This is a genomic window from Gryllotalpicola daejeonensis (assembly GCF_039538145.1).
GTDB classification, from domain to species: domain Bacteria; phylum Actinomycetota; class Actinomycetes; order Actinomycetales; family Microbacteriaceae; genus Gryllotalpicola; species Gryllotalpicola daejeonensis.
Window position 1 is genome coordinate 334,705 of the sequence record NZ_BAABBV010000002.1, and the last position, 114,923, is coordinate 449,627.

The 114,923-nt window shown below is 69.6% G+C and carries 102 protein-coding genes and 1 riboswitch (2 of these 103 only partly in view); of the genes, 51 read left to right on the forward strand and 51 right to left on the reverse strand.

The window, feature by feature from the left end; translation table 11 throughout:
- Positions 1-713, forward strand: partial view of an O-antigen ligase family protein gene (locus ABD736_RS14525; RefSeq protein ID WP_344792582.1) — the 3' portion only. The gene continues 613 nt to the left of window position 1, outside the view; 713 of the gene's 1,326 nt are visible here — the last part of the coding sequence; its start codon lies off the left edge, out of view; its stop codon occupies positions 711-713.
- A complete protein-coding gene (locus ABD736_RS14530; protein WP_344792583.1) occupies positions 710-2,032 on the forward strand; it encodes an O-antigen ligase family protein in 1,323 nt (440 codons plus the stop codon). The genes ABD736_RS14525 and ABD736_RS14530 overlap by 4 nt, the downstream gene beginning before the upstream one ends.
- On the opposite strand, the gene ABD736_RS14535 is transcribed toward ABD736_RS14530, so the two are convergent.
- From ABD736_RS14535 to ABD736_RS14550, 4 genes are read right to left on the reverse strand one after another with little or no spacing between them, the layout of a single operon-like run.
- Positions 2,020-3,012 carry a glycosyltransferase gene (locus ABD736_RS14535; protein WP_344792584.1) on the reverse strand — a complete coding sequence of 331 codons (993 nt, stop codon included), beginning with the start codon at positions 3,010-3,012 and terminating at the stop codon, positions 2,020-2,022. The genes ABD736_RS14530 and ABD736_RS14535 overlap by 13 nt on opposite strands.
- Entirely contained in the window at positions 3,009-3,995 is a 987-nt protein-coding gene (gene galE, locus ABD736_RS14540) for a UDP-glucose 4-epimerase GalE (RefSeq protein WP_344792585.1), read from the reverse strand. The genes ABD736_RS14535 and galE overlap by 4 nt, the downstream gene beginning before the upstream one ends.
- 4 nt (positions 3,996-3,999) lie before the next feature.
- Complete coding sequence (locus ABD736_RS14545) at positions 4,000-4,431, reverse strand: DUF2304 domain-containing protein (RefSeq protein ID WP_344792586.1); 432 nt, start codon at positions 4,429-4,431, stop codon at positions 4,000-4,002.
- A 7-nt stretch (positions 4,432-4,438) separates the two neighbouring features.
- The gene (locus ABD736_RS14550) at positions 4,439-5,083 is read right to left on the reverse strand and encodes a glycosyltransferase family 2 protein (protein ID WP_344792587.1); all 645 of its coding nucleotides are present in this window, start codon (positions 5,081-5,083) and stop codon (positions 4,439-4,441) included.
- A gap of 142 nt (positions 5,084-5,225) precedes the next feature.
- On the opposite strand from ABD736_RS14550, the gene ABD736_RS14555 reads away from it, so the two are divergent.
- Entirely contained in the window at positions 5,226-6,527 is a 1,302-nt protein-coding gene (locus ABD736_RS14555; protein WP_344792588.1) for a nucleotide sugar dehydrogenase, read from the forward strand.
- A gap of 6 nt (positions 6,528-6,533) precedes the next feature.
- Complete coding sequence (locus tag ABD736_RS14560; protein WP_344792589.1) at positions 6,534-8,159, forward strand: DUF2142 domain-containing protein; 1,626 nt, start codon at positions 6,534-6,536, stop codon at positions 8,157-8,159.
- A gap of 7 nt (positions 8,160-8,166) precedes the next feature.
- Here ABD736_RS14560 and ABD736_RS14565 read toward each other — a convergent pair whose 3' ends face one another.
- Positions 8,167-10,476 (reverse strand): hypothetical protein, encoded by a 2,310-nt coding sequence (locus tag ABD736_RS14565; RefSeq protein ID WP_344792590.1) that lies wholly within the window; start codon positions 10,474-10,476, stop codon positions 8,167-8,169.
- A 206-nt stretch (positions 10,477-10,682) separates the two neighbouring features.
- On the opposite strand from ABD736_RS14565, the gene ABD736_RS14570 reads away from it, so the two are divergent.
- Together ABD736_RS14570 and ABD736_RS14575 are read left to right on the forward strand one after the other, a co-directional pair.
- On the forward strand, positions 10,683-11,624 hold the full coding sequence (locus ABD736_RS14570; protein WP_344792591.1) for an ABC transporter permease: 942 nt from the start codon (positions 10,683-10,685) through the stop codon (positions 11,622-11,624).
- Between the two features lie 11 nt (positions 11,625-11,635).
- Positions 11,636-12,799, forward strand: coding sequence for an ABC transporter ATP-binding protein (locus ABD736_RS14575; RefSeq protein WP_344792592.1), 1,164 nt, complete (start codon positions 11,636-11,638; stop codon positions 12,797-12,799).
- A 16-nt stretch (positions 12,800-12,815) separates the two neighbouring features.
- Here ABD736_RS14575 and ABD736_RS14580 read toward each other — a convergent pair whose 3' ends face one another.
- From ABD736_RS14580 to ABD736_RS14590, 3 genes are read right to left on the reverse strand one after another with little or no spacing between them, the layout of a single operon-like run.
- Positions 12,816-13,817 (reverse strand): glycosyltransferase family A protein, encoded by a 1,002-nt coding sequence (locus tag ABD736_RS14580; RefSeq protein WP_344792593.1) that lies wholly within the window; start codon positions 13,815-13,817, stop codon positions 12,816-12,818.
- Entirely contained in the window at positions 13,807-14,736 is a 930-nt protein-coding gene (locus tag ABD736_RS14585; protein WP_344792594.1) for an NAD-dependent epimerase/dehydratase family protein, read from the reverse strand. The genes ABD736_RS14580 and ABD736_RS14585 overlap by 11 nt, the downstream gene beginning before the upstream one ends.
- Positions 14,729-16,003: a rhamnosyltransferase WsaF family glycosyltransferase gene (locus tag ABD736_RS14590; RefSeq protein ID WP_344792595.1), complete on the reverse strand. Its 1,275-nt coding sequence runs from the start codon at positions 16,001-16,003 to the stop codon at positions 14,729-14,731. Before ABD736_RS14590 ends, ABD736_RS14585 begins: the two co-directional genes overlap by 8 nt.
- Before the next feature lie 178 nt (positions 16,004-16,181).
- Here ABD736_RS14590 and ABD736_RS14595 point away from each other — a divergent pair, with 178 nt between their 5' ends.
- The 8 genes from ABD736_RS14595 to ABD736_RS14630 are packed head-to-tail and all read left to right on the forward strand — an operon-like array spanning position 16,182 to position 25,130.
- Complete coding sequence (locus ABD736_RS14595; protein WP_344792596.1) at positions 16,182-17,048, forward strand: glycosyltransferase family 2 protein; 867 nt, start codon at positions 16,182-16,184, stop codon at positions 17,046-17,048.
- Positions 17,049-17,084: 36 nt separating this feature from the next.
- Positions 17,085-17,678, forward strand: coding sequence for an acyltransferase (locus ABD736_RS14600; protein ID WP_425555033.1), 594 nt, complete (start codon positions 17,085-17,087; stop codon positions 17,676-17,678).
- The gene (locus ABD736_RS14605; protein ID WP_344792598.1) at positions 17,678-18,775 is read left to right on the forward strand and encodes a DegT/DnrJ/EryC1/StrS family aminotransferase; all 1,098 of its coding nucleotides are present in this window, start codon (positions 17,678-17,680) and stop codon (positions 18,773-18,775) included. The genes ABD736_RS14600 and ABD736_RS14605 overlap by 1 nt, the downstream gene beginning before the upstream one ends.
- The gene (locus ABD736_RS14610; protein ID WP_344792599.1) at positions 18,775-19,761 is read left to right on the forward strand and encodes a Gfo/Idh/MocA family oxidoreductase; all 987 of its coding nucleotides are present in this window, start codon (positions 18,775-18,777) and stop codon (positions 19,759-19,761) included. The genes ABD736_RS14605 and ABD736_RS14610 overlap by 1 nt, the downstream gene beginning before the upstream one ends.
- An 8-nt stretch (positions 19,762-19,769) precedes the next feature.
- A complete protein-coding gene (locus ABD736_RS14615; RefSeq protein WP_344792600.1) occupies positions 19,770-20,942 on the forward strand; it encodes a glycosyltransferase family 4 protein in 1,173 nt (390 codons plus the stop codon).
- On the forward strand, positions 20,939-22,150 hold the full coding sequence (locus ABD736_RS14620; protein ID WP_344792601.1) for a glycosyltransferase family protein: 1,212 nt from the start codon (positions 20,939-20,941) through the stop codon (positions 22,148-22,150). Before ABD736_RS14615 ends, ABD736_RS14620 begins: the two co-directional genes overlap by 4 nt.
- Before the next feature lie 8 nt (positions 22,151-22,158).
- Complete coding sequence (locus ABD736_RS14625; protein WP_344792603.1) at positions 22,159-23,355, forward strand: glycosyltransferase family protein; 1,197 nt, start codon at positions 22,159-22,161, stop codon at positions 23,353-23,355.
- Complete coding sequence (locus ABD736_RS14630) at positions 23,352-25,130, forward strand: ABC transporter ATP-binding protein (RefSeq protein WP_344792604.1); 1,779 nt, start codon at positions 23,352-23,354, stop codon at positions 25,128-25,130. Before ABD736_RS14625 ends, ABD736_RS14630 begins: the two co-directional genes overlap by 4 nt.
- 20 nt (positions 25,131-25,150) lie before the next feature.
- Here ABD736_RS14630 and ABD736_RS14635 read toward each other — a convergent pair whose 3' ends face one another.
- Genes ABD736_RS14635 through ABD736_RS14690 form a run of 12 tightly spaced genes read right to left on the reverse strand, consistent with a single transcriptional unit; the run spans position 25,151 to position 38,307 of the window.
- Positions 25,151-25,597, reverse strand: coding sequence for a hypothetical protein (locus ABD736_RS14635; RefSeq protein WP_344792605.1), 447 nt, complete (start codon positions 25,595-25,597; stop codon positions 25,151-25,153).
- Positions 25,594-26,949 (reverse strand): glycosyltransferase, encoded by a 1,356-nt coding sequence (locus ABD736_RS14640; RefSeq protein WP_344792606.1) that lies wholly within the window; start codon positions 26,947-26,949, stop codon positions 25,594-25,596. Before ABD736_RS14640 ends, ABD736_RS14635 begins: the two co-directional genes overlap by 4 nt.
- Positions 26,946-28,253, reverse strand: coding sequence for a glycosyltransferase family protein (locus ABD736_RS14645; protein ID WP_344792607.1), 1,308 nt, complete (start codon positions 28,251-28,253; stop codon positions 26,946-26,948). The genes ABD736_RS14640 and ABD736_RS14645 overlap by 4 nt, the downstream gene beginning before the upstream one ends.
- 44 nt (positions 28,254-28,297) lie before the next feature.
- Positions 28,298-29,509, reverse strand: coding sequence for an acyltransferase family protein (locus ABD736_RS14650; protein WP_344792608.1), 1,212 nt, complete (start codon positions 29,507-29,509; stop codon positions 28,298-28,300).
- A gap of 55 nt (positions 29,510-29,564) precedes the next feature.
- A complete protein-coding gene (gene wecB, locus ABD736_RS14655; RefSeq protein ID WP_344792609.1) occupies positions 29,565-30,632 on the reverse strand; it encodes a non-hydrolyzing UDP-N-acetylglucosamine 2-epimerase in 1,068 nt (355 codons plus the stop codon).
- Between the two features lie 11 nt (positions 30,633-30,643).
- Positions 30,644-32,149, reverse strand: coding sequence for a polysialyltransferase family glycosyltransferase (locus ABD736_RS14660; protein ID WP_344792610.1), 1,506 nt, complete (start codon positions 32,147-32,149; stop codon positions 30,644-30,646).
- 43 nt (positions 32,150-32,192) lie between these two features.
- The gene (locus ABD736_RS14665; RefSeq protein WP_344792611.1) at positions 32,193-33,407 is read right to left on the reverse strand and encodes an aminotransferase class I/II-fold pyridoxal phosphate-dependent enzyme; all 1,215 of its coding nucleotides are present in this window, start codon (positions 33,405-33,407) and stop codon (positions 32,193-32,195) included.
- On the reverse strand, positions 33,404-34,393 hold the full coding sequence (locus ABD736_RS14670) for an SDR family NAD(P)-dependent oxidoreductase (protein ID WP_344792612.1): 990 nt from the start codon (positions 34,391-34,393) through the stop codon (positions 33,404-33,406). Before ABD736_RS14670 ends, ABD736_RS14665 begins: the two co-directional genes overlap by 4 nt.
- Positions 34,390-35,448 (reverse strand): sugar phosphate nucleotidyltransferase, encoded by a 1,059-nt coding sequence (locus ABD736_RS14675; protein ID WP_344792613.1) that lies wholly within the window; start codon positions 35,446-35,448, stop codon positions 34,390-34,392. The genes ABD736_RS14670 and ABD736_RS14675 overlap by 4 nt, the downstream gene beginning before the upstream one ends.
- Positions 35,445-36,611, reverse strand: a complete 1,167-nt coding sequence (gene neuC, locus ABD736_RS14680; RefSeq protein WP_344792615.1) for a UDP-N-acetylglucosamine 2-epimerase — start codon at positions 36,609-36,611, stop codon at positions 35,445-35,447. The genes ABD736_RS14675 and neuC overlap by 4 nt, the downstream gene beginning before the upstream one ends.
- Positions 36,608-37,645 (reverse strand): N-acetylneuraminate synthase family protein, encoded by a 1,038-nt coding sequence (locus ABD736_RS14685; protein WP_344792617.1) that lies wholly within the window; start codon positions 37,643-37,645, stop codon positions 36,608-36,610. The genes neuC and ABD736_RS14685 overlap by 4 nt, the downstream gene beginning before the upstream one ends.
- A gap of 47 nt (positions 37,646-37,692) precedes the next feature.
- Positions 37,693-38,307, reverse strand: a complete 615-nt coding sequence (locus tag ABD736_RS14690) for a NeuD/PglB/VioB family sugar acetyltransferase (RefSeq protein ID WP_344792618.1) — start codon at positions 38,305-38,307, stop codon at positions 37,693-37,695.
- 97 nt (positions 38,308-38,404) lie between these two features.
- Here ABD736_RS14690 and ABD736_RS14695 point away from each other — a divergent pair, with 97 nt between their 5' ends.
- A complete protein-coding gene (locus ABD736_RS14695) occupies positions 38,405-39,163 on the forward strand; it encodes an acylneuraminate cytidylyltransferase family protein (protein ID WP_344792619.1) in 759 nt (252 codons plus the stop codon).
- A gap of 51 nt (positions 39,164-39,214) precedes the next feature.
- Positions 39,215-40,378: a glycosyltransferase family 4 protein gene (locus ABD736_RS14700; RefSeq protein ID WP_344792620.1), complete on the forward strand. Its 1,164-nt coding sequence runs from the start codon at positions 39,215-39,217 to the stop codon at positions 40,376-40,378.
- 21 nt (positions 40,379-40,399) lie between these two features.
- Here the strand turns inward: ABD736_RS14700 and purE are convergent, their stop codons facing one another.
- From purE to ABD736_RS14730, 6 genes are all read right to left on the reverse strand, one after another.
- Complete coding sequence (gene purE, locus ABD736_RS14705; protein ID WP_344792621.1) at positions 40,400-40,906, reverse strand: 5-(carboxyamino)imidazole ribonucleotide mutase; 507 nt, start codon at positions 40,904-40,906, stop codon at positions 40,400-40,402.
- A 51-nt stretch (positions 40,907-40,957) separates the two neighbouring features.
- Positions 40,958-43,327 carry a GH25 family lysozyme gene (locus ABD736_RS14710; protein ID WP_344792622.1) on the reverse strand — a complete coding sequence of 790 codons (2,370 nt, stop codon included), beginning with the start codon at positions 43,325-43,327 and terminating at the stop codon, positions 40,958-40,960.
- A gap of 185 nt (positions 43,328-43,512) precedes the next feature.
- Positions 43,513-44,679, reverse strand: coding sequence for a 5-(carboxyamino)imidazole ribonucleotide synthase (locus tag ABD736_RS14715; protein WP_344792623.1), 1,167 nt, complete (start codon positions 44,677-44,679; stop codon positions 43,513-43,515).
- Positions 44,680-44,722: 43 nt separating this feature from the next.
- Positions 44,723-45,298 carry a PH domain-containing protein gene (locus tag ABD736_RS14720; RefSeq protein WP_344792624.1) on the reverse strand — a complete coding sequence of 192 codons (576 nt, stop codon included), beginning with the start codon at positions 45,296-45,298 and terminating at the stop codon, positions 44,723-44,725.
- 7 nt (positions 45,299-45,305) lie between these two features.
- Positions 45,306-46,100 (reverse strand): biotin--[acetyl-CoA-carboxylase] ligase, encoded by a 795-nt coding sequence (locus ABD736_RS14725; protein ID WP_344792625.1) that lies wholly within the window; start codon positions 46,098-46,100, stop codon positions 45,306-45,308.
- Positions 46,101-46,341: 241 nt separating this feature from the next.
- Positions 46,342-47,253: a hypothetical protein gene (locus ABD736_RS14730; protein ID WP_344792626.1), complete on the reverse strand. Its 912-nt coding sequence runs from the start codon at positions 47,251-47,253 to the stop codon at positions 46,342-46,344.
- Positions 47,254-47,636: 383 nt separating this feature from the next.
- Between ABD736_RS14730 and ABD736_RS14735 the strand changes: the two genes are divergently transcribed.
- From ABD736_RS14735 to ABD736_RS14770, 8 genes are all read left to right on the forward strand, one after another.
- A complete protein-coding gene (locus ABD736_RS14735) occupies positions 47,637-49,274 on the forward strand; it encodes an acyl-CoA carboxylase subunit beta (RefSeq protein ID WP_344792627.1) in 1,638 nt (545 codons plus the stop codon).
- A gap of 43 nt (positions 49,275-49,317) precedes the next feature.
- Positions 49,318-49,584 (forward strand): acyl-CoA carboxylase epsilon subunit, encoded by a 267-nt coding sequence (locus ABD736_RS14740; protein ID WP_344792628.1) that lies wholly within the window; start codon positions 49,318-49,320, stop codon positions 49,582-49,584.
- A 39-nt stretch (positions 49,585-49,623) separates the two neighbouring features.
- Positions 49,624-50,922, forward strand: a complete 1,299-nt coding sequence (locus ABD736_RS14745; RefSeq protein ID WP_344792629.1) for a class I SAM-dependent RNA methyltransferase — start codon at positions 49,624-49,626, stop codon at positions 50,920-50,922.
- A 120-nt stretch (positions 50,923-51,042) separates the two neighbouring features.
- Positions 51,043-51,702, forward strand: a complete 660-nt coding sequence (locus tag ABD736_RS14750; RefSeq protein WP_344792630.1) for a response regulator transcription factor — start codon at positions 51,043-51,045, stop codon at positions 51,700-51,702.
- Positions 51,689-52,984: a sensor histidine kinase gene (locus ABD736_RS14755; RefSeq protein ID WP_344792631.1), complete on the forward strand. Its 1,296-nt coding sequence runs from the start codon at positions 51,689-51,691 to the stop codon at positions 52,982-52,984. The genes ABD736_RS14750 and ABD736_RS14755 overlap by 14 nt, the downstream gene beginning before the upstream one ends.
- Positions 52,981-53,970: a hypothetical protein gene (locus ABD736_RS14760; RefSeq protein WP_344792632.1), complete on the forward strand. Its 990-nt coding sequence runs from the start codon at positions 52,981-52,983 to the stop codon at positions 53,968-53,970. The genes ABD736_RS14755 and ABD736_RS14760 overlap by 4 nt, the downstream gene beginning before the upstream one ends.
- 255 nt (positions 53,971-54,225) lie before the next feature.
- Positions 54,226-54,870 (forward strand): Maf family protein, encoded by a 645-nt coding sequence (locus tag ABD736_RS14765; protein WP_344792633.1) that lies wholly within the window; start codon positions 54,226-54,228, stop codon positions 54,868-54,870.
- 70 nt (positions 54,871-54,940) lie between these two features.
- The gene (locus ABD736_RS14770) at positions 54,941-56,719 is read left to right on the forward strand and encodes an acetyl/propionyl/methylcrotonyl-CoA carboxylase subunit alpha (protein ID WP_344792634.1); all 1,779 of its coding nucleotides are present in this window, start codon (positions 54,941-54,943) and stop codon (positions 56,717-56,719) included.
- 38 nt (positions 56,720-56,757) lie between these two features.
- On the opposite strand, the gene ABD736_RS14775 is transcribed toward ABD736_RS14770, so the two are convergent.
- Entirely contained in the window at positions 56,758-57,384 is a 627-nt protein-coding gene (locus tag ABD736_RS14775) for a TetR/AcrR family transcriptional regulator (protein WP_344792635.1), read from the reverse strand.
- Positions 57,385-57,488: 104 nt separating this feature from the next.
- Here ABD736_RS14775 and ABD736_RS14780 point away from each other — a divergent pair, with 104 nt between their 5' ends.
- On the forward strand, positions 57,489-59,618 hold the full coding sequence (locus ABD736_RS14780) for a YhgE/Pip family protein (RefSeq protein ID WP_344792636.1): 2,130 nt from the start codon (positions 57,489-57,491) through the stop codon (positions 59,616-59,618).
- Positions 59,619-59,754: 136 nt separating this feature from the next.
- Here the strand turns inward: ABD736_RS14780 and ABD736_RS14785 are convergent, their stop codons facing one another.
- Together ABD736_RS14785 and ABD736_RS14790 are read right to left on the reverse strand one after the other, a co-directional pair.
- Entirely contained in the window at positions 59,755-61,194 is a 1,440-nt protein-coding gene (locus ABD736_RS14785) for an NAD(P)H-quinone dehydrogenase (RefSeq protein ID WP_344792637.1), read from the reverse strand.
- A 5-nt stretch (positions 61,195-61,199) separates the two neighbouring features.
- A complete protein-coding gene (locus tag ABD736_RS14790; RefSeq protein ID WP_344792638.1) occupies positions 61,200-62,045 on the reverse strand; it encodes a DNA-methyltransferase in 846 nt (281 codons plus the stop codon).
- A 65-nt stretch (positions 62,046-62,110) separates the two neighbouring features.
- On the opposite strand from ABD736_RS14790, the gene ABD736_RS14795 reads away from it, so the two are divergent.
- The gene (locus tag ABD736_RS14795) at positions 62,111-62,938 is read left to right on the forward strand and encodes a purine-nucleoside phosphorylase (protein WP_344792639.1); all 828 of its coding nucleotides are present in this window, start codon (positions 62,111-62,113) and stop codon (positions 62,936-62,938) included.
- The gene (locus ABD736_RS14800) at positions 62,935-64,638 is read left to right on the forward strand and encodes a phospho-sugar mutase (protein WP_344792640.1); all 1,704 of its coding nucleotides are present in this window, start codon (positions 62,935-62,937) and stop codon (positions 64,636-64,638) included. Before ABD736_RS14795 ends, ABD736_RS14800 begins: the two co-directional genes overlap by 4 nt.
- 10 nt (positions 64,639-64,648) lie before the next feature.
- Here the strand turns inward: ABD736_RS14800 and ABD736_RS14805 are convergent, their stop codons facing one another.
- The 9 genes from ABD736_RS14805 to ABD736_RS14845 form a co-directional block, all read right to left on the reverse strand.
- Positions 64,649-65,089, reverse strand: a complete 441-nt coding sequence (locus ABD736_RS14805) for a PTS sugar transporter subunit IIA (protein ID WP_344792641.1) — start codon at positions 65,087-65,089, stop codon at positions 64,649-64,651.
- A gap of 32 nt (positions 65,090-65,121) precedes the next feature.
- Entirely contained in the window at positions 65,122-66,240 is a 1,119-nt protein-coding gene (locus ABD736_RS14810; RefSeq protein ID WP_344792642.1) for an adenosine deaminase, read from the reverse strand.
- Positions 66,237-67,538: a thymidine phosphorylase gene (locus tag ABD736_RS14815; protein ID WP_344792644.1), complete on the reverse strand. Its 1,302-nt coding sequence runs from the start codon at positions 67,536-67,538 to the stop codon at positions 66,237-66,239. The genes ABD736_RS14810 and ABD736_RS14815 overlap by 4 nt, the downstream gene beginning before the upstream one ends.
- Entirely contained in the window at positions 67,538-67,963 is a 426-nt protein-coding gene (locus ABD736_RS14820; RefSeq protein ID WP_344792645.1) for a cytidine deaminase, read from the reverse strand. Before ABD736_RS14820 ends, ABD736_RS14815 begins: the two co-directional genes overlap by 1 nt.
- Before the next feature lie 16 nt (positions 67,964-67,979).
- Positions 67,980-69,269, reverse strand: coding sequence for an ABC transporter permease (locus ABD736_RS14825; protein WP_344792646.1), 1,290 nt, complete (start codon positions 69,267-69,269; stop codon positions 67,980-67,982).
- 3 nt (positions 69,270-69,272) lie between these two features.
- Positions 69,273-70,577 (reverse strand): ABC transporter permease, encoded by a 1,305-nt coding sequence (locus ABD736_RS14830; RefSeq protein WP_344792647.1) that lies wholly within the window; start codon positions 70,575-70,577, stop codon positions 69,273-69,275.
- A complete protein-coding gene (locus ABD736_RS14835) occupies positions 70,577-72,097 on the reverse strand; it encodes an ABC transporter ATP-binding protein (protein WP_344792648.1) in 1,521 nt (506 codons plus the stop codon). Before ABD736_RS14835 ends, ABD736_RS14830 begins: the two co-directional genes overlap by 1 nt.
- 96 nt (positions 72,098-72,193) lie before the next feature.
- Entirely contained in the window at positions 72,194-73,279 is a 1,086-nt protein-coding gene (locus ABD736_RS14840) for a BMP family lipoprotein (protein WP_344792649.1), read from the reverse strand.
- A gap of 132 nt (positions 73,280-73,411) precedes the next feature.
- On the reverse strand, positions 73,412-74,533 hold the full coding sequence (locus ABD736_RS14845; RefSeq protein ID WP_344792650.1) for a mannose-1-phosphate guanylyltransferase: 1,122 nt from the start codon (positions 74,531-74,533) through the stop codon (positions 73,412-73,414).
- A 109-nt stretch (positions 74,534-74,642) separates the two neighbouring features.
- On the opposite strand from ABD736_RS14845, the gene ABD736_RS14850 reads away from it, so the two are divergent.
- From ABD736_RS14850 to ABD736_RS14885, 8 genes are all read left to right on the forward strand, one after another.
- Entirely contained in the window at positions 74,643-75,776 is a 1,134-nt protein-coding gene (locus ABD736_RS14850) for a glycosyltransferase family 4 protein (protein WP_344792651.1), read from the forward strand.
- Positions 75,777-75,887: 111 nt separating this feature from the next.
- Positions 75,888-77,024, forward strand: a complete 1,137-nt coding sequence (locus tag ABD736_RS14855; protein ID WP_344792652.1) for a magnesium and cobalt transport protein CorA — start codon at positions 75,888-75,890, stop codon at positions 77,022-77,024.
- Between the two features lie 135 nt (positions 77,025-77,159).
- Positions 77,160-77,582 (forward strand): succinate dehydrogenase, cytochrome b556 subunit, encoded by a 423-nt coding sequence (gene sdhC, locus ABD736_RS14860; protein ID WP_344792653.1) that lies wholly within the window; start codon positions 77,160-77,162, stop codon positions 77,580-77,582.
- Entirely contained in the window at positions 77,579-78,010 is a 432-nt protein-coding gene (locus tag ABD736_RS14865) for a succinate dehydrogenase hydrophobic membrane anchor subunit (protein WP_344792654.1), read from the forward strand. The genes sdhC and ABD736_RS14865 overlap by 4 nt, the downstream gene beginning before the upstream one ends.
- 23 nt (positions 78,011-78,033) lie before the next feature.
- Positions 78,034-79,866, forward strand: a complete 1,833-nt coding sequence (sdhA, locus tag ABD736_RS14870; protein WP_344792655.1) for a succinate dehydrogenase flavoprotein subunit — start codon at positions 78,034-78,036, stop codon at positions 79,864-79,866.
- The gene (locus tag ABD736_RS14875; protein ID WP_344792656.1) at positions 79,866-80,621 is read left to right on the forward strand and encodes a succinate dehydrogenase iron-sulfur subunit; all 756 of its coding nucleotides are present in this window, start codon (positions 79,866-79,868) and stop codon (positions 80,619-80,621) included. Before sdhA ends, ABD736_RS14875 begins: the two co-directional genes overlap by 1 nt.
- A gap of 106 nt (positions 80,622-80,727) precedes the next feature.
- The gene (locus ABD736_RS14880) at positions 80,728-81,318 is read left to right on the forward strand and encodes a sulfite oxidase-like oxidoreductase (RefSeq protein WP_344792657.1); all 591 of its coding nucleotides are present in this window, start codon (positions 80,728-80,730) and stop codon (positions 81,316-81,318) included.
- Positions 81,315-82,073: a ferredoxin reductase gene (locus ABD736_RS14885; protein WP_344792658.1), complete on the forward strand. Its 759-nt coding sequence runs from the start codon at positions 81,315-81,317 to the stop codon at positions 82,071-82,073. The genes ABD736_RS14880 and ABD736_RS14885 overlap by 4 nt, the downstream gene beginning before the upstream one ends.
- On the opposite strand, the gene ptsP is transcribed toward ABD736_RS14885, so the two are convergent.
- The gene (gene ptsP / locus ABD736_RS14890) at positions 82,048-83,709 is read right to left on the reverse strand and encodes a phosphoenolpyruvate--protein phosphotransferase (RefSeq protein ID WP_344792659.1); all 1,662 of its coding nucleotides are present in this window, start codon (positions 83,707-83,709) and stop codon (positions 82,048-82,050) included. The two genes, ABD736_RS14885 and ptsP, sit on opposite strands and share 26 nt — an antisense overlap.
- A gap of 89 nt (positions 83,710-83,798) precedes the next feature.
- Here ptsP and ABD736_RS14895 point away from each other — a divergent pair, with 89 nt between their 5' ends.
- The 5 genes from ABD736_RS14895 (at position 83,799) to ABD736_RS14915 (ending at position 88,360) form a co-directional block, all read left to right on the forward strand.
- Positions 83,799-84,932, forward strand: coding sequence for a YihY/virulence factor BrkB family protein (locus ABD736_RS14895; protein ID WP_344792660.1), 1,134 nt, complete (start codon positions 83,799-83,801; stop codon positions 84,930-84,932).
- Between the two features lie 47 nt (positions 84,933-84,979).
- Positions 84,980-85,822: an exodeoxyribonuclease III gene (locus ABD736_RS14900; RefSeq protein ID WP_344792661.1), complete on the forward strand. Its 843-nt coding sequence runs from the start codon at positions 84,980-84,982 to the stop codon at positions 85,820-85,822.
- A 75-nt stretch (positions 85,823-85,897) separates the two neighbouring features.
- Positions 85,898-86,905 carry a tryptophan--tRNA ligase gene (gene trpS, locus ABD736_RS14905; RefSeq protein ID WP_344792662.1) on the forward strand — a complete coding sequence of 336 codons (1,008 nt, stop codon included), beginning with the start codon at positions 85,898-85,900 and terminating at the stop codon, positions 86,903-86,905.
- Between the two features lie 13 nt (positions 86,906-86,918).
- Positions 86,919-87,584, forward strand: a complete 666-nt coding sequence (locus tag ABD736_RS14910) for a GNAT family N-acetyltransferase (RefSeq protein ID WP_344792663.1) — start codon at positions 86,919-86,921, stop codon at positions 87,582-87,584.
- Positions 87,581-88,360 carry an HAD family hydrolase gene (locus ABD736_RS14915; RefSeq protein WP_344792664.1) on the forward strand — a complete coding sequence of 260 codons (780 nt, stop codon included), beginning with the start codon at positions 87,581-87,583 and terminating at the stop codon, positions 88,358-88,360. The genes ABD736_RS14910 and ABD736_RS14915 overlap by 4 nt, the downstream gene beginning before the upstream one ends.
- Here ABD736_RS14915 and pnuC read toward each other — a convergent pair.
- Entirely contained in the window at positions 88,357-89,037 is a 681-nt protein-coding gene (gene pnuC, locus ABD736_RS14920) for a nicotinamide riboside transporter PnuC (protein ID WP_344792665.1), read from the reverse strand. The two genes, ABD736_RS14915 and pnuC, sit on opposite strands and share 4 nt — an antisense overlap.
- Positions 89,038-89,148: 111 nt before the next feature.
- Positions 89,149-89,274, forward strand: a riboswitch (FMN riboswitch).
- 83 nt (positions 89,275-89,357) lie between these two features.
- Here pnuC and ribD point away from each other — a divergent pair.
- The 4 genes from ribD (at position 89,358) to ribH (ending at position 92,945) form a co-directional block, all read left to right on the forward strand.
- The gene (ribD, locus tag ABD736_RS14925; protein WP_344792666.1) at positions 89,358-90,416 is read left to right on the forward strand and encodes a bifunctional diaminohydroxyphosphoribosylaminopyrimidine deaminase/5-amino-6-(5-phosphoribosylamino)uracil reductase RibD; all 1,059 of its coding nucleotides are present in this window, start codon (positions 89,358-89,360) and stop codon (positions 90,414-90,416) included.
- A gap of 11 nt (positions 90,417-90,427) precedes the next feature.
- Positions 90,428-91,138 carry a riboflavin synthase gene (locus ABD736_RS14930; RefSeq protein ID WP_344792667.1) on the forward strand — a complete coding sequence of 237 codons (711 nt, stop codon included), beginning with the start codon at positions 90,428-90,430 and terminating at the stop codon, positions 91,136-91,138.
- A complete protein-coding gene (gene ribA, locus ABD736_RS14935) occupies positions 91,135-92,394 on the forward strand; it encodes a GTP cyclohydrolase II (protein WP_344792668.1) in 1,260 nt (419 codons plus the stop codon). The genes ABD736_RS14930 and ribA overlap by 4 nt, the downstream gene beginning before the upstream one ends.
- A gap of 71 nt (positions 92,395-92,465) precedes the next feature.
- Positions 92,466-92,945, forward strand: a complete 480-nt coding sequence (ribH, locus tag ABD736_RS14940) for a 6,7-dimethyl-8-ribityllumazine synthase (protein WP_344792669.1) — start codon at positions 92,466-92,468, stop codon at positions 92,943-92,945.
- Between the two features lie 169 nt (positions 92,946-93,114).
- Here the strand turns inward: ribH and ABD736_RS14945 are convergent, their stop codons facing one another.
- On the reverse strand, positions 93,115-93,570 hold the full coding sequence (locus ABD736_RS14945; RefSeq protein WP_344792670.1) for a DUF2269 family protein: 456 nt from the start codon (positions 93,568-93,570) through the stop codon (positions 93,115-93,117).
- A 173-nt stretch (positions 93,571-93,743) separates the two neighbouring features.
- On the opposite strand from ABD736_RS14945, the gene ABD736_RS14950 reads away from it, so the two are divergent.
- Positions 93,744-95,150: an MFS transporter gene (locus ABD736_RS14950; protein WP_344792671.1), complete on the forward strand. Its 1,407-nt coding sequence runs from the start codon at positions 93,744-93,746 to the stop codon at positions 95,148-95,150.
- Positions 95,151-95,274: 124 nt separating this feature from the next.
- A complete protein-coding gene (locus tag ABD736_RS14955; protein ID WP_344792672.1) occupies positions 95,275-97,167 on the forward strand; it encodes an ABC transporter ATP-binding protein in 1,893 nt (630 codons plus the stop codon).
- Positions 97,168-97,219: 52 nt separating this feature from the next.
- Here the strand turns inward: ABD736_RS14955 and ABD736_RS14960 are convergent, their stop codons facing one another.
- From ABD736_RS14960 to ABD736_RS14975, 4 genes are all read right to left on the reverse strand, one after another.
- Positions 97,220-97,960, reverse strand: a complete 741-nt coding sequence (locus ABD736_RS14960; RefSeq protein WP_344792956.1) for an ABC transporter permease — start codon at positions 97,958-97,960, stop codon at positions 97,220-97,222.
- A 44-nt stretch (positions 97,961-98,004) separates the two neighbouring features.
- Positions 98,005-98,853 (reverse strand): ABC transporter permease, encoded by an 849-nt coding sequence (locus tag ABD736_RS14965; RefSeq protein ID WP_344792673.1) that lies wholly within the window; start codon positions 98,851-98,853, stop codon positions 98,005-98,007.
- Positions 98,850-99,776, reverse strand: coding sequence for an ABC transporter ATP-binding protein (locus tag ABD736_RS14970; RefSeq protein ID WP_344792674.1), 927 nt, complete (start codon positions 99,774-99,776; stop codon positions 98,850-98,852). The genes ABD736_RS14965 and ABD736_RS14970 overlap by 4 nt, the downstream gene beginning before the upstream one ends.
- Positions 99,777-99,865: 89 nt before the next feature.
- A complete protein-coding gene (locus ABD736_RS14975; protein ID WP_344792675.1) occupies positions 99,866-100,348 on the reverse strand; it encodes an NUDIX hydrolase in 483 nt (160 codons plus the stop codon).
- A gap of 51 nt (positions 100,349-100,399) precedes the next feature.
- On the opposite strand from ABD736_RS14975, the gene ABD736_RS14980 reads away from it, so the two are divergent.
- Positions 100,400-101,842, forward strand: coding sequence for an aldehyde dehydrogenase (NADP(+)) (locus tag ABD736_RS14980; RefSeq protein ID WP_344792676.1), 1,443 nt, complete (start codon positions 100,400-100,402; stop codon positions 101,840-101,842).
- A 90-nt stretch (positions 101,843-101,932) separates the two neighbouring features.
- Here the strand turns inward: ABD736_RS14980 and ABD736_RS14985 are convergent, their stop codons facing one another.
- Complete coding sequence (locus ABD736_RS14985; RefSeq protein ID WP_344792677.1) at positions 101,933-102,517, reverse strand: isochorismatase family protein; 585 nt, start codon at positions 102,515-102,517, stop codon at positions 101,933-101,935.
- 115 nt (positions 102,518-102,632) lie between these two features.
- Positions 102,633-104,348, reverse strand: a complete 1,716-nt coding sequence (locus tag ABD736_RS14990; protein WP_344792678.1) for a D-alanyl-D-alanine carboxypeptidase/D-alanyl-D-alanine-endopeptidase — start codon at positions 104,346-104,348, stop codon at positions 102,633-102,635.
- 105 nt (positions 104,349-104,453) lie between these two features.
- On the opposite strand from ABD736_RS14990, the gene ABD736_RS14995 reads away from it, so the two are divergent.
- Entirely contained in the window at positions 104,454-106,169 is a 1,716-nt protein-coding gene (locus ABD736_RS14995) for a cation:proton antiporter (RefSeq protein ID WP_344792679.1), read from the forward strand.
- 57 nt (positions 106,170-106,226) lie between these two features.
- Here the strand turns inward: ABD736_RS14995 and pdxA are convergent, their stop codons facing one another.
- Both pdxA and ABD736_RS15005 read right to left on the reverse strand, forming a co-directional pair.
- Positions 106,227-107,258 (reverse strand): 4-hydroxythreonine-4-phosphate dehydrogenase PdxA, encoded by a 1,032-nt coding sequence (gene pdxA, locus ABD736_RS15000; RefSeq protein ID WP_344792680.1) that lies wholly within the window; start codon positions 107,256-107,258, stop codon positions 106,227-106,229.
- Positions 107,259-108,419: a four-carbon acid sugar kinase family protein gene (locus ABD736_RS15005; RefSeq protein WP_344792681.1), complete on the reverse strand. Its 1,161-nt coding sequence runs from the start codon at positions 108,417-108,419 to the stop codon at positions 107,259-107,261. It lies immediately after the preceding gene.
- An 88-nt stretch (positions 108,420-108,507) separates the two neighbouring features.
- Between ABD736_RS15005 and ABD736_RS15010 the strand changes: the two genes are divergently transcribed.
- Positions 108,508-109,218, forward strand: coding sequence for an IclR family transcriptional regulator (locus tag ABD736_RS15010; protein WP_344792682.1), 711 nt, complete (start codon positions 108,508-108,510; stop codon positions 109,216-109,218).
- 94 nt (positions 109,219-109,312) lie between these two features.
- Here ABD736_RS15010 and ABD736_RS15015 read toward each other — a convergent pair whose 3' ends face one another.
- Positions 109,313-111,253: an FAD-binding monooxygenase gene (locus ABD736_RS15015; protein WP_344792957.1), complete on the reverse strand. Its 1,941-nt coding sequence runs from the start codon at positions 111,251-111,253 to the stop codon at positions 109,313-109,315.
- 226 nt (positions 111,254-111,479) lie between these two features.
- Between ABD736_RS15015 and ABD736_RS15020 the strand changes: the two genes are divergently transcribed.
- Entirely contained in the window at positions 111,480-113,228 is a 1,749-nt protein-coding gene (locus ABD736_RS15020; RefSeq protein ID WP_344792958.1) for a thiamine pyrophosphate-binding protein, read from the forward strand.
- A 77-nt stretch (positions 113,229-113,305) separates the two neighbouring features.
- On the opposite strand, the gene ABD736_RS15025 is transcribed toward ABD736_RS15020, so the two are convergent.
- Entirely contained in the window at positions 113,306-114,697 is a 1,392-nt protein-coding gene (locus ABD736_RS15025) for an MFS transporter (RefSeq protein ID WP_344792683.1), read from the reverse strand.
- Positions 114,698-114,790: 93 nt separating this feature from the next.
- On the opposite strand from ABD736_RS15025, the gene ABD736_RS15030 reads away from it, so the two are divergent.
- Positions 114,791-114,923, forward strand: the 5' end (the start) of a protein-coding gene (locus ABD736_RS15030) for a fumarylacetoacetate hydrolase family protein (protein ID WP_344792684.1). It continues 1,478 nt past the right edge of the window; only the first 133 of its 1,611 coding nucleotides appear in the window; the start codon lies at positions 114,791-114,793; the stop codon falls past the right edge of the window.

Consider the following 114,923-nt stretch of genomic DNA (forward strand, 5'->3'; position numbering starts at 1 on the left):
TCTTCGTGCTGCAGCGCGTCGACCGCGTCTCGCGGCCGTTCTGGGGCTGGTTCTGGATCGTCGTCGCCGCGCTCGTGCTCGCCCTCACCCGCTCGGCGACGGTGACCGTCGCGCTCGTCGCCACGGCGGTCGTGCTCGGCTTCGCGCTGTGGGCGCGGGCGCGCGGGCAGCGCGGTCGCGGCCCGATCTATCTGAGCGCCATCGCGCTCGTCGTCGTGGTGGTCGGCGGCGTGCTCGCCGCGTGGACCGAGTTCACAGCCCTGTTCGGCAAGGAGCCGAGCCTGACCGGTCGCACCGACATCTGGAATGCGGTGATCCCGCTCGCGCAGCAGCACTCGGCGTTCGGCTGGGGCTGGCTCGGCTACTGGGTGCCATGGGCGAAGCCGTTCGACGGGCTGGCCGTGCGGCACGGCGTGCAGTACCTGCAAGCGCACAATGCCTGGCTGGATGTCTGGCTGCAGCTGGGCATCGTCGGAGTGGTGGTCTTCGCCTGCCTCGCGATCACGACGCTGGGCCGCGCCTGGTTCATGGCGGTGGACCGCCCCGTCACGGACGCCTCGACCAGGCATCCGTTCAACGCCCTCGCTCTGCTGCCCCTGCTGGTCTTCACCGCCCAGCTCGTGCAGTCGATCGCCGAGAGCCGCATGCTGATCGAGAGCGGGTGGGCGCTGCTCGTCGTGTGGTCCGTGACGACAAAGGCGAGCAGGCCGTGAGCCGCGGGGGCGGCTGGCGCGCGTTCGAGGAGCCTCTGCGGAACTTCTTCGGCTCCGGCCGGTTCGTGAACGCGCTGTCGCTCGTGATCGTCGGCTCGGCGTTCTCGACCTTCGCGATCGTGCGGGTCGTCGCCTGGCCGGGGCTCGTCGGGGCGTTGTGCGTCATGGTCGTGCTCGCGACGCTGTCGTTCATCGCGCGCCGCGGGAGGCACGACTCGCACGGGCTGATTCCGGTGTCACTGCTGGTGTTCGTGGCCTGGTGCACGGCCAGCGTGATCTGGAGCGAGAACCCCGGAACCACCGTCGCCTCATCGCTCTATCAGCTCGCGTGGGCCTACCTCGCGATCTATCTCGCCATGGTGCGCGACACGATCCAGGTCGTGCGCGTGGTCGGCGACGCGCTGCGGTTCCTGCTCGCCGGGTCGCTGGCGCTCGAGGTGTTCAGCGGACTCGTCGCCTCTGAGCCGGTGCACTATCTCGGGGTGAGCGGCACGATCGCGCACCTCGGGCCGATCCAGGGCATCTTCGGCAGCCGCAACGCGCTCGCGCTGATCTCGGTGATCGCGTTGGTGACGTTCTTCGTCGAGTGGCGCACGCGCTCGGTGACGCGCGGGCGCGCGGCGCTCTCGATCCCGCTCGGGGCGATCAGCCTGCTGCTGTCCCGCTCCCCCGTCGCCGTCGTCGTGATCGCGCTCGTGACTGTCGCGACCCTGGTGCTGATGGCGTTGCGTGCGGTCAAGGACGAGCGCCGCAGGTTCACCGGGCAGGTCACGATCGCGATTGCGACGGCCGTTGCCGCACTCGTCGCGTGGATTCTGCGCGACCCGATCATCGGCCTGCTGGACGCGCGGTCGATGCTCAACGTGCGGCACGCCCTCTGGATCCAGATGTGGGACTTCACCAAGGCGAACCCGCTGGTCGGCTGGGGGTGGACGGGCATCTGGCGCGGCAACCTGTTCCCGTTCAGCCTGATCAACCAGCTGAGCGGCACGCCGGAGGCGAACGGTCTCAATGCCTACCTCGACGTGCTGCTGCAGCTCGGCTGGGTCGGCGTGCTGATCTTCGGCGTGATGGTGGTGCTCGCGACGGGGCGGTCATGGCTCGTGGCATCCAACAAGCGCAGCGTCATCCACATGTGGACCCCACTCGTGCTGATCGCCCTGCTCGCCACCTCGGCGACGGAATCGGTGACCCTCGTCGACTACGGCTGGCTGCTGCTCGTGATCTGCACCGTCAACGCCTCGCAGAACATGAGCTGGCGCAGCGCGCTGCCGCAGGCGCCCGTGCCGCCCGCACGCTATGGGCACTACGGGCGCTGAAGCAGATCACGGGCGATGTCGAGCGTTCCCTGGCTTGCGTAGCGCGGGTACAGTCCACGGGCGGCCAGACGCAGGATCGAGGGGATGCGGGCGAGCCGCGCCTCGGGCATGCGTGAGCGCGTCAGCTCGAAGGCCGCCTTCGCCTCGATCTGACTGAGCTGGTCGGCAGGCAGGCCAGTGGCACGCGCCCAGGCCGCGAGGTCGGCGAACTTGGCGGCGAGCAGCTCGTTACGGGTGCCGCGCGGCTCAAGCATCCGCCTGATCTTGTAGCCGAGCGTCGGCTCGTTGACACCGATCTCGTTGCCGCCGTGTTGGCGGTAATCGATGGTCTGCTCGCGCAGCACGCGCACGCCGCCGTGTACCGCGGCGACGATCGCCAGCCATTCGTCGTGCACCCAGCTGGCCGGGAACGGCAGAGCGAGCTCAAGCAGCTCGCGGCGCAGGACGACGGTGGCACCCGTGGCGAGGTTGCGGCGCAGGAACGCGGGAAGCGCATCGCCGGACTCGATGAGGCCGAGCTCGGCCTCGGTGACACCGAGGCTCTCGAAGAGGCCGAGCTCGAGGGGCGCCCCCCGGCCGTCGACCAGGCGGGCGTCCGTGAACAGCAGCAGAGCGGCCGGGTCGGCGGCGAAGACGCGCGCCGCCCGCTCGAGCTTGTCGGCGTGCCAGACGTCGTCCTGGTCGCTGAGCGCGATGAGGTCTGCGCCGGTGCCTGCGGCGGCGCGCACCGCACCCTCGAAGTTCTTGGTCACGCCGAGCGCGGGGCGGTTCTCGATGATGCGCAGCTGCGGGGCATCCGCTCTTACGACGGAATCGGCGCCCGCAAACGCGCGCCGCGCGAGCGCCACCGTGTCGTCGGTCGACGCGTCGTCTGACAGTACGACGACGGCGGGCTGATACGACTGCGTGCGCATGCTGGCGAGCTGCGGCTCGAGGAATCGGGCGCCGTTGTGCGTGCAGAGTGCGACGGCCGCCGTCACGCCGGGCGCCCCGCCGCGCGGGCGGCCTGGTGCGCGGCCCAGTCCGACTGCACGATCTCGTCGATGCCGCGCTTGGCCGTCCAGCCAAGCAGGCTGTGGATGCGCGCAGCCGAGGCGACCGACGAGGCCGGATCGCCATCGCGCCGCGGGCCCACCTCGGCTGCGAGCGGCGAACCCGACGCCCGCAGGATCGCGTCGACCATTTCATGCACCGTCGTGCCTCTGCCGGTGCCGACGTTGAGGGGTGTGTTGCCCGCGGGTGCCTCGGCCAGGTAGTCGAGTGCCGCGACGTGCGCCTCGGCGAGGTCGACGACATGGATGTAGTCGCGCACGCAAGTGCCGTCGCGGGTCGGGTAGTCGTCGCCGTGGATCAGCGGCGGCAGCCCGCGATCAAGGCGCTCGAACACCAGAGGGATCAGGTTGCCGCCACCGTGGTTTGCCAGCGTCACGGAGCCCGCGCCCCCGACGTTGAAGTAGCGCAGGCTAGTCGCGCGCAGTCCGAAGGCGATGGATGCCGCGGAGATCAGTTGCTCGCCGGCGCGTTTCGTCTCGCCATAGGGGCTGATCGGGGCGAGCGGTGTGTCCTCGCCGATCGCCTCGCCCGTCGCCGAGCCGTAGACCGCGGCGGACGACGAGAACACGAGGCGGTCTACCCCCGACTCTTCCATCGCCATGAGCAGGTGTGCGAGGGATGTGAGGTTCTGCTCGTAATACCAGGCGGGTCGGCGCACCGACTCGTCGACGGATTTGCGGGCAGCGAAGTGCATGACGGCGTCGATGCGCTCCTTGCGCAGCAGTGCGGCGACGGTGGCCGAAGCCGCGTCGGAGACCAGGTCGATCTCGACGAGCGGGAGGCCGGGGATGCGCTCGGTGCCGCTCGCGGAGAGGTCGTCGAGCACGACGACGTCGTCGCCGCGCGCAGCGAGCGCGGCGACGACGTGCGAGCCGATGTAGCCGGCTCCGCCGGTGACGAGGACCCGCATGCGGCTACTCGGCCCCGCCTGGCCGGTCGTCCGCGTCCGGTGCGGTCTCGCTCGGCGCGATATCGGCCGACGCGATGCCATCGGCAACGTCGCCGGCCGCCTGTGGCGCCTCAAGCAGGGCGATGCGCCGGGCGAGCACGGTGACCTGCTTCTCGATGTAAGTGCTACGGCGCTGCATGACGAGCGCGTTGCCGAGGAAGACGACGATGAGCCCGTAGAGCAGCAGGTCCGTTCCTCGGCCGATTCCGACGAGGTGCGCGACGGTCGTGAGCACGTTCGGGAAGACGACGGCCAGCACGGCGAGGGCGAGGACGATAACGAGCACGATGCGCCGCAGGGCGACGTGCCGCACACTGCGTGTCGGCAGCATCAGGAAGACGGCGAACGCCACGAACGCGACGATCAGGACGATCTTGATCAGCAGCTGCGCTTCCACGTCGTCCCTACTTCAGAAAGAGTTCGCTGAGGATGTTGATCGAGTTCCACAGCGACTGGCCCTTCGACTTCGAGTAGTCAGTGTAGAGAACCTGCACTGGCTGCTCGGTGTATCGCAGGCCCTTCTTGCCGATCTCGCCCACGATCTCCGAAGCATGCGCCATGCGGTTCTGGGTGATCCGGATGCGCTCCGCAGCTGAGCGCGTGAAGGCGCGCAGGCCGTTGTGAGCGTCGGTGAGCGCAACGCCCGTCGAGTAGCGCTCGAAGCGCACCGCGGCGCGCAGCACGATGCGGCGGAGTGCCGACATCTCGGTGCGGCCGTCGAGGAACCGAGAGCCGAGCACCACGTCGTACGACTCGGTGTCGAGGCGCTTCACCATGGCGAGCGCGTCTTCGACGCGGTGCTGCCCGTCTGCGTCGAACGTCACGAGGTAGTGGCAGTTCGGGTCGCCCAGTGCGTAGTCGATGCCGGTCTGCAGGGCCGCGCCCTGGCCGAGATTGATGGGATGCCTCACCACGCGTGCCCCCGCGCGCCTCGCAGCCTCGGCCGAGCCGTCGCTGCTGCCGTCGTCGACGCACACGACGTTGGGGAAGGTCTCGCGGGCAGCGGCGACCACAGAGCCGATGACCGACGCCTCGTTGTACAGCGGCACGACGAGCCACGTGCGCTGTTCGACTGGATTACTGATGGGGAGGCCTCCTCAGGTGGCGAGTTTAGTCGACAGCCACCCGGGAAAGCGGGCGGCGCGACGTTCATCGGGACCCGCGCAGAAACGTCCACCTAGGATGATTTCCGTGAAGATCGCAGTCGTCGCCCTCGGCAAAATCGGCCTCCCGCTCGCAGTTCAATTCGCCTCGAAGGGACACGACGTCGTCGGCGTCGACGTCAACCAGGCGACCGTCGACCTTGTCAACCGCGGCATCGAGCCCTTCCCCGGCGAGGCCGAGCTGCAGGAGCGCCTGAGCGAGCTGGTTCCAGCCGGCCGCCTGCGCGCCACCACCGACTACGCCGACGCCATCCCCGGCGCTGACGCCGTGGTGCTCGTCGTTCCGCTCTTCGTCGACAGCGAGGCGCGCCCCGACTTCGGCTGGATGGACGGTGCGACCCGCTCACTCGGTGAGCACCTGACCCCCGGCACCCTGGTCTCGTACGAGACGACACTGCCGGTCGGAACCACCCGCACGCGCTGGAAGCCGCTGCTCGAGGAGGTCTCCGGCCTCACCGAGGGCGTCGACTTCCACCTCGTGTTCTCGCCGGAGCGCGTGCTCACCGGCCGCGTCTTCGCCGACCTGCGGAAGTACCCCAAGCTCATCGGCGGTCTGAGCCCCGAGGGTGCCGCGCGTGCGCGGGAGTTCTACGAGGCGGTGCTCGACTTCGATGAGCGCGACGACCTCGCCCGCCCGAACGGCGTATGGGATCTCGGCTCAGCTGAGGCCTCAGAATTCGCGAAGCTCGCCGAGACCACCTACCGCGACGTCAACATCGGCCTCGCCAACGAGTTCGGCCGCTTCGCTGAGCGCACCGGCATCGACGTCTACCAGGTGATTGAGGCGTCGAATTCGCAGCCCTACTCGCACATTCACCGCCCCGGCATCGCGGTCGGCGGGCACTGCATTCCCGTTTATCCGCGCCTGTACCTGTGGAACGACCCCGAGGCGACGGTCGTCGCCGCGGCACGCGCCGCGAACGCCTCGATGCCCGCGCACGCAGTGAGCATGTTGCAGGGCGCCTACGGCGATCTCGCCGACGCGAAGGTCGTCGTGCTCGGGGCCGCCTACCGGGGCGGCGTCAAAGAGACAGCGTTCTCCGGCGTGTTCCCGACTGTCGATGCGCTGCGAGCCGCGGGCGCCGAGGTCTACGTCCACGACCCGCTCTACACCGAGGACGAGCTCGAGAAGCTCGGCTTCACCCCGTACTCCTACGGGACCGAGGTTGACGCAGCGATCATCCAGACCGACCACGCCGAGTACCGCGAGCTCGGGCACGAGAAGGTTCCGGGCGTGAAGGCCATTGTCGATGGCCGGCGCATCAGCTCTGCGCAGAACTGGCCGAGGGCCACCTACCGCGTTATCGGTGCGGCGCCCGCGACCGCATAGTCCGTGATGTCTCGCTTCTGGAACATCATACGGATCCTGCTCGTCCCGATCCTGCTGTTCGGCGCCCTGGCGACCTGGGCGGTCGCGTCGCCGGTGGGCTCCGCCCCAGACGACGACTTCCACCTTGCGAGCATCTGGTGCGCACAGGGCGATCAGCCGGGCCGCTGCGAGGCGACCTCGTCGGAGACCCACAGGATGGTGCCCGCCGCGATCGCGGTACCGCCGTGCTACCGCGATCACCCTGACATCACATCGATCTGCGCAGGCGACCTCGACGCGGCGTCCGCTCTTCAGCTCCAGGCGACGCGCCGGGGCAATTTCACCGGGGCGTACCCGCCGGTCTTCTATGCCGCGATGAGCATCTTCATCCAACCGAAGAGCATTCCGGCGTCGGTCGTGGTCATGCGCCTGGTCAACGCCGCGCTCTTCGTCGCACTGGCAACGGCGCTGTACTGGCTGCTGCCGCTCAGACGCCGCTCGACCCTCGTGCTCTCGATGACTGCGACGTTCATCCCCCTCGGCATCTTCCTGATTCCGAGCGTCAATCCGAGCGGGTGGGCTATCGCATCGGCCGGCACTCTCTGGCTCGCGCTCGTCGGCTGCTTCGAGACGACCGGCGCCCGGCGCTGGGGTCTCGCTGCCCTCTCGGCTGTTTCAGCGGTGATGGGCGCCGGGTCGCGCGGTGACGCCGGGCTATTCGTCGCGGTCGGCGCTGTTCTCGCGATCTTCCTCGCCTGGCGCAGATCGCGCAGCTTCTGGAACTGGCCCGTCATCATCCTGTGCGCCGCCATCATCGCCGCCGGGCTGTGGAGCGCCTTCGGCACCGGCATGGGCACGGGAGCCGCAACCGGTGGCTTCGGCACCAGTTCGGTGAGCGCGGGCGCCGCAGGGAGCACGACGAGCACGACAACCGCGGCGACACCGGGGCAGGAACATGCCGGGATCGGCCTGCTGTTCTGGAACCTGATCAACGTGCCGTCCCTCTGGCTCGGGTCCCTTGGCACCTGGGGACTCGGGTGGTTCGATGTCACACTTCCCTGGATCGTTCCGGCGTGCACGATCGTCGTGTTCGGGTTCGTGCTGCTGTGGGGCATGCGCGACTCGACACCGCGCAAGATCATCGCCATGACGGGCGGTGTCGTCCTACTGACGGCCCTGCCCCTGGTCATCCTGCAGAAGTCGCACGTACAGGTCGGCACCGAGGTGCAGCCGCGCTACCTGCTGCCGCTGCTCACGATGCTCGTGGCCGTCGCCCTGTTCCGCTTCGGCCGAAGAATCCGTTCTCTCACGCTCACTCAGCGCATCCTGATCGCCGCTCTCGCGGCGGTCGCCAATGGCGCGTCACTGGGCATCACCGTGCTGCGTTACACGCTCGGCCTCGGCACGCGCAATTCCGGCTTCAACCCGAGCCGCGGCACGGTGTGGTGGTGGTCGCACCTCGTGCCGACACCCGACATCGTCATCGCGCTCGGCGTCGTGCTGTTCGCCTGCGCGATCTTCGCACTCATGCTCTGGGGCATCCACGACGCCACGGAGCTCGGCGCAGCCGAAGTCGCAGCCGCGGATGCCGCGAGCGACGAGACGGGCACGCGCCCGGGCATCGCGACGAACCAGTCCACGCTCGCGGGCTGATTCCGGGTCAGGCCGCTGGCCCTGAGGGAATCGCCGTGGCGAAGTCTGCGTTGACGGGAAGCCAGTTCGCGGTCGAACTGCCGTTCAGCTGCGTGTAGCGGGACATTGATGAGATCGGCAGCTTCTTCCCGCCCTTGAGCTGGTAGATGGAGCCGTTCGGCGTCTTGATGAACTGCGTCGCCGCGGGTCCCAACTTGAGGATGGCGCACGCGAACGAGTCGAGTGGGACGTAGGTGAACGGGTAGTCCCCCGCGAGGGTGGTCGGCACCAGGTGCTCCTCGCCGCCTGCGGCGACGTACTTCGCCGTGCCGCAGCTCACGCCCCACGTCAGCAGTTGCGCAGCCCTCGGGTACGCGTTGAGACGGGCCTGTGTCGTATAGGCAAGCTCGGTGAAGCCCGCTTCGGTCGCGTACTCGAGCCTGCTCATCGCGATCTTCGACGTCACGCCGTTGATGACGTACACGGTTGCATCGCTGGTCGAGCGGGTCAGCGTGTTGGAGGTCAAAGCGACCGGCCCCTTCGCCGGCGCCGCCACGACATAAGGCAGGACGGTGTAGATTCTCGGGTTCGGCTTGCCACCGGCGAGGGCGACCAGCGATTCCCACGCGCCGACGGGCAGGATCTCGTTGCTCATCACGATGTAGACGGTGCTGGAGCCCGCCGTCTTGATCGTCGACCCCGGCGCGATCGTTCCCTTGCTCGGGTATGCCGTGAGGAAGCTCGCGGTCACCGGAGTGGCCGCCACCGTCGAGGCTGCGCCCGACCAGAGCACGCTCTGAGCCGGGCCGAGCAACCTGACCGCGCCGTCCGGTCCCTTGACGAGTCCCGCGAATACACTTCCGGTCGGAATCAGAGCGAGGCTCGCTGCGTCAAGCGAGCCGGCGATCACGCTCGAGCCGAGCGCACTCGCCTCCGCTGCCGTCACGGGCAACTTCTTGCCCCCTGTCAACAGATAGGCCTGACTGCTCCCCCGCTGCAGCGCGAAGGCGCCGTCGCGCACGATGGGCGCAGTCAGCGGAAGCGCGGAGAGCGCCCCGGGGCTCAGCACATTGAGCGAACCTGTGACGCCGGCACCCGTCTGTGAGAGCGCGTCGAGAATCTCAGACTTCTTTCCGTCCCGCACGGCATAGCGCTGCCCCGTGGTCAAGCCCATCACGTTGCTGAGCGCAGGCCCCGTCGAGAAGGTGTTCACCTGGTCCTGGGTCAGCTGCATGTAGCCGCCCGTCGAGCAGGCGCCACCGTAGTCGACGACGAGATCGCAGCTGCCGATCGGCAACTTGATGCCCGAGTCATAGAAGTACATCGATCCGGCGGGGTCCCGAATGATTCGAACCGCCCCGGCGATGAGCGACTGCGTCGTGAAGCTCGCGAGGTAGCTCGCGGTGTTGTAGCTGACCGGGCCGAGCGGAGCGAGCGAATCGAGGGTCTGCTGGTTGGGCACGACGTACTTCACCGTGCCCGAGACGAGGTAGACCGTCGCGTCGGTCGTCGTACGGACCAGAGAGCCCGCGGTCGTCGAGCCGAACCAGTCGGTGTAGAACCGCCAGAAGTTGCGGTTGCCGTAGCTCGAGCAGGAGTCGCCCGTGCCGTAGAGATTCGCCAGCGCCGCCGCATTCGGCTGGTACGGGGTGTAGTCGTAGAGGCCGGCGGTCGCCGCGTTCTGGATGTACACCGTGCCAGAGCCGCACGAGGTGGTCGGGCTGTAGAGGATGCTGTTGTTCCGGCCGGCCTGGAAGTTGAACGAGGTCGGGTACAGCTGATACGTGCGGAACTGGAGCGCCGCGTTGTAGACCTGGTTGAAGAATCCGTAATAGGTCGAGCTGCACGCCGCGGTATCCGGGCACGCGTAGCCCGTAGCCGAGCGGTACATGGTCGAGGTGGGCGACGTCGAGGTGACGAGCCCCTGCTCCTTCTGCAGCAGCACGAGCAGCGCTTTCTGGCTGATGCCGCAGACCGAGCCCACCTTGGTGATGATGCTCGCGGCGCTCTCGCTCGACGAACCGGCGTACGCGGCGCAGCGCCCCGAGACCGCCGCCTTCGACGGGGTCGCCTGGCTGTAGTTGCGCAGACACGGTTGGCCGTTCGCGGCCGCACACGAGGTCACCTGGCTGTTGAGGAAGGACTGGACGTCCGTGGTCGTCATCGCCGACCCGTTGTAGAACAGCGCGTCACTGATGATGTTCCCGGCCTGGAACTGCGATCCGACGGCGGCAGCAGTCGCGGGCTGAGCAGGTGAGACAGGCGCGGCCATGGCGACAATGGATGCCGCGACGGCCGTCACGAGCACAGCGAATGCGCCGGCGAGGCGGCGGGTCATGAGATCTCCCGGGGGTCGGCAGGGCGGACGCGCGCCAAGGATCGACACGACAGCCCCTTGCAACTTAACCGCGACGTCCGGCCGGATGGGCGGGAACACGCGGAATCAGACGCGATTTGGGGGCGCGGCGCGAGGGATCACCCAGCCGCGGCCAGTAGCATTCCGTGTCAGTGCGCTCGCGCACCCCCCACACCCGAGGAACGTGAATGACCCAACTAGACCTGCGCGCCGAGCGGATCGCGAATGAGCCGATGTCCGTCGTCGGCGCGCGATTCCGTTTCTTCGGCGGGGTCGATTCGATCGTCGACATCTGGCGTCATCGAGAGTTGCTCTTCCTGCTCATCCGCCGCGAGATCAAGTCGCGCTACAAGGGCAGCACGCTCGGCGTGGTGTGGAGTCTGTTCCGGCCGATCGCCCAGCTGCTCATCTACTATCTGGTCATCGGCAAGGTGCTCGGAGTGAGCCGCGGCACCCCCGACTTCGCGATCTTCGTTTTCATCGGCCTCACCACCTGGGGCCTCTACTCCGAGATCGTCGGCAGCTCGACGACCTCGATTCTCAGCAATTCCGGCCTCGTGAAGAAGGTCTACCTCCCCCGCGAGATCTTCCCGCTCAGCGTCATCGGCAGTGCACTTTTCAATGCGGCGATCCAGTACATCGTGCTGATCATCGCCATCGCCACCCTGTCGAGTGTTCCCTTCAATTGGGGCCCCAACATCCTGCTGGCGATCGGCGGCCTGCTGCTCGCCATCGTCTTCGCGACGGTCGTCGGTCTGGTGCTCGCGGCCGTCAACGTGTACCTGCGCGACGTGCAGCACATCGTCGAAATCGCGCTGGGCATCCTCTACTGGGCGTCCCCGATCGTGTACTCGTTCACGTACGTGAACAACATGCTCCACGGCGGCTGGCTGGAGCACGTCTATCTCTACAACCCCGCAACGCTCGCGGTGCTCGCGATGCAGAAGGGGCTGTGGGCCGCGGGCTCCGTGCCCTTCTGCCCACCGGGGGGCGCCGCGTGCATCACTCAGTACTGGCCGCCGCACCTCGGTCTCTCCGTCGCGGTCGTCCTTCTGATCAGCCTCGCCCTGCTCTGGCCGGCGCAGCGCGTTTTCGCGCGCCTGCAGGGCAACTTCGCTCAGGAGCTGTGATGTCGTCGACCATGCCTTCCATCGTTCGCGTCCATGGCGTCTCCAAGCGCTTCGTGATGCACAAGGACAAGTCCCTCAAAGAGCGCTTCCTCAACTTCCGCCAGGCACGCCGTCACACCAGTGACTTCTACGCGTTGCGTGACATCGATCTCGACATCGCCCTCGGAAGCACGGTGGGGCTCGTCGGTCACAACGGCTCGGGCAAGAGCACTCTGCTCAAGGTCATCGGCGGCATCATCGAACCGACCGTCGGCACCGTCGAGCGCCGCGGGCGTCTCGCCGCGCTGCTCGAGCTCGGCGCGGGGTTCCACCCCGACCTGACCGGGCGTGAGAACGTCTACCTCAACGCCGCGATCCTGGGGCTGACGCGCCGCGAGACCGACCGCTACTTCGATGACATCGTCGAGTTCTCGGGCATCGAGCCGTTCATCGACACGCAGGTGAAGTTCTACAGCTCGGGCATGTACGTGCGTCTGGCCTTCGCAGTGGCCGTGCACGTGGACCCCGACCTTCTGCTCGTCGACGAGGTCCTCGCGGTCGGGGACGAGCCCTTCCAGCGCAAGTGCATGGAAAAGATCGCGCAGTTCCAGGCAGAGGGTCGCACCATCGTGCTCGTGAGCCACTCAGCCGAGCAGGTCGGCAGCCTCTGCGACCGCGTCGTCGTGCTCGACGGCGGGGTCGTGCAGCACGACGGCGACCCAGGGGACGGCATCCGCATCCTTCGCGCCGGCTACGAAGCCGAACGCGAGCGGGCGGCGCACCTCGCGGAGCAGCGCGGGCTCAGTCGGGCCTACGACATCGAGTCGTTCGACACCGAGGCCGAGGTCGGCGCCGACGGCACAGCCCTGGTACGGGCTCGGATCGGCGTGACGATTCACGAGCCGAGCCACGACTGGGGCATCGGGATGGAGATCGAGAACACGCTCGGCCTTCAGCTCTATGCGATGACGACCTTCGATGCGCCTGCGCTGCCGAACACGCCGGGCTACCACGAGGTCACGGTGGAGTTCCCCGACGTGCGGCTCGGCCCGGGCACCTACCTGATCAACGTCGGAGTCGGGAACTCGTCAGGCGTCAACTTCGATCGCCGGGCCCCAGGGGGAAGCTTCGTGATCCCCGGCAAGGACTACGGCAACGGCATCCTTCGGCTCACGCCTCAGATCAGCGCCAAGTGAGCGCGAGCCGTCCGCGCTACCGGGCGGGCAGGTCGCCGCACTTGCGCTTGTGCTCGAGCGACCCAGCACGCACCGCGTCGGGGTCCGTGACGTCGATCAGCGTCGAGCGGCGATAGCTGCGCCACTTGCGCGCCTGGTAGAACGGGTTCACGGCGAGCCAGTACAGGCGCCGCTTGACGCTATACGAGCCGTCGCGCACGATGCGCGCGGAGTCGCCCAGCGTTCCCCTCACCGTCAGCTTGAACGCCTGCGTCGCCGACAGAGGCGGCAGCTCGGCGCCGATCTGCCGTAGGCCGACCGTCTCGTCGAAGATGCGATGGCCGTATTCCGCGTAGCTCAGGTCATTCGAGTGCTCGACCGCAGCTTGCGGCGCGTATGCCTTCACGAGACCTGCGTCGATGATGTCGCGCCCGAACATCTGGTCTTCCGCGTAGCGCACGTCGCGGTACGGGATCTCGTTGAGCAGGAAGGATCGCCGCGTCGCCGAGTTGACGTCGGAGTAGTACGACATGGCGTCGAGCACCGCCTGCGGAAGGGGCGCATCGCCGTCTCGGTAGAACAGCGTGACACCGTGGTCGGGGCCGAGGTTCTGGAACATCCCATTGACTTCGTAGCGCTGCAGCGGGAACGCGCGCGGACGCGCGACCTGCTTGCCGAGCACGGCCACCACCTGCGGAAAGCGCCGCATCGGCTCGATGATCGCGTGCAGCCAGCGAGAATGCGCCGGCACCGCGTCGTGCGTCAGATACGCGATGAACTCGCCCCGAGCCTCGCGCGCGGCGAGGTTGCGGGTGCGGCCGTGGCCGAACTCCTCGTTGGGGATCTGCAGCAGCCGCACCTCGGGGAACTCGGCGATGATGTCGAGCGTCGCATCGGTGGAGCCCGAATCGATCACGAGCACCTCGAAGCTGCCGTCGAACTCCTGAGCGCGAAGCATCTCCAGGATGCGGCGGAGATACGTCTCGCCGTTGTAGGTCAGGATCGCGACGGTGGCGTCGAGGGAGCCCTCAGTTGACATTCTCTGATTCGATCTCTCGGTAGGTGCGGGTGACGCCGTCGGCCAAGCTGGTGAAGTCAACGTCGCCGAACGTGCTGGTGTAGCGGTTGATGTCGAGGACGACTCGATCGACGAAGGTCGGCGGCGACGGGCGACGATCGATCTCGAAGTCGCGACCGACGACCTCGCGGATGACGGCCAGGATCTCGGCCACGGAGTGCCCGATGCCTCGGCCGAGGTTGTAGACCAGATGCTCTTCGCCCTTGCCGATCATGCGGACGATCATCTGCACGAGGTCCTCGACGTAGATATAGTCGCGCACCATCGACCCGTCTCCGAACTGCACGACCGGCTGGCCGAGCGCGATCTGCCGCAGCGCGATCGGGATGAGGCCCTGCTTCTTGTTGGGATGCTGGCGCGTGCCGTACGGGTTGGAGATGCGCAGCGCCGTCGACTTGAGACCATGCTTGGCGTCGTAATACCGCAGGTAGTTCTCAATCGCCAACTTCCCGATCGCGTACGGCGAGACGGGTTCAGTGACATCGTCCTCCGCGAAGGCGTCCTTGGATTGCTGGCCGTAGATCGCGCCGCCAGTCGAGGCGAGATAGAGATGCCGGATGCCTGCGTGAGCGGCGGCATCGAGCAATTCGACCGATTGAATGAGGTTCGTGCGCAGATCGAGGGTCGGGTCGGCTTCGGCCGTGGCCGGCGTCGTCGTCGACAGAAAGTGGAAGACGTAGTCGCAGCCGGCGACGGCGGCTTCGAGGTCAGCGCGGCTCAGGAAGTCTCCCACGAGCTGTTCGACCCCGCCGGCCTGGTAGTTCACGGTGCCGTTGCTGAAGCGATCGAATGCGCGCACCTGGTGCCCCGCGCCGACGAGCGCATCGACGAGGTGCGAGCCGATGAAGCCATTGGCGCCGATGACGACCGACTTAGCCACGCATCGCCCTCTCGAGCGCCTCGACGAACTGCTTCCCCGACTCTCGCCAGTCCGTGTTCGACACCGACTGAGACATGGCGACCGCCCGCTCTGGCTGATCCGGGCGCTCGAGAACCTCAACCAGGCGATCGGCCACTGCACGGGGCGAGGCGGGGACGTACTCGATGAACGGATTGTCCGAGACCAGGCGGTTGTTGGGCCCGTCGTTCACGACGGGTGCCACGCCGGCCGAGATCAACTCGAGCGGAAGCAGCGACATGTTCGACAGCGACATGACGAGGCCGGCAGCGCAACGGTTGTAGAGCTTGTTGAGCTGCGATAGTTCGAGGCTCGAATGATTGACGTATTCGAACGGAAGCGGCCAGTTGGAGACATCCCAGCCGGCGAGGTTGATCGTCACATCCGGGCGCAGTCGTGCGAAGTCGCCCAGTGCCAGGGCGCCGAATTCGAATGCCCGCCGCGCCGTGACCGGGCGCGCATAGAAGAAGATCTCGTTGCGGCGTCCCGTGTTCGTGAGGTGGTAGCGCTCGGCGTCCACCGCGAAATCGAAGTGCGCGGTCTTCATGCCGTACTCACGCGCCAGCTTGTCGGACAGCCACCCGCCCGCCGTGATGCCGTAGAACCCGAAGCGATAAGTATTCTCCGCCAGAAGCGATTCAGAGCCGAGCGGATAGAAGCTCGCCTCGAAGTCCTGCACGAAATAGAGTCTGCGCGCGGTGCTCTTGTCGAGGAAGGCCGGGTACGCGGTCTCCCAACCCGTCGCGAAGATGGCCTGCGCACTCGAGTGCACGCCCTCAGCGCTGTAGTTCCGGATCTCTGCCTTCAGGTCGGGAAAGGCCTCAGAAGCGGCGAGCATCGCGCGAACGTCGGGGATGCTGATGCTGTTCTCGGTGCGCGCGTCATAGAGGTAGATCGTGCAGCGGTGGCCGGCGTCCTCTGCGTAGCGGATGAACCGGAAGAGGTTCTGGTGGCCGCCGCTCTCCTTTCCCGGAGGCGACATGATCCAGGCGATGTCAATCGGTCCGGACTTCACCGTGATCGGCGACGCGAGCTGCGGGCCGGGCCTGGTCCAGTCAGCCGCGAGCGCATCCTCTTCGCGCACCAGCATCGACGGCCTGTGGACGGCAGCCAGTTGCGAAAGCTTGGCGAACCCGCGCGACGCGTACGAGCGCCAGCCTTCTGAGCGAATGACGCGCCCGTAGCGAACGAACGCACGACCGGTGCGAACCCCAAGCTCCTGAGGGCCTTCCTCGCGCAGCACCTTCATGGCACGACCGAACGGATTCAAGCGGACTCCCTCACATCTGTCGGCCGGTCGCTAACAGAGACGGCCAGCCCCCGGCGACTGCCATCGGAGCACTGACACTGTAGCAACGGCCCTTTTGAACTCCCCCCGGAGCGGGGCCCGTCCGATCCCCATAGGACGCGCCGATACAATTGGCCAAATGCGCGACCCAGGTGCCCTCCCCGCGGACCCCGGCGTCGCGGTCGTCACGGTCAGCTACTTCTCGACGGACGCCCTCGAGGGGCTGATCGAGTCGTTGCATGCATCCACCGTCGCCCCCGCCGCGACCATCGTCGTGAACAATGCGCCTGACGATGTGCTCGAGTTGCCGGAGCTACCCGGCCTCGAAGTCGTCGAAGCCAAGGGCAACCTCGGCTACGGTGCCGGCATCAATCTCGGTGCGCGCAGGCTCGGCCCGGACATCCACTGGATCCTCGTCACGAACCCCGACGTGCGCCTCAGCCGGCATGCGCTCGAGTCGCTCCTCGAGGTGGCGCAGGCCGAACCGGATGCAGGCGCGATCGGCCCCCGGATCATCGAGCCGGGCGGCGAGGTCTACCCCTCCGCACGGGAGCTGCCCAGCCTGCGCACCGGCGTGGGACACGCCCTGTTCGCCAATGTCTGGCTGAGCAACCCGTGGTCGCGCCGCTATCACGGCGAGTACCGCGCGTCATCAGCTCAGTGGCGCGAGACGGGGTGGCTCAGCGGTTCGTGCCAGCTGGTGCGCCGCGAGGCCTTCGACGCGATCGGCGGCTTCGACGACTCGTACTTCATGTACTTCGAGGATGTCGACCTGGGCGACCGGCTGACGAAGGCCGGCTGGCGGAATCTCTACGTTCCTGCCGCGAGCGTCATGCACACCGGCGCGCACTCGACCAAGACGCGGGCCGCGGCGATGCGCGCCGAGCACCACCGCAGCGCCTACCTCTACCTCTCACGCAAGTACTCAGGCTGGTACCTCGCTCCACTGCGCCTCTGCCTGCGCATCGCACTCGGAGCGCGGGCGCACATCACCAGCCGAGGCTGAGCCGTCGGTCAGAAGCCGCGGGATAGGATGTCTGCCGTGTTCGTAGCCCCCGGTGCCGATGTGTCCGCTGACGCCGCAATCGGGGAGGGGACCAAGATCTGGCACCTCGCCCAGGTGCGCGAAGGCGCGGTGCTCGGCGAGAACTGCATCGTGGGCCGCGGCGCGTACATCGGCTCTGGCGTGCGCCTCGGCGACAACTGCAAGGTGCAGAACTACGCGCTGGTGTACGAGCCGGCGGTGCTCGAGGCCGGCGTGTTCATCGGCCCCGCCGTCGTGCTGACCAACGACCACTACCCGCGCGCCGTCGCCCCCGACGGCTCGCTCAAGAGCGCGCACGACTGGACCCCGGTCGGCGTCACCATCAAAGAAGGCGCCTCGATCGGCGCCCGCGCCGTGTGCGTCGCGCCGGTGACCATCGGCCGCTGGGCCACGGTCGCGGCCGGCGCCGTCGTCGTCAAGGACGTGCCCGACTTCGCGCTCGTCGCGGGCGTTCCCGCCCGCCGACTGCGCTGGGTCGGCAAGGCAGGCGTTCCGCTCGAGCAGGACGAGGCCGGTGTATGGGTGTGCCCAGAGACCGGCCAGCGCTACATCGAAGACGGCGAGACCCTGAAAGAGGAATCCGAAGACTAATGAGCGACAGCAACGCATTCATTCCCGCTGCCAAGCCGATCATCGGCGACGAAGAGCGCGCAGCCGTCGACGCGGTGCTCGCAACGGGCATGCTGGCCCAGGGCGCCGAGGTAGCCTCGTTCGAGAGCGAGTTCGGCGAGGTGCTCACCGATGGCGGCCACGTCATTGCCGTGAACTCGGGCACCTCTGCGCTGCACCTCGGTCTGCTGGCCGCCGGTGTCGGCCCGGGCGACGAGGTCATCGTGCCATCGTTCACCTTCGCCGCGACCGCCAACTCGGTGGCGCTCACCGGCGCGACGCCGGTCTTCGCCGACATCGAGCCCGACTTCTTCTGCCTCGACCCCGAGGCCGTGGCATCCGTCATCACGGACAAGACCAAGGGCATCATGCCCGTGCACCTCTATGGACACCCCGCGAACATGACGGCCCTCACGAAGCTGGCCGACGAGCGCGGCCTGCTGCTCTTCGAGGACGCCGCGCAGGCGCACGGCGCCGCGCTCGGCGGCCAGAAGGTCGGCACCTTCGGCGCGTTCGGCGCGTTCAGCCTCTACCCCACCAAGAACATGACCTCAGGCGAGGGCGGCATGATCACGACGCGCGACGACGAGATCGCCCGCGTCGCGCGGCTGCTGCGCAACCAGGGCATGGAGAAGCAGTACGCGAACGAGCTGGTCGGCTTCAACAACCGCATGACCAACATCCACGCCGCCATCGGTCGCGTTCAGCTCACGCGCGTGCTCGGCTGGACCGCCCAGCGCCAGGCGAACGCCGCGTTCCTCGACGCCAACCTCGAGGGAGTCGTGACGCCGCCCGTCGCCGAGGGCGCTGAGCACGTCTACCACCAGTACACGATCCGCGTGCCTGAGGGCCGCGACGCTTTCCAGGCGGCGCTGAAGGACGAGCACAACATCGGCTCGGGTGTGTACTACCCGATCCCGAACCACCGCCTCGCGCCGTTCGCGCGCCCCGAGCACCTCGAGCAGACCGAGATCGCGGCGCAGCAGGTGCTGTCGCTGCCGGTGCATCCGTCGCTCACCCAGAACGATCTCGAGCGCATCGTGACCGCGGTCAACACCCTCGCGAAGGCGGGTGCCTGATGGCCGCGCTGCGCGCCGGACTCATCGGCATCGGGGCGATGGGCCGTCACCACGCCCGCGTTCTGCGCGAGGTCGACGGCGTCGACCTCGTCGCGATCGCCGACCCCGGCGGTGACCCGTTCAAAGTCGCCGGCGATCTCGAGGTGCTGCCCGACGTCGAGTCGCTCATCGCGGCAGGTATCGACATCGCCGTCGTTGCGATTCCCACGCGGTTCCACTTCGACGCGGCGATGAAGCTGGCGGATGCCGGGGTGCACACCCTCGTCGAGAAGCCGATCGCGCAGACGGTCGACGAGGGCCGCCAGATGACGGATGCCTTTGCCACACGCGGCCTGGTCGGGGCTGTCGGTCACATCGAGCGCTTCAATCCCGCCCTGCAGGAACTGCGGCGCCGGGTCGAGGCCGGAGAACTCGGCGACGTCTACCAGATCGCGACCCGCCGCCAGGGTCCGTTCCCCGCGCGCATCGCCGACGTCGGCGTCGCGAAGGATCTCGGCTCGCACGACATCGATCTGACGGCGTGGGTGGCACAGAGCCCGTACGCGTCGATCTACGGCCACACGATGCACAAGAGCGGCCGCGAGCACGAGGACATGATCAGCGCGACCGGCCGGCTCGAGAGCGGCGTGGTCGTGAATCACCTCGTGAACTGGCTGAGCCCGATGAAGGAGCGCCTCACGGTCGTCACCGGCGAGCGGGGTGCGTTCGTCGCCGACACCTCATCCGGCGACCTGACCTTTTTCGCCAACGGCACCTTCCCGCTGGAATGGGAGGCCGTCTCGAGCTTCCGCGGTGTGAGCGAGGGAGACATGACGCGCTTCGCATTCCCGAAGCGCGAGCCTCTGCGGGTCGAGCACGAGGCGTTCCGCGACGCCGTGCTGGGTGAGCGCCACGAGACCGTCACCATGGAAGAGGGCCTGCGCACTCTCGAGGTGGTCGAGGGGCTGCTGGAGTCGGCGCGCACCGGCCAGGCGGTCACGTTCTAGGGTTCGCGATGCGCGTCACCATCGCGAGTCGCATCTTCACGCCGGAGGCGGCGGCCGCATCGTTCCGGCTCAGTGCACTGACGGATGCCCTCGCCGACGCGGGCCACGCGGTGAAGGTACTGACGACGACAGCTCCTGCGGGGCTGCGCGGCGCCGCCCGCGCCTCCGACGCCGCCCGGCGCGGCGTGACGGTGCGCCGGCTACCGGTGCTGCGAGACGCCGACGACTACGTGCGCGGCTACCTGCAGTACCTGAGCTTCGACCTGCCGCTGCTGTTCCGGCTGATCAGTGGCCGTCGGCCCGACGCGATCGTGGTCGAACCGCCGCCCACCACGGGCTTCGTCACGCGCATCGCGGCCGGCATCCGTCGCGTGCCCTATGTCTATTACGCAGCGGATATCTGGTCTGACGCGACGGCGTCGATGGGGGCTTCATCCTTCGTGACGCGCGCGCTGCGTGTGGTGGAGCGCTTCGCCATGCGCGGTGCAGCCCATGTGATCGCCGTGACCGACGGTGTGGCCGAGCGCGTGCGGGAGATCGCCGGCCACGACCGCGTGACGGTCGTGCGCAACGGCATCGACACGACGGTGTTCACGCCCGACGGGCCCGTCGACGATGTGCCGCCGACCGCGGTGTACGCCGGCACGATGTCGGAATGGCAGGGTGCCGACGTGTTCGTGCGAGCGTGGCCCGCAGTGCTCAAGCGGGTTCCCGGCGCGAGGCTGGTGTTCGCCGGGGGCGGTACCGCGCGGGATGAGCTGCAATCACTGGCGAGAGAACTCAGGGTCGAGGCATCCGTCTCCTTCACAGGTGTCATCGCGCCCCCTCAGGCCGCGCGCCTGTTGCGGTCGGCCCGCGTGGGGCTCGTCAGCATCGTGCCCGGCACGGGGTACGACTTCGCGGTGCCGACGAAGATCCTTGCGTCGGCGGCCTGCGGCACGCCCGTCGTGTTCGCCGGCCGTGGCGCCTCCGCCGAGCTGATCGCCGGCGCCGCGCTCGGAACGTGCAGCAGCCACGACCCGGCCGCCGTCGCCGCTGCCGTTTCGGAAGCGCTCGAACAGGCGCCGTCGCCTGTCGCACGGGCGGCCGTGGCCGACTGGACGCTCGCGAACGTCTCGATCGCGGCCGTTGCGGAGCGCGTCGCGGCGATCATCACACACGCGGGACGGACGAGCTCATGACAGTGCGAAGCGCGCTCGGGGGCACCGCGAGGCGAGCCACCGCCCTGCTGCCGGATGCCGCCGTCGCGCGCATCTTCCCGCGGCGCTTCTCATGGTCACCCGACGCGCTCTCGACCCCCGTGGCGCCGGGCACGCCGATCCGGCTGTTCGTCGGACCGGTCAACTCGGCCGGTCAGGGCTACGCGTGGGCGCGCGCCGCCGAGCGGCACCTCGAGGGCGTCGGCGCCGTGGACCTGGCGATCGAGACCGCGGGTTCGCGGAAGTTCGGATACGACAGCGATCAGTCCGTTCCCGAGATGGCGTTCGCCTTCGCGAACCAGTGGCGCCGGCGGCAGCGCACGGCACTGGTCGAGGGATTCACGCACCTGCTGCTGGAGTCGGGGCGCTTCGCCTACGGCAGCGTGCCGGGCTCCACCCCGCAGCGCGTGGCAGCGGGCCTCGTCGCCGATGGCCTCACGGTCGCGCTCGTGTGGCATGGCAGCGACATCCGGCTACCGAGCGCGCACGCCGAGCTCGAGGCGGACTCGCCGTTCGGCGCCGACGGCGGGTACCCGGCGGTCAGCGTCGAGATCCTCGAGCGCAACGCCGCGCAGCACCGCGAGTTCGCCCGAACCTCCGGCCTTCCCTCGTTCGTCTCGACGCCGGGACTGCTCGACGTTCCGGGTTCGCAGTGGCTGCCCGTGGCCATCGACCCGGAGCTCTGGGCGGGCGGCGGGGAACCGCTGCGGCGCGCGGTGCCGGTGGTCGCGTTCGCGCCGAGCAATTCGCCGATGAAGGGCAGCGCAGGTATCGATGAGGAGCTCGGCGCATTGGCCGCTGCCGGCATCATCGACTACCGGCGCATCGCCAGCGTTCCGTGGCAGCAGATGCCGAGCGTGTACCGAGACGCCGACATCGTGCTCGACCAGTTCCGCCTCGGCGACTACGGCGTCGCCGCGTGCGAGGCGATGGCTGCCGGCCGCGTCGTCGTCGGCCACGTCTCCGAGGCCGTGCGCTCACACGTTCTGGCGACCACAGGCCGTGAACTGCCCATCGTCGAAGCGCGCCTCGACGCCGTCGCGGATGTCGTGCGCGACATCGCCCGCGATCCAGACAGGTACCGGGCGCTCAGCGCCGCCGGTCCGTCGTTCGTGCGCGAGGTGCATGACGGCGCGCGCTCCGCACGCGCGCTCGCGCCGTTCCTCGGCACAGACATCAAGGAGCCGTGAACCGCCCGATGACCGACCTTCCCTCAGGTGCCGCCGCGCCACGCATCCTCTCGATTTCGTTCTCCGACTTTCGCTCGGATTCCCGCGTGCTGCGCCAGCTCGACGTGCTGCACCGGCACGGGCCTGTGACGACCCTCGGCTACGGCGACGCGCCCGACGGCGCGACGGATCACATCGAGCTGCCGCGGAACCTGCCCTCGCTGCCACAGACGCCCCTCGGTGTTCTGAAGCTCGGGGTGCGCGCCTACCGCTCCGTCGAGGTCGACGCACCGGCGATGCAGGCGGCCCTGCGCGCCCTCGGCGATCGCGAGTTCGACATCGTGGTCGCCAATGAGGCACGGGCTCTGCCGATCGCGTTCCGGGTCGCGGGAAGTCCGCGCGTCTGGTGCGACCTGCACGAGTGGGCTCCGCAGGAGCGCGTGCACGTGCTGTCCTGGCGCCTGCTCGTCGCGCCGTTCATGTCGTGGATCTGCGGCCGCTATCTGCCCCGCGTCGACGCGGCGACGACCATCAACGACTCGATCGCCGCGCTCTACCGCGAGAACTACGGGGTCGAGCCCGAGATCGTGCGCAACGCGATCGCCTTCCGGCCCGAGCTGGCGCCGACCCCGGTGCCGGCCGACACGATCCGGCTCGTGCACAGCGGTGGCGCCGTGCCCGGCCGCAACATCGAGGCGATCATCGATGCCGTCGACGAGCTCGGCGGCCGCTTCACGCTCGACCTGTACCTGCTGAAGGCGCGCGAGGGTGATTCTTATTGGGGCATGCTGCAGCAGAAGATCGACGCATCGCCGCACACGACGCTGCACGACCCCGTCGCGCCCGACGAGCTGCCGCGGGTGCTGAATCCCTACGACCTCGGCGTCTTCCTGCTTCCGCCGCACACGCCGAACCACCGCATGATGCTGCCCAACAAGTTCTTCGACTACGTGCAGGCGCGCATCGGGATCGTCTTCAACTCGGCCGTCGAGACTGATCGCATCATCACGGCGCACGGCCTCGGGGTCGTGGTTCCCGGGTTCACGGCGGCCGACCTCGTCGGCGCTCTGCGCGGACTCACGCGTGACGACGTCACTGCCTACAAGACCGCGGTCGATGCCGCCGCGCGCGACCTCAGCTCGGAGGCCGACGTGGCCGTCGAGCACGGGATCCTCACACGCTTGGCCAAGTACACTCGGACGGTTCGAAAGGAAGGTCGCCGTTGAAGCGAATCTGGAGAGTCTTCCGCCGTCTGCAGCCGTATCTCTCGGCCGAGCAGCGCCGGTTCATGTGGTTCTTCATCGTGGCGTCGACCGTCCTCTCGATCCTTGACGTCGTCGCGATCGGCCTGCTGTCCCTGGCCCTCGCGACCGTGGTGCGCAACGCTCCCCTGCACGTGCCGCTCATTGGCGATATCCAGGGCGATGACTTCGTCTGGGTGTTCTTCCTCATCTGCGTGCTGATCATCGGCAAAGCGATCCTCAACGTCGGGCTGCAGTGGCTCGCGACCCGCCAGTTCGCAGGCTACGAACTGCGCTACGGCGATGCCCTCTTCGACGCCTACATCAAGGCGCCGTGGATCGAGCGAATCTCGCGGAACACGTCAGAGCTGGTCCGCATGGCCGACGTGGGGATCTCGGTGATCACCAGCGGCTTCCTTCTTCCGGTGATGACGATCCCGTCACTGCTCGCCACCTTCGTTGCGGTCTTCGCGGTGATCATCGTCGCGCAGCCGGTGACGGCCGGCATCGCACTCGTCTACTTCGCGCTCGTCGGGCTCATTCTCTACCGCTGGATCTCATCGCGAGCGATCGCTGCGGGGCGACGCAACCGCGAGTACTCGCAGTACACAGCTCGCCTCATGACCGAGATGGTGCACGCGCTCAAGGAAGTCACGCTACGCAATAAGGGCGCCGAAGTCGCGAAACAGGTGCACGCACGTCGTATGGTGTCGACGGATGCCCGCGCCCGCGCGTACTTCCTGGGCGCCGTCCCTCGCTTCATCCTCGATGGCGCGCTCATCGGCGGGTTCCTCATCGTCGGAGTCGCGACGTTCGCCATCGGCGGCTTCCCGCAGGCAGTGACCGCCGTGTCGGTCTTCGCCGTCGCCGGTTTCCGAATCCTGCCGACCATCGTGTCGTTCCAGGGGATCGTGACCAACGCACAGGCAAACATCACGCAGATCACCCCCGTGCTCCACGACATCGACGCCTCCCGCGAGTACGTCGCCCGCGCCGAACAGCTCAGCAACACGCCACTGCCTGAAGAACCGCGCCTGTTCGCTTTGGAAGGCGTCGGGTTCACCTACCCAGGCGCCAAGCGCCCGGCGCTCAAAGACATCAGCGTCGATATTCCGATCGGCAGCACGCTGGGCATCGTCGGTCCCACGGGGGCGGGCAAGTCGACGTTGATCGACATCCTGCTCGGCTTGCTCGAGCCCTCAGAGGGCCGCATTCTCATCGACGGGCGGCCGCTGACCTCCGTGCTTTCAGGTTGGCGCAGCCGCGTCGGCTACGTCCCGCAGCAGGTCGCACTGTTCAACGCATCGATCGCGCAGAACATCGCCCTCACCTGGGGCGAGGACATCGATGAAGATCGCGTGCGGCGCGCGCTGGAGCGCGCCCACCTGTGGGAGATCGTGGAGAAGCGCGACGGCGGAATGCATTCGGTCATCGGTGAGCAGGGCATCATGCTTTCCGGCGGTCAACGCCAGCGGCTCGGCATCGCCCGCGCTCTATACACCGAGCCGTTGGTCGTCGTCCTCGACGAGGCCACCAGCTCGCTCGACACCAAGACCGAGGCCGACGTTTCCCGTTCGATTCGGGAGCTGCGCGGCGAGACCACGCTCATCTCGGTGGCGCACCGGCTCTCGACAGTTCGCGACTACGACATGCTCTGTTACGTGCACGACGGCGAGATCGTCGCTCGAGGCTCCTTCGACGAGCTCGTCGCCGCAGTGCCCGAGTTCGCGATGCAGGCGTCGCTCGCAGGCCTCGCTTAATCGCTGGAACAGCCCTGCGACTAGGCTCCCGCACGTTCTGAGCGCAGCAGTGACTCAGCGGGCGCAAGCCCGTAGACCACGCGCGTGCCCGAGCCGGTCCATCGCCGGGCCGCATGCCAACCGGTGAGGATGCCGTCACGCTCGAGAACGACGACGACGTCGGCCGCGCGAAGCATTTCCCGTGCCGTCGAGTCGCGGCGCACCGCGCGGTAGAGCCTGCGCCCCCCGTCGAGCGGCGACAGGCGTAGGACATTGCGGCCCAACGGATTCCCCGACAGGAGACGCGAGAGACGTGCCGACAGCGACGACCCCGGCGAGCCGACGGCACGCGCGTCAACCCCGTCAGCCGCCGAATCCGCGCACACCCAGCTGATGACGCCGACGGTATCGGGCCAAGACGGCAGACGGAGTCGGGTCAGCGCTGCGTCGACACTTCCCGAGGGGGCGATCAGAACGATCTTGCTCATTTCGACCTTTCTTTCACGGGCAGGGATGCGACTTCGTCGGCCAGGCGCGTCACCCATGGAAGCAGTTGGCGCTCGCGTTCGAACCGGCGAGCCCACTCGCGCGCAGCGACGCGCTCTTCTTCGGACTGCACGGCTGCGCGTTCGGCGACCTCGATGAAAGCGTCGGAGACATCATCGGCACTCATGGAGCGCACTCCGCGCCAGCCGGGGTACTCCGCAAGCGTGCGCGAGGTCTCGTTCATCGGGTCGTGCACCGAGACGATCGGCAGCCCGGTCGCCGCATATTCGTACACCTTGCCCCCGGTGATGTACTTGCCTGCCCCGAACGTGAGCAGGAGCGCGTCGAAGTCGCCGTACTTCCGGTTCACCTCGTCGCGCAGCAGCGGGCCGCCGTAGCTGATGCCGTGCTCGGCGAAGCGCGGCATGACGGCGACGACGTTCTCGTGCGGCACCCCCGTGTGGTTAAGGTGCCCGAAGAGCTCGAGCTTCGAGGCCGCCACGAGCGGCGAACGGCCGCGGGCCAACGCCCACCCGTCGACGATCTCCTTGAGCGGCACCGCTCCTGAGATGGTGCCGATGTAGCCGAATACGATGGATGCCTTTGGCAGCGACCCCTCACGAGGGGGCATCACCGGAGCGACGTCGTAGCCGTTCTCGACGACATCCATCTTCTCCGCGAACTCGGGGTACTGCTCAACGTGCCAATCGCGGATGGGGCGGTTGACGAACCAGACTCGGTGAGCGCCGGCGATGAGCCGGCGCTCCCACCTGTCTACGGCCCCTCCTTTCGGCGACAGGCGGTTGCCTGAGTAGATGTCGAGCTGCCAGGCATCCCTGTTGTCCATGACGTACGGCACGCCGTGCTCGCGATACAGCACGTATCCGGGCAAGAAATCGACGTTCGGGTTCGCGGTGCCGATCGTGAGATCGACCGGGTCTTCGGCGTGCACACGGCGGGCGGCGGCCTCGAGTGCAGGCCGCCAGCTGCCGTAGTTCTTCTCAGGGAAGTCGCGCAAATTGCGACGCTGATGCGCCCAGATCCACAGCTCGGGCGTCTCGGCGCGCCAGCGTGACCAGGCGGTCACGTCATTCGCAAACGCGGGGGCATTGAACGGAACGCGCACGATGCGGATGCTCGGGTCGACCTGCTGTTCCAGCGTCAGGTCGGCGCCCGTCGACATGGTGAATGTCTCGCGCGGCGCGGTCAGCACAGTGACCCGCCAGCCATTCCGTGCAAAGGCGTTCGCCGTCGCCCACGCGCGGTAGACGCCGCTGCCGCGTGACGGGGGGTAACCCCACGCCACGTACAGCAGGTGCGGCCTGTGGTCGGCGGATCTCGGGGTTCCAGTCATGACGTCGCCTCCTCAGTGCCTACGGCGCCGATCAGTTCGGCCAATCCGTCGATCCGGGGCGCGAGCTGCGCCTCGCGTTCGAACCGGCGCGCCCACTCGCGCGCCGCCGCACGCTGTTCCTCGGTCTGCGCCGCTGCAAGCTCAGCGACCTCGATGAAAGTCGCCGCGTAGCTCTCGGCATCCGCGCGCGCGCTGCCGCGCCACCACGGATACTGTGCCAGGGCACTCGACGTGTCGTTGGCGGGATCGTGCACCGAGGCGATGGGCAAACCCGTCGCCGCGTATTCGTAGACCTTCCCGCCCGTAACATAGCGACCGGCGCCCGCCATCAGCACGAGTGCGTCGAACTCGCTGTACTTCGCCGACACAGCCGACTTCTGCAAGGAGCCGCCATGGCTGATCGCATGTGTCTTGAACCGCTCGCGCTGCGCCTCGAAGTCGCTATTCGCAGTCGCGGTGTGGCTCAAGTGACCATAGAGCTCGAGGCGCGATGCCCGCACGAGAGCGGAGCGCTTGCGCGCGAGCGCCCACCCGTCGATGATCTCGCGAATGGGAACCGCTGCGGAAATCGTGCCGACGTACCCGAATACCAGCGACGCCTTCGGCAACCTGTCCGTGCGCGGGACCGCGATTGGAGCGAAGTCATAGCCATTCGAGACGACGCGCAGCTTCGATGCGTGTTCGGGATAGACCTCGGCATGCCAGCGCAGGATCGGCTCGTTGACGAACCACACCTCGCTCGCTCCTGCCACGAGCCGCTTCTCCCAGCGATCAACGGCACTGCTTTCCGCGGTGATGCGATTCCCGCTGAATACATCGAGCTGCCACGCGTCCCGATAATCCATGACGTACGGCACACCGAATGCCTCATGCAGCACGAAGCCCGGAATGAAATCCACGTTGGGATTTGCAGTGCCGATGGTGAGATTCACCGGGTTCGCGGCGTGGATCTCACGTGCAGCGTGCTCGAGCGCACGGCGCCACCCGCCGTAAACACGCTCGGGGAACATCCGCTGCCCGCGCCATTCGTAGAATCCGTTCCAGAGCTCGGGCGCCTCGGCTCTCAGCCGCGACCATTTCCGGACGTCGTTGCGGAACCCCGGCGCAGGGAATGGAACGCGCACCACCTGGACGGATGGGTTGATGCGCGCCTCGAGGGAGGTGTCCGTGCCCGTTGTCAGAGCGAAGGTCTCGCGGTCAGCAGTCAGCACGGTGACCCGCCAGCCGCGCTCGGCGAAGGCGTTCGCGGTCGCCCATGCGCGGTACACGCCGCTGCCGCGCGAAGGCGGGTAGCCCCACGCCACATACAGCAGGTGCGCTCCGCCGGCCTGAGCTGCAGCGCTTCGGGTCACGCCGCCTCGCCACTCATCGCGGGCACCCGCACCCCGGCGTCGGCCTTAGCGCCCCGCGCGTCCCACCAGGTGCGCAGCTGACGCTCGACGGGCTTCTCGATGAAGTAGTGCAGGGCTGCGGTCGCCGCGAGCCCGACGACGAACATCGCGGCCCACCACCACAGCGTTGCCCAGCCGTGTGACTCGGGGCCGAAGATCGAACGCGTCAGGTAGATGAACGTGGCGTGCACGAGATAGAAGCAGAACGACCACTCACCGAGCGTCACCCAGAATCGGTTGCGCAGCACGGACCGCGCCCCGACGATGTCGCGTGTTGCGACGGCCGCGATCATGAGCGCGCACACAAGCACCATGCCCTCGGGGGTGAACGCCAAGATGTGGATGGCGATCCAGGTGTGCAGCGGGTAGACGGCCATCAGGCCGAGGAACAGGACGAAAGCACCCGTCAGTGCGTAGGCAACGATGGGCGGGACGCTGAGGCGCCACCCGCGGCGCATCGCCACGGCGAGGCACATGCCGATGACGAACGCAGGCAGCTGCACCACCGGCTGCGGAATGTGGTGGACCCATGCGGTCCCTGGCGTCCTGTCCATCGCCTCTCGGTACACCAGCTCCAAGACGAAGACCCCGGCGGCGACCAGAATCGCGCCGTTCGCGCTCAGGCGGCGGAACGGCTTCATGATCCACGGGTGCAGAGCGTAGAAGAAGAACTCGCACGTCAGCGTCCACGCGGCCGGATTGCCGGAGAGTTCGACGACCGGGTTGCTCCACCACGCCTGGATCAGAGGCAGCGAGAGAATCAGGATGCCGAACGAGACGGGCTTGACCCAGGTCTGCGCCGGGTCGGGATGGAAACTGTAGAAGATCGGGATCGCGATCAGCAGCGCGACGAAATGCGAGGGGTAGATCCGCGAGAAGCGCCGCCAATAGAACGTCGGCGCACCGGTGCTGGGCCGGTACGACCACGCGAGCACAAAGCCTGAGAGCACGAAGAAGAACGTGACGCCGTAAGTTCCGTAGCGCAGGAAGGGCGCGAAGGCCGGGATGGCGCCGAGGTTCTGCACGTGGTGCAGGAAGACCACGAACGCGGCGAACCACCGCAGCCCCGTGAGCGAGTCGAGCCGCCCCACGGCACCCTTGGGCAACGGCGTCGGGTCGATGAGGCGCGCGCTCGGCGCGCGCGTTACAACCACGTTCGATGCTCCCACGGGGTCCCAGCCTACCGGCGCGAAATTGTGGTGGTGATGTACGGCCCCGGCGAGGCTAGTCGCCGTGGGCGAGCAACTCGGCCACGACGCGATCGGCCGCGTGCCCGTCTCCATAGGGCGCCGCGTCGGTCTCCGCCGGGCGGGGCCGTGCCACCGCGGCGGCGATCTCGTCGCTCGTGTTCGCGAGCACGTTCCAGCCGAGATCGATCGTCTCGACCCACTCGGTCTCGGTGCGCACCGTTGTGGCGGGCACCCGCAGCAGGAACGCCTCTTTCTGAAGACCGCCGGAGTCGGTGACGACGCCGCGACTCGCGAGCACGGCGGCGATCAGGTCGGGGTAGGCGAGCGGCGCGTGCTCGATGAGCGAGCCGGTGGTCAGTTGGATGCCGGCGGATGCCGCACGGGCGGCCACCCGCGGGTGGGCGAGCAGCACCACGGGGTGGTCGAGGGCGGACAGCCCGGCGACAACCTCGGCGAGGCGCGCCGGGTCATCGGTGTTGTCGGCGCGGTGGATCGTGGCCACGGAGAACTCGCCGGGCGTGAGGCCGAGTTCGGCGACGAGCTTCGACGGGGCGCCGGCGACCGCGTCGCGCGTGGTGAAGAGCACGTCGGTCATCACGTCGCCGACGACGACGGTCTTGTCGCCCAGACCCTCGGCAGCGAGGTGCTGGGCGGCGACGTCGGTCGGAGCCAGCAGCAGGTCGGCGGCGTGATCGGTGAGCACGCGGTTGTGCTCCTCAGGCATCCGGCGGTTGAACGAGCGCAGGCCCGCCTCGAGGTGCGCGACCGGGAAGTGCAGCTTCACCGCCGAGAGCGCCGCGGCAATCGTCGAGTTGGTGTCGCCGTAAACCAGCACCCAGTCGGGCTGGTGCTCATCGAACACGCCGTCGAGGGCGCCCAGCATGGCGCCCGTCTGCACGCCGTGGCTGCCCGAGCCGACCCCGAGATGCACGTCAGGGGCAGGAATCCCCAGGTCCTCGAAGAAGACGTCGGACAGCATCGGGTCGTAGTGCTGGCCGGTGTGCACGATGACGTGCTCGACACCGGCTGCGGCAGCCGCGTGTGCGATCGGGGCGAGCTTGACGAACTGAGGACGGGCGCCGACGACACTGATGACCTTCACGGTCAACGAGGCTATCGGGTGAGGCCGTCAACCCCGCTTCGTACGAAGGCGCGGAAGTTCTCCACCGCATGGGGTTTCCAGATCGACTCGAGTAGTCCAGGTGCGGCCTGCAGTGCGCTCGGCGCAGCGCCGAGCACCACGTCGACCGCGGAGCGCACGGACTCAGCGTCGCTCACCCGCTCGCCGAAGATCTCCTTGTCGGCGCACACGTCGGCCATGGGCGAGTCGAACACGAAGACCTCGCAGCCGAACGCGAGGGCCTCGTACAGCACCGTGCTGAAGTAGCCGAACACCGCGCGCGACCGGGCCAGCGTCTCGTTCACATCGAGAGCGGTGTCGATGCTGATCCGATCCTCGCCGATGAGCCCCGGATAGCGCTGCGCGACGAGCGCGCGCTCCGACGGGTGGGGGCGGAACAGCACTCGCCACTCCCCCGGCAGCGCATCGCGGATGTCTGTGACGAGGCGCGTCGTCACCTCTTCCTGGTACCGGTTCGAGACGACGAGAACCGTCTTCTCGCGCTCGGCGGGCGCGGGCGCCTTGGCGGCGGTCTGCTCGAGGTGGGGCTTGCCGATCGCCACTTTCTCGCCGGGGAAGCGCACTTTGTCCGACCAGAACTCGCCGAAGGTCAGAAGCGTGTCAGGCATGAAGCGGGCGAACTCGGGGCGCGTGATCGCCGCACCGAAGTTGTAGGCGCCGTGCGACGGCCCGATCCACCCGTGCTGCGGCTCGATAACCCGCACACCGCGGTCCTTGAGCACCGAGATGAGGCTGGGCTGATTCAGGTATGCGGCCGTCTGCATGATGGCCGCCTTCGGCTTCATACGGTCGACGAGCGGAGCGAATTGCTTGCCAAGGTGTGACGCGATCTGGCCGCGGGTGACGACCCACGCTGCAGTGCGCTCGATGGCCGAATCGGGGACGTCGAAGGGAAGAACTGCATAGATCCCGCGCACCGCTGCGTGCACCGAAGCCTGAGCCGACGTGGAGAGAGGATGAGCCGCCGCGTCTCGCCGCGCGAGGAAGATCTCACGGTCGAGGCTGTAGGTCGCCTCGAAGCTCGGGCGTTCGGCGGCCGAGGGCCGCCGCTTGATCCCGCGGTCCTGCAGTACTGCGCTGCGGCCGCCTTCGGCGACGGCGAAGTCCCCGACGAGCCAGTTCTTAACTCCGGCATCGGTCTGTGCGAGAGTCGTGCCGCTCACCAGGAAGAGCAGGTCACGACCACGCGCCTTCCGCAGGGAATGCGGATTCGGCAGCACGACTTGTGAGGTCTCCCACGCGCGCTGGCGAAGCGACTTCTGGGCCTTCGCTCCGGGGAGTGCCGCCCCGGACGACGCATCGGAGCCGGCATCCGCTGCATCCTCGCCGCCGCTCGACGCCTCGGCCATGCTTCGGATCAGAGGCCAGCGCAGCAGGGGCCAGATCGCGAGGTCCGTTCCGGGGAAGGTCTCGAACAGGACGTCGGGCGCGGCATCCTCAAGCGCGACGAGCGCCTCGGTCTGCGGGGTTGGGATCACGGACGATTTCCTCTCGGAAGGTCAGCGGGTGGCCGCCGCGCGCTCATGCGCTCGCGGCGGAGTCGAACTCGAGAACCGCCTCAATCACGCGATCCTGGTCTGCATCCGTCAGGTCGAACGAGCACGGCAGCGAGAGCCCTCGCGTGAAGATGTCTTCCGCGACTTCGCCGCCGAGGCGATCGGATGCCTGCCACGGCGGTTGCAGGTGCAGGGGCCGCCAGAGCGGCCGCGAGCCGATCTGCTGTGCGCCCAGGTGCTTCCACAGCGCGTCTCGGTATTCGGCGCCCGCGCCCTTGGGCACGAGGACGGAGTACAGCCAGTAGGTGGCATCGAAGCCCTCGATGCGCGGCTGCGTCACGATGTCCGTGTCGGCGAAGGCCGCTTCGTAGCGAGCCGCCACGTGGGCGCGCCGCGCCTTCAGCTCGTCGAGCCGCTCGATTTGTGCGAGCCCGAGCGCGGCTGCGATGTTGGTGAGGCGGTAGTTGTAGCCGACCTCGTCGTGCAGGTAGCCGATGTCTGGCACCTTGGCCTGCGTCGACAGGTGCTTCGCCCGCTTCGCGAGCTCAGCGTCGTCGGTCACGAGCATGCCGCCACCGCCCGCCGTCGCGAGCTTGTTGCCGTTGAACGAGAAGGCGCCGATCGTTCCGACGGTTCCAGTGTGGCGGCCGGCAAAGGCGCCGTCGCTCCAGGTCGCCCCGAGCGACTCGGCTGCATCCTCGACGACCGCGATGCCGTTGCTGCGGCAGAACTCGATCAAGCGGTCGATCCGTGCCGGCTGCCCGAGGATGTGCACGGGTTCGATGACCGCTGGAAGGGCGTCGCCCCGGCGCTTCCGATCTTCGAGGGCCTCGATGAGCCGGTCCTGGTCGAGACACCACGTCTCGGACTCTGAGTCGATCAGCCACGGCTTCGCGCCAACATAGGCGATCGGGTTGCTCGAGCCGACGAAGGTGAAGTCGGGAACCGCGATCTCCGCCCCGCGCGGAACGTCGAGCACCGCGAACGCGAGGTGAATGGCCGCTGTGCCGCTCGAGCACGCCACCGCGTGCTTGGCTCCGACCAGCTCCGCGAAAGTGTTCTCGAACTCTTCGACGTAGGGGCCGACGGATGAGACGAAGCCGGACTTCACGGCATCCGTCACCTTCGCGATCTCACGATCGGTGATGCTGGGCACCGCGAGCGGAATGAACGGCAGATCGGAGCGCGCTTCTGCCCGGGGTGCGTTGCCCCACGACGAGCTGTCGGAGACCTGGCTCATCGGTGGTAGACCTCGGCCCTCTTGGCGTCGACACGATCGCGTAGCCACTCGGCGGTCTGCTTCAGGCCGTCCTCTAGCGAGGTTCGCGGCGTCCAGCCGAGGACCTCCGCAGCCTGGCTCGGGTCGGAGAGCAGGATCTCGACCTCTGAGCCCGCGGGGCGGAAGCGGTCTTCGTCGGTCGTCACCGTGGCATTCGACCCCGTGGCCGCGAGGCACATGTCGAAGGTCTCTGCGATGGACACGGTGCGGCCGGTGCCCAGCTGCACGACGGTGCCCGGCGCGAGGTTCGTCGTGGCGGCGCGTACGAAGCCGTCTGCCGTGTCCGCCACGTAGGTGAAGTCACGCTTAGGCGACAACGCGCCCAGGTGCACCTCATCGGCGCCCGCGAGCAGCTGGTTCAGGATCGTGGGGATGACGGCGCGCATCGACTGACGGGGGCCGAAGGTGTTGAACGGCCGCAGCACCGTCACGGGCGTCTCGAACGAGAGCGCGTACGACTCGCACATCTTGTCGGCGCCGATTTTCGACGCCGAGTACGGCGATTGGCCCCGTAGCGGATGCTCGACCGTGATCGGCACGGTCTCGGGCGTGCCGTAGACCTCGGAGGTCGAGGTGTGCACCATGCGCTCGATGCCCTCGGCGCGCACCGCCTCGAGCACGTTCAGTGTGCCGGTGATGTTTGTGTCGACGTACGAGCGGGGCGCGACATACGAATAGGGAATCGCGATCAGCGCGGCGAGGTGGAGCACGATGTCGGTGCCCTTCACTAGCGTGCGCACGTACTCCGCGTCGCGGATGTCTGCGAGCCGCACGTCGACGTCGTCACGCACCGGCGACTCATCGAGCCACCCGGCAGAGCCGTTCGAGTTGTACAGGCACATCGCGCGCACATTGGCGCCGTCCGCAACGAGCCGCTCGACCACGTGGCTGCCGATGAAGCCATCCGCTCCGGTCACCAGGACCGTCTTGCCGGCAATCGTGCTCACTGATTTCCCCTTGCTCTCGCGAGATCGCGAGGTGTTCCCACATCGATCCAGTCCGATTCCATCGCCCAGGCGGACGCGCCGAGGCCGCGCGTGATGCACGTCTCGACCAGCTCGGGCATCGTGCTGGGCCGGCCTTTCGGCACGTACTGCAGCGCATCGCGCGACACCGCGTAGATGCCGGCGTTCACCTCGACGTCGAGTACGGGCTTCTCGACCAGCTGCGCGATCTGCCGACCGGTGCCGCGCTCGACGACGCCGAAGGGAACCTGGTGGTCGTAGCGGCGGGTGGCGACGGTGACTGCGGTGCCGCTCGCCCGGTGCGACTCGATGAATTCCCGGACGTCGAACTGCGCCATCAGGTCGGCATTCGTCACGATGAGCGGCTCGTCCGGCAGTTCGGCCTGGTCGATCAGCGCGAGAGACCCGGCGGTGCCGAGCGGAGTGTCAGGGTCCTCGCGTACGTACCGGATCTCGGCGCCGAAGGTCGAGCCATCCCCGAGTCGCTCGATGATCTGGTCCGCCAAGTAGTTGACCGAGACGTAGATGGTGCGGATGCCGCCGCTGACGAGGTTCAGCAGCACCCACTCGATGATGGGTCGTCCTGCGATGGGGACAAGCGGTTTCGGCGTATGCCGGGTCAGCTCACCGAGACGAACGCCGCGTCCTCCGGCCATCACCACGGCGACGCTGTCGAGGACGGGGCGCCCGACGATGTCGCTCAGAGTGTGCATGCCGACGACCCGGCGCTCACTGTCGATGACGGGGAGCTGGTCGAGCCGCGTGGCCCGCATGACGTCGAGTGCGTGTGCGCGATTCGTGCCGTCCGACACCGTCGTGGGGTTGCGCGTCGCGTAGTCGATCGCACCGTCGTCGAGCCCCGCGCCGCGCAGGATGGCGCGGCGCAGATCCCCGTCCGTCAGCACGCCGACGAGGCGGCCGTCGTCATCGATCAGGACGGCCACTTCGAGGCCGCTGCGGTCGATGAGCAGCATGGTGTCGCGGATGCTGGCCGACGTGGGGAGCGTGTAGTCGGCGACCGTGCGGTTGACACTCATCGGGCAGTCTCCTTTTGATCCGCCCAGGCTGCCGCGCGCGACTCGAGATCGCGGAAGCGCTTCGGGCCGGCGGGGCGCCGCACCCCCGAGATGACTTCGGCGATGCGCACGGCAGCCCGCCCGTCGCCGTAGGGGTTGATCGTCTCGCGCGGGCGCGCGCGGGCCAGCACAGCGCGCACCGCGCCGCGGACGTTCTCGAGACCGTCGTCGACGTGCGCGACGGTGTCGGCCCGCAGCCGCCCCGCCTGTCGCGTGCCGACGTCGACGGCGGGCACGTCGACGGAGGCCGCCTCGATGATGCCGGACGACGAGTTGCCCACCACGACATCGCACGCGGCAAGCACTCGCGGGTAGCGCGCACCAAGCGCGGGCACGACGACGACGTTCGGAAGCCGGCGCGCGGCCTCGAGCAGCGCATCGCGCACCGTATGGCCGCCCGGGTCGGGCCCCGGGTAGGTCGCGATCACGGTGCCGGCCTCTGCGGCCGTACCGGCCAGCGCCTCCACGGCGGCACCCACCACCGCGTCGAGCGCCTGCGTCGTCACCGGGTGATACGTGAACAGCGCCAACGGATGCCGGATCTCCGCGCCCAGCGCCTTCGCGAGCTCGTGGTCTGTAAGCGGCTGCAAGCCGCGGAATCGATCGAGTCCTGGGGCGCCGGTCACGTGGACGGTGGCGGGGTCCTCTCCCATCTGGATGATGCGATCCCTGGCATCCTTCGAGGCCACGCAGTGCACATCCGCGAGCTTCGTGATCGCGTGCCGCACGCGCTCATCGATCGCGCCCTCCGTGACCTCGCCGCCGTGCAAGTGCACGACCGGCACGCGGGCGAGCACGGCGGGCATGACCACCCAGGGCAGCTCCCAGCGATCGCCGAGCACCACGACCGTGTCGACGCCGTCGAGCGCGCGAGCGACGCCTTCCGAGAGCGCAGCACCAGTCCGCGCGGCGTCGGTCGCCGCATCACCCGTGAGGCGCGGGCCGACCGCGCGCACCGTCGTGTTCGCCACGCCGAGATCCGCGAGGGCGGCGACGGCGGATTCCTCGTCGAAGGCCACGCCGGTGAGGATGAGCAGCTCGTTACCGGCCGCGGCGAGTGCCGTGAGCACCGGGCCCAGCGGGCCGAGGTCGGCACGCCCGGAGAAGTAGGCGGCGACGGTCATTCGGTCGCGACCGCGTCAGTGTCAAGGGCGACGCCGGCCGCGACGGCGCGAACCAGGGTGCGGCCGACGATGTCGACGGACACCGAGATGCCACTCTCCGGGCGCAAGCCGATGACGTCGTCGGCGCCGAGCACAAGCCCCGCGGCTAGGTCTCGCGTGGCGTGCCATGAGCGGCGCACGAGCGGTGCGTTCTCGAGCTCGCTCGGCATGCGGCGTTTGCGACCGTCGCCCAGCATCCGCACCGCAGTGTCGACGTCGCGCACGTATGAGGCGAGCTCGTCGGGCTCGAGGCTCGCGGCGTGATCCGGTCCCGGGGCGGTGGAGTCGAGGGTGAAGTGCTTCTCGAAGACCCTCGAGCCGAGCGCCGCAGCGGCGATCGCCGCGGTCGATCCCTGCGTGTGATCCGACCAGCCGACAGGCACGTCGAATTGTGCCGCCATCGCGGGAATGGCAGCGAGGTTGCAGTCATCAACCGGTGCCGGGTAGGCCGAGACGCAATGGAAGAGGATGCGCCCGGGTGCGGCCGCGGCGGCATCGAGCGCCGCCTCGACCTCGTCGGCATCGCCCATTCCGGTCGAGATAAGAAGCGGCACGCCCAGCTCGGCGAGGCGGCGGATGAACCCGACATTGGTCAGCTCGCCGGACGGGACCTTGAGCGCAGGCACTTCGAGGTCGAGAAGCAGCTCAGCGCTCCCGAGATCGAACGGGGTGGAGAGAAAGAGGAGTCCGCGCTCTCGGGCATGGTCGGACAGCTCGCGCCACGCGCTGCGCGGCAGCGAGAGCGCCTGCAGCATCTCAGCCTGGGTCGACGACCCAGTCGCGCGCTGCTGGTACGGCGCGGCCGACGCGCTCTCGGCCACCAGCGCGGCCGCCTCGAACGTCTGGAACTTGACGGAGCCGGCGCCTGCTTCCGCGGCGACGTCGATGAGGGCGTGCGCCTTCCGGACGTCGCCATCGTGGTTGACCCCAGCCTCGGCGATGACGAACGGAGTCTCTCCACCCAGCTGGTGGTTCCCGATGGTGACGGAGTCCACGGCATCCTCTCGCTCGGTGTGGCAGATGTCCGAACAATCGCCCCGGCTCACTGCCTGCGCGCCGGCACCCCTGTGACGACCGCCCCAGGCGGGACATCTCGGACGACCACACTACCGGCACCGACTACGGCGCCGGCCCCGACGTTGACCGAGGGAAGCACGACTGCGCGCGCACCGATCAGCGCCCCGGAGCCCACCTGGGCCGCGCCGAGCAAGGTCGCCCCCGGCGCCACGTGGGCGTAGTCGCCGACGACCACGTCGTGCTCGACAACGGCCGAGGTGTTGACGATCACCCCCCTGCCGACACGCGCACCCGGGCCGACATGAGCGTGCTCAAGAATCTGAGTGCCGTCGCCCACCTGCGGTGCCACGGTGGCCGTCGCCGCGACGAGCACCCCGTGCGTCCGGCCCTGGCTGTCGATCGCCGCGGCCTCACGCGCCCTGACCGCGTTGTCGCCAATGGCGACGACGAAGCTCGCCGTAGCGAATGACTCAGCGAGGTCGGCGAGGCTCGCGAAGACCGGGACGTCCCACCCTTCCGGCCCCGACGGGTCGACGACCGCGAGCACCCGCAGCCCTCGCCGCGCGGCGACGTCGGCGATGGACCGCGCGTGGCCGCCGCCGCCCACGAGCACAAGACCGGCGATCTGCGCGTCTGGCATACGGCCATCGTAAGAGTCTGCGCGTGCGGCAGACTGGATCACTGCGGTCGCCGCACGGTGACCGCCTCGGTAACGCCCGCAAATCGGAAGGCCTCAGATGAGCAGCAGGATCCTCGCGGTCATTCCGGCACGGGGCGGTTCCAAGGGCCTCCCGGGCAAGAACATTCGTCCGCTCGCGGGCGTGCCCTTGATCGGTCACGCAATCGCCTGCGGCAACGCACTTCCACTGGTCGCCCGCACGGTCATCACGACCGACGACGCCGAGATCGCCGAGACCGCGCGCGCCCTGGGCGGCGACGTCCCGTTCCTGCGCCCCGCGGAGTTGGCTCGCGACGACACGCCTTCCGCGCCGGTGATCCAGCACGCGCTCGCCGAGGTCGAGCGGCAGGAAGGCGCCCGATACGACGGCGTGCTGCTGCTCGAGCCGACCAGCCCGGCGCGCGACCCGCAACGCATCGCCGACGCGATCGCTTTGTTCGACTCGAGGCCAGACCTCGACGGCGTCGTCGCGGTCTCGGCACCCTGGTTCAACCCGTTGTGGGTCGGCGTCGAGGCCGCCGACGACGGCACGATGAAGCGCTTCTTCCCCGAGGCCGCCGGCGTGACTCGGCGGCAGGACAACCCCCGTCGCTACCTGCGCATCAACGGCTCGTTCTATCTCTGGCGCGCGGAGTTCGTGCGGGGCCTCAAGTCAAACTGGCTCGACGAGGGCACCTTCGCCCCATTCGAGATTCCGGAGTCGGAGGCGTTCTCGATCGACGACGAGGACGAGTTCCGTCTGATCGAGGCGCTCGCCGCCGGCGGCTTCGTGCAGCTTCCCGCGTCACCTTCGGCCACTCCCCCACCCTCCTCGTGAGCGGCTTGCCTCAGGCATCCCCGGCTTCGCCTTGGTAACCTCGTCAGCACCATGACGACTCTGCGTGTGATCGCCGACGATGCGGTCGCGCGCACGTCGGCCCAGCAGTCCAGCCGCCCGCGCATCAACGGCCTGACCCGCTACGCGAGCGAGCTGACCAGGGCCCTGATCGACACCGCTCCCCCCGAGTGCGACGTCGAGCTGATCGTGAGCCGTCGCCCGCGCGCCGAACTCGACGAGTTCGGCCGCCAGTTCCCCGGGGCCGCCGGCACCACCCCCGTGAGCATGCCCCACGGCGCCCTCGCGTCAGCCTGGGCCAATGGGGTGCGGGTCGCCGCGGGCACCGGCATCCTGCACGCGCCCAGCCTGTTCGCCCCGCTCGTGCGCGGCGACCAGCACGTCGCGCGCCAGCTCGTCGTGACGGTCCACGACACGATCGCATGGACGCACCCGAACTCGCTCGAGCCCGGTGTCGCCGCCTGGACTCGGCGCATGGCCCGCCGCGCCGCCAAGCACGCCGACGCCATCGTTGTGCCGAGCCACGCGGTCGCCGCAGAGCTCGCCGAGCACATCGACGTCGGCGAGCGCATCCGGGTCATCCCGGGCGCCACGAGCGCGAGCATCGTGCTGCCCGCCGACCCCGAGGTGCGCGCCAGTTGGCTGAAACTCCCCGAGCGCTTCGTGCTGGCATCCGGCTCGATGGATCCCCGCAGCGGCATCGACGCCCTCATCGAGGCCGCCGCGCTGCCCGAGTTCCAGGACGTCCCGGTGCTCATCATCGGCGAGGATGCCTGGCGCGGCCGCCGCATCACCGAGGCCGCGATGCTCGCGGGCCTCCCGGAGGGCCGCGTGCGCCCGCTCGGCGCCGTCAGCGACTCGGACCTCGCGCTTCTGCTGAAGCGCGCCGAGGCGTTCGTCGCCCCGAGCTACGCCGAGGGCTTCGGGCTCATGGCCCTCGAGGCGCTCGCCTTCGGCACGCCCCTCGTGCACTCCGACGCCCCGGCGCTTGTCGAGTTGGCGAGCGGCGCCGGGTACCCGGTCGTCCGCTACAACGCCGGGTCGAGCTATGCGCAGCGGCTTGCGACCGCGGTCGGCAGCGTGCTGGCGGGCAATGCGGATGCCGAAGCCCTCGCCACCCTCGGCAGGGATCGCGCCAAGGCCTTCAGCTGGCGCGACTCGGGCGCCCGCGTCTGGCAGCTGCACGCGGAGTTGTAACCCGGCAAACGCCTCGCGAGCTCACAGGTTCGCGATCAGCGCCTGGTTCTTCTGCTCGACGAGTGACTCGAGTTCACGGGCATACTCTGCGACTTTCTCGGTGAGCTCGGCGTCGCCCGACGCGATGATCCGCGCCGCGAACAGCCCCGCATTCGCCGCCCCGTTGATCGCCATGGTCGCGACCGGGATGCCGGCCGGCATCTGCACGATCGAGAGCAGCGAGTCGAGCCCGTCGAGTCGCGCGAGCTGCACCGGCACGCCGATCACCGGCAGCGTCGTGACGGACGCGACCATGCCGGGCAGGTGTGCCGCGCCGCCCGCGCCCGCGATGATGACGCGGATGCCTCGCCCGGCCGCCGCCTTGCCGAAAGCCACCATCTTGTCCGGCGTGCGGTGCGCCGAGACCACCTCGACCTCGTAGTCGATGCCGAACCGGTCGAGCGACTCGGCCGCGGCCTTCATCGTCGGCCAGTCGCTGTCGGAACCCATGATGATGGCGACCTGCGCCGAGTCACTCGAAAGAGGCATGACTCCACGATATTGCGCGAGCGACGGGCACACCGCCGCACAGCGGAGGCGTTATGCGTTGTGCCCGGTGGGGATCTCGGCGGCGAACTCGGCCGCGACCTGCAGGTATCCCGCGCCCTTGTTCAACTGGGTGTACCTGGCCATCGTTGTGATGGGCAGCTTCTTGCCCCCCGACAGCTGATAGATCGACCCGTTCGGCGTACGGATGAACGACCCGGCCTGCGTGCCCTTCTTGAGCAGGGCGCACGTGAACTGGTCCAACGGCACGTACGAGAACGGATACAGCGCAGCCTCTGCCGACGGCACCAGGTGGATCTGCCCGCCCGCAGACACATAGTTCTGACCGCCACAGGTCACACCGAATCGCAGCAGCTGCGACGCCCTCGGATACGCGTTAAGACGAGCCTGGGTGGTGTAGCTCCACTTCGTGATCCCCAACTCGGTCGTGTACACGAACGACGACAGCGCGATCTTGTTCGTCACCCCGTTGACCAGGTACACCGTCGCATCTGTCGGAGTACGAACCAAGGTGCCCGCCGTCAACGCCACGGGTCCATGTGGCAGCCCTGCCAGCACCGCCTGGGGCACGGTCGTGATCACGGGTGTCTTCCCGCCGGACAGCGCCACCAGGGAATCCCATGCCCCCACCGGAAGGATCTGCGTCGGCATCACCAGGTACACCGTCGCGCTCGCCTTCGACATCACCGCGGATGACGCCGTGATCGTGCCCTTCATAGCGAAGCGATTCGCGAACGCCTGCGGCACCGCGACGGGCACGAACTTCTCGCCCCCGACGGTGCCCGACCACGCCACCGACCCGCCCTGCGCCAACACGCGCACCTGCGTGGTGCCCGTTACCTGGAACACACCCGTGAACGCACCGCCGCTCGGCAGTTGCGCCACACTGCCGGCATCCAGCGTGCCGGCGATGCCGGACGGCAGGGTTGTCACGGGCACCACGGAGGCATCCACGGGGAACTGCTTGCCGCCGCTGATCAGCACGTAGGAGCTCTTGCCGGTCACCTGGGCGAACACCCCGTCGTCAACCAGTGGCGCCCCGTACGGCAGGTTGTCCAAGGCGGTCGGGCCCAGCACGTTCATTCCGGCGCCCGACACCCCCGCTGTCGACATCGCCGCGTTGTCGAGAATCTGACGCTTCTTGCCACCCGAGAGCAAGAACCGCTGCCCGGAATTGAGCTTCAGTACCTGGCTCACAGCCGGGCCCGTCACGAACGCCGCGATCTGGGCATCCGTCAGCTGCACGTAGCCCGAGGCCGCGCACGCTCCGCCGTAGTCCTCGACCATCGCGCAGGAGGAGAACGGCAGCTTCATGCCGGAATCCGTGAAGTAGATCGTCCCGTCCGGCGACCTCACGATCCGGCCTGCTGTCTGCTGAGTCGCGAACGAATTCAGGAAGGTCTGGTCGACATAACCCAGCTGACCGAGCTTCGAGAGCGCACTCAGCTCAGCCGCAGAGGCGACCGGGTACTTGTTCGCCCCCGCCAGCAGGTACACCGTCGCGTTCGCCACCGTTCGGACGAGGCTCGTCCCCAGCCCGAGTGCCTGGAGCTGCGCGAGGCTGCCGTTGAACACGTCCTGATCGCCCGGGAAGGCGCCCGTGGAGCCGTACTGCCAAAAGGTCCACGTCGGCCAGGGGCCGGGCAGCGTGCCGGGGCCACCCGAGAACTTGCCGCCGCTCGGGTAGTACGCGATGAAGAACGGGTCCGCTTTGAATGCGACGCCGCCGGTGCAGCTCGTCCACCAGCTCTTGTTGCTGTAGATCGCGGGCCATCGGCCGATGCGGTTGTGGATCGTGGTCACGAAGTCGTTGATCCAGCTGACCATCGCCGCCTGGCTCAGCCCCCAGCACGTGGGATGGCCGGACTCCGACTCCATGTCGAGCATCGGCGGCAGCGTGCGGCCGTCGGCCGTACCTGCGCCGCCGTTGGCGAGGAAGTAGGCGGCCTGAGCGGCCCCGGAGGACGTGCTCGGCGTCGCGAAGTGATAAGCGCCGTGAATCAGGCCCGCGGCGTAGGAGTCGTTGTACTGCTCACCGAATCGGCTGTTGACGTAGTTCGTCGACTCCGTCGCCTTCACGTATACGAATCGGGCGCCCTGCTTGTACAGCGAGACCCATTGCGCCGCGGTCAGCGTCTGGTACCACGAGACGTCAAGCCCGTCGATGCCGGGCGCATTGCTCACCACGGAGCTCCGCGCGATACCGCCGGCAGCCGAGGAGGCGAGGCTCGAGCCCAGGACGTGATCGCCCCGCGCATCCTGGACGCTCACAGCCGGGTCGGCGAGTTGTGCGCTCGAGACGGATGCCTGCTGTGCAGAGGCCGCAGCGGGCGCCGCAGCGGCTGCAGCGGGCGCGGCGGACCCCACGACCCCACCGAGCGGCACGACCGTGATGAGTGCCAAGAGCGTCGCGACTCCGAGAACTCCTACGCGAACACCCCGACGCATCTGCAAAACCCTTCACCCCCAGCGTCCTCGGCCTCGGCGACGAGTCCGCCGGGCTGAGCACGCCGCAGACAGAGTAACCATGCCCGCGGCGGGGTCGGGGCAACGCCACCCCGTGTGCGCAGAACCGATGCGCGAACGCGCTACCCCTCGAAGAACGCGGCGGCGGCGCGGGCGTCGGCGAGCACAGCGTCCAGCTCGGCACCCGACACGGTGACGTGGCCGACCTTGCGACCGGGCCGCGACTCCTTGCCGTAGCCGTGCAGCTTAGCCGCGGGGTACGCGGCGGTGACGGCCGGATAGCGGTCCTGCAGCGTCTCGCCGACCGGGCCGCCGAGCACGTTGATCATCACCGACCAGGGGTCGCGGGGGCGCGTCGAGCCCAGCGGCAGGTCGAGCACGGCGCGCAGGTGCTGCTCGAACTGACTCGTGACGGCCCCGTCGATCGACCAGTGGCCGCTGTTGTGCGGACGCATCGCGAGCTCGTTGACCAGCACGCGACCGTCGCGCGTCTCGAACAGCTCGACGGCAAGCATCCCGGTCACTCCGACGCCCTCGGCGACGCGCACCGCGATGTCGCGCGCGACCTCCGAAACGGTCGACGCGGAGCCGTCGGCAGCGCGCGCGGGCTCAGCGGCGGTGGGCGCCGGCGCGATCACCTCGGCGCACACCCCGCCCTTCTGCACCGTCTCGACGACAGGGTAGGCGACGATCTCACCAGATGGACGGCGGGCAACCTGCTGAGCGAGCTCGCGCACGAAGTCCACGAGTTCTTCGACGATGAGCGAGCCGCCACGGCCGTCCTCGGCGAGCGCCGTGAACCAGTCATCCGCCCCGTTCTTGTCGTCGACGACGCGCACGCCCTTCCCGTCGTAACCGCCGCGCGCGGTCTTCACGACGGCGCGACCCCCGTGTGCGTCGAGGAAGTCGCCGAGCTCGTCGGCGTCCGAGATCGCCGCCCAGTCGGGCGAGGGCAGTCCGAGCTCGGTGATCTTCTGGCGCATCAGCAGCTTGTCCTGTGCGTACAGGAGAGCGTCGGGACCGGGGTGCACCGGAATGCCCGCATCGACGAGCGCGTGCAGCACGTGCTGCGGGACGTGCTCGTGGTCGAAGGTCACGACGTCGACGGTCTTTGCGAACGCGAGCACGGTGTCGAGGTCGCGGTAGTCGCCCACCCCCGTCGCGGCGATCTCGGCAGACATCCCCTGCGCCTCTTCGAGAACCTTGATGGTGAGGCCCAGCGAGATCGCGGGCGGGATCATCATGCGCGCGAGCTGGCCGCCGCCGATCACTCCGACAGTGCTCTTCATGCCCTTAACGCTATCGAGCGATCGGGCCCGCGGCCGACCGCGCTCAGCGCCCGTCCCACAGCGTCGTCTGCCGCGTGATGACGGGCGACTGCATCACCTGGCGCTGCGACGTCTGCAGGCTCGCGGCGTTCTCCATCAGGTCGTGCAGCGCGACCTGCACGGTGCGCGCCTTGGGGATGTCGTTCAGCACGAGCACCGTCTCGCCCGAAACCGTGATGCGCAGATTGCCCGAGCCGAACATCGCCTGAAGGGGCCCGCGCGACAGCTCGACCTCGTAGCCGCGCAGGTGCAGCAGCTCTTGCCGGCGGCGCACGAAGAAACCGCGCCGCACGACGATGCGCCGCGTCGTGATGACGTAGCGCTTCGACAGCCACGAGAAGTACGGCAGCAGGAAGAACAGCAGCACGAGCAGCGCCGCGGCGAGCGCGACGGCGTAGTGCGCCCAGCTGGCCGGGAACCGCTCGGAGAAATAGCCGTACCCGCCGGCCACGAGCACCAGCATCACCGAGGGCCAGAAGAGCACCCGGGCGTGCGGGCGCAGCCGAGCGACCACCCGCTCGGGCGGGGGCGCGGGGACCTCGGGGGCCGCCGCCGTGCGCGGGGCTACCGGTCGGGCCATGAGCCCATTAATACCGCAGGTGGGTCACGTCTCCGGCCGCGACCGCCGCGGGTCCGGCATCCGTTATCACCATGAGACGTCCGCCCTCGTCGAGCCCCGTCGCGCGCGCCCGTTCGATGCGGCCGCCTGGCAATTCGATGCGCACGTCGCGCCCGACGGTGGCGCATTCGCGCTCGATGAGAGAGCGGATGCCTGACCCGTCGGCGTTCCCCTGGGCGTTCGCCAGCTCGTAGGTCAGCACCCGCAGCTCATCGAGGTACGCGGCCAGGATCGCGTCAGGGTCGGGCTCCTCCACCCCTGCGAGCTGCAGCGAGGTGGCGGTCTCGACCGGCAGCTCGTCGGCCCCGATCGTGAGGTTCAGCCCAGAGCCCACGACGACGGCCGAGGCATCCGGCAGCAGCTCGGCCAGGATGCCGCAGACCTTGCGCCCCTCGATCAGCACGTCGTTCGGCCACTTGAGCTCGGCGCCGCGCGCTCCGGCTGCGGTGACGGCGCGCTTCATGGCGACTCCGGCGATGAGCGGCAGCCACCCGAAGGCGCCGACGGGCAGGCTTCCAGGCAGCTCGTCGGGGCGCAGCAGCACCGAGATCGCGAGGCTCGTGCCGGCCGGGGCGCTCCACTGCCGGTCGAGGCGGCCGCGCCCCGCGGTCTGGTCGTCGGTGATGAGCACCGAGAGGTGCGGCCACTGCGCGGGGGCCTCAGAGGCCTGCGCGATGAGGTCGCGGTTCGTCGATCCGGTGCTCGGCACCACGACGATGCGGGAGGCGATGGCGCGGGCGCGAGGCAGCTCAGGAAGAGTCACAGCTTCATTGTCGCGTGCGCCGGTTGCCAGCGGGCCGCTACTTCCTCCTCGCTCCGTCGCCGAGGGGTGCCGCGATGGGGTTCTCGGAGCGAATTCCCCCATCGCCGCACCCCTCGGTGCAGCACCCCTGGCGCGTGCGCAAGAGTCACGGCCTCCTGTGCGTCGTCCGATTTGCGAGGGGTGCCGGAATGGCGTTCTGCGGCGGAGTTCCCCCATCGCGGCACCCCTCGGTGCGGCATCCCTAGGCTCGCCAACCGCGAAGAGCCAGCGCTTCGCGCGTCATCCGCTCGACATCGGCTTCCGTGTGGTGCTTACGGACCCTGATCACCGTCCAGCCGGCGAGCACCAGCTTGTTGTAGCGGTCGACATCGATGCCCGACCACCGATCCTTGTGCCAGCGCTCGCCCTCGTACTCGATGACCACTTTCCATCGCCGATACACCAGGTCCCCGACCGCAATCAACCTTCCGTCGGCGCCGTAGATTCGCGCGTTCCGCTCCGGCTCGGGCAACCCGGCGCGCAGAAGCACCAGCCGCACCCAGGTCTCGCGCGGCGACCAGACGTTCTCGCGAAGCTGCGGCAGCGCCTCTCGCAGCTTCCGAACTCCCCGCCCGCCGCTGAACGCCGCGACGGCGCGCTCGAGATGGCGCTTCGTCGTGAGCAGCACCGGCTTGTCCGACAGCATCCGATCGCCCGCCGCGATCAACTCGTCGACGGTGAGGAAGGACGCCAGCTCGCACCACAGTTCCGCCGCGACTCGCACGCGGTGCCCGAACATCGACGTGGTCTCGGCAGAGGCGGCCTTGTGGCCGATCACGTACTTGCCGCGTGGGAGGAAATCGCCGGGAGCCGTGATGTGCACCTCAAGTCGCTCGAGCCGATCAGGAAGGGGCACGCCGATGATCCGTGCCGCAGTGGGGCCGCTGAAGAACCAACCGCGCGGCAGCTTCGCCTGGTAGGCGTCGCAGAGAATCTCAAACCGCTTGTCTGCGTCAGCGTCGTCGAGCAGGGCTCGCGGCACGCGCACGCCGCGAAACGGATCGGTGAGATCACGGGCCCTGAGCCGATCTCGCGTCACACCGGCCTGATCGGCCTGGCCGACGGTGAACGGGGCTGTCGCGAGGTGGCTCGGCAGCGGTGTGGCATGGCGCATGGCCGCGAGTCTGGCGACTGCGACGAGCGCACCATCCGGCCGAGGCACCGTATTGGGGACAACTGCGCACGCCAGGCCCCTGTGTCGGGCGAGTCCGCTGCACGCCGGCGCCACGACCTCACCGCAGACCATGCCGCGCGCCGCTGCACCCCGCGCGCCACGACCTCGTCGAGGGGTGCCGCGATGGGGTTCTGCGCGCGAATATCCCCATCAGCGCACCCCTCGGCGAAGCATCCATGTGCGCCGAACGCCACCTGGCGAAGCGGCCGCGCGGCGCCCACGCACCTCCCGGCGAAGCATCCGTAACCTGCTAACGATCTGCGCCGCCTTTGTAGGGATCCGTCAACGGTGTGCGCCGGAAGTGCGCGGGTAGGGTGAAAAGCGTGACCGCAGACGCCACCTCGCCCGCCACCGACGGCCCCGCTACCGACGACAGCGACGGCCCCGACCTCGCGACCACCGCAGGCCGCATCGCCGACCTGAAGGCCCGCTACCACGAGGCCGTGACGGTGAAAGAGGAGGCGAGCGCGGCCAAGCAGCACTCCAAAGACAAGCTGACGGCTCGCGAGCGCATTCTCGGGCTGCTCGACCCCGGCACCTTCGTCGAGTTCGACGAGTTCGTGCGCCACCGCTCGACCGGCTTCGGCCTCGAGGCGAAGCGCCCCTTCGGCGACGCGGTCATCACCGGCGTCGGCGCGATCGACGGCCGCCAGGTCGCGATCTACAGCCAGGACTTCACGACCTTCGGCGGCTCGCTGGGCGAGGTCGCGGGCGAGAAGATCATCAAGGTCATGGACCACGCGATCAAGACCGGGTCGCCGATCATCGGCATCCTCGACTCGGGCGGCGCGCGCATTCAGGAAGGCGTCGTCGCCCTCGGCAAGTACGCCGAGATCTTCCGCCGCAACACGGCGGCCTCGGGCGTGATCCCGCAGATCTCGATCGTCGTCGGGCCGGCCGCGGGCGGCGCGGTGTACTCCCCCGCTCTCACCGACTTCGTGATCATGGTCGACAAGACGAGCCACATGTTCGTCACCGGCCCCGACGTGATCAAGACCGTCACGGGCGAGAACGTCGGCTTCGAAGAGCTCGGCGGTGCGCTCACCCACAACAAGCTCTCCGGCGTCAGCCACTACCTCGCGACCGACGAGGCCGACGCGCTCGACTACGCGCGGAACCTGCTGAGCTACCTGCCCGACAACAACCTGACGGACGCGCCGGTCTACGACGTCGAGCCCGAGCTCGAGATCACGGATGCCGACCAGGAGCTCAACACGCTGGTGCCGGATTCCCCGAACCAGCCCTACGACGTCACGAAGGTCATCGAGCACATCGTCGACGACGGCGAGTTCCTCGAGATCCAGCCGCTGTTCGCCCCGAACATCGTGATCGGGTTCGGCCGCGTCGAGGGGCGCTCCGTCGGCATCATCGCGAACCAGCCGAACGCCATGGCTGGCACGCTCAACATCGACGCGGGCGAGAAGGCCGCGCGCTTCGTGCGCTTCTGCGACGCGTTCTCGATCCCGATCGTCACGCTCGTCGATGTGCCCGGCTACCTGCCGGGAACCGACCAGGAGTGGACCGGCGTCATCCGCCGCGGCGCGAAGCTGCTCTACGCCTACGCGGAGGCCACGGTGCCGCTCGTCACGATCATCACGCGCAAGGCCTACGGCGGCGCGTACATCGTCATGGGCTCGAAGCAGCTCGGCGCCGACATCAACCTCGCCTGGCCGACGGCCGAGATCGCGGTGATGGGCGGCCAGGGCGCGGTGAACATCCTGTATCGCTCGCAGATCTCGGATGCCCGTGAGCGGGGCGAGGACGTGCAAGCGCTTCGCCAGAAGCTCGCCAGCGACTACGCCTACGAGGTGGCCTCGCCCTACCTCGCCGCAGAGCGCGGGGCGCTGGACTCGGTCATCGAGCCGGCCGCGACCCGCACTGCGATCATCAAGGCGCTGCGCTCGCTGCGCACCAAGCGGGCGTCGATGCCGCCGAAGAAGCATGGGAACATCCCCCTGTGAGCAAGGCAACTGTGAGCGGGGCGGCCGCGAGCGAGGAAGCACTGTGAGCCCGAAGCACCGCGCCGAGCAGGCGAGTGCGGAAGAGCCTGCCGCTCAGGCGTCCGCCGACATCCGCTTCGTCACGCAGGGTCTCAGCCCCGAAGAGATCGCGGCGGCAACCGCCGTGCTCACGGCGGCGCTGCAGCAGCAGTCAGCGGCCTCGGCCACCCGCGTGAGCGAGCCGCCGCGCTCCGAGTGGGCGCGCTCGACCCGCGGCCTGCGCCGCCCGCTGCGCGGCGACTGGCGCGGCTTCACGGCAGAAGGCCTGTAGCCCACGTTGCGCCCAGCGAGCGCATGGGACGATTGACGGATGCCTGCACGCAGACCGCCCCGCCGCCCCCAGCGCCCCGCCGCCGCTCCTCACCCGGCCGTCGGCACCGAGCTCGAGCTCGAGGTGACCGGCGTCGCGCACGGCGGCGTGATGGTGGCCCGGCATGAGGGCCGGGTGGTGTTCGTGGCCGACGCGATCCCCGGCGAGCGCGTGCGCGCACGAGTCACCGAGGCGAAGAAATCCTTCTGGCGCGCCGACACCCTCGAGGTGCTCGAGGCCAGCCCGCATCGCCGCGAGCACGTCTGGCGCGAGGCATCCGTCACCCGCGATCCTGAAGGTCGCGCGGGCGGCGCCGAGTTCGGCCACATCGAGCTCGCCCACCAGCGCGAACTCAAGCGTCAGGTCGCCGTCGACGCCCTGACGCGGATGGCGCACATCGAGCCGGCCGACGACTTCACGGTGCAGGCGCTGCCCGGCGACGACGAGCGCGACGGCACCGGGTGGCGCACCCGGGTGCGGCTGCAGGCCTCCGCCGACGGCACGGTCGGGCCGTTCGCCGCGCGCTCGCACACGGTGATCCCGGTGACGAGCCTGCCGCTAGCGACCGATGCGATCGCCGAGATCGCTCCCCTGGCCACCCGCTTCGGCGATGCGTCATCCGTCGACCTCGTCGCCCCCTCGAAGGGCCGCGCGCTCTCGATCGTCACCACGCGCGACGGCAGCGCGCCGCCCGCCCAGCCGATCCTCGAGACGGTGGGCGACCGCGAGTTCGCGCTCGACGCGCTGGGTTTCTGGCAGGTGCATCGCGCGGCGGCCGAGACGCTGACCGCAGCCGTGCAGCGCGCCATCGACGCCGACGAGTTCGACCCGCGGGCCGCGAACCTCGACCTCTACGGAGGCGTCGGCCTGCTCGCCGCTGCGGTCGGCGACCGCTTCGGGCAGGCGACCCGCATCACGAGCGTCGAGTCCTACGAGACGGCGACGGACTACGCCGCCCGCAACCTCTCCGACTGGGTCGGCGCCCGCGCCATCACCGCGCGCGTCGAGCGCTTCGTCGAGGGGCTCGCCGACGACGCGACCGCTGTCGAGCGCGGCCGCCAGCGCGCGGCGACCGTCGTGCTCGACCCGCCGCGCTCGGGCGCAGGCAAAGCGGTCATCGACGAGCTGGTGCGCACCGAGCCTGCCCAGATCGTCTATGTCGCCTGCGACCCCGTGGCCTTCGCGCGGGACGCCGCCCTGCTCGGAGCCGCCGGCTACGGCATCCGCTCGCTCGAGGCCTTCGATCTGTTCCCGAACACGCACCACGTCGAGTTGCTGGCTCGCCTCACCCGCGACTGACGCAGCCTTTCGACCCGCCCCGCTTGTGCGCCCGCGCCCGGAAGCTGCGGCCCCGGGCGGGGGCGCCTGTCGGCGGGAGGCGCAGAACCTCGCCGCGCAGCCGCCGCTACGCTTTCTCGCATGGTCACTGTGGCGATCGTCGACGATCACGAGTCCGTGCGCCTGGGCCTGCGCGCCGCGTGCGGCGAGGCCGGGTTCACCGTCACCGGCGAAGCGGCGACGGTCGACGAGCTGCTTCCCACGCTGGCCGCGACCCCCACCGACATGGTCGTCCTCGACCTCTCGCTCGGCGACGGATCGCGCGTCACCGACAACGTGAAGCGCCTGCAGGATGCCGGCAGCGCGGTGCTCGTGCACTCGATCGCCGACCGGGTCCAGGCCGTGCGCGAGGCGCTCGCCGCCGGGGCCGCCGGCGTGATTCCGAAGTCGGCGCCGACCGGGACGGTGATCGACGCGATCCGCACCGTCGCAGAGGGCGGCGTGCTCAACAACCTCGAGTGGGCGAGCGCGATCGACGCCGACAACGACTTCGCGCGCGCCAAGCTGGGCCAGCGCGAGCGTGACGTTCTGCACCTCTATGCCTCGGGTCTGCCGCTCAAGGCCGTCGCCGCCCAGCTCGGCATCGCACACTCGACCGCGCGCGAGTACCTCGACCGCGTGCGCGTGAAATACGTCGAGATCGGCCGGCCCGCTCCGACCAAGGTCGACCTGCTGCGTCGCGCCGTCGAAGACGGCATCCTACCCGGCCTCGCCGACCCCGCGGGCGATGGCCAGCGCTGAGTCACCGCAGCAGCCGCAGCCGCCGCAGCTCGCGGCGACCCCCGGCGAGCTTCCCCCGCCGAGCCCGCTGCCGCCCGCGCCCCGACACCCACTGACGCAGGCGCGCATCGAGACCATGGTCTCGCGGGCGATCGTGCTGTTCGGCGTCGTCTTCGGCATCCTCGTCATCCCGCAGCTGATGGCCCAGCAGCACGAGCTGCGCCAGCCGCTCGGCTGGGCTCAGGCGCTCGCGCTGTGCGCGTGCCTGCTCTGGGCCGTCATCGCGGCGATCGTGCAGCGCGGGGTGGGCGCGGCGACGACCGCCTTCGCGGCGCTCTACCTCGTGGTGCTGCTGCTCTGGCCGGTGACGGCAGAGGGCACCACCATCGACGGCACCCCGTGGCTGTGGACGCTCTGCACCGTCGCCTCCGCGTACGCCGCCGTGCGCCTGACGCTCTGGCTCGCCGCGATCTATGCGGTGGCCGCGCCGACACTGTTCGGCTTCATCCTCTGGGCGGTCACCGCGGGCCGACAGTGGAACGCCGCCGTGCTCGACGCGCTGTATGCCGCGATCGTCGGCAGCGTGATCCTCACGATCGCCTGGATGCTGCGCACGGCGGCCGGCGAGGTGGATGCCGCTCAGCGCGCCGCCCTCGACGGCTACGAGCGCGGTCTGCGCGAGCACCTCGGCGAGGCGGAGCGCGTCGAGGTCGACGCGCTGGTGCACGACAGCGTGCTGACCACCCTGCTCGCCGCGGCGAACGCCCGCACGCCGGAGGCGAAGCGGCTGGCCGCACGGATGGCGGGCGACGCGCTCGGCCACCTCTCGTCGATGAAGCCGGCGCCGAGCGCCAGCCCGGAGCAGATGACGGATGCTGCGAGCCTGGCCGCAGGCATCCGTGATGCGGCAGCCGCCATCCCCCACCCGCCGCGCATCGACGACACGGGCGTGCGCGCGGTGCCGCTGCCCGCGAACGTCGCCGAGGCGCTGCTGGCCGCCACGGTGCAGGCGGTGATGAACAGCTCGCAGCACGCCGGCGGCCCGGAGGTGGAGCGCACGGTCTCGATCGAATGCGCCGGGAGTGGGCTGCGCATCCGCATCGTCGACGACGGCGTCGGCTTCGACGTCGCGCGCGTGGCGCCGCGGCGGCTCGGGCTCGCGACCTCGATCATCCAGCGCGTCGAGATCGTCGGCGGCACCGCCGAGGTCGACTCGGCGCCGGGCCGCGGAACGGCCATCACGCTGAACTGGCGGCCGGGTGCCGACGACCGCGACCTCGGCGAGCTCGGGGGCGAGTCGTGATCAACCCCTCGCGCATCGCCATCATCCTGCTCGCGGTGATCTTCTCGGCGTACCACGTCGTGCTCGCGCTGTCGGCTATCGCCGTGCCGGCCTCGCCGTGGCCCACCCTCGTCTCCCTCGCCGCCTACGCCGCCGCGATCGTGCTCAGCCTGCTGCGCCCGAGCCGCCGTCTCCTGCCGGCGTGGGTGGCGGTGTTCGACCTCGCCGTCGCGGTCGGCGTGCCCCTCGCCGTCACCTCGCAGCTCGACGCAGACAACTCGAACGGCTACGCCACCTGGTATGTCGCGGCCATCGGCACGCTGCTCACGATCGTGATGGTGCGCGGACGCGACACGTATGCCTGGATCGGCATCGGATTCCTCACCGTGTACACGATCTGGTGGGCCGGGTTCGATTCGCTCGGCGACCTCGGCGTGGTCGGCTCGATCGTGTGGGTCGTCGCCGCCAACGTCGTCATGTACGCCGTGACCAAGACCGGGGAGGACGCCGAGCGCTTCGCCGAGGTCGAGCGGCAGGCATCCGAGTGGCGTGCGGCATATGACGCGCACGTGGTCGAGCGGCAGCGCCGCCTCGAGCACACCTACACGATGGCCGAGCCCCTGCTCACGGAGATCGTGCGCTCGGGCGGCGACTTGACCGAGGAGCAGCGCACCGAGTGCCTGCTGCTCGAGGCGACGATGCGCGACGAGATCCGCGGGCGCGGCCTGCTGAACGACGACGTCCGCCGGGTGGTGACGGCGGCCCGCCGCCGGGGCTCTGCGGTCAGCCTGCTCGACGAGGGCGGCCTCGATGAGCTCGACGAGCCGCGTCGGCAGCGCGTGCTCGGGCAGCTCGCCGCGGCGATCGGCGAAGCGGACGCGGACACGCTGATCGTGCGCACCGTGCCGCGCGCGGAGGAGGTTGCGGTGACGGTCGTCGGGCTCAAGGAGTCGGCCGACGGCGATGACGACGATGTCACGCTGTGGCTGGAGATCAAGGCGGGGTGACCACCAGGCTTGCGGTGGGGGCGGTTCTTCACACGCCCCCACCGGAAGCCTCGAGTCGGAGCGATAACCCGAATATCGCCCCCACTCCCCCCAATGGCACCCGCCCTGCATACCCTTTTGCGGCGAGTGATTGGACAGCATCTGAAGAGAGTTGCTGTGCTGTACCAATAGTCCCCATAGACCCGCGTATAGAACAGTCGTCTCTTAGGGGGACAGGACCCGTCCCCCTCGCGTGGGGACTCTAGGCTTGCCGCCATGCGCCTCTACCTCGCATCGACGTCGCCCGCCCGGCTCTGGCTGCTGCGCAACGCAGGAATCGAACCCGTCGTCGTGCCGTCCCACGTCGACGAGCCGCTCGCCGTCGCGGCCGCCGAGGCGGAGCACGGTGCGCTCTCGCCCGCACACATGGTGCAACTGCTCGGGCGCGCCAAGGCCGAGGCTGTCGTCGGAGCCGAGGTGGACGGCGCCGTGATCGACGGCCTCATCGTCGGCTGCGACAGCGCCTTCGAGCTCGACGGCGTCATCTACGGGAAGCCGCACCTGGCCGAGATCGCCACCGAGCGGTGGCACGGGCAGCGCGGCCGCACTGGCGTGCTGCACTCCGGCCACTGGGTCATCGACCACCGGGGCGGGGAGGTGCGCGGCGCCGTCGGCGCCGTGGCCGAGGCATCCGTCACCTTCGTCCCCGATATGACGGACGCCGAGATCGACGCGTATGTCGCCAGCGGCGAGCCCCTGCAAGTCGCCGGCGCCTTCACCATCGACAGTCTCGGCGGCCCGTTCATCGAGCGCATCGACGGCGACCCGTCGACGGTGGTCGGAATGTCGCTGCCGACGCTGCGTCACCTGGTGCGGTCGCTCGGCGTCGAGTGGACAGAACTCTGGAACCGAACGAACTGAACAAAGCCTTTTCGAGAGTTTTGTCGGCGTCGGCCAAATGCACCCCCTTGAGGGTTCGTAGGCTGGGATGGTGCCCCGTATCTCCAAAGTCCTGATCGCAAACCGTGGCGAGATCGCCGTTCGAGTCATCAGAGCCGCGAAGGACAGTGGGATCGGATCGGTAGCGGTCTATGCCGACCAGGATCGGGATGCCGTGCACGTGCGCCTCGCCGACGAGGCCTATGCCCTGAACGGCACGACGAGCGCAGAGACCTACCTGGTCATCGAGAAGCTGCTCGGCGTCGCCCGCCGATCGGGCGCCGATGCGGTGCACCCCGGCTACGGGTTCCTCGCCGAGAACGCCGACTTCGCCCGCGCGGTCATCGACGCCGGCCTCATCTGGATCGGCCCGAGCCCCGAGGCGATCGAGCGACTCGGCGACAAGGTCAGCGCGCGTCACGTCGCCGAGCTCGCCGGTGCGCCGATGGCGCCCGGCACGTTGAACCCGGTGGCGGATGCCTCAGAGGTTCTGGCCTTTGCGGATGAGCACGGGCTGCCCGTCGCCATCAAGGCCGCGTTCGGCGGTGGCGGCCGCGGCCTGAAGGTGGCCCGCACCCGCGAAGAGATCCCCGAGCTGTTCGACTCGGCGACGCGCGAAGCCGTCGCGGCATTCGGCCGCGGCGAGTGCTTCGTCGAGAAGTACCTCGACAAGCCGCGCCACGTCGAGACCCAGTGCCTCGCCGACGCGCACGGCAACGTCGTCGTCGTCTCGACCCGCGACTGCTCGCTCCAGCGCCGCCACCAGAAGCTCGTGGAGGAGGCGCCCGCGCCGTTCGTGACTTCCGAGCAAAAGGACGAGCTGTACCGCGCGTCGAAGGCGATCCTCAAGGAGGTCGGCTACCTCGGCGCCGGCACCTGCGAGTTCTTGATCGGTCAGGACGGCACCGTCAGCTTCCTCGAGGTGAACACCCGCCTGCAGGTCGAGCACCCCGTCTCTGAAGAGGTCACGGGCCTCGACCTCGTGCGCGAGCAGTTCCGCCTCGCCGAGGGCGGCGTGCTCGACTACCCCGACCCCGAGCCGCGTGGCCACTCGTTCGAGTTCCGTATCAACGGCGAGGACGCCGGCCGCAACTTCATGCCGGCGCCCGGCCCCGTGCACGTGTTCAAGCCGGCGTCAGGCCCCGGCGTGCGGGTCGACTCGGGCGTGCAGTCGGGCGATGAGATCTCGGGCGCGTTCGACTCGCTGCTGGCGAAGCTCGTCGTCACCGGCGCGACCCGCGAAGAGGCGCTCGAACGCTCGCGCCGCGCCCTCGACGAGTTCGAGGTCGCCGGGCTTCCCACCGTGCTGCCGTTCCACCGCGCGATCGTGCGCGACCCCGCGTTCGCCCCCGAGAACGGCGAGCCGTTCAGCATCTACACCCGCTGGATCGAGACGGAGTGGGCGGGCGGCGTCGAGCCGTGGAGCGGCGCGGCCACCGAGCCGAGCGCGCCCCAGGAGCGGCAGAGCGTCGTGCTCGAGGTCGAGGGCAAGCGCGTCGAGGTGACCCTGCCCGCGCAGCTGCTGACCGCAGCGCCCGCCGGCCGTGCCGCGCGAGCCGCTGCCCCGAAGCGCTTGTCGGGCGGCCGCGGCTCTGCGGGCGGTGTGCCGGTGGCGTCGGGCAACGCCATCACCGCGCCGATGCAGGCCACCGTCGTCAAGATCGCGGTCGAAGAGGGCGCTCAGGTCGTCAAGGGCGATCTCGTCGTCGTGCTCGAGGCCATGAAGATGGAGCAGCCGATCGTCGCTCACCGCGACGGCACGATCGAGGGCATCAACGCCGCGGTCGGCGCGACCGTGTCGAGCGGCACGCGCCTGCTCAACATCGTCTAGGCCGTTTCGAGAGGCGGGCTCGCACGCTCGCCCGCTCCTCAACGATCGGGAGCGGACTGGCCGAGGCGCACCAGTTGCACGCTGATGCGGTGCGCCATCGCCTCGACCGAGTCGCGACCGGTCAGCGGAGTGCCGAGCCAGCCGCTGAGCAGCCACACGATGCCGCCGGAGACGATGACGACGCTGTCGCGCAGCTCCTCTGACTCGGGGTCGGAGTCGTCGGAGCCCGCGGCGCTGCCGAGCAGCGGCAGCGACCGCTCGAGGATGCGGCGCGCCACGAGATCGACCGCGGCGTCGACCGCGGCCCCGGAGCGCGGCCCGTGCAGCACCCGGCGGTAGAACGCACGGTGCGCGGCGAGGTGCTCGAGCAGATCGCGCACGACCGACTCGACGTGCGAGACGCCTGAGGTGCCGCTGCGCGGCGCTTCGGCTGGCGCCGGGTGCCGCTCGAACTCGGTGTCGAGCCGTGCGACGGCCGCGGCCCGCGCGAGCTCGGTCAGGTCGCCGAAGTGCTGGTAGAAGGTGGGCCGCGTGACCCCGGCCGCTGCGACGACCTGCGTGATCGAGAGCTCGTCGAGGTCGTGCTCGTCGAGCAGGCCCGTCACCGCGGCGATCAACGCGCGCTTGGAGCGCGCCGCGCGTGGGTCATCGGCCGGGGCATCCATTCGACCATCCTCTCAAGCCATGCGAACAACGTGGTTTACAAGTGTAAGATAGGCCGTCGGCAGGCTCATTTACATCTGTAAATCAGAGCGGGAGAGGCAGACGAATGACGAAGCGTCCGATTCAGACGGCGACCGACAGGAAGCACAGCCGCGCGGCGCGCATCGCGATCGCGGCGATCGCGTGCATCCCGCTCATCTACGGCGGCGCGCTGATCTGGTCGAACCAGGACCCCACGCATCGCCTCGACAAGATCCCGGCCGCGGTCGTCGACCTCGACCAGCCCGTCATGCAGGACGGCAAGACCATCGATGTGGGCAAGTCCGTCGCCCACGAGCTGGTGACGGATCATGCGGACAACGACTTCGACTGGCACGAGACGGATGCCTCCTCCGCACGCGCCGGACTGAAGAACGGCACCTACCTCGCCACCATCACGCTGCCGAAGACCATGTCTGCCCACGCCGCCTCGCTCGGTTCGGACGAGCCTCTCGACGCCGCCGACTCACAGATCACGATCACCACCGATGACGGCCAGAACTACATCGTCGGCGTCGCGGCCAAGACCGTCGGCCTGGTCGTCTCGCAGAAGGCCGCCAAGGGCGTCGCACAGGAGTACCTCTCGCAGATCTACAGCGGCATCGACGAGATCGGCGGCCAGCTGGGCGACGCGGTGAAGGGCGCCAAGCAGGTGGCCTCAGGCGCCGGCACGCTGAAGTCCGGGGCGGATCAGCTCAGCACGGGCGCCCAGCAGAGCGCCGACGGCGCATCACAGCTCGCCTCGGGCCTCGGCAGCCTGTCGTCGGGCGCGCAGACCCTCGCCGGCGGCACCGCCCAGCTGTCGACCGGTACCCAGTCGCTCGCGAGCGGCGCCGGCAGGCTCTCCACCGGCGCGCAGACGCTCGCCGACGGCACGAGCCGGCTCGCCGACGGCACCGACCAGCTCGCTGACGGGCTCGACACACTCAAGTCGAAGACCGATCCGCTCGCGTCGCAGGCCACGCAGCTGTCGAGCGTCGCAGGCGCCCTGTCGAGCGGGCTGACCACCTACTCGGCGCAGGTCGATCAGGCGATCGCGATGTGCCAGAACCTGGTCAACTCAGGCCAGAGCGCCGACCCGCAGCTCACACAGCTGTGCACGCAGATCAGCCGGCTGGGCAGCGCAGAGCAGCTTGCTCAGCAGGCATCCCGGCTCTCCACCGACGCGCCTGCACTGCTGAACGCCATCGACCAGGCCGACGCCGGTGCGAACACCCTGGCGACGAAGGCCCACCAGGCTGCGACAGGCGCGCAGCAGGTCGCGGCGGGTGCGCAGCAGACCGCCGCGGGGGCGCAGGCGCTCGCCTCCGGTGCGCAGCAGACGGCGAGCGGCGCGCAGCTTCTTGCGACCAAGACACAGCAAGCCGCGACCGGGGCATCCGCCCTCGCCACCGGCACCCGGCAGGTGGCCGACGGGGCCAAGCAGCTCGACTCGGGGGCGGGCACGCTGGCGTCGGGCTCGAGCGAGCTTGCCGACAAGCTCGCGAAGGGGCAGGCATCCGTGCCCAGCTACGACGACGCGGACAAGAAGCACCTGAGCGGCATCGCAGCGCAGCCCGTGGGGCTCTCGCAGAGCAGGCTCAACGGCGTGCCGAGCTATGGCTACGGGCTCGCCCCGTACTTCCTCGCGCTCGGCGCGTGGGTCGGCGGCCTGTCGATCTACATGATCCTGCGCGCGATTCCGCAGCGGGCGATCGATGCGGGGCGCCCCGGCTGGCTCGCGGCGCTGCTCGGCTACGCGCGCGGCGCGTGGATCTCGCTCGTGCAGGCCGCCCTGCTCTATGTCGTCGTGACGCTCGGCATCGGCGTGCACCCGCAGCACCCGGCCGGCCTCGCGCTCTTCATGGGGCTCACGTCACTCGCCTTCACGGCCGTGAACCACACGCTCATGGTGCTGTTCGGCAGCCGCGGTCGGTTCCTCGGGCTGATCCTGCTCGTGCTGCAGGTGGCCGCGGCCGGCGCGACGTACCCGATCCAGACGACGCCCGGCTTCTTCCAGGTGCTGCACGGGCTGCTGCCACTGACCTACGTCGCGAACGCGATCCGCTCGCTGATCGCCGGCGGCTCGGCGGGAGTCGGCGTGGGCGTCACCGTGATGGTGTGCTGGATGCTTGCCGCCCTCGCCATCTCGGTCGGCGCGTCCGCGTTCCGGCACTTCCGGAAGTCGGAGATCCTGCTGCCCGACTTCGTCGTCTGACCGGTTGCGCCACCAGGATCCGCTTCGCGCTATCCGGATCCGAGTAGCGCACAGCGGAAGCTAGTGGCTCAACGCGGCGCCGCGGGGCGGCTCAGCCGGCTGGGGCGGCTCAGCCGGCTGGGGCGGCTCAGCCGGCTCAGCCGCCGACGATGTGCATCGCGCGTGCGGCATCCGTGATCGCTCCCGACATCGACGGGAACACCGCGTACGCCTTGGCGACGTCGTCGACGGTGAGGCGGTGCTCGACGGCGAGCGCGAGCGGGAAGATCAGCTCGCTCGCGCGCGGCGCGACGACGACCCCGCCGATCACGGTGCCCGAGCCGGTGCGGGCGAAGAGCTTCACGAAGCCGTCCTTGACGTTCTGCATCTTCGCGCGGGCGTTGGTCTGCAGCGGCAGCTTGTAGATCTCGCCCTGCGCGATGCCCTCTTCGATCTGCTTCTGCGACCAGCCGACCGTGGCGATCTCGGGGTGCGTGAAGATGTTCGAGGTCACGTTGCGCAGCTCGATCGGCGTGACCGCGTCGCCCATGGCGTGGAAGACCGCGGTGCGGCCCTGCATGAACGCGACGGATGCCAGCGGGAGAACGTCGGAGCAGTCGCCCGCGGCATAGATGTTCGGCACCGAGGTGCGCGCGACGCGGTTGACGCGGATGTGGCCGCTCGGCGCGAGTTGCACCCCCGCCTCTTCGAGGCCGATGCCGGCCGTGTTCGGGATCGAGCCGACGGCCATGAGGCAGTGCGAGCCCTCGACCGTGCGCCCATCTGAGAGCGTCACGAGCACGCCGTCGTCGGTGCGCTCGACCTTCTCTGCGCGCGATTTGGAGAGCACCGTCATACCGCCGCGGGTGAAGACGTCTTCAAGGATGCGTGCGGCGTCGGAGTCCTCGCCGGGAAGCACCTGGTCGCGGCTCGAGACGAGCGTGACCTTGGCCCCGAGGTTCATGTACGCCGACGCGAACTCGGCGCCGGTGACGCCCGAGCCGACGACGATCAGGTGCTCGGGCAGCGCCTTCAGGTTGTAGAGCTGCGTCCAGGTGAAGATGCGCTCGCCGTCGGGCTTCGCCGCGGGCAGCTCGCGCGGGCTCGCGCCCGTCGCCAGCACGATGGTGTCGGCCTCGATGCGGTCGAAGTCGGTGCTGCCGCGGCCGGTGCCGGTCGAGACGACGACGGTGCGCTCGCCCTCGAGCCGCCCGACGCCCTCGATGATGTTGACGCCTGCGCGCACGAGCTCTGCCCGCATGTCCTCGCCCTGCTGGCGCGCGAGGCCGAGGATGCGCTTGTTGACCGCGGCGAGGTTCACCGCGATCTCGGGACGGTGCGGCCGATCGTCTTCACCGCGCGTGAAGAACTGCACGCCGAGTCCGACCGCGTTGGGGATGTTGCGGGCCGCCTCTGCTGTCGCGATCAGCGTCTTCGACGGCACGACGTCGGTGATGACCGCCGAGCCCCCAATGCCGGTGCGCTCGATGACGGTGACATCTGCGCCGAGCTGGGCGCCCGCGAGAGCCGCCTCGTAGCCGCCCGGGCCGCCGCCCACGATCGTGATCCGCTGCTTCCGCTCGAATTCGAACGCCATGATGATCAGTCTGCCGTATGCCCGAGCCGGCGCCTCATGATCGCGATCGCTTCGGGGCTCTGATCGACGAGCACGTACCGGCGACCGAGCTCGGCGGCCGCCGCGCCGGTCGTGCCGCTGCCCGCGAAGAAGTCGAGCACCCAGTCGCCCTCGTTGCTGCTGGCCTGGATGATGCGGCGCAGGATGCCGAGGGGCTTCTGCGTGGCATACCCGGTCTTCTCCTTGCCCGTGGGCGAGACGATCGTGTGCCACCAGACGTCGGTGGGCAGCTTGCCGAGCGCCGCCTTCTCCGGCGTGACGAGACCGGGCGCCATGTACGGCTCGCGGTCGACAGCCGTGCTGTTGAAGACGTAGTTCTCGGGGTCTTTGACGTAGACGAGGATGTTGTCGTGCTTGGCCGGCCACCTGGTCTTCGAGCGGGCGCCGTAGTCGTACGCCCAGATGATCTCGTTGAGGAACGAGTCGCGGCCGAACAGCGCGTCGAGCAGCACCTTCGCGTAGTGCACCTCGCGGTAGTCGAGGTGCAGATAGAGAGTGCCATCGGGCGTGAGCAGCCGCCATGCCTCCTCCAGCCGCGGTTCGAGGAACGCCCAGTAGTCGTCGAAGCTGTCCATGTAGCTCGAGACCGCGCCTTTGACCGTCTCGTAGCTCTGCCCCTTGAAGCCCAGCCGCGACCCGGCCTGCGACTTCACCGTCTTGATCGCCTGGCGGGACTGCTTCTTGCCCGTGTTGAACGGCGGGTCGATGTAGATGAGCCGGAAGGACGCGTCGGGGAAGGTCTGGATGACGTCGAGGTTGTCGCCCTCGATGACCAGGTCGGGGCCGTCGGGCGTCCAGCGGGGGGTGGCCACGACACCCACCCTATGGCGGGTGCTCACGGCGGCGCTTCGGGCGGTGCGCGGAATAGACTCGCGGAATGGCCGACGCCTCGATTCTGGACAACCCCGAGACCGACCCCTTCGACGTGGCTCACGAGGCCGCGCAGCAGATCGCCGAGAAGACCGGCGTCGCGAAGCACGACATCGCCCTTACCCTCGGCAGCGGCTGGGGCAGGGCCGCCGACCTCATCGGCGAGACCGTCGCGACGATCCCGGCCACCGAGGTCGTGGGCTTCCGCAAGCCCGCGCTCGAAGGGCACGTGGGCACCCTGCGCTCGATCGCGCTGCCGAACGGCAAGCACGCGCTCGTGATCGGGGCACGCACCCACTTCTATGAAGGGCACGGGGTGCGGCACGTGGTGCACTCGGTGCGCACCGCGGCCGCGGCGGGGGCATCCGTCATGGTCCTCACGAACGGCGCAGGCGGAATCAAGCCGCACTGGCAGGCCGGCACACCCGTGCTCATCAGCGACCACATCAACCTGACCGCCGCGAGCCCGCTCGAGGGCGCCACATTCATCGATCTGACCGACCTCTACTCGCCCAGGCTGCGCGAGCTCGCGAAGAGCATCGAACCGAGCCTCGACGAGGGCGTGTACGTGCAGTTCCGCGGCCCGCACTACGAGACCCCGGCCGAGGTGCAGTTCGCGAATACGATCGGCGGGCACATCGTCGGCATGTCCACCGCGCTCGAGGCGATCGCCGCGCGCCAGGCCGGCATGGAGGTGCTCGGGCTCTCGCTCATCACCAACCTCGCCGCCGGCATCTCGCCGAACCCGCTCTCGCACGCCGAGGTGATCGAGGCCGGCCAGGCGGCCGAGCCCGTCATCTCTGCGCTGCTGGCGAAGATCGTGGGTGAGCTGTGAGCGATTTCACTGCGCATGCGACGGATGACGTCGTCGAAGCCGCCCGCGCGTGGGTGGCCCAGGACCCCGATGCCGAGACCCGCGCCGAGCTCGAGGCGCTGATCGACGGTGCGGCGAGCGGCGATGCGGCCGCGCTCGCCGAGCTGCACGCGCGCTTCGACGAGCGCCTCGCCTTCGGCACCGCCGGCCTGCGCGGTGAGCTCGCCGCCGGCCCGAACCGCATGAACCGAGTGCTCGTCACGCAGGCCGCCGCGGGCTTCGCGGCCTATCTGCGCGAGAAGCACGGCGAGCAGGCATCCGTCGTCATCGGCTACGACGGGCGTAAGAACTCGCGCGTGTTCGCCGAGGACTCGGCCGAGATCTTCGCGGGCGCCGGTGTGCGCACGATTCTGCTGCCGCGCCTGCTGCCGACACCCGTGCTCGCCTTTGCCGTGCGCCACCTCGACGTGTCGGCCGGCGTCATGGTGACGGCCTCGCACAACCCGGCGCGCGACAACGGCTACAAGGTCTACCTCGGCGGCGGCGACCACGGCTCGCAGATCGTGCCGCCGACCGACAGCGAGATCGCGGCGCACATCGCGGCGGTCGCGGCGGCGGGCCCGATCACCGGGCTGCCGCGGTCGACCGACTTCGGACTCGCGGACGAGTCGCTGGTCTACGCCTATGTCGCGGCGACGGCCGCCGTCGCCGGCGAGCTTCCCGGGGACACTTCGCTCGACGTGGTCTACACCGCCATGCACGGCGTCGGGTGGGACACCGCCTCGCGCGTCTTCGAGGCTGCGGGGCTGCCCGCGCCGGTCAGCGTCGCCGCCCAGCAGGAGCCCGATGCGGCGTTCCCGACCGTGTCGTTCCCGAATCCGGAGGAGCCGGGCGCGCTCGACCTCGCGATGCAGACCGCGCGCGAACACGGCGCAGAGCTGATCGTCGCGAACGACCCGGATGCCGACCGGTTCGCGGCGGCGATTCCGGATGCCTCCGCCGAGGGCGGCTGGCGCCGCCTGTCGGGCAACGAGGTCGGGATGCTGCTCGGCTGGGCCGCCGCAGAAGACGAGGCCGGAACGGCGCACGGCGCCCACCACGAGCCCGGCGTGCTCGCGGCATCCATCGTCTCCTCCCCCGCCCTGGGCGAGATCGCGACCCATTTCGGACTCGGTCACGCCACGACGCTCACCGGCTTCAAGTGGATCTCGCGCGCCCCCGGCCTGCTGTTCGGCTACGAAGAGGCGCTCGGCTACCTCGTGAACCCCGAGACGGTGCGCGACAAAGACGGCATCTCGGCCGCCACGCGCTTCCTCGCGCTCGCGCTGCGGTGGAAGGCCGCCGGCCGCACCGTCGCCGACCAGCTCGCGCTGATCGCCGAGGCGATCGGTCACTTCGCGAGCGGCCAGATCTCGCTGCGCGTGACCGACCTGTCCGAGCGCGGGCGCATCATGGATCGGCTGCGCGCCGAGCCGCCGCGCACCCTCGGCGAGGTCGCGGTCACGTCGTTCGACGACCTCGCGACCGGCACGGTGCCGGGGCTGCCCGTGGACAACATCCTGCGGATTCTGACCGCCGACGGGTCGCGCGTGATGATCCGCCCGAGCGGCACCGAGCCGAAGCTGAAGGTCTATCTGGACGTGCGCGGGGATTCGGGGGCGGACGCCTCGGCGAAGCTCGCCGCGCTGGACGCGGCGCTGCGCGCGCTGCTCGCGGCCTAGGACTGAGGGCTCAGGCGCCGAGCACCGAGCGCACCTCGGCGGCGGTCGTCGCGGCCCGCAGCGCGGGAATCGCCTGCGGGTCGTTGAACACGTTCGCCATCTCGGCGACGAGGCCGACGTGCGTCTCGGGGCTCACGCTCGCGATGCCGACCACGACCGACACGGGGTCGTTGTGGGCGTGGCCGAAGGCGATGGGCTCGGCGAGCGTCACGACCGAGATGCCGTCGCGCAGCACGTCGCGGCCTGGGCGGGCGTGCGCGAGCGCGAGGCCGGGGGCGACCACGATGTAGGCGCCGAACTCGTCGACGACCGAGATCATGCGGTCGGTGTAGGCATCGGTCGCCGCGCCGGTGCGCACCAGGGCGTCGCCGGCAAGGCGGATGGCACCGCGCCAGTCGGCCGCTGCCACGTCGAACTCGATCGCATCATCGGGCAGCTGTGGCAACGGCATACTCACGATTTTATCGAATGACGGGGGAACTTCTACACAGCGTCGAAGCCGACGGCGATGCGGTCGACGAGCTCTTCGCGCTCCTCGATCGGCAGGAACGCGGCGGCGGCGGCGTTGAGCTGGAAGGTCTCGAGGTCGTCGAGGCGATACGCGAACGCGTCGGACAGCAGCGACAGCTCGCGTGTGAGGCTCGTGCCGCTCATCAGGCGGTTGTCGGTGTTGACCGTGACGCGGAAGCCGAGCTGGTAGAGCAGGTCGAAGGGGTGGTCGGCCATCGTCGTGCCCCAGCGCTCGACCGCGCCGGTCTGCAGGTTCGAGGTCGGGCTCGTCTCAAGGGCGATCTCGCGGTCCTTCACCCACTGGCTCAACAGGCCGAGAGAGACATACGTGTTCTCGTCGTCCTGCCGCTCGATCAGCAGGTCCTCGGCGAGCCGCACGCCGTGGCCCAGGCGCAGCGCGCGGCCGTCGAGCAGCGCCGAGCGGATCGACTCGAGCCCGTCGGCCTCGCCGGCGTGCACGGTGACGGGGAACCACTCGGCCGCGAGGTAGTCGAACGCGGCGCGCATGGTCGAGGCCGGGAAGCCGGACTCTGGCCCCGCCGTGTCGAAGCCGACGACGCCGGAGTCCCGGTGGCGCACCGCCAGCTGGGCGATCTCGATGGCGCGGCCCGGGTTCTGCCGCATGCTCGACAGCAGCTGCCCGATGCGGATGTAGCCGCCGGCCGCCTCGATCTGCGCGACCGCCTGGTCGATGCCGGACTGCACGGCCTCGACCGCCTGGTCGAGGGTGAGCCCGCGCGACAGGTGCTGCTCGGGCGCCCAGCGGATCTCGCCGTAGACGACGCCGTCGGCGTGCAGGTCCTCGACGAACTCGCGGGCGACGCGCGCGAGCGCCCCTGCCGTCTGCATGACGCCGACGGTCACGTCAAAGGTCTTCAGGTACTCGACCAGGCTGCCGGCTTCGGCGCGGCTCTCGAACCAGGTCTGCAGCTGCGCGGCATCCGTCGCCGGAATCTCGAGCCCGAGCTCGTCGGCCAGCTCGATGATCGTCTGCGGGCGCAGGCCGCCGTCCAGGTGGTCGTGCAGGCTCACCTTGGGCAGCGCGTTGATGCTGACGCCCTCGAGCAGGTATTCGCGGTCGGGTGCGCTCATGAGTTCGCGCCGATGCGTTCCACCACGAGTGGCGAGTGCGTGTGATCGGATGCTTCGCCGATCGCCCACGCCCCGTCGAGCGCCTCGAGCGCCCGCTCGAACCGCGCCGCGTCGTCGGCGGCGAGCGTGAAGAGCGGCTGCCCTGCCGCGACGGTGTCGCCCGGCTTCGCGTGCAGCTCGATGCCCGCGGCGTGCACCACCGGGTCCTCCTGCCGGGCGCGGCCGGCGCCGAGCCGCCAGGCGGCGATGCCGAACGCGAGGGCGTCCTGCTTGGTGAGCACCCCGGCTTCGGGCGCTGTGACCGTGTGCGTCTCGCGCGGCTCGGGCAGAGCGGCGTCGGGGTCGCCGCCCTGGGCGGTGACGAAGGCGCGCCACTGGTCCATCGCGCGGCCGTCCTTCAGCGCGGCCTCGACGTCGGCGTCGGGCTGCCCGGCGAGCGTGAGCATCTCGCGCGCGAGCGCCACGGTCAGCTCGACGACGTCGGCGGGGCCGCCCCCGGCGAGCACCTCGACGGACTCGCGCACCTCGTTGGCGTTGCCGATCGTGAGACCGAGCGGCACGTTCATGTCGGTGAGCAGCGCAGAGGTCGCGACCCCCGCATCCGTGCCGAGCTCGACCATCGTCTGCGCGAGCTCGCGCGCCTTCGCGAAGTCCTTCATGAAGGCGCCGGAGCCGAACTTCACGTCGAGCACCAGCACCCCGGTGCCCTCCGCGATCTTCTTGCTCATGATCGATGAGGCGATCAGCGGGATCGCCTCGACCGTGCCCGTCGTGTCGCGCAGCGCGTAGAGCTTCTTGTCCGCCGGGGCGAGGCCGGCGCCCGCTGCGCAGATGACGCCGCTCACGGGGCCGGCGAGCTGCGCGAACACCTCCTCGTTGGTGAGCGAGGCGCGCCACCCGGGGATCGACTCGAGCTTGTCGAGCGTGCCGCCCGTGTGGCCGAGGCCGCGGCCCGAGAGCTGCGGCACCGCGACGCCGAAGCATGCCACAAGCGGCATGAGCGGCAGCGTGATCTTGTCGCCGACGCCGCCGGTGGAGTGCTTGTCGGCGGTCGGCTTCCCCAAGCCCGAGAAGTCGAGGCGCTCGCCAGAGGCGACCATCGCCATCGTCAGGTCGCGGATCTCCTGCCGGGTCATGCCGTTCAGCAGAATCGCCATCGCGAGCGCCGACATCTGCGAGTCGGCGACGTAGTCGCGGGTGTACGCCTCGACCAGCCACTGGATCTGCGGCGTCGTGAGCGTGCCGCGGTCCCGCTTGGCGGCGATCAGGTCAACGGCATCGAACGGTTCGACCGCCATCAGTCTTCGTACTCCTTCAGGGTGCGCGGCCCGAAAGCATCCGGCAGCACCTCATCGATGGTCTTCACACCCGACACGGTCTCGAGAAGCATGCCAGGGGCGGAATGCTCGAACAGCAGCTGGCGGCAGCGCCCGCACGGCATCAGCACCGCGCCGTGCCCGTCGACGCAGGTGAACGCGACGAGCTTGCCGCCGCCGCTCATCACCAGATCCGAGACGAGCGAGCACTCGGCGCACAGTGTCACGCCGTACGACGCGTTCTCGATGTTCGCGCCCCGCACCGTGCGCCCGTCGTCGACGATCGCGGCCGCCCCGACGGGGAAGCGCGAGTACGGCGAGTAACTGAGGCGCATGGCATCCGTCGCGATCGCGCGCAGCGCGTCCCAATCAGCGGCGCCGGATGCCGTTCGAGACGCGTCGCTCACTGGCCGTGCGCCATCGTCAGGACTTGACATACGGCTTCCCGTCCGCGGCGGGGGCTCGCGACTGCCCGACGAGGCCGGCCACGGCGAAGATCGTCACGAGGTACGGCAGCATCAGCAGGAACTCGCTGGGCACGGGCGAGCCGATGATGCCGAGCGTGTTCTGCAGGTTCGTCGCGAAGCCGAACAGCAGGGCGGCGAGCGTCGCGCGGATCGGGTCCCAGCGGCCGAAGATGACGGCGGCGAGGGCGATGTAGCCCTGGCCGGCGGTCATCTCCTTGGTGAAGATGCCGACGGAACCCAGCGTGAAGAACGCGCCGCCGAGACCGGCGATGGCGCCCGCGAGCGAGACGTTCCAGAACCGCGTGCTGTTGACGTTGATGCCCACGGTGTCGGCCGCCTGCGGGTGCTCGCCGACCGCCCGTACGCGCAGGCCCCACTTGGTGTGGAACAGCCCGAACCACACGCCCGCGACGGCGACGTAGGCGATGTAGACGATGATCGAGTGGTCGAAGAGCACGGGGCCGATGACGGGGATCTGCGCGAGCCCCGGAATCGGCAGGTCGGGCAGGGTGAGGCGCCGGTTCAGGTGCTCGGGGTCGGCGGCGAGGATCTTGGTGTAGCCGAAGTTCGTGAGGCCCGTGACGAGCACGTTGATCACGACGCCGACGATGACCTGGTCGACGAGGTACTTGATCGCGAACGCGGCGAGGATGAACGCGACGAGCACGCCGGCGACGGCGGCCGCGATGAGCCCGAGGGTCATCGAGCCCGTCGCCGAGGCGATCAACGCAGAGCAGAAGGCGCCGCCGAGCAGCTGGCCCTCGATCGCGACGTTGACGACGCCCGCGCGCTCGCCGATGACGCCGCCGAGGGCGCCGAAGACGAGCGGAACCGACAGTGTCACGGCGCCGAGCAGCAGCGAGGTGACGGGTAGCGGGTGGTCGCCCTGTGCGGCCCAGGCGAGGAATCCGACCATGAAGACGACGGCGAACAGCGCGGTGAACCACAGGGGCACGCGGATGCCGCGCGCGACGGCCGCCCAGCTGAGCAGCGCCATCACGACCGTGACGATCGCGAGGCCGATTCCGACGGGGGCGGACTGCACCGTGAGGTCGGGAATGCGGAAGAAGTCGTCGCTCTGGCTGAACCGGAACTGCGTGTGGCCCGAGCGCGCGAAGACGATGAACAGCACGACGGCGCCGAGGGCGAAGACGCTGAGCGCGATCGGCACCTTCCAGCTGCGCACCTCGACCTTCTCGAGGACGATGGGCGCCGCGTCGGGCACGTGAGCGGTGGCGGTGGTCAAGGCTCAGGCCTCCTTCGTGGCGGCGGCGGTGGCTGGGCGGCGCGGGCGGGGCGCCGTTCCCGGCTTCGGCAGGCCGAAGATGGCCCGCACGAGCGGCGGCGCCGCGATGAACAGCACGATGAGCGACTGCACGATGAGCACGATGTCGATCGGGATGTCATTGGCCGCCTGCATGAGGTAACCACCCGACTTCAGGGCGCCGAACAGCAGGCCGGCGATGAACACGCCGAGGGGGCGCGAGCGGCCGAGCAGCGCGACGGTGATCGCGTCGAACCCGAGGCCTGCGTCGAAGCCCGACGAGAACCCGCCAGGTGTGGTCGCGAGCACCTGGTTGACGCCGGCGAGCCCGACGAATCCGCCCGCGATCGACATGCCGTAGATGTACATGCGCTCGACTCCGATGCCCGCGGTGCGCGCGGCGCTCGGGTTCTCGCCGACGGCGCGGAAGCGGAAGCCGAGGTTCGAGCGGTTCATCAGCCACCAGTAGGCGAAGGCGGCCGCGATCGCGAGCACGAACGCCCACGTCACCGTGTAGCGCACGCCGAACAGCGCAGGCAGCTGCGCCGCGTGCGGGATCGCCGGCGACTTCGGGTTGTTGCTGCCCGGCGCCTGCAGCGCGCCGGGGGTGCGCAGCAGGAAGGAGATCAGATAGAACGCGACGTAGTTGAGCATGATCGTGACGATCACCTCGTGCGCGCCCGTCTGCGCCTTGAGCCAGCCGACGATGCCGGCCCACACCGCGCCGCCCACGACGCCGGCGACGATCGCGACGATCAGCGCCCACGGGAACGGCATCGGGAACGACCACGCGACCCAGCCGGCGAGCGCGCCGCCGATCAGGATCTGGCCCTGGCCGCCGATGTTGAACAGGCCGATGCGGAAGGCGAGCGCGATGCCGAGACCGCCGAAGATCAGCGGGGTTGCGGCGCTCAGCGTGTTCATGAGCGGCTGGATGCCGGTGGCGAAGGTGAAGGCGCCGGTGTTGAAGATCGCGCCCTGGAACAGCGAGGTGTAGGCGCCCCCGACGGCGGTCCAGATCGCCTGGAAGGTGTCGGTGGGCCGCGCGAAGAAGTATCCGGCGGCCTTCTGCACCCCGGGGTCGGTCAGCGCGATCAGCACCGCGCCGACGACGAGCGCGAGCAGCACGGCGAGCACCGAGATGACGACGCTGCCGCCCATGATGTCGCGCAGCGCCTGCTGGCCGCGCGTCGTCACCTGCCGCTCGGGCGGCGGCGTCTGACTGGGGGCGACGGATGCCTGCTCAGGCGCGTCGACCGTCGGCTCGGTCTCTGGCGTCGAATCGCTCATCAGGCGGCCTCCCCCGCGGTCTCGGGCGTCTCGCCCGCCATCATCAGGCCGAGCACCTCGCGCGGGGTGTCGCCCGGCACGATTCCGACGATCCCGCCGCGGTACATCACGGCGATGCGGTCGGCCAGCGCCACGACCTCGTCGAGCTCGGTGGACACCACGATGACGGGCACGCCCTCGTCGCGGGTCGCGACGATGCGCTTGTGCACGAACTCGATCGAGCCGACGTCGAGGCCGCGGGTCGGCTGCGCGGCGACGAGCAGCCGCAGCTCGCGCGAGAGCTCGCGGGCGAGCACGACCTTCTGCTGGTTGCCGCCCGAGAGTCGCCCCACGTGGGTCTGGATCGACTGCGCGCGCACGTCGAACTCCTTCACCTTCTCTTCGGCGAAGGCGTTCAGCACCTTGGTCTGCAGGTTGGCGCCCTTCACGAACGGGGCGCCCGACGAGCGGTTCAGCATGAGGTTCTCGGCGATCGTGAATTCGCCGACGAGGCCGTCTTCGTTGCGGTCCTCCGGAACGAAGCCGACGCCGGCGTCGAGCACCTGGCGCACGCCCTTTCCGACGAGCTGCGTGCCGTCGAGGGTGATCGACCCGTCCACCTTGGCCTGCAGCCCGAGCAGCGCCTCGGTGAGCTCGGTCTGGCCGTTGCCCTGCACCCCGGCGATGGCGAGGATCTCGCCCTGGCGCACCTCGAAGCTCACGTCGTTCACGACCTTCTGGCCGAGGGCGTCGAGCACGGTCAGGTGGTCGACGACCAGCGCGGCATCCGCCGGCTTCGCCGGGTCCTTCTGCACCGTGAGCTCGACCGCGCGGCCGACCATCAGCGACGCGAGCTCCGAGTTGCTCGCGGTGGGCGACGCCTCGCCGACGACCTTCCCGAGGCGGATGACGGTGATGCGGTCGGCGACCTCGCGCACCTCGCGCAGCTTGTGGGTGATGAAGACGATGCCCGTGCCCTGCTCTTTGAGCTGGCGCATGATGCCCATCAGCTCATCGGTCTCCTGCGGGGTGAGCACGGCGGTGGGCTCGTCGAACACGAGCACCTTGGCGTCTCGGCTGAGCGCCTTGATGATCTCGACGCGCTGCTGCACGCCGACGGGAAGCTCTTCGACGATCGCGTCGGGGTCGACGTCGAAGCCGAACCGCTGCGAGATCTCGCGCACCTTCGCGCGGGCGGCGGCGAGGTCGAGGCGCCCGAGCCCCTTCGTCTGCTCGTGGCCGAGCATCACGTTCTCGGCGACGGTGAACACCGGAATGAGCATGAAGTGCTGGTGCACCATGCCGATGCCCGCCTTCATCGCGTCACCGGGGCCGGCGAAGTGCTGGACTTCGTCGTCGAGCAGGATCTCGCCCTCGTCGGCCTGGTACAGGCCGTAGAGCACGTTCATCAGCGTCGACTTGCCTGCGCCGTTCTCGCCGAGAAGGCAGTGCACCTCACCCGGCTCGACGGTGAGCGAGATGTGGTCGTTGGCGGTGAGGCTTCCGAAGCGCTTGGTGATACCGCGCAATTCGAGCTTCATACGGGAAACGCTACCTTTCCGCCCGGGGTCAGGGCGACAGATAGAAGCGGCCGGCCGGGGAGGTCGTCCCCGGCCGGCCGCTGCGGACTCACGAGATCAGGACTTGGGGCTCGCGGGCGACGTGACCGTGATCGATCCGTCGATGATGCCCTGCTTGATCTTGTCGATCTCTCCCTGCAGCCCAGGGTCGACCTTGCTCTCGAAGTCGTGGAACGGGGCGAGGCCCACGCCGTCGTTCTTGAGCGTGCCGACGTACGGCGTGTTGGAGAACTTGCCGTCAGCCGCCGCCTTCACGACCGCCTGCACCGACGGGTCGATGCCCTTCTGCACCGAGGTGAGCAGGATGCTGCGCACCGACGGGTCGGTGTTGTAGACGTCGGCGTCGACGCCGATCATGGCGATCGACTTGCCGGAGTTCTTGATCGCGGTCGCGGCCGACTGGTAGATCGGGCCGCCGACCGGCATGATCACGTCGGCGTTCTGGTCGATGATGCCCTGCGCCACCTGCTGCGCGGAGTCGTTCGCGTCGAAGCCCCCCGTGAAGGAGCCCTTCTGGCTCTGCACGTTCCAGCCGACGACCTTGACGTCCTTGTTCTTCTGCTTGTTGTAGTACGCGACGCCGTCCGCGAAGCCGTCCATGAAGATGGTGACGGTCGGGATCTGCATGCCGCCGAAGGTGCCGACGGTGCCGGTCTTCGAGTAGCTCGCCGCGGCGTAGCCGCCGAGGAACGCGGCCTGAGCCGTGTCGAAGATGATCGGCTGCACGTTGTCGGCCTTGATCGAGTTGTCGTCGATGATCGCGAACTTGGTGTCGGGGTTCTGCGCGGCGGCCGCCTTGGTCGCGTCGGCGAGGTTGAACCCGACGGTGATGATCAGGTTGCAGTTCTGCGACACCATGCTGGTGATGTTCGGCTGGTAGTCCGCGTCGGTCTTCGACTCGGCCTTCTTGTAGTCCACGCCGAGCGACTTGGACGCGCTGACGAGGCCGTTGAAGCCGAGCTCATTGAACGAGTGGTCGTCGAAGCCGCCGGAGTCGGAGATCATGCAGGGCAGGAAATCCTTCTTCGCGCTGGTCGCGCCGTCACCGGAGTCGGACGGGGCCTGAGCGCAACCGGCGAGCAGCGCCACGCCGCTCGCCACGGCGATCGCCGCGACGATCGCCTTACGTGCTGTGTTCTTCACTATTTCCCTCCACAGGAATTGCAGGGTGCCGCGCGCGTGTGCATGCATGAGGCACCACAGAAAGCTAACCGACCCGCGGGGGTGCTTTTCGCCAATCCTGCGGTTCTTAATGCGGCCGTTACATCCTGCCGCTCAGAGTACGTCCGTCGAGCCCGACAGCTTGAGCGCGTCGACGACCGACTTCACCCGCTGCGCGTTCTCGGTGGTCGTCACCAGCAGCGCGTCAGGGGTGTCCACCACGACGATGTCTTTCACGCCGATCAGGCTGATGACGCGCTTCTGCTGGCTGACGACGATCCCGCTCGAGGCATCCGCCAGCACGCGCGCGTTCTCACCCAGGATCGCGAGGTCCGCCTTCCGGCCGCCCGAATTGATCTTGGCGAGCGAGGCGAAGTCGCCCACGTCGTTCCAGCGGAACAGACCGGGCACGACGGCCATGCGCCCCTCTGCCGCCGCGGGCTCGGCCACCGAGTAGTCGATCGCGACCTTCTCGAGCCGCGGCCAGACGCGGTCGACGGCCGGCCCGCGGGCCGCGGGATCGTCCCACGCGGCGGCGAGCTCGCGCAGCTGCGCGAGCAGCTGGGGCTTCGTCCTGCCGAGGGCCTCGAGCAGCGTGTCCGCCCGCGAGATGAACATGCTCGCGTTCCAGAGGTACCCGCCGTCGCGCAGATAGCCGCGGGCGGTCGGGAGGTCGGGCTTCTCGACGAAGGACTCGACCGCATGCGCGCTCGGTGCGCCGTCGACGCCCAGTGCCTCGGCCTGCTTGATGTAGCCGAAGCCGATCGCCGGCTCGGTGGGCTTGATGCCGATGGTCGCGATGTAGCCCGCGTCCGCGACCGCGACCGCCTCGCGCACGGCGCTCTCGAACAGCGGCAGGTGGCTGATGATGTGGTCGGCCGCGAACGAGCCGATGATCACGTCGGGCTCGCGGCGCTCGAGGATGGCGGCCGCGAGGCAGATCGCGACCGTCGAGTCGCGCGGGTCCGCCTCGAGCACGATGTTCGCGTCGCGCAGCTCGGGCAGCTGGTCTTCGACCGCCGCACGGTGGGCGCGCCCCGTGACGACCATGATGCGGTGCGCGCCGGCGAGCGGCACCAACCGGTCCCAGGTGTCGCGCAACAGACTGTGGCCGCTTCCGCTCAAGTCGTGCAGGAACTTCGGCGCCTCGGCGCGCGACAGCGGCCAGAGCCGCGAACCCACGCCGCCGGCGGGGATCACGGCGTGAAAGCGTGAGAGGGCCTCGGAGCTCGCCATGCCGCTCAGCCTAGGGCGAGGCAGGGTGGCCGGGAAGTTACACCGGTGTGCTTCCGGGGTTCACAGCCGGTTCACCGTGCCGCCACGACGGCTTCTTAACTTCAGAACCATGCGGGTAGCTGTGGTCAGCGAGAGCTTTCTTCCCACCGTCAACGGCGTCACCACGAGCGTCTGCCGGGTCCTCGAACAGCTCGCCGCAGCGGGCCACGAGGCGATGGTGATCTGCCCCGCGGCACCCAAGGTGCCGACCGACTACGCGGGCTTCCCGGTGCACACCGTGCCGGCCATGGCGTACCGCCAGTTCCCCGTCGGCCTGCCGAACCCCCAGGTCGCCCGGCTGCTGGCCGACTTCCGCCCCGACGTGCTGCACGCGGCGAGCCCCTTCCTGCTCGGGGCGCAGGCCATCGCCGCTGCGAATCGGCTCGGCGTGGCATCCGTTGCGATCTATCAGACGGATGTCGCAGGCTTCGCGCGCCGCAATCGACTCGGTCTCGCCGCGAATGCGGTGTGGCGCCTGCTGCGCTGGGTGCACGACGGCGCGACGCTCACGCTCGCCCCCTCGACGTCGTCGATCGCCGACCTCGAGGCCGCCGGCTTCGACCGGCTCGACCGCTGGGGGCGCGGGGTCGACCTCGAGCGCTACCACCCCAACAACCGCACCTCGCCGCTCGCCCGCCGCTATCGCGACTTCCTCGCCCCGCGCGGCGAGGTCGTCGTCGGCTACATCGGCCGCATCGCGCCAGAGAAGCAGGTCGAGCGGCTGCGCTGCCTGCGCGGCATCCCCGGCATGCGCCTCGCGATCGTCGGGGACGGGCCCGCGATGCCGGGCGTGCAGAAGGCACTGCGGCCCCTGCCGGTGACGTACCTCGGCCGGCTCGCCGGCGAAGAGCTCGCCGCCGCCTATGCGGCGCTCGACGTCTTCGTGCACACCGGAGAAGAGGAGACCTTCGGGCAGACCGTGCAGGAGGCGCACGCCTCGGGCCTGCCTGTCGTCGCGCCGGCCGCGGGCGGCCCGCTCGACCTCGTCGAGTACGGAGTCGACGGCTACCTGTTCCGCGACGACTACGAGCTGCGCAACCAGGTGCGGGCGCTCGTGGGCGATGGGGCTCTGCGGCTGCGCATGGGCGAGGCCGGGCGCCGGGCGGTTCTGGACCGGTCCTGGCCCGAGATCTGCGGCGAGCTGTTCGCGCATTACGAGGCGGCGATCGCCGACGTCCGTACCGCCGCGAGCGTGTCGGTCTAGACCCGCAGAGCCGACACAGCGGCCCGCGTGGGCGGTGCATAGCCTGCGGGGGTACTGTCAAGGGTTGGCACGCGCCACGCGTGCTTCCTTGAGCCGGGGAGGTGCATGCACATGGCCCAGCGCAGACTTCGCGTCTTGCCGCCGATGCCGTTCGTAGGACGTCGAAATGCCACCTCGAGTCCGTCGGCGCCGAGCACGGCGCCCACCCCCGCGCGCCCCAGCCGCCGCACGATCGTCGACTCGGCGATCTACCTCGACGGCATCCGCGTGGCATCGCCCACCTCGCTCGCCGACACCTTCCGCGCGCTGCATGACACGCCGGGCGGCATGGCCTGGATCGGGCTGTACCGTCCGTCGCAGGCGGAGATCCACTCGCTCGCCGAGGAGTTCGACCTGCACGAGCTCGCGGTCGAAGACGCGATCGCGGCGCATCAGCGCCCCAAGCTCGAGCGCTACGACGACACGCTGTTCGTGGTGCTGCGCGCGGCCGACTACCTCGACGTGCCCGAAGAGGTCGCGTTCGGCGAGCTGCACCTCTTCGTCGGCCCGAACTTCGTGATCACGGTGCGCCACAGCGAGTCGCCCGACCTGTCGCACGTGCGCCGCCGCATGGAAGCCGACCCCGAGCTGCTCGCGATGGGCACACAGGCCGTGCTGTTCGCGATCATCGACACGGTCGTCGACGAGTACGCGCCCGTCGTCGCCGGTCTCGCCAACGACATCGACGAGATCGAGACGCAGGTGTTCGACAGCCTCGACGCCAACGTGTCGCGGCGCATCTACGAGCTGTCGAGCGAGGTGATCGACTTCCAGCGGGCGATCCACCCGCTCGCGACCGTGGTCGACAACCTGCAGGCCGGCGCCGAGAAGTATCACGTGAACGAAGAGCTCGAGCGCAACCTGCGCGACGTCGCCGACCACCTGACCGTCGTCAACGAGCGGGTCGACGGGTTCCGGTCGATGCTGCGCGACATCCTCACCGTCAATGCGACGCTCGTGAGCGAGCGGCAGAACGCGCGCATGCAGGCGCTCTCAGAGCTCAGCCATCAGCAGGGCGAGGACACGAAGAGGATCTCGGCATGGGCGGCGATCCTCTTCGCGCCGACGCTGATCGCGAGCATCTACGGCATGAACTTCGTCGACATCCCCGAGTTGCACTGGGCACTCGGCTACCCGTTCGCGGTGCTGCTCATGGTCGCGCTCGGGCTCGGGCTGTACTTCTGGTTCCGCCGCAGAAACTGGCTCTGATCGGTGGGGATTTGTCTCGACATCGAGATAAATTAGGGTGGCCTTACTGACGGGCGCGCAGGCACCCGGCCTAGACTGAGACCGCAGAAACGGATGCATCGCAGCATCCGTTCGCACAGCCAGGGAGGGTTGTCCGTGTCAAGCCAGACGATCGATGCCCCCAAGCCGAGGCCCTCTCGGCTGGGCGGAACGCTGTATCGGGGCCGCGAGGGAATGTGGTCCTGGGTGCTTCACCGCATCACCGGCGTCGCGATCTTCTTCTTCCTGCTGGTGCACGTGCTCGACTCGGTCGTGCTGAACATCTCGCCTGAGGCATACAACGCCGTCATCGGCACCTACAAGAACCCGCTGCTCGGCCTCGGCGAGGCCGCGCTCGTCGCCGCCATCTGCTTCCACGCCGTCAACGGCCTGCGCATCATCGCGGTCGACCTGTGGGCCTGGGCGACGCGCCACCAGCGCCTGCTGTTCTGGATCGTCATCGTCCTCTGGGTGGTCCTGATGGCGGGCTTCCTGCCGATCCAGCTGCACAACGTCTTCACGGAGCCGAGCCACTCATGACCCTCATCGACGCACCGCGCACCCCCCAGACCCCGATCCGCAAGAAGAGCCGGACCAACTGGGAGAAGTGGGGCTGGATGTACATGCGGATCTCGGGCGTCGTGCTCGTGGTCCTGATCTTCGGCCACCTCTTCGTGAACCTCGTGCAGGGCGACGGCATCAAGGCCGTCGACTGGGCGTTCGTCGCCGGCAAGTGGGCCTCGCCGTTCTGGCGCATCTGGGACGGCCTGATGCTGTGGCTCGCCCTCATCCACGGCGGCAACGGCATGCGCACGCTGGTGAACGACTACGCGCACAACCCGACCGTCAACCGGGTGCTCAAGTGGGGCATCCTGCTCGCCGTCGTCATCCTGCTCATCCTCGGCACCTACACGGTCACGGCCTTCGACCCGTGCCCCACCGACCCCACGCTGAGCTTCTGCAAGTAGAGAATCGAATAGAGAACGAGAACGTGACCGACGCACAAGCCACCAACGCTGAGACCGTCGCAGGCGGAGTCCACTACCACCAGTTCGACATCGTGATCATCGGCGCTGGGGGCGCCGGCATGCGCGCCGCGATCGCCGCTGCGGAGGAATCCCAGGGCACCGACGTCACCGTCGGCGTGATCACCAAGCTGTACCCGACGCGCTCGCACACGGGCGCCGCGCAGGGCGGCATGGCCGCCGCCCTCGCGAACGTCGAAGAGGACAACGCCGAGTGGCACACGTACGACACGATCAAGGGCGGCGACTACCTGGTCGACCAGGATGCCGCGCAGATCCTCGCCAAAGAGGCGATCGACGCGGTCATCGACCTCGAGAACATGGGGCTGCCGTTCAACCGCACCCCTGAGGGCAAGATCGACCAGCGCCGCTTCGGCGGTCACACCCGCGACCACGGCAAGTCACCGGTGCGCCGCGCGTGCTACGCCGCCGACCGCACGGGCCACATGATCCTGCAGACGCTGTTCCAGAACTGCGTCAAGTACGGCGTCAACTTCTTCAACGAGTACTACGCACTCGACCTGCTCTACACCGACGGCAAGGTCTCGGGCGTCGTCGCCTACGAGCTCGCCTCCGGTGAGCTGCACGTCTTCCACGCCAAGGCCGTGATCTTCGCCACCGGCGGCTTCGGCAAGATGTTCAAGACAACGTCGAACGCCCACACCCTGACCGGCGACGGCGTCGGCATGGTCTGGCGCCGCGGCCTGCCCCTCGAGGACATGGAGTTCTTCCAGTTCCACCCGACCGGCCTGGCCGGCCTCGGCATCCTGCTCACCGAGGGCGCGCGCGGTGAGGGCGCGATCCTGCGCAACGCGAGCGGCGAGCGCTTCATGGAGCGCTACGCGCCGACCATCAAGGACCTCGCTCCGCGCGACATCGTCGCGCGCTGCATGGTGCAGGAGGTGCGCGAGGGCCGGGGCGCCGGCCCGAACAAGGACTACGTGCTGCTCGACTGCACGCACCTCGGCGCCGAGATCCTCGAGACGAAGCTGCCCGACATCACCGAGTTCGCCCGCCTGTACCTCGGCATCGACCCCGTGGTCGAGCCGGTGCCGGTGATGCCGACCGCGCACTACGCGATGGGCGGCATCCCGACCAACAACAACGCCGAGGTGCTGCGCGACAACACGACGCCGGTGCCCGGGCTGTATGCCGCGGGCGAGTGCGCCTGCGTGTCGGTGCACGGCTCGAACCGCCTCGGCACCAACTCGCTGCTCGACATCAACGTCTTCGGCAAGCGCGCCGGCCAGAACGCGGTCGCGTATGTGCAGGGCGTCGACTACACGCCACTGCCCGAGAACCCGGCGGCGGGCGTGCAGAGCCTGGTGGCCCAGGTCAAGGCCGCGAACGGGTCAGAGAGCATCGCCGTGCTGCGGAAGACCCTGCAGGAGAACATGGACGACAAGGCGCAGGTGTACCGCACGGCGGACTCGCTGCGCGAGATGCTGCACATCATCCACGACCTGCGCCAGCGCTATAAGAACATCGGCATCCACGACCGTGGCGCCCGCTTCAACACCGACCTGCTCGAGGCGATCGAGCTCGGCTTCCTGCTCGACCTCGCCGAGGTCGTCGTGTATTCGGCCATGAACCGCGAGGAATCCCGCGGCGGCCACATGCGCGAGGACTTCCAGAAGCGCGACGACGAGAACTGGATGAAGCACACGATGGCCTACCTGACCGGCGACGCGACGTCACCCGACCCTGAGGACCACATCAAGCTCGACTACAAGCCCGTGGTCTTCGTCAAGGGCGACGACGGCGAGCTGCTCTACCCGCCGATGGAGAGGAAGTACTGATGTCGACTGCAACCGAGACCCCCGCGGCGGCACCGGCCGTCGATGTCATGACGGCCACCATCATCATCCGCCGCTACAACCCCGAGACCGACAGCGAGCCGCGCTGGGTCGACTACGACGTCGAGGTGTACTCGACCGACCGCGTGCTCGACGTGCTGCACAAGATCAAGTGGGAGCAGGACGGCTCGCTCGCGTTCCGCCGCTCGTGCGCGCACGGTGTCTGCGGCTCAGACGCGATGCGCATCAATGGCCGCAACCGGCTCGCCTGCAAGACCCTGCTGAAGGACCTCGACCTGTCGAAGCCGGTGTACGTCGAGGCGATCAAGGGCCTGCCGCTCGAGAAGGACCTCATCGTCAACATGGACCCGTTCTTCGAGTCCTTCCGCGAGGTGCAGCCCTTCCTGCAGTCGCACTCGGCGCCCCCGGAGGGCAAGGAGCGCCTGCAGTCGGCCGCCGACCGCGAGCGCTTCGACGACACCACCAAGTGCATCCTGTGCGCGGCGTGCACGTCGTCGTGCCCGGTCTTCTGGACCGACGGGCAGTACTTCGGCCCCGCCGCGATCGTCAACGCGCACCGCTTCATCTTCGACTCGCGTGATGACGAGTCCCAGGTGCGCCTCGACATCCTCAACGACAAAGAGGGGGTGTGGCGCTGCCGCACGACCTTCAACTGCACCGAGGCGTGCCCGCGCGGCATCCAGATCACCCAGGCGATCGCCGAGGTGAAGCAGGCCGTGATCCGCGGCCGCCGCTGACCGGCCGCCGGCGACCGATCGAATCGTCGCCACTTTCTGCGCCCTCGCGAACCGAGGTCACCGCAGAAGGTGGCGACGATTACGTTGTGCCCTTACGCTCAGCCCCATGGCGCTCATCTCGTCCGGCTTCCTCGGCCGGCGCCGCAGCGATCCGTCGCTGCCTCCCGGTCAGTATCTGACCGACAGCTTCCCGGTGCTCTCGGCCGGCCCCACCCCGCGAATCCCGCTCGAGCAGTGGACGTTCACGCTCGATCTCGGCCGCGGAGAGAAACGCGTCTGGAACTGGGACGAGTTCATGGCGCTGCCGCAGGAGGAGATCACGACAGACATCCACTGCGTCACGAGCTGGTCGAAGCTCGGCACGACCTGGCGCGGCGTCGCCATCGACACGCTGTTCGAGGGCGTCGACCACGAGTTCGGGTTCACGATGGCGCACTCCTACGGCGGCTACACGACGAACGTGCCGCTCGCCGACCTGCTCGGCGGCAAGGCGTGGGTCGCGTGGGAGTTCGACGGCAAGCCGCTCGCGCCCGAGCACGGCGGGCCGGCCCGCCTGCTCGTGCCGCACCTGTACTTCTGGAAGTCGGCGAAGTGGGTGAGCGGCCTCGAGCTGATCCCGAACGACCAGCCCGGGTTCTGGGAGTCGAATGGCTACCACCTGCGCGGCGACCCCTGGCTCGAGCAGCGCTACTGGTGAGCGACGAAGAGCTGCACCGCGTCGCGAACACGTGGCGCGTCGCCGACGTGGTCGGCGCGCATTTCGAGACGGATGCTTCGCGCGACGGCGCCGCCCGCACGCTGCGCTTGCGCGCCCCTGGCCTCGGCACCGAGCTCGCGGGCCAGCACATCGACATCCGCCTGACGGCCCCCGACGGCTACACGGCGCAGCGGTCGTACTCGCTGGCCTCGGCGGAGGGCGGCGACGAGGCGGAGATCACGGTCGAGGAGCTCGCCGACGGCGAGGTCTCGCCCTACCTCGTGCGGGGTGTGCAGCCGGGCGACCAGCTCGAGGTGCGCGGGCCGGTCGGCGGCTGGTTCGTGTGGCGCCCCGAGGATCCCTCCCCCGTGGTTCTGATCGCTGGCGGCTCCGGCATCGTGCCGCTCATGGCGATGGCTCGGCGGCACCGCGCGCTCGCCAGCCCCGTGCCGTTCACCCTGCTGTACTCGGTGCGCTCCCCCGACCGCGTGATCTTCCACGACGAGCTGCACGAGCTCGCCGCCGACACCCGGGCGCCCTTCGAGCTCATGCTGTTCTATACCCGCGAGGCGCCGCCCGAGACGACGCGTGCGCCAGGCCGGCTCACCCGCGAAGAGGTCGCCATGGCGGCGATGGACGAGGACGTGCGGTTCTTCATCTGCGGGCCGACCGCGTTCGTCGAGACCGTCGCGAACCGCGTGATCGACGACGGCTTCGACCCCGACCGCATCAAGACCGAGCGCTTCGGCGGCTGAGCTCAGCCTCGACGACCGCGCGTGCCTCGGCGGCCGAGCGCGCGCCGACGGCCAGCGCCGCGAGCTCGCGCGCCTCGGCGAGCGTATGCGCACCGAGCTCGGCGCGCACCTCCCCCAGCAGCGCGGGCGACATCGACAGCTCGGTCGCCCCGAGCCCTACGAGCACCACGGCCAGCAGCGGGTCGCCCGCCGCCTCGCCACACACCCCGACCGGAACCCCGGCCTCGGCCCCCGCCTGCCCCACGAGACGCACGAGCCGCAGCACCGCCGGGTGCCACGGGTCCTGGTAGGCGGCGACGGTGCCCAGCATCCGATCGGCCGCCAAGGCGTACTGCGTCAGGTCGTTCGTGCCGATCGAGATGAAGTCGACGAGCGGCGCGAGCTGGTCGGCGAGCACGGCCGACGACGGCACCTCTGCCGTGATGCCGACCGACGCGATGCCGAACGAGCGGGCGAGCGCCACGAAGTACTCGGTCTCGTCGGCGTCGGCGACCATCGGCGCCATGACGGCGAGTTCGACGCCGGTCTGGTCGCGCGCGGCGACGAGCGCCTCGAGCTGATCGCGCAGCACGCCTTCGTGCTCGCGCAGCGCCCGCAGGCCGCGGCGGCCGAGCGCGGGGTTCTCCTCATGCTCGTGGCCGAGGAACGCCAGCTGCTTGTCCGCGCCGGTGTCGAGCACGCGCACGATCACGCGGCGGCCGGCGAACGGGCGGAACGCCTCGGCATAGTGCGCCGTCTGCGCCTCGACCGATGGGGCCGCCTGCGACTCGAGGTAGAGGAACTCGGTGCGCAGCAGGCCGACGCCCTCCGCCCCCAAGGCGACCGCGGCTGGGGCATCCGTCGCGTCGCCCAGGTTCGCGAGCAGCGGCACCCGCGTGCCGTCCGCGAGCGCACCCGGCGTCGGCGCACAGGGCGCGGCGGCCACGGATCCGCGGGCGCGCGCTCCGTCGACTTCCGCGATGCTCGGGTCGGCGACCACGAGGCCGGCAGGCGCGTCGACGACCACCACCTGGCCGTCGGCGAGTCCGCCGCAGCCGGCCGCGCCGACGATCGCGGGCAGGCGCCGCTGCTTGGCGAGGATCGCGGTGTGCGACGTCGGGCCGCCCGCCTCCGTCACGATGGCGAGCACCTTGTCGAGGTCGAGCGCCGCCGTGTCGGCAGGCGCGAGATCGTGGGCCACCAGAACAAAGGGGCGATCGGATGCCGGCACCTCAGGCACCCCGACGCCGGAGAGGCGGGCGACCGTGCGCCGGCAGACATCATCGAGGTCGGCGGCGCGCTCGGCCATCAGCCCGCCCATGCCCTCGAGCATGCGGCGGTACGCCCCGAACGCGTCGAACACGGCGCGCTCCGCGCTCTGGCCGGCCTCGATGCGGGCGGCCGCGTCGTCGATGACGGTGGGATCCTGTGCCATGAGGGACTGGGCCTCGAGCACGTCGCGGGCGTCGCCGTCGACGAGAGCCGCCCGGGCGGCGAGCTCCGCCGCGGTCTCGGCGAGGGCGGCGAGCAGGCGGGCGCGCTCGGCCGCGGCGTCCCCGGTGCGCGGCGAATCCACCGGCTCCGCGATCGGCTCAGCCATGCGCAACACGGCGCCGACAGCGATGCCGCGGCCCACGCCGATACCGGTGATGCGCATAGCCCTCCTTCGGCCACCCAGCCTAACCGCGCGTGCGCCACGCGGTCGCCCGAGCCCCGATCGGCTTCCGACCACAGCACAATGAGGGCATGACCGAGCGCGACTCGCCCGCAACCGCGGTGGAGCAGGTCAAAGAGGTCGTCGACCGCGCGCAGCGGTTGCGCCTCGCGCGCGTGTTCCAGCACTACACCGACTCCAACGGGCCGCTGCTCGCGGCGGGCATGGCCTATCAGTCGCTGTTCGCGCTCTTCGCCGCCGTGTGGGTCGGCTTCTCGATCGCGGGCATCTGGGTGCGGTCGAACGAGCTGCTCTACGACCAGCTGATCAGGCTCGTGAACCAGGCCGTGCCGAACCTCATCGGCGACGGCGGTGCCATCTCGACCAGAACGCTCGACGCCGCCAATCTGGCGCTGACCTACACCGCGGTCATTGCGTTCGCGGCACTCGTGTGGACCGCGCTCGGGTGGCTGTCGTCGACGCGCACGGCGATCCGGACGATCTTCGGGGTCGGCAACGACAAGCGGAACTTCTTCGTGCAGCGCTCGATCGACGCCGTGCAGGCGGTCGGGTTCGGCGTGGGCCTGATCGTCTCCGCCCTGATCGCGCTGATCACCACGCAGCTGCTCGAGCTGATCCTGCTTCAGCTGGGCGTCGACCGGGCGTCGCCGCTATCGCAGCTCGGGGTCTATTCGGTCACCGTGTTCGTCTCGCTGCTGATCAACTTCGGCACGCTGGCGGCGATGTACCGGCTGCTGTCGCGCCTGTACATCCCGTGGCGCAACCTGTTCGTCGGCTCGGCCATCGGCGCAGTCGCGCTCTCCGTGCTGAGCCAGGCGAGCAGCTACCTGCTGCGGGGCGCCTCGCGGAACCCGGCGCTCGCGGGTTTCGCGGTGTTCGTCGCACTGCTCCTGTGGTTCAACTTCGTCTGCCAGGTGATCCTGATCGCCGCATCCTGGATCGCCGTCGGCATGGAGGATCGCGGCCTCTCCGCCCGCCGCCTGTCTGCCGAGGAGGCCGCGCAGGAGCGCCTGCGCGAGGAGTACCAGCGCGACCTCGAAGAGGCCCGGCGCGCGGTGCGCACCGCGAACGAGGTCTATGAGCGGGTCACGGGTTGGCGGCGCAGGCGCCAGGCGCGCCGCCTGCTGCTGCGTGCGTTGCGTCACCTGCGGGTCGTGACGGCGAACGACCCCGATCGCAGGCAGAAGAGGCGACCGGATGCCTGACCCCAGACGGCATCGTCGGTGTCAGACGCCCCGGCTAGGCTTTTGCCATGGCGAAATCGACCCCTTTGCGCATCGCATCGGTCAATGTGAACGGCATCCGCGCGGCGTACCGCAAGGGCATGGGCGACTGGGTGAACAGCCGGGGCGCCGACATCATCGCCATTCAAGAAGTGCGAGCGACGGTCGACGACCTCTCGGCGCTGCTCGGGCCCGAGTGGAACATCCTGCACGACGAGGCCACCGCCAAGGGCCGCGCGGGGGTCGCACTGGCGAGCCGGCGGAAGGCCGAGATCCACCGCGTGACCTTCGGGGACGACGACTTCGACTCGGCGGGCCGCTGGCTCGAGGCCGACTACAACGTCGACGGCACGATCGTGACCGTGGTCTCGACCTACGTGCACTCCGGCGAGGCCGATACCCCGAAGCAGGTCGAGAAGTACAAGTTCCTCGACGCTCTCATGAAGCGGCTGCCCGAGCTGCGCGAGCACAACCCGCTGTCGGTGTTCATGGGCGACCTCAACGTCGGCCACCGCACGCTCGACATCAAGAACTGGAAGGGCAACGTGAAGCGCGCCGGCTTCCTGCCCAAGGAGCGCGAGTACTTCGACAAGATCTTCGGCGCAGAAGACGAAGAGGGCTACAACACGGGGAAGGCCGGCCTCGGCTGGATCGATCTCGGCCGCAAGTTCTCGGGCGAGGTCGAGGGTCCGTACACGTGGTGGTCGAACCGCGGGCAGGCGTTCGACAACGACACGGGCTGGCGCATCGACTACCAGGTGGCGACGCCCGAGCTGGCCGCGAAGGCCACCTCGTACGCCGTCGACCGTTACCCGAGCTACGACGCGCGCTGGTCAGACCACGCGCCGATCGTCGTCGACTACCAGCTGTAGAGCATCTCTTTCGCGCGCGAGCTGCACCAGGCATCCGCTCGCCGCATGTGAATCACCGGAACGCAAGGAACCCGCATGACCAAGCCCCGCCTCTATTCGGGCATTCAGCCCTCGAGCGACTCGCTGCACCTCGGCAACTACGTCGGGGCGCTGCTGCAGTTCCGCGCCATGCAGGGCGAGTACGACGCGTTCTTCTCGATCGTCGACCTGCACGCGCTGACGAACGCGGCGTTCGATCCGAAGTCCCTCGCCGCCGCCTCGCGCGGGCTCGCTGCGCAGTACATCGCCGCGGGTGTCGACCCGGGCAAGTCCACGCTGTACGTCCAGTCGCACGTGCCGGCGCACGCACAGCTCGCGTGGGTGCTGAACACCATCACGGGGTTCGGCGAGGCGAGCCGCATGACGCAGTTCAAAGACAAGTCGCAGCGCTTCGGCGCCGAGGGCACGACGGTCGGGCTGTTCGACTACCCGGTGCTGATGGCCGCCGACATCCTGCTGTTCGACACCGAGGTCGTGCCGGTCGGCGACGACCAGAAGCAGCACATCGAGCTGACGCGCAACCTCGCCGAGCGCTTCAACGCGCGCTTCGGCGAGGTGTTCACCGTGCCGGTCGGCCAGTACCCGGAAGAGGGCGCGCGCATCTACGACCTGCAGGAGCCGACGTCGAAGATGTCGAAGTCGGCCGCGACCGACGCCGGCCTGATCTGGGTGCTCGACGAGCCGTCGGTGACCCGCAAGAAGATCATGCGCGCGGTGACCGACACCGGCGCTGAGGTGAAGTACGACTGGACGACGAAGCCGGGTGTGACCAACCTGCTCGAGATCTACACCGCGATCACCGGGTCGTCGGTCGCCGACGCTGAGGCCGTATTCGCGGGCAAGGGCTACGGCGACTTCAAGCGCACCGTGGCCGACGCGGTCATCGCCGAGCTCGAGCCGGTGCGCGCCCGTGCCCTCGAATTGCTCGCCGACCCGGCCGAGCTCGACCGCCTGCTCGCGCTGAACGCCGCTCGGGCGAACGAGGTCGCCGAGGCGACACTGAAGCGTGTCTACGAGGCCGTCGGGATTCTGCCTCGCGTTTGATTCGACGACTAGCGTGACCACAGTGGAACCCGTGGTGCTGCGCAGTGAGAGGCTCGTGCTCTCGATGCCGACGCTCGATGACACCGAGCGCGTGTTCGAGTACTGCCAGGACCCGATGTTCATCGACTACCTGACGACGCCCACGCCGTACCGGCGCGAAGACGCCGAGCACTTCCTCGGCACGATCGTGCCGACCGGGTGGGAGGTCGGGCGCGAGTTCATCTGGGCGCTGCGCGAGCCCGCCGGGCCGAACGGCGAGAAGGGCGGCCCGCTGCTCGGGGTCGTCGGCCTGCACCGGCGCCGTGCGACCGACCCCGAGTCGCTCGACGTCGGGTACTGGCTCGGAGCACCGCACCGCGGGCGCGGCCTCATGGCCGAGGCGGTCCGAACGGTCAGCGACTGGGCGCTGGAGGCGGGCGTCGCCCGCACCGTGCACTGGGAGTGCCTCATCGGCAACTACGCCTCCGCGCGCACCGCGCAGGCCGCGGGATTCCGCTTCACCGGCATCGGTCCCTCTCAGATCGCGTACCGCGACGGCTCGCACCCCGAGCACTGGCACGGGCGGCGCCTGGCGGGCGACGACGGCACCATCGCCGCCTACCTCGCGTGGCCCGCGGCGCCGGGCGGGTCGGCTGAGCCGCCCGCGCCGTCTTCGCCGACCACGCCGGGCGGCGGATGAGCACCGACGCGCCCGCGCAGGGCGCACGCGCGCCGCAGGTCGTGCTCTTCGACCTCGACGCGACGCTCTTCGATCACCCCGGCGCGTTCCGACGCGGCATCCTCGCGCACGTCGCCGCGCTCGGCGCTCCGTACGACACGGCGAGCGCCGCCGACATCGTTGCCGCCTGGCAGCAGGCAGAAGACCTGCACTTCGAGCGCTATCTCGCCGGCGAGCTCGATTACGAGGGCCAGCGCCGCGCACGCGTCCGTGACTTCGCGGCCCGATTCAGCGCAGCCGAGCTGGGCGACGACGCCGCGTCCACGTGGTTCAGCGGCTACTACGACGCCTACCGCGACGAATGGACCGCGTACGACGACGTCCCCGGCGCACTCGACGCACTCGAGGCCGCCATTCCGGGCATCCGCTTCGGCATCGTCACGAACGGCGAGCTCGCGCTGCAGCAGGGCAAGGTCGCGACGATCGGATTGGACGCGCGTGTCGACCAGGTGATCGCATCCGGTGAGCTCGGCATCGCCAAGCCCGACCCGCGCATCTTCCTGCACGCGGCAGAGCGGTTCGGGGTCGCGCCGGGCGAGGTCGTCTACGTCGGCGACCGCGTGCGCGTCGACGCGCTGGGCGCCGCCGCGGCGGGGCTGATCGGCGTGTGGATCGACCGCGACGAGCGCGGCTGGGGCGAATTCGAGACGGATGCCGCAGCTGCGGGCATCCATCGCATCGTGTCCCTCGCCGAGCTGCCCGAACTGCTCGCTGCGGTCCGGACGAGCGCGCGCTAGACGGTCGTGAGCAGCGCGGCCTCGCGGCTGATGCGCGCGCGCTCGCGCCACCAGACGAAGAATCCGGTCAGGGTGAACGCGCCGTAGAAGACGTACATCGCCGCCGACGCGTAGTAGTGCGCACTGAACAGCAGGGGCACGCCGACGATGTCGACCGCGACCCAGATGAGCCAGAACTCCACCCAGCCCTTGGCCATGCCGTAGGTGGCGAGCAGAGAGCCGACGAAGATCCACGCGTCCGACCACACCGGCTCGTACGAGCCGAGGGCGCGGAACAGCGGGGTGAGCACGGCGGTGCCGCCCACCATGCCGGCGATCAGCCCGAGGCGCACCGGCCACGACGCCCAGCGCGGCGTGACGGCGACCCGGTCGCCGCTGCCGTCGGCGTCGCGCCGCGTCCAGCGGATCCAGCCGTAGATCGAGACGATGATGAACATCACCTGCCGGCCGGCCTGGCCGAGCAGGTTGACGGGGTTCGGGGTGTCGAAGACCGCGCCGAGGAAGACCGTGAACAGCAGCGCGTTGCCGACGATGCCGACCGGCCACGCCCACGCCTTGCGCCGCATGCCGCCGAGGGCGCTCGCGAGACCGAAGAGGTTCCCGATCACCTCGCGCCACAGCACCACCTGGTCGCCGATGTGCAGTTGGGCGTCGAAGAGCCAGCGAACGAGATCCACGGTCGATGGTAACCAGCACCGGCCGGGTGCTCATTCCCGAGCGCCGCGGCAGGTGCCCCAGATGACGCCGGAAGACGGCGGAATAGAACTCGCGGGTACGATGGTTGCGCAATACGTGCTCCGGGGTCGGTGAGAGTCCGAACCGGCGGTGAAAGTCCGCGACCCTCGCCTCGGCGAGGTTGAGCCGGTGGAACTCCGGCACCGACGGTTAAAGTCCGGATGGAAGGCAGCACGGCGCGCCTCCGCGGCGCGTGGTTGCGGCGTTCGCGTCCCCCGGAGCCCGATGGGCAGAAACCCAGAGGCTGGGCCGGAGGGAAGAGATGAGCGAGCAGCGCTTCGAAGCCGCGATGCGGCGCGCGCTCGAACTCGCCGCCAACGGCCCGGCGCGCGGCATCAATCCACGGGTCGGCTGCGTGCTGCTCTCCCCCGCCGGCGACGTGCTGGCCGAGGGCTGGCACCGAGGCGCGGGCACCCCGCACGCCGAGGTCGACGCGCTGACGAAGCTGCCGGACGGCGCAACCCGCGGCGCCACCGCCGTCGTCACCCTCGAGCCCTGCAACCACACCGGCCGCACCGGCCCCTGCAGCGAAGCGCTCATCGCTGCGGGAATCACGCACGTCGTCTTCGCCGTCGCCGACCCCGGTGAGCGCTCACGCGGCGGCGCCGAGCGCCTGCGGGCGGCCGGCGTCGAGGTCACGCCCGGGGTGCTGGAGGACGAGGTCGAGGGATTCCTCGCCGACTGGCTCTTCGCCGTGCGCCACGACCGCCCCTTCACCACACTCAAGTGGGCCTCGAGCCTCGACGGTCGCACCGCCGCGGCCGACGGCACGAGCCGGTGGATCACCGGACCCGCGGCACGCGAGCGCGTGCACGAGCAGCGCGCCGCCCACGACGCGATCCTGGTCGGCACGGGAACCCTGCTCGCCGACGACCCCAGCCTGACGGCGCGCACGGCCGACGGCCGCCTGCGCGAGCAGCAGCCCGTCCCGGTGGTGCTCGGGGTGCGCGAGGTTCCTGAGGGGGCCGCCGTGCGCAGGCATCCCCAGCCCCTCATCGAGCTCAAGACCCGCGAACTGGCCGCCGGTCTGCACGAACTGCAGCAGCGCGGCATCCGCTCGCTCTATGTCGAAGCCGGGCCCACGCTCGCGAGCGCGCTGGTCACCGCAGGGCTCGTCGACGAATTCGAGATCTATCTCGCCCCCACCCTGATCGGCGGTCCGCGCACCGCCCTCGCAGACCTCGGCGTCGGCTCGATCGACGAGCAGCGCCGCCTCGAACTCGGCAGCGTCGAACGCCTCGGCGACGACCTGCTGATCACCGCGCGACCCCTCGGTCCCCATTCGGCTTCGCCGAGTCGACTAGCGGCGGAAGCGGAGTAAGGAGAAGCACCATGTTCACCGGAATCATCGAAGAGATCGGCGAGATCACCCGCGTGCAGCAGCACCCCGACGCGGCGCGCATCACCGTGCGCGGCCCGCTCGCGACCGAGGGCGCGAAGCACGGCGACTCGATCTCGGTGAGCGGCGTGTGCCTCACCGTCGTCGCCCTCGAGCGCGACGAGTTCACCGCGGACGTCATGCGCGAAACGCTCGAGATGTCGACGCTCTCGGGAGCGGCCATCGGCACGCACGTGAACCTCGAGCGCGCCGCCCAGCTCGGCGACCGCCTCGGCGGCCACCTCGTGCAGGGTCACGTCGACGGCACGGCCACCGTGCTGAGCACCACCGACGGCAGCGCCTGGCGCGTGATGCGGCTCTCACTCACGCCCGAGCTCGCGCCGCTCGTCGCGCGCAAGGGCTCGATCGCGATCGACGGCACCTCGCTCACGGTGAGCGCCGTCGGGGGCGACGCAGACGAGGGGTACTGGTTCGAGGTCTCGCTCATTCCCGAGACGCTCGCCGCGACGACGCTGGGTCAGCGCGCGGCCGGGGACCGGGTCAACCTCGAGACCGACATCGTGGCCAGGCAGGTCGAGCGGATGCTTCAATTCCGGGTCGAACCGCTAGGCGCGGGGGCCGAGTGGGCCGCCGCCGCGGCGCAGACCCCGGCCGCGCGAAGCGCAGCCGACTTCCGCGATGAGGGGTCGGAGGCCCGCGCATGAGTATCGGCACCATCCCCGAGGCGATCGCCGCCCTGCGCGCAGGCAAGCCGGTGATCGTCGCCGATGACGAGAGCCGCGAGAACGAGGGCGACATCATCATCGCGGCCGAGTTCGCGACGCAGGAGTGGCTCGCTTGGATGATCCGCACCACGAGTGGCTTCATCTGCGCCCCGATGACGAATGAGATCGCCGACCGGCTCGAACTGCCGGTGATGGTCGTCGACAACCGCGACCCGCTCGGCACGAACTACACGGTCAGCGTCGACGCGGCGGACCGCTCGTCGACCGGCATCAGCGCCGGCGAGCGCGCGCACACGCTGCGGGTGCTCGCCGATCTCGAGTCGACCCCCGCCTCGCTCAACCGCCCGGGGCACGTGCTGCCGCTGCGCGCGGTCGACGGCGGGGTTCGCGCGCGAGGAGGTCACACCGAGGCATCCGTCGATCTCATGAAACTCGCCGGGCTCACGCCCGTCGCCGCGATCGGCGAGGTCGTCGCCGACGACGGCGAGATGATGCGCCTGCCCGGCCTCATCGCGCTCGGGGAAGAGAAGGGGCTGCCGGTCGTCACGATCGCGGCGCTCATCGATTACCTCAACGAGTTCCACGCCGGGGAGCCGCTCGAGACCGCCGCGGCGATCCCCGAGACGAGCAGCGTCACCTTCGAGGTCGAGACCACGATTCCGACGACGCACGGGCCGTTCCGCGTGCGCGCCTATCGCGACCGCATGACCGGCGCCGACCACGTGGCGATCATCTCGGGCACCCCGGGCGCGCATGGGGCGCTCGTGCGCGTGCACTCCGAGTGCCTCACGGGCGAGGCCTTCGGGTCGCTCAAGTGCGAGTGCGGGCCGCAGCTGGATGCCGCGCTCGAGACGGTGCAGCGCGACGGCGGCGTCGTCATCTACCTGCGCGGGCACGAGGGGCGCGGCATCGGCCTGATCAACAAGTTGCGCGCCTACCAGCTGCAGGCCGAGGGGCTCGACACCCTCGACGCGAACCTCGCGCTCGGGCTGCCGGCGGATGCCCGCGACTACACCGCGGCGGGCGACATCCTGAAGGACCTCGGCGTGGCCTCCGTTCGGTTGCTGACCAACAACCCCGACAAGGTGAGCCAGCTCGAGGCGCACGGCATCGCGGTCGACGAGCGCGTGCCGCTAGTCGTCGGCGTCGGCGCGCTCAACAGCGGCTACCTCGAGACCAAGCGCGACCGCATGGGCCATCTCTTCGGCGGGCTCGGCGTCGAGCAGCACCAATAATCCGCACTTCGCTGGTCGAGTAGCGCCGCGAAGCGCGCGCATCGAGACCCGCCCCTGAAAGGACTGACACCATGGCCGGATCCGGCGCCCCCACCCAGCTCGAGCCGATCGACGCCAGCGGCCTGCGCGTCGTCGTCGTCGCGGGCACCTGGCACGACGAGATCACGAACGGGCTGATCGCCGGCGCCGAGCGCGTGCTCGAGGCCTCGGGCGCGACGCACTCGCTCGTGCGCGTGCCCGGCTCGTTCGAACTGCCCGTCGTCGCGAAGGCGGCGCTCGAGGCGGGCGCCGACGCGGTCGTGGCGCTCGGCGTGATCATCCGCGGCGGCACGCCGCACTTCGAGTACGTCTCGTCGGCCGCGACCGACGGCCTCACGCGCGTCGCGCTCGACACGGGCAAGCCGGTCGGATTCGGCGTCCTGACGCTCGACGACGAGCAGCAGGGCCTCGACCGCGCAGGCCTGCCCGGCTCGAAGGAGGACAAGGGCGCCGAGGCCGCGCACGCCGCGCTGGCGACGGCGCTCACGTTGCGCGCGCTGCGCACGCCGTAACGTCGCGCGAGGGATGCCTGCGCCGACGCACCCGCGCGGGGCGCCCACGGCGTGCCACCCGGTTGCCCGTGCCGATACGCAGAATCGGGTCGATACGCAGACCCCGACACGGGTTCGGTCCTGCGTATCGACTCACATCCGCGATCGGCACGCCCCGGTCGCGAGTGCGTCAGGGGCGGAACGCCATCAGGATGACGACCACGACCAGCAGGATCGTCGAGACGCCCGCCGTCGCCGCCACCGCCGAATAGGCGGCCGGGCGAGCGAGCTTCTCGCCCTCCACGCTCGGGTTCGCGGCCGCGGCGCTCGTGATCTCCTCGGCCCCGCGGTTCAGGTTCGGCACGATCACGAAGACGCTGAGCACGAACGCACCGGCGTAGAGCACGACCGACAGCCACACCCACAGCTTCGTGAACGGGATGTCGGCGGTGCCCAGCGCGGCGAAGCCCAGCACGAACACCACCAGTGACGCCCAGCTGAAGATCGAGGTCGAGCGCGCGAGGCCGCGCACCTGCTTCGCGTCGTGCACGCGCAGCGCCCGCAGCCCCGTGTGGGGCAGCAGAGCCATCGGCCCGATGATGAAGACGGCGAAGATGACGTGCAGCGCGATGAAGACGTGGGCCATGCCGCCCAGCCTAGCGACGGCCCGGGTTTCCGCGGCGGAAGGCGTAAACTGTTGTTCTTCGCAACGCCACAAGCGACTCTACGAAGCAATGATGCCCAGCTCGCCGCGCGCACCCCATCCGGCTTGAGCGGAACGGGCATCCGTCTTCTCTATTCACGAATCGCACTGGATCCATGTCTGTTTCTGCAACCCTCGAGGCTTCGAACACGACGGCGGCGAATCCCCGCGGGCGCGTCATTCTGGCGAGCCTCATCGGCACCTCCGTCGAGTTCTACGACTTCTACGCCTACGCGACCGCGGCGGTGCTCGCGTTCCCGACCCTCTTCTTCCCGACCGGCGACCCGACCACCGCGCTGCTCGCGAGCTTCGCGACCTTCGGCGCGGCGATGGTCGCACGGCCGATCGGCGCGATGTTCTTCGGCCACTTCGGCGACCGCATCGGCCGCAAGGGCACGCTGGTCGCGTCGCTGCTCACCATGGGCATCGCGACGTTCCTGATCGGATTCCTGCCGACGTATGCCTCGATCGGCTGGTGGGCGACGCTGCTGCTGATCATCCTGCGCCTCGCGCAGGGCTTCGCGCTCGGCGGCGAGTGGTCGGGTGCTGCCCTCATCGCGACCGAGAACGCCCCGGCCGGCCGCCGCGGCTGGTGGGGCACCTTCCCCCAGCTCGGCGCTCCGATCGGCTTCATCATCGCCAACGCCGTGTTCCTCGTGATCAACACGATCTGGCCGGGCTCGTTCCTCGCCTGGGGATGGCGCGTGCCGTTCATCTTCTCGGCCGTCATGGTCATCATCGGCCTGTGGGTGCGCCTGCGCCTCGTGGAATCGACCACGTTCCAGAAGGCGGTCAAGGCCGAGGTCATCGTCAAGCTGCCGCTCGGCTCGCTGCTCAAGCGCAACTGGAAGGGCGTCGTGCTCGGCACCTTCTACATGCTGGCGACCTACGTCGTCTTCTATCTGATGACGACCTTCACGCTGAGCTACGGCACCCGCCTGCCCACGCACGCCGCGGCCGCAGCGGCGAAGACCGCGGGCACCGCGTTCGACGCGTCGACGTATGTCCCCGGCCTCGGCATCTCGTACGTGCACTTCGTGCTCATGCAGATCCTCGGCGTGATCTTCTTCGGCGTCTTCACGCTGGTCTCGGGCCCCATCGCGGACACCATCGGGCGCAAGAAGCTGCTCATCGGCGTGACGATCGCGATCATCGTGTTCGGCCTCACCTTCGAGATGTTCCTCGCCCCGCGGGCCGACGCGAGCTTCGAGGGTGCGCTCGTGCAGGCCTTCCTGACCATCGGCTTCACCCTGATGGGCATCACCTTCGGCCCGATGGGAGCCCTGCTGCCCGAGCTGTTCCCCGCGAACGTGCGCTACACGGGCTCGGGCGTCGCCTACAACATCTCGTCGATCCTGGGCGCGGCGCTCGCGCCGATCATCGCCGTGGCGCTGTGGGGTGCGGCATCCGGTCGCACCTGGCTCGTCGGCCTCTACCTGTCGGCGATGGGCGTGCTCACGCTGATCGCGCTGCTCATCGGCCGCGAGACGAAGGACGTCGACTACCACAACGAGCTCGCGTAGCTCGCGTTCGATCGAGTCCTACGGATGCCCCGGGCCGCGGCCCGGGGCATCCGTGTCTCTGCTCCGCCCTGTCTGCTCTGCCTGTCTGCTTCTACCCAACGTCGAAATCTAGAATCGGCACGCCATGAGTGATGCCGCCGCGCCTTCCCAAACCTCCGCTCGACCCGCCCGCCGGGGCTTCGGCCGCCGGCCTGGTGCAGACGAGGGGCCGCGCGCCTCGTTCCGGCAGCTGCTGCCGTACCTCACCGAGCACAAGCGCGTGCTCGCCTGGGTCATCGCGCTGTCGGTTCTCGGGGCGGCCGCCTCGCTCGCGCAGCCTCTGCTCGTGAACCAGGTGATCACCCGCGTGCAGCACGCGACGCCGCTCGGCTGGCTCGTGTGGGTGCTCGTCGCACTGGTCGTGCTGGCGGGCATCATCTCGGGCTATCAGCACTACCTGTTGCAGCGCACCGGCGAGGGCGTCGTGCTGTCGTCGCGCCGCCGCCTCGTCGCGCGGATGCTCAACCTGCCCATCGCCGAGTTCGACCGCCGCCGCACCGGCGACCTCGTCAGCCGCGTCGGGGCCGACTCGACCGCGCTGCGCGCCGTGCTCACGCAAGGGCTCATCGATGCGATCGGCGGGGCGCTCACCTTCATCGGCGCGCTCGTCGGCATGGCGATCGTCGACCCGGTGCTGCTCGGGCTCACGGTGCTCGTGATCGGCCTGTCGGTGGTCGTCGTCGTGCTGCTGTCGGGGCGCATCCGCACCGCCTCGGGGAAGGCGCAGAAGAAGGTCGGCGACCTGACGGCTGCCGTCGAGCGGGCGATCTCGTCGGTGCGCACGATCCGCGCCGCGGGCGCGACTCAGCGCGAGATCGCGGCCGTCGATGAGGACGCTCGCGGAGCCTGGCGCATGGGCATCCAGGTCGCGCGCATCTCGGCGCTCGTGGTACCCGTCGCCGGCATCGCCCTGCAGGTGTCGTTCCTCGTGGTGCTCGGAATCGGCGGCTACCGCGTCGCCTCGGGCGCCATCTCGGTGGCATCCCTCGTCACCTTCATCATCTTCCTGTTCATGCTCGTCATGCCGCTCGGCAACGCGTTTGGCGCGATCACCTCGGTGAACTCGGCGCTCGGCGCGCTCGGGCGCATCGAAGAGATCATCGGGCTGCCCGGTGAGGACGCGCACGATGCGCGGTCTGCCTCAGTTGCCGACAGCCGAGCGGATGCCCCGGCCATCGCCTTCGAGTCGGTGACGTTCGCCTACCCGGTCGACCCCGAAGTCTCCAGTCGCGCTGCACGCGAGTCGACCGACGACGCTGGCGCGCTGGTCGACTCGGCGGAGCCCAATGGAGACCCTCGCCCGGTGCTGCGCGACGTCAGCTTCGAGGTGCCGCGGGGCAAGCGCACTGCGCTCGTCGGGCCGTCGGGCGCAGGCAAGTCGACCACGCTCGCGCTGATCGAGCGGTTCTACGACCCGAGCTCCGGCACCATCCGCCTCGGCGGCGTCGACATCGCCGCCCTGCCGCGCGACGAGCTGCGCGCGCAGCTCGGCTACGTCGAGCAGGATGCCCCCGCCCTCGCGGGCTCGCTGCGCGACAACCTGACGCTCGGCGCTCCCGACGCCACCGACGACGAGTGCCGCCGCGTGCTCGAAGCGGTGAACCTCGGCGAGGTGCTGGCCCGGTCGCCGCTCGGGCTCGACGCGCCGGTCGGCGAAGAGGGCGTGATGCTCTCGGGCGGCGAGCGTCAGCGGCTCGCGATCGCGCGGGCGCTGCTGGCCGCTCCCCCGATCCTGCTGCTGGACGAGTCGACGTCGTCACTCGACGGCCGCAACGAGCAGCTCATGCGCGAGGCGATCGACGCCGTTGCCGAGCACCGCACGATGATTGTGATCGCTCACCGCCTGTCGACGGTCGTCGACTCGGATCAGATCGTCGTGCTCGATCACGGCGAGGTCGTCGGCGTCGGAACGCACTCGGAGCTCGTGGCATCCGTGCCCCTGTATCGCGAGCTGGCGAAGCACCAGTTGCTGGTCTAGCGGGGGCGCGCCCGGGAAGCGCCTCCGCGGGACTCTCGTCCTAGATGCCCCGTTACTTGAGGAACAGCGCCTTCAGACGCGTCGTCGTCAGCACGAGGCCGGCCGCGATCATGCCCGCGTAGTAGAGCACGTGCCACAGCAGCGCGCTCGTGATGACGCCGGTGGTCAGGCCGCGCACGAGCTCGATACCGTGCCACAGCGGCAGGCACTGGATCACGATCTGCACCGCGCGGGGATAGACCGTGATCGGGAAGAACGTCGACGACAGCAGGAACATCGGCAGCAGCACGAAGAAGATCCAGTCCATCTGCGTGAACGTCTTCATGAAGCTCACGATGCCCATGCCGAGGCTCGCAAAGCCGAACGCGATGATCAGCAGTGCGGGGAACGCGAGCAGCGCCGTCCACGACAGGTTGAGGCCGACGGCCCACATCACGCCGAGGAACGCAAGACCGTACAGGGCGCCGCGCAGCAGCGCCATCATGATCTCGCCGAGCGCCACGTCGAGCGGCCCGAGCGGGGTGGCGAGCATGCCCTCGTAGAGCTTCCCGAAGTTCAGCTTGAAGAACACGTTGAACGTGGAGTCCATCACGGCCCCGTTCATCGCCGAGGTGGCGAGCAGTGCGGGCGCGATGAAGGCGGCGTAGCTGACCTGCTGGCCGCCGGTGTCGACTGTGCCGATGAGGCGGCCGAGCCCGACACCGAGCGACAGCAGATAGAGCACGGGCTCGAGGAAGCCCGAAACGACGACGAGCCAGTTGGTCGTCTTCGTCGCCGTCCAGCTGCGGGCCATGACCGCGCCCGGGTTCCCGGCGAACACACCACCCAGCAGCCGGTTCACTTGTTGAGCTTCTTCCGCGAGAGGCGCCGGGCGATCTGCCACCCGACGACGAAGGTCGCCAGCAGATAGACGAGATGCACGGCGATCAGCCACGCCGGCTCGCCGAGCCCGTACGTCGCGTCGCGCGCGAGCTGCGTGCCGTGCCACAGCGGCGACATCCACCCGATCCACTGCAGATAGATCGGCATGAGCGAGAGCGGGAAGTACGTGCCGGAGAACAGCGTGAGCGGCATCACGATGAAGCGCAGCACGAGCGTCTCCTGGCTCGCGTCTTTTTCGAGCGAGCAGATGTAGGCGCACAGCGGGCCGCCGAAGGATAGCGCGGTGAGCAGCGCGGCGAAGACCGAGAGGATGCCCCACCCCGACGGCGCCGCACCGAAGGCGAGCATCAGCAGGTAGTAGATGAGGCTGTTCGCGGTGATGCGCGCGCTCGTGTAGAGCACGTTGCCGTCGATGATCTGCCCGGGCGACAACGGCGCCGAGTTCATGCCGAAGAACGTGGGATTCCACTTGAAGCCGAGCCGGATCGGGAAGATGAACTCTTCAGAAGCGGTCTGGAAGGCCGCCGCCGTCAGTAGCGCGGGCGCCACGAACACCAGGTACGAGACGCCGCCGAGGTCTTGCGCGCCGGAGCCGCCCCCGATCAGAGAGCCGAGGCCGAGCCCCATCGCGAACAGGTAGAGAACGGGCAGCCCGAGCGCGGGAACGACGTTCGACGTCCAGGTGCGGCGGGCGGTCGTGAAGCGGTGCTCGAACACGAAGAGCGCCCCGAAGCGCCGCGGCCGCGCCGCCGCGCTGCGGGCGGCCGCCGCCCCGGCATCCACCTCGGCTGAAATCGCGCTCATTCGATCAGGCTCCGCCCCGTGAGCCGCAGGAACACGTCTTCCAGCGACGCGCGCCGCACGAGCGAGGTGAGCGCCTCGAGACCGCGGGCGCGCACCGCCTCGAGCGCCGCCTCGCCGTCGTCGGCGTAGATCAGCACGCGGTCGGGCAGCTCTTCGACCCGGTCGCCGATGCCGGCGAGCTTCTGGGCAGCCTCGCCGTTGCGACCTGACCCGAAGCGCAGCTCGAGCACCTCGCGGCTCGAGTACTGACGGATGAGCGACGCCGGCGTGCCCTCGGCCATGATTCGCCCGTGGTCGACGACGATCAGCCGGTCGCAGAGCTGCTCGGCCTCGTCCATGTAGTGGGTCGTCAGCACGAGCGTCGTGCCCTGCTCTTTCAGGCGGAACAGCCTGTCCCAGAGGATGTGCCGCGCCTGCGGGTCGAGGCCGGTCGTGGGCTCGTCGAGCAGCAGGATCTTCGGGTCGTTGATGAGCGCCCGCGCGATCGTGAGGCGCCGCTTCATGCCGCCCGAGAGGTCGTCGATGCGCGTCTTCGACTTCTCGGTCAGCTGCGCGAACTCGAGCAGCTCACCCGCGCGCTGCTTGATGAGCTTCCGCGGCAGGCCGAAGTAGCGGCCGTAGACGATCACGTTGTCGAGCACCGGCAGCTCGAAGTCGAGGTTGTCGGTCTGGGGCACGACACCGAGCTGCGAGCGGATCTCGGGCCCGTTCCGGTCGGGGTCGAGCCCCAGGATCGACAGCTCGCCGCCCGTGCGCGGCGAAACCGCCCCGACCATGCGCATCGTCGTCGACTTGCCGGCGCCGTTCGGGCCGAGCAGCCCGAAGCTCTCGCCCGCCGCGACCTCGAATGAGACGCCGCCGACGGCCTCGACCTCGCCGAAGCGCTTGGCCAGGTCGCGCGCGATGATCACGGGTGCAGGCATGGTCACCAAGCTAGCGACGGGCACCGACATTGGGCGAACGGCGCGGTCTCCATTCGGCTCGGCCGAGTCGACCGGCGAAGGGTGCGGCGTCAGCGCTGGAAGCGCGCCGCCTGCTCATCCGAGGCGGCGACCTCGATGCGCGCGCGGTGATCGTCGCGCATCGGCGGCAGCGCGTCGAGCCGATACCACGCGGCTTCCGTGTTCTCGCCGTCGGCGGGGTACGGCTCGCCAGAGACATACCGGCACGTGAACGTCAGGTCGATGTACCGCGAGCGGTCGCCGTTCTCATAGACCACCACGCGATCCTCGACGTGCACACGAGCGAGCCGCTCGGCGACCGCCACGATCGCGGTCTCCTCGAGAACCTCGCGTTCGGCGGCGACGGCCGGCGGCTCCCCCGGGTCGATGATGCCCGTCACGGCCGTCCACTCGCCGTTGTCCGCACGGCGCACGAGCAGCACCTCGCGCGCCACGCCTTCGCCCCGCAGCACCACGGCGGTCACACCGGACAGCCAGAGCTCGTCGTTCCCGATCTTCTCGCGCAGACGCAGGATGAAATCGGGAGTCGCCATGTCTCGACCCTAGGCGAACCACACCGGCGCTCACGCGGTTACTGTGGAACGGTGACTGTCGATGCCGCCGTCTCCGGCGCCCACTCCGCTTTCCTTGCCGCCCGCGAAGCATCCCCCGCCACTCGTCGCGCCTGGCTCGATGCCGTCGCCGACGCGATCGAGGCGCACGCCGAGGACCTCATCGCCCTCGCGCACGACGAGAGCCACCTGCCCGTCGGGCGACTCACCGGCGAGCTCACGCGCACCGCGTTCCAGCTGCGGCTGCTGGGGGCGGACGCCGCAAGCGGAGACCCCTTCGCCGCCACCATCGACCACGCCGACCCTGACTGGGGCATGGGGCCGCGCCCGGACATCCGCCGCGTCGGCCAGCCGCTCGGCGTCGTCGGCGTCTTCGGCGCCTCGAACTTCCCGTTCGCGTTCAGCGTGCTGGGCGGCGACACCGCGTCGGCCCTCGCCGCAGGCTGCGCCGTCGTGCACAAGGCGCACCCTGCGCATCAGCGGCTCGCGCGCGAGACCGCCCGCATCACCGTCGAGGCGCTCGCGGCGGCCGGCGCCCCCGACGGGCTGTTCTCGCTCGTCGAGGGCTATGAGGACGGACCGGCGCTCGTGCAGCATCCTCTCGTCACCGCCATCGGATTCACCGGCTCGACCCGCGGCGGCAAGGCGCTCGCCGCGCTCGCGGCCGACCGCCCCGAGCCGATCCCCTTCTATGGCGAGCTCGGCAGCACGAACCCCGTGTTCGTCACGCCGGGCGCGTGGGCCGCGCGCCGCGACGCGATCCTTTCCGGGTTCGTCGGCTCGTTCACGCTCGGCATGGGGCAGTTCTGCACGAAGCCCGGTTATCTCGTCGTGCCGGCCACCTCGCGTGACGAGTTGATCAAGGGGCTGACGGATGCCTCACCCGTTCCTCCTCACGAGATGCTGTCGCCGTCTCTGCGCGAGTCGTTCGAGAAGTCGCGCGACGAGTTCGCCTCCGTCGACGGTGTCGAGCACCTGGTGACGCTGCCGGGCACCGACAGCGCCCCTGAGGCGACCGTGTTCCGCGCCTCGGCCGCGCGCATCATCGCCTCGCCCGAGCTGCTCGAGCATGAGATGTTCGGCCCCGCGAGCGTCATCGTCGAGTACGCGTCCCAGGCCGAGCTCGAGGCGGTCGCCGCGGGCATCGGCGGCCAGCTCACCGCGGGCATCCACGCCGAAGACGGCGACGACACGGCCGCGCTCGTGAGCACGCTCGCCGCGCACGCCGGTCGCGTGCTGTGGAACGGCTGGCCCACCGGAGTCACCGTCAGCTACGCGCAGCAGCACGGCGGCCCGTTCCCCGCGACGACGGCTCCGTCGACCACCTCGGTCGGCACCGCCGCGATCGGCCGCTTCCTGCGCCCTGTCGCCTACCAGGACGTCCCCGACGCGGCGCTTCCCCCCGCCCTGCAGGAGTCGAACCCCTGGAACATCGCCCGCCGCGTCGACGGCGTGCACCAGCCCGCAACGGTCTGATCGGCCCCGACGCGCGACTTACGCCCTCGAGTACGCAGTACTCGCGCTGAAACGACGCCAGAAAGCGCGACTACGCCGTACTCGTTCGCGCTAGGCGACTGCAGAGCTCGGCACGAGCTCGGCGCCGGCGGCGGCGAGCTCTGACAGAGCCGCTTCCGACGAGGCATCCGCCACGCCTGCGATCAAATCGGTGAGCACGCGCACACGCGAGCCGTCCTGCAGCGCGTCAAGCGCGCTCGCCCGCACGCAGTAGTCGGTGGCGATGCCGACGACGTCGACGTCTGTGATGCCGTGCGCCTGCAGCACCTCGGCGATGCCCTTGCCGAAGTCGTCGGTGCCCTCGAACGCCGAGTAGGCCGGCTTGCCCTGGCCCTTCTTGATGTGCACGTCGATGCGATCGGATGCCAGTGCGGGGTGGTAGTCGGCGCCGGGCGTCCCGCTGATGCAGTGCGGGGGCCACGAGTCGACGAAGTCGGGGTGCGCCGAGATGTGGCCGCCGTTGTCGTTGTCTGCGTCGTGCCAGTCGCGGCTCGCGATCACGAGGTCGTAGGCGTCGCCGCGCTCGTCGAGCAGCCGGGTGATGCCTTGGGCGACAGCCGCGCCGCCGGCGACCGCGAGCGATCCGCCCTCGGTGAAGTCGTTCTGGACGTCGACGATCAGCAGCGCGCGGCTCATGGATTCAGGTTATGCGCCCGGAACCGACATCTGCGCCCGCAATGATGGGCACAGCTGTCGGCGGCGGATGCAGAAGCGCGCGCCAGGTGGGGCCGCCCGCGACCCCACCTGCGGCTCAGCTGTTCGAGAGGTTGTCGCCGCAGTTGTAGATGGATGCCGCGAGCTGGTCGATCGCGCCGCGGGCGCTGTCGCCGACGTTGCCCAGGGCGTAGATCGCGAAGACGAGCTGCGAGCCGTCCTTGGCGTTGATCACCCCGGCGAGCGTGTAGGCGCCGTTGATCGAGCCGGTCTTCGCGTGGATCTTGCCGACCGCGACCGAGGCCGCGCCCGTGAAGCGCCCGTAACCCTGGGTCAGCGTGCCCGTCTGGCCCGAGATCGGCAGCGCGTCGTAGATCACGCCGAGGCCGTTCTCGCGGTTCAGGATCTTGGTCAGATAGCCCGTGAAGAACGACGGCGGCACGCGGTTGTCGCCCGAGAGCCCGGAGCCGTCGATGATCGTGAGGCCCGACAGATCGACGCCGATCGTCTTGAGAGCGGCCGTGTCGCCGGCGTCGATGGCGCCGAAGGTGTTGCCTGCGCCCTCCTTGATGGCGGTGAGGCGGGCGAGCATCTCCATCACGGTGTTGTCGGAGTTCTCGAGCGCCTCGGTCACGAGCGACGAGATCGGCTGCGACTTGACGACACCGAGCTGCGCGGCGCCCTTCGGCGCGGTCGCCTGGCCGTCGTAGCTCGCGCCGAGGTCCTGCGCGAAGGCCTTGCCCGCGTCGCCGACCGGGTCGGTTCCCCGCGGCGTCTGCAGCACATTGGGGTTGCCCTTGTCGCCGTCGGCCATCAGCGCCGCGATGTAGGCGGTCGAGCCGAGGCTCGCGCGCTCTTCCTTCTCGTCCCACGTGGGCTGCCACATCGGGCCGCCGAACAGGGTGGCGTCGGCGACCACCGAGGTGATCGGCTGGCCGGCGTTCGCGGGATCTGCGGCCCAGGCCTTCTTGACCTGATCCGCGAGGTCGGTGAGGGTCGGTGCGCCCTGGAACCACGAGCCGTGACCCGCGCTCAGCGTCGGGTCGCCGCCGCCCACAATGACGACCTGGCCGGGCTGCGAGCCCTTCACCACGGTGGTCGCGATCTGCGTGTTCGCACCCAGTGCGGTGAGAGCGGCACCCGCGGTAATGGTCTTCATGACGCTCGCGGTCGGCGCGGGCGTTCCGCCGTTGCGGTCGAAGAGCACCTGGCCCGTCTTCGCATCGACGACCTGCGCCTCGAGCGTGCCGAGGCGCCCGTCTGAGGCGGGGCCCGCGACCGAGCACGTCTTGAGGGCGGCCGCGGGGGCGGCCGGGTTCGCGACGGGGCGGCCGGTCGGCGTCGGCGTCGCGCTCGGCGTGGCGGATGCCGTCGGCGTCGCGCTGTGCTGCGCCGGAGCCTTGAGGGCGGCGGGCTGCACCGGGGCGCCGCTGGCGGAACCCGCGGCGAACGAGCCGCCGCCGACAATGAGCACGGCCGCCGTCGCGCCGGCGGCGATCCAGGCACGCGGGTGCGTGCGGACGGACGAGAGGATGCCTGCCCAGGCGCGCGCCGCGCCACTCGGCGTCCGCGGGCCGGCGCTCTGATCGACGATGATCGGCTGCTCGGCAGCAGGTGCGGAGGGACCGGCCGGCGGCACGGAAGCGGCACTCGCGGCGGCTGCGGCCCCGCCCGCGGCGGCAGCCGCGGCCGACACGGGCGCGGTCATGGCAGCGGTCGGCTGCTCGACGATGGCCTGCTCGTGCGTGGTCAGCGGAGTGAACGGTTCGGTGGGCGGGAACTCGTCGCCGAAGGGGTCTCTCGGGTCGGTCACCATGCGAGTGTAACGAGGCCAATCTGGAAGGCCCCGGCAAGGGGTGCGCACGTGCCCGGTATCGTGGAACGTACAGGGAACGCATAGCTGGGTGGCGGTGATCGGGTGGAGACGGAAGTCATCCTCTTGGCCGCCACCGCGGTCCTGGTGCTGGTCGCCGCGACGGGTGTCTCGCGGCGCATCGGCGTCGCCGCTCCCCTGCTGCTGGTCGCGATCGGCGCAGGGCTGAGCTATCTGCCCGGCGCCCCCGTGATCCACCTCGAGGCCGAGTGGATCCTGCTGGTCGTGCTGCCGCCGCTTCTCTACGGCGCCGCAGTCGCGTTCCCCGTCATCGACTTCCGCCGCAACCTCGCCCCCATCGCGTTCCTCGGCGTCGTGCTCGTGATCATCTCGGCGATCGCGGTCGGCTGGGTGCTGTTCGTCGTCTTCCCCGATCTCGACCTCGCGAGCGCGATCGCGCTCGGCGCGGTGCTGAGCCCGACGGACGCGGTCTCGGCGACCTCCATCGCGAAGCGCATCGGCCTGCCGTCGCGCATCGTCACGGTGCTCGAAGGCGAGAGCCTCGTGAACGATGCCTCCGCCCTCGTGCTGCTGCGCACCGCCGTGGCATCCATCGCCGTCGCCTTCGACCTGCCCGCGGCGATCGGCCAGTTCTTCTGGGCGACGCTCGCCGCGATCGCCGTCGGCGCCGTGATCGGCACGCTCTCGGTGCTCGTGCGCGCCCGCGTCAAAGACCCGGTGCTGGTCACGTCGATCTCGTTCGTGATCCCGTTCTTCGCGTATGCCCCGGCCGAGGCCATCGACGCATCCGGTGTCATCGCGGTGGTCACGACGGGGCTGATCGTCGGGCACCACAGCGTGCGCTCGCAGACGCTGCAGCTGCGCTTCGCCGAGCAGACCAACTGGCGCACGGTGCAGTTCCTGCTCGAGAACGGCGTCTTCCTGCTCATGGGCTACCAGCTGCGGGAGTACATCGACGACGACATCCACGACGGCTTCCAGCCCGGCTACACGATCGCCATCGGGCTGCTCGCCGTCGCGGTGCTCGTCGTCGTACGGCTGGCCTTCACCTTCCCGCTCTTCGGCCTGCTGAACCGTCGCAGCACGCGCATCGCGGCCGGCCGGCGCGGGCTGTGGCCGCGCCTCGTGGTCGGGGTGCGCCGCAGGCTCGCCACCCTGCGCCGCCGCGACCGCGACGTCGACTGGCGTCAGCACCTCGAGCGGCGCTACGAGTCCGACCGTGCGTTCCACGCCCGTGAACGGCTCGGGGTGCGATCGAGCGCCATCATCGGCTGGTCCGGCATGCGCGGGGTAGTCACGGTCGCCGCCGTGCAGTCGCTGCCCCAGGGCACGCCCTATCGCTCTGCGCTCATCCTGATCGCCTTCACGGCCGCCGTCGCGACCCTGCTGCTCGGGGGCCTCACTCTGCCGTCATTCGCGCGGCTGCTCGGGGTGCGCGAGGCGGCGACCTCCACGGCATCCGACATCCGAGCTCTGTTCTCCGAGCTGGCGCGCACCGCCCGCGAGGCGCTCGCCGACCCCGCGCTCGCGCAGCCCGACGGCACGCCGTTCTCGCGCGCCGCCCTCGAGCGGGTCGCGGCAGAGGTCGCGCGCCAGCAGGCGACGGCCGAACGCAGCCTGCCGTCGTCGCCGAGCGGGAGGTCGTCGGCCGAGGTGCAGGAGCTGCGCAGGCAGGTGTTCGCGGCCGAGCGCGAGGCGCTGGCGGATGCCCGCGCGACGAGCACCTTCGGAAGCGCCGCCCTCGACACGGCAGAGGCGATCCTCAACACCCTCGAGGCGCAGACGACCGAGCCCGACTAGCCCGGCCGTCGAAATCGTGCTCGTCAGCGACCCGTGGGCCGCTGTTGCGACGACCGGCTAGCGCGCCGCGCCCGCACCCGCCTCGTAGACCTGCCGCCAGCCGGGCGCCAGGGCGGCGGCCCGCTCGATCGCGAGCACCAGGCTGGCCTCGCGCGCGATGCCCTTCCCCGCGATGTCGAAGGCCGTGCCGTGGTCGACCGAGACGCGCACGACGGGCAGCCCGACCGTGATGTTCACGCCGTCGTCGCCGTAGACGGCCTTGAACGGCGCGTGCCCCTGGTCGTGATAGCACGCGACGACGAAGCGATAGTGCCCACGCACTGCGGCGGGGATCAGGGCATCCCCCGGCAGCGGCCCGACCGCATTGATGCCCTCCGCGCGCGCGGCCTCGACGGCGGGCGCGAGGATGTCCGCGTCCTCATCGCCGAACAGACGGTTCTCGCCGGCGTGCGGGTTGAGCCCGGCGAGGCCGATCTGCTCGTCGGGCTTGCCGATCGCGCGCGCGAACGCGCCGGCCAGCCGCAGCACGTCGAGGGTGCGCTGCGGCGTGATGTCGTCGATCGCCTGCCGCATCGACACGTGCGTGGTCAGGTGGAAGAAGAACAGCTCGCCGGCCGAGAGCACCAGCGAGAAATCCGTCACCCCGAATTCGTGGGCGAGCAGCTCGGTGTGCCCCGGCCAGTTGTGGCCGCCCGCGTGCATCGCGGCCTTGTTGAGCGGGGGCGTGACGATGCCGTCGACCTCGCCCTCGCGCGCGAGCCGGCACGCCTCGACCACGAAGCGGTAGGCGCCGTCGCCGGCCGCGGCGCTCAGCTCGCCCAGGGCGACGTCGCCGATCGGGTCACCCGTCTGCAGCAGCTCGATCGTGCCCGGGCGGTTCTCGGCCTCGGCGACCGAGCCGATCACGCGCACGGCCGCCGGGTCACCGCCGGCCAGCTCGACCCCGCGCCGCAGGTGCTGCTCGTCGCCGATGACGACCGGAACGCACACCTCGCGCAGCTCATCGTGGCGCAGCAGCGCCTTCGCCGTGATCTCGGGCCCGACGCCGGCCACGTCGCCGAGCGTCACCGCCAGCCTGGGAAGCGCCATCTACTCAGTCCTCTTCTTCATCGGGTGATCGGATGCCTCGAGCCGATCGATCACGTCCCTGAGGGTCCCGGGGTGCCCGAAGCCGCCCGACTTCGTCACGACCGTGAGGCCGTCGAGGGCCCCACCCCTGACCGTACCGGCGGGAACCCCCTCGACGACCGCGCTGCCCACGCGCACCCCGTGCGCGCCCAGCCGCGCGAGCACCGCCAGCGCCCCGTCGCCGCCGACCAGCACCAGGGCTCGGACCCCGCCGGCCGCGAGCGCGACCTCGACCGCCTCGGCGACGTTCGCCGCCGCGGCGCGCTCGGAGCGCACCCCGTCGACGAGCACGTCCTCGGCGGGCGCGGTGATGACGACGACGTGCGACCCCAGCGCGGCGACTTGCGATGCGCTGACCGGATGCGTCGACGAGACCGCCACGACGATCGAACCGCCCTCGGCCGATCGGGTCTGCAGTGCCGTCGGTGCGCCGGGCGCGACTGAGCACCCGGCATGCCGCCGCGCGAGCGCCGCCGCAAGTCCGGCCGACCCGACGAGCAGCACGCTCGGCCCGAGTTCTTCGGCCACGGCGGCCACGCGGTCGAGGTCTGCGTCGCTGGCGGCGTCGAGAAGCAGAACGCGGGACTCACGAGCCAGCGCGCGCAGTCGGTCGGCCTCGCGCGCCGGCGCGGCATCGCCGAGCGTCACGGACACCGCGCCCGGAACCGCCGGAGCCTCGCCGTGGCGCCCCACGGCTGCCTCGCCGTGAACCAGCAGCCGACCGCACTCGACGGTGCGCCCCATCGCCGGGTAAGCGGGGCAGACCAGCGCGAATGCGTCGGGCGCGCGAGCGCTCAGCGCCTCGAGTGCGCCGCCGATCTGCGCCGAGACCGTGCCGCGCAGGGTCGAGTCGATCTTGAGGTACTGAAGGTCGGTGCCGCTGTTGGCGAGGGTCTCGACGGCTGCGCGGGTGCGGCCCGAGGCATCCGCGTCGCTCATGCTGCGTGCGTCGGTCACCAGCGCGACGGCCGTGCCGGGCGCGAGCGCAGGAACGTCGGCGAGCGCGATCTCGCACGTCCAGCCCGCCTCGGCGAACTTCACCGCGCTGTCGCCCGCGCCGGTCAGGTCGTCGGCGACGATGCCCAGCGCTGGTCGCTGCCGCTCGCCGTCGATGCCTGCCACTCCCCTATCTTCACTCGATTCGCGGTCGCGAGCTGCGCCCGATAATCGCACGCCGCGCTCTAATATCGAGCGAGACGAGGGGGTACGGATGCCGGAATCGAACGCAGCCAGCGCGGGGTCGCAGACGCTCAGCCGCGGCATCCGGGTGCTCGAGGTCCTGGCGAGCTCCGAGCGCAATCTGTCGATCGACGAGCTGGCGGCTGCGCTCGGCGTGCACCGCTCGATCGCCTACCGGTTGCTGCGCACGCTCGAGCACCACGCGCTCGTCGCCCGCGACTCCGCCGGCCGCGTCGGGCTCGGGTCGGGTCTGGCCGCTCTCGCCTCCGGCATCGCGCGCGATCTGCAGACCGCCGCGCTGCCGCACCTCGACGCCGTCGCGAACGAGCTCGGCATGACCTGCCTGCTCGCGGTGCTGCTCGATCGCGACGAGGCGGTCACGCTCGTGAGCGCAGCGCCGCGCGGCAATCTGGCCGTTGTCTCGTATCGCCCCGGGCACCGCCACCCGATCACCCGCGGTGCGCCGGGCAAGGCGATCCTGTTGCAGCTTCCCGCAGGTGCGTGGCCGGATGTCTCGCCCGAGCTCGGCGCCGAGCTCGAGAAGGCACGCACCCGCGGCTACACCACGAGCCACGACGAGGTGGTGCCCTCGCTGCGCGCGGTCGCCGTGCCGCTCAGCCTGCCGGGGCAGCCGCCGGCGGCGATCGCCGTGATCCACGTCTCGCTGCCGCAGGCCGAAGAGCAGATCGCGGCCCGGCTTCAGTCCGCGGCGGCGGCGCTCACTGCGGCCTTCGGCGCCTGAGCTCGGTGCTCACGCCGAAGTCGTCGCCACCTGTTGCGGCTTCGTGAGGCCCCAGGCGGCGAACGCTGGCGACGGCTTGTCGCGGGCCGAGGGCTCAGCTCACCGACCCTGCCAGATCGCCCGCCGCAACTCGCGGGGCAAGAGCCGCGAAGAACGCGGCCAGTTCGTCGGTCGCTGAAAGCGGCAGCACCGCCGACACGTACTGGTCGGGGCGCACCACGACCACGGCGCCGTCGCGCGAGATGCCGCGCTCGTCGAAGATGTCGATGCGGCGGCCGACGATGGTGCCCGCGCCGTAGACCTTCTCCCAATCGGCAAGGCCGAAGGGCGCGAGCCGCGGCGTGAAGACCTCGGGCACGTCGGGGATCCGGATCTCGGAGTGGTCCTGCTGATAGACGACCTTGACGTCGAACCAGGCGTCCTCGTCGCCGCCCGCTGGTGTCGCGGCCAGCGGCGACGCCGGGTCCGAGCGCAGCCACTCGGCAATCTCCGCCGTCGGCGTGCCCGTCTTCGTCGGCGCTGCGGCGTCGGCGAAGACGTAGATGCGCCAGCGCCCGTCGGCACGGTGCTGGTGCCCCAGGTGGATCGGGTTGCCGTCGCTCACGCGCACGACCTCGGCCGACTTGAACCGCTTGCCGATCGGGAAGCCGGTCGCGAGCTCCTGATGCTCGGCCGTCGCCGTGATGAGCGACGGCTGATACTGCGTCATGAAGCCCGACGGGAACTCGAATGTCTTGACGTAGAACTCGGCGAGGTAGTTCGGGTCGGGGAAGTCCTCGGGCTTCGACGCCATGAGGCTCGACCACTGCTTGTCGAACTCGATCAGATCCTTGGCGATCACCTGGCGCTCGGCCGAGTAGGTCGCGAGCAGTTCGGGCGTCGCGCGGCCCTCGATGACGTGGCCGAGCTTCCACGACAGGTTCCAGCCGTCCTGCATCGAGACGTTCATGCCCTGCCCGGCCTTCGCGGAGTGCGTGTGGCACGCGTCGCCGGCGATCAGCACCCGCGGGGTGACCTCCGGGCCGGCATCCCCGGTGACATCGTCGAATTTGTCTGTGAGCCGGTGGCCGACCTCATAGACGCTGTGCCATGCGACCGACTTCACCTCGACGGTGTACGGGTGCATGATGCGGTTCGCGCGCGCGATGATCTCGTCGAGCGGCGTCTGGCGAACGGCGCCGTTGTCACCCTCGTGCACCTCGCCGAGGTCGACGTAGAGGCGGAACAGGTGGCCGCCCTCGCGCGGGATGAGCAGGATGCTTCCGCCGTCGTGCGACTGGATGGCGCACTTGGTGCGGATGTCGGGGAAGTCGGTCACGGCCAGCACGTCCATGACACCCCACGCGTGCATCGCCTGGTCGCCGACGAGCTTGCGGCCGATCGCCGCGCGCACCGCACTGCGGGCGCCGTCGCAGCCGACGACGTACTTGGTGTGCACCACGCGCTCTGCGCCGGCATCGGGCCCGACCGTGCGACGCAGGCGCACCTCGACCGGGTACTCGCCTGCGCTCGGGGAGCGGTCGACGGTGAGCCCGACGAACTCCCACCCGTAGTCGGGCGTGAGCCGAGTGGGCGCGTTGTGCGCGGCCTCTGCGAAGTAGTCCTGCACGCGCGCCTGGTTCACGCACAGGTGCGGGAACTCGCTGATGCCCGAGGGATCGTCCTCGGGTAGCGAGGTGCGGATGATGTTCTGCGGGTTCTCGGGATCCGCATTCCAGAACGCCATCTGCGTGATCCGGTAGGCCTCGTCGATGATGCGCGATGCGAAGCCGAATGCGTTGAAGGTCTCGACCGTGCGTGACTGGATGCCATCGGCCTGCCCCACCTCGAGGCGCCCGCCGCGCTTCTCGACGATGCGCGTGTTGACGCCGGGGAACTGGGCGAGCTGCGCCGCCGCGATCATGCCGGCCGGCCCCGTTCCGACGATGAGCACGTCGAGCTCGTCGGGAAGCTGCTCGGGGCGATCGATGCCGAAGCCGGACGCCGGCGCGACGCGCGGGTCGCCTGAGACGTAGCCGCGGTGGTGGAACTGCACGGGATTCTCCCTCACGTCGTTGTGATGTGCGCTGTTCGATAATCGAATACGAGATTCTGTTATCGACCACAGCGATCATAAGGCGACGGATGCCTGAGCCACAACCCGCCGTAATATGGCGATGTCCGGCCAGGCCGATGCTCGAAAAAAGGGCACGAAGCGCGTGCGTGGCACGCGCGAGACACATACGGAATCCGCATCCGTTCTCGTCTCGAAAGGCCGCACCATGCCCACCGTCGCCCAGCACGTCGCCGCAGCTCTCGCCCGCCACATCAGTCACGTCTTCGGCGTGATGGGCAATGGAAACGCCTACTTCCTCGATGCGCTGCTGCGCGAGACGGATGCCTCGTACACGCCCGTGCGCCACGAAGCCGGCGCCGTCGTGGCCGCCGACGCGCACTTCCGAGTCTCGGGCCGCATCGCCGCCGCGACGACGACCTACGGCGCCGGGTTCACCAACACCCTCACCGCGTTGGCCGAGGCGGCGCAGGCCCGAGTGCCGCTCGTGGTCGTCGTCGGCGACGAGCCGACCTCGGGGCCGCGCGCGTGGGATGTCGACCAGATCGCGCTCGCCTCGGCCGTCGGGGCGCGCACCTACACGGTCGGGCGGCTCGACGCGGCCGCCACCACCGCGATCGCGCTCGAGCACGCACTGTCGTACGGCATCCCCGCCGTGCTCGCGCTGCCCTATGACGTCGCGTCGCTTGAGGTCGGTCCCGTGCCGCCGCTGCCCGAGCTGCGGCTGCCGGGGCCGCTCGCGCCGTCGGCGTTCGCGGCTGCGTCGGTCGAGCGGGTGGCGCGGATGCTCGCCGAAGCGGAGCGCCCCTTCCTGCTCGCCGGCCGCGGCGCATGGCTCGCGGGGGCCGGTCCGGCGCTCGGACGGCTCGCCGCGCTGACCGGCGCGGTGACCGCCTCGACCGCACTCGGGCGCGCTCTCTTCCCCGAGTCCCGCTTCGACCTCGGCGTCACCGGCGGCTTCGGCGCACCGGCCGCGATGGACCTCGTGCGCGAGGCCGATGTCGCCGTCGTCTTCGGCGCAGGCCTCAACCAGTTCACGATGCGGTTCGGCGAGCTGTTCGCACCCCACACACACGTCGTGCAGATCGACATCGCACAGGCCGCGACCCATGCGCGCGTCGGCGACTTCCTGCGCGGCGACGCCCGCCTGATGGCCGAGGCGCTCGCAGATGCCGTCGAGCGGTTGACGGTGGCGGATGCCTCACCCGCGGCGAACTCAGCCGACATGTTGCCGCACCCGACGTCTGCGTCCGGGATCCCGGACGCAGCTGTCGGCGGCGGGCGCAGAACCCCGTGGCGCGAGCGCGTCGACGTGCCGGCGCTGCGGGCGCAGGAGCCCGGTCCCGCCGACGGCATCGCCCCGGGCGGCCGCCTCGACCCCCGCACCGCGGCCGCGCGCCTCGCCGAGCTGCTTCCTGAGGACCGGGTGGTCGTGACCGACGGCGGCCACTTCCTCGCCTGGGCGAACATGTTCTGGCCCGTGGCGGCGCCGAACCGCATGGTCATGGTCGGCACGGCCTACCAGTCGATCGGCCTCGGCCTGCCGAGCATGGCCGGCGCTGCGGCTGCCGCCCCGGCCGAGACGACCATCGTGCTGAACTCGGGCGACGGCGGCGGCCTCATGGCCCTCGCCGACTTCGAGACTGCCGTGCGCTCGGCGGGCGGCCGGGGGCTCGCGGTGTTCTGGAACGACGGGGCGTATGGCGCCGAGGTGAACCTGTACGGGCTCAAGGGGCTCTCGCGCGAGCCGATGCTGATCCCCGACGTCGACTTCGCGGCGCTCGGCCGCGCTCTCGGCGCCGAAGGAATCGTCGTGCGCGAGCTCGGCGACCTGGACGCACTCGCGGCGTGGGCCGCGGCCGCGGCATCCGATCGCCCGTTCTTGGTTCTCGACCTGCGCATCGCCGGCGACGTCATCGCGCCCTACCAGCGCGAGGTCATCCGCCAGAACTCCTGATCCGCATCGAGTACGCAGTAGTCGGCGCTGAACGACGGTTATTCGCGCGACTACTGCGTACTCGACGACGGAAAGGGTTACTCCGGCTTTGTGGCCGGGCGCTGCCAGATGTAGATGCCGCGCTCCTGCTCGGCTTCGTTCGCGGGGCTCAGGCTGATGCCCTTGCGCTCCCGCAGCAGCAGCGTGGCCACGAAGGCCACCGCGGTCAGCAGCAGCAGATACCAGGTGATCGCCGCCGTCGATTTCGTGGCCTGCAGCAGCGCCTGGGCGATCAGCGGCGCGAAGGCGCCGCCGAGGATGGCGCCGATCGCGTACGAGATCGAGATGCCCGAGAAGCGGATCGAGGCGGGGAACAGCTCGACGTACCACGCGGCCTGCGGGCCGTAGGTGAACCCGAGCGCGATCGACAGGAAGACGAGCGCGATCGTGAGGCCCGCGAGCGACGCGAGGTTGACCAGCGGGAACAGTGCGATCACCGCCGCCGCCTGGAGGACCCAGCCGATCAGATAGGTCGTCCGGCGCCCGATGCGGTCCGTGACCCACCCGGCGAAGAACGCCGAGATGAGCCAGACCGCGCCAGAGAGCGCGACGATCCAGAGCACGGGGCTGCGATCGAGGTGCACGGCGCCGTCGGGGTTCGTGGCGTAGTTCTGCACGAAGCCCCCGGTCGTCATGTATCCGACGCCGTTGTCGCCGGCGAAGACGAGCGCCGCCAGCAGCACGAGCGGCGTGAACCGCGCGAACAGTCGCACGACGGGAACGCGGGTCTGCTCCTTGCGCTCGGCGATCTCGAGGAAGACCGGGCTCTCCTCGAGCCGGCGGCGCACCCAGTACCCGACGATGATCAGCAGGAAGCTGAGCAGGAACGGGATGCGCCAGCCCCAGCCGAAGAAGGCATCGCCCGGGAAGAGCGCGCTCATGATCGCGAGCACGCCGCTCGAGAGCAGCAGCCCGATCGGCACGCCGATCTGCGGCATCGCGCCGAAGACTCCGCGGCGATCGCGCGGCGCGTGCTCGACGGCCATGAGCACGGCGCCGCCCCACTCGCCGCCGGCCGAGATGCCCTGCACCACGCGCAGGAAGATGAGGATGATCGGCGCCGCGACCCCGATGGTGTCGTAGCTCGGAATGAGGCCGATCAGCGTGGTGCCGATTCCCATCAGGATCAGGGTCAGCATCAGCATCGGCCGGCGACCGACCTTGTCGCCGAAGTGGCCGGCGAGGAACGCCCCGAGAGGCCGGAACAGGAAGCTGATGCCGACGGTCGTGAACGACAGCAGCGTGGCCACCGCGGGGCCGGCCGGCTCGAAGAAGAGCTTGCTGAACACGAGGCCGGCGGCCGCGGCATACGTGAAGAAGTCGTACCACTCGACAGAGGTGCCGATGATGGTCGCGATCGCCAGCCGCCGGCGATCGGTCGTGAGGTTGATCGTGCCCGAAGGCGTCAAACGCCCGTCGAGTGATGACATCTGTACTCCTTTGTCTGATGTCTGTGCGATGCCCGTTGCGAGGCCTTCTCGGAACATATACGATTTCGGATACGAACGGAAGGCAACGACGCCATGACGACACTGGGTTCCTTTCCCGCCCTCGCCCCCTTGGGCATCCCCGGCAAGATCATCGCCGTGCACCTGAGCTACGAGTCGCGCGCCGCCCAGCGTGGGCGCCGGCCGAAGCATCCCTCGTACTTCATCA

Excerpts from the sequence above, each read along its gene's own strand:
- ABD736_RS14900 (WP_344792661.1), top strand. The coding sequence starts at position 84,980 with ATGGCGAAATCGACCCCTTTGCGCATCGCATCGGTCAATGTGAACGGC.
- ABD736_RS14730 (WP_344792626.1), bottom strand. The coding sequence starts at position 47,253 with ATGCGCCATGCCACACCGCTGCCGAGCCACCTCGCGACAGCCCCGTTC.
- ABD736_RS14810 (WP_344792642.1), bottom strand. The coding sequence starts at position 66,240 with ATGAGCGCACCCGACCGCGAATACCTGCTCGAGGGCGTCAGCATCAAC.
- ABD736_RS14780 (WP_344792636.1), top strand. The coding sequence starts at position 57,489 with ATGACGAAGCGTCCGATTCAGACGGCGACCGACAGGAAGCACAGCCGC.
- ribA (WP_344792668.1), top strand. The coding sequence starts at position 91,135 with ATGAGTATCGGCACCATCCCCGAGGCGATCGCCGCCCTGCGCGCAGGC.
- ABD736_RS14560 (WP_344792589.1), top strand. The coding sequence starts at position 6,534 with ATGTCTCGCTTCTGGAACATCATACGGATCCTGCTCGTCCCGATCCTG.
- ABD736_RS14850 (WP_344792651.1), top strand. The coding sequence starts at position 74,643 with ATGCGGGTAGCTGTGGTCAGCGAGAGCTTTCTTCCCACCGTCAACGGC.
- ABD736_RS14880 (WP_344792657.1), top strand. The coding sequence starts at position 80,728 with ATGGCGCTCATCTCGTCCGGCTTCCTCGGCCGGCGCCGCAGCGATCCG.
- ABD736_RS14570 (WP_344792591.1), top strand. The coding sequence starts at position 10,683 with ATGACCCAACTAGACCTGCGCGCCGAGCGGATCGCGAATGAGCCGATG.
- ABD736_RS14675 (WP_344792613.1), bottom strand. The coding sequence starts at position 35,448 with ATGAGTGTCAACCGCACGGTCGCCGACTACACGCTCCCCACGTCGGCC.
- ABD736_RS14750 (WP_344792630.1), top strand. The coding sequence starts at position 51,043 with ATGGTCACTGTGGCGATCGTCGACGATCACGAGTCCGTGCGCCTGGGC.
- ABD736_RS14565 (WP_344792590.1), bottom strand. The coding sequence starts at position 10,476 with ATGACCCGCCGCCTCGCCGGCGCATTCGCTGTGCTCGTGACGGCCGTC.
- ABD736_RS14580 (WP_344792593.1), bottom strand. The coding sequence starts at position 13,817 with ATGTCAACTGAGGGCTCCCTCGACGCCACCGTCGCGATCCTGACCTAC.
- pdxA (WP_344792680.1), bottom strand. The coding sequence starts at position 107,258 with ATGGCGCTTCCCAGGCTGGCGGTGACGCTCGGCGACGTGGCCGGCGTC.
- ABD736_RS14695 (WP_344792619.1), top strand. The coding sequence starts at position 38,405 with ATGAGCAGCAGGATCCTCGCGGTCATTCCGGCACGGGGCGGTTCCAAG.
- ABD736_RS14615 (WP_344792600.1), top strand. The coding sequence starts at position 19,770 with ATGCGCGTCACCATCGCGAGTCGCATCTTCACGCCGGAGGCGGCGGCC.
- ABD736_RS14845 (WP_344792650.1), bottom strand. The coding sequence starts at position 74,533 with ATGGCGAGCTCCGAGGCCCTCTCACGCTTTCACGCCGTGATCCCCGCC.
- ribH (WP_344792669.1), top strand. The coding sequence starts at position 92,466 with ATGGCCGGATCCGGCGCCCCCACCCAGCTCGAGCCGATCGACGCCAGC.
- ABD736_RS14985 (WP_344792677.1), bottom strand. The coding sequence starts at position 102,517 with ATGAGCCGCGCGCTGCTGATCGTCGACGTCCAGAACGACTTCACCGAG.
- ABD736_RS14755 (WP_344792631.1), top strand. The coding sequence starts at position 51,689 with ATGGCCAGCGCTGAGTCACCGCAGCAGCCGCAGCCGCCGCAGCTCGCG.
- galE (WP_344792585.1), bottom strand. The coding sequence starts at position 3,995 with ATGCGGGTCCTCGTCACCGGCGGAGCCGGCTACATCGGCTCGCACGTC.
- ABD736_RS14590 (WP_344792595.1), bottom strand. The coding sequence starts at position 16,003 with ATGAAGGTGCTGCGCGAGGAAGGCCCTCAGGAGCTTGGGGTTCGCACC.
- ABD736_RS14775 (WP_344792635.1), bottom strand. The coding sequence starts at position 57,384 with ATGGATGCCCCGGCCGATGACCCACGCGCGGCGCGCTCCAAGCGCGCG.
- ABD736_RS14950 (WP_344792671.1), top strand. The coding sequence starts at position 93,744 with ATGTCTGTTTCTGCAACCCTCGAGGCTTCGAACACGACGGCGGCGAAT.
- ABD736_RS14930 (WP_344792667.1), top strand. The coding sequence starts at position 90,428 with ATGTTCACCGGAATCATCGAAGAGATCGGCGAGATCACCCGCGTGCAG.
- ABD736_RS14915 (WP_344792664.1), top strand. The coding sequence starts at position 87,581 with ATGAGCACCGACGCGCCCGCGCAGGGCGCACGCGCGCCGCAGGTCGTG.
- ribD (WP_344792666.1), top strand. The coding sequence starts at position 89,358 with ATGAGCGAGCAGCGCTTCGAAGCCGCGATGCGGCGCGCGCTCGAACTC.
- ABD736_RS14665 (WP_344792611.1), bottom strand. The coding sequence starts at position 33,407 with ATGAGCCAGGTCTCCGACAGCTCGTCGTGGGGCAACGCACCCCGGGCA.
- ABD736_RS14605 (WP_344792598.1), top strand. The coding sequence starts at position 17,678 with ATGAGCGACAGCAACGCATTCATTCCCGCTGCCAAGCCGATCATCGGC.
- ABD736_RS14765 (WP_344792633.1), top strand. The coding sequence starts at position 54,226 with ATGCGCCTCTACCTCGCATCGACGTCGCCCGCCCGGCTCTGGCTGCTG.
- ABD736_RS14795 (WP_344792639.1), top strand. The coding sequence starts at position 62,111 with ATGGCCGACGCCTCGATTCTGGACAACCCCGAGACCGACCCCTTCGAC.
- ABD736_RS14815 (WP_344792644.1), bottom strand. The coding sequence starts at position 67,538 with ATGGCGGTCGAACCGTTCGATGCCGTTGACCTGATCGCCGCCAAGCGG.
- ABD736_RS14960 (WP_344792956.1), bottom strand. The coding sequence starts at position 97,960 with ATGGCCCGCAGCTGGACGGCGACGAAGACGACCAACTGGCTCGTCGTC.
- ABD736_RS15010 (WP_344792682.1), top strand. The coding sequence starts at position 108,508 with ATGCCGGAATCGAACGCAGCCAGCGCGGGGTCGCAGACGCTCAGCCGC.
- ABD736_RS14875 (WP_344792656.1), top strand. The coding sequence starts at position 79,866 with ATGTCGACTGCAACCGAGACCCCCGCGGCGGCACCGGCCGTCGATGTC.
- ABD736_RS14835 (WP_344792648.1), bottom strand. The coding sequence starts at position 72,097 with ATGAAGCTCGAATTGCGCGGTATCACCAAGCGCTTCGGAAGCCTCACC.
- ABD736_RS14610 (WP_344792599.1), top strand. The coding sequence starts at position 18,775 with ATGGCCGCGCTGCGCGCCGGACTCATCGGCATCGGGGCGATGGGCCGT.
- ABD736_RS14640 (WP_344792606.1), bottom strand. The coding sequence starts at position 26,949 with ATGACTGGAACCCCGAGATCCGCCGACCACAGGCCGCACCTGCTGTAC.
- ABD736_RS14945 (WP_344792670.1), bottom strand. The coding sequence starts at position 93,570 with ATGGCCCACGTCTTCATCGCGCTGCACGTCATCTTCGCCGTCTTCATC.
- ABD736_RS14745 (WP_344792629.1), top strand. The coding sequence starts at position 49,624 with ATGCCTGCACGCAGACCGCCCCGCCGCCCCCAGCGCCCCGCCGCCGCT.
- ABD736_RS14785 (WP_344792637.1), bottom strand. The coding sequence starts at position 61,194 with ATGGCGTTCGAATTCGAGCGGAAGCAGCGGATCACGATCGTGGGCGGC.
- ABD736_RS14720 (WP_344792624.1), bottom strand. The coding sequence starts at position 45,298 with ATGGCCCGACCGGTAGCCCCGCGCACGGCGGCGGCCCCCGAGGTCCCC.
- ABD736_RS14700 (WP_344792620.1), top strand. The coding sequence starts at position 39,215 with ATGACGACTCTGCGTGTGATCGCCGACGATGCGGTCGCGCGCACGTCG.
- neuC (WP_344792615.1), bottom strand. The coding sequence starts at position 36,611 with ATGACCGTCGCCGCCTACTTCTCCGGGCGTGCCGACCTCGGCCCGCTG.
- ABD736_RS15025 (WP_344792683.1), bottom strand. The coding sequence starts at position 114,697 with ATGTCATCACTCGACGGGCGTTTGACGCCTTCGGGCACGATCAACCTC.
- ABD736_RS14955 (WP_344792672.1), top strand. The coding sequence starts at position 95,275 with ATGAGTGATGCCGCCGCGCCTTCCCAAACCTCCGCTCGACCCGCCCGC.
- trpS (WP_344792662.1), top strand. The coding sequence starts at position 85,898 with ATGACCAAGCCCCGCCTCTATTCGGGCATTCAGCCCTCGAGCGACTCG.
- ABD736_RS14970 (WP_344792674.1), bottom strand. The coding sequence starts at position 99,776 with ATGCCTGCACCCGTGATCATCGCGCGCGACCTGGCCAAGCGCTTCGGC.
- ABD736_RS14690 (WP_344792618.1), bottom strand. The coding sequence starts at position 38,307 with ATGCCAGACGCGCAGATCGCCGGTCTTGTGCTCGTGGGCGGCGGCGGC.
- ABD736_RS14595 (WP_344792596.1), top strand. The coding sequence starts at position 16,182 with ATGCGCGACCCAGGTGCCCTCCCCGCGGACCCCGGCGTCGCGGTCGTC.
- ptsP (WP_344792659.1), bottom strand. The coding sequence starts at position 83,709 with ATGCGCATCACCGGTATCGGCGTGGGCCGCGGCATCGCTGTCGGCGCC.
- ABD736_RS14620 (WP_344792601.1), top strand. The coding sequence starts at position 20,939 with ATGACAGTGCGAAGCGCGCTCGGGGGCACCGCGAGGCGAGCCACCGCC.
- ABD736_RS14855 (WP_344792652.1), top strand. The coding sequence starts at position 75,888 with ATGGCCCAGCGCAGACTTCGCGTCTTGCCGCCGATGCCGTTCGTAGGA.
- ABD736_RS14635 (WP_344792605.1), bottom strand. The coding sequence starts at position 25,597 with ATGAGCAAGATCGTTCTGATCGCCCCCTCGGGAAGTGTCGACGCAGCG.
- ABD736_RS15020 (WP_344792958.1), top strand. The coding sequence starts at position 111,480 with ATGCCCACCGTCGCCCAGCACGTCGCCGCAGCTCTCGCCCGCCACATC.
- ABD736_RS14830 (WP_344792647.1), bottom strand. The coding sequence starts at position 70,577 with ATGAGCGATTCGACGCCAGAGACCGAGCCGACGGTCGACGCGCCTGAG.
- ABD736_RS14625 (WP_344792603.1), top strand. The coding sequence starts at position 22,159 with ATGACCGACCTTCCCTCAGGTGCCGCCGCGCCACGCATCCTCTCGATT.
- ABD736_RS14715 (WP_344792623.1), bottom strand. The coding sequence starts at position 44,679 with ATGAAGAGCACTGTCGGAGTGATCGGCGGCGGCCAGCTCGCGCGCATG.
- ABD736_RS14965 (WP_344792673.1), bottom strand. The coding sequence starts at position 98,853 with ATGAGCGCGATTTCAGCCGAGGTGGATGCCGGGGCGGCGGCCGCCCGC.
- ABD736_RS14865 (WP_344792654.1), top strand. The coding sequence starts at position 77,579 with ATGACCCTCATCGACGCACCGCGCACCCCCCAGACCCCGATCCGCAAG.
- purE (WP_344792621.1), bottom strand. The coding sequence starts at position 40,906 with ATGCCTCTTTCGAGTGACTCGGCGCAGGTCGCCATCATCATGGGTTCC.
- ABD736_RS14895 (WP_344792660.1), top strand. The coding sequence starts at position 83,799 with ATGACCGAGCGCGACTCGCCCGCAACCGCGGTGGAGCAGGTCAAAGAG.
- ABD736_RS14975 (WP_344792675.1), bottom strand. The coding sequence starts at position 100,348 with ATGGCGACTCCCGATTTCATCCTGCGTCTGCGCGAGAAGATCGGGAAC.
- ABD736_RS14805 (WP_344792641.1), bottom strand. The coding sequence starts at position 65,089 with ATGCCGTTGCCACAGCTGCCCGATGATGCGATCGAGTTCGACGTGGCA.
- ABD736_RS14575 (WP_344792592.1), top strand. The coding sequence starts at position 11,636 with ATGCCTTCCATCGTTCGCGTCCATGGCGTCTCCAAGCGCTTCGTGATG.